The organism is Rhodococcus sp. 05-2255-1e (assembly GCF_002259025.1).
Taxonomy (GTDB): domain Bacteria; phylum Actinomycetota; class Actinomycetes; order Mycobacteriales; family Mycobacteriaceae; genus Rhodococcoides; species Rhodococcoides fascians.
Genome location: NZ_NOZE01000023.1, coordinates 403,701 through 519,043, shown reverse-complemented (window position 1 = coordinate 519,043; position 115,343 = coordinate 403,701). Strand labels below are relative to the sequence as shown.

The 115,343-nt window shown below is 63.8% G+C and carries 92 protein-coding genes, 6 tRNA genes and 1 riboswitch (2 of these 99 cut by a window edge); of the genes, 49 read left to right on the top strand and 49 right to left on the bottom strand.

The features are described 5' to 3' along the window. The 3 genes from CH262_RS17030 to CH262_RS17020 form a co-directional block, all read right to left on the bottom strand. Positions 1-240: the 5' portion of a glucitol operon activator gene (locus CH262_RS17030; RefSeq protein WP_048318727.1), read on the bottom strand. 162 nt of this gene lie to the left of the window's left edge; only the first 240 of its 402 coding nucleotides appear in the window; it begins with the start codon at positions 238-240; its stop codon lies beyond the left edge, outside the window. A gap of 89 nt (positions 241-329) precedes the next feature. Continuing rightward, the gene (locus tag CH262_RS17025; RefSeq protein ID WP_094718028.1) at positions 330-989 is read right to left on the bottom strand and encodes a maleylpyruvate isomerase family mycothiol-dependent enzyme; all 660 of its coding nucleotides are present in this window, start codon (positions 987-989) and stop codon (positions 330-332) included. Positions 990-1,060: 71 nt separating this feature from the next. Continuing rightward, positions 1,061-1,142: transfer RNA gene (locus tag CH262_RS17020), tRNA-Leu, on the bottom strand. Between the two features lie 83 nt (positions 1,143-1,225). Here CH262_RS17020 and CH262_RS17015 point away from each other — a divergent pair. After that, positions 1,226-1,984, top strand: coding sequence for a TetR/AcrR family transcriptional regulator (locus CH262_RS17015; RefSeq protein WP_094717997.1), 759 nt, complete (start codon positions 1,226-1,228; stop codon positions 1,982-1,984). Positions 1,985-1,997: 13 nt separating this feature from the next. On the opposite strand, the gene CH262_RS17010 is transcribed toward CH262_RS17015, so the two are convergent. After that, positions 1,998-2,486 carry a hypothetical protein gene (locus CH262_RS17010; RefSeq protein WP_143547122.1) on the bottom strand — a complete coding sequence of 163 codons (489 nt, stop codon included), beginning with the start codon at positions 2,484-2,486 and terminating at the stop codon, positions 1,998-2,000. 676 nt (positions 2,487-3,162) lie between these two features. On the opposite strand from CH262_RS17010, the gene CH262_RS17005 reads away from it, so the two are divergent. Together CH262_RS17005 and acpS are read left to right on the top strand one after the other, a co-directional pair. Beyond that, complete coding sequence (locus CH262_RS17005) at positions 3,163-12,462, top strand: type I polyketide synthase (RefSeq protein WP_094717995.1); 9,300 nt, start codon at positions 3,163-3,165, stop codon at positions 12,460-12,462. Then, positions 12,462-12,854: a holo-ACP synthase AcpS gene (gene acpS, locus CH262_RS17000; RefSeq protein ID WP_008715184.1), complete on the top strand. Its 393-nt coding sequence runs from the start codon at positions 12,462-12,464 to the stop codon at positions 12,852-12,854. Before CH262_RS17005 ends, acpS begins: the two co-directional genes overlap by 1 nt. Before the next feature lie 76 nt (positions 12,855-12,930). Here the strand turns inward: acpS and CH262_RS16995 are convergent, their stop codons facing one another. Continuing rightward, positions 12,931-13,569 carry a TetR/AcrR family transcriptional regulator gene (locus CH262_RS16995; RefSeq protein ID WP_080729227.1) on the bottom strand — a complete coding sequence of 213 codons (639 nt, stop codon included), beginning with the start codon at positions 13,567-13,569 and terminating at the stop codon, positions 12,931-12,933. A gap of 358 nt (positions 13,570-13,927) precedes the next feature. Here CH262_RS16995 and CH262_RS16990 point away from each other — a divergent pair, with 358 nt between their 5' ends. Together CH262_RS16990 and CH262_RS16985 are read left to right on the top strand one after the other, a co-directional pair. Continuing rightward, a complete protein-coding gene (locus CH262_RS16990; protein WP_094717994.1) occupies positions 13,928-15,208 on the top strand; it encodes a hypothetical protein in 1,281 nt (426 codons plus the stop codon). Between the two features lie 74 nt (positions 15,209-15,282). Continuing rightward, positions 15,283-16,647, top strand: a complete 1,365-nt coding sequence (locus CH262_RS16985) for a dipeptidase (RefSeq protein ID WP_094717993.1) — start codon at positions 15,283-15,285, stop codon at positions 16,645-16,647. Here CH262_RS16985 and bcp read toward each other — a convergent pair. Beyond that, entirely contained in the window at positions 16,636-17,109 is a 474-nt protein-coding gene (gene bcp, locus CH262_RS16980; protein ID WP_094717992.1) for a thioredoxin-dependent thiol peroxidase, read from the bottom strand. The genes CH262_RS16985 and bcp overlap by 12 nt on opposite strands. 78 nt (positions 17,110-17,187) lie before the next feature. On the opposite strand from bcp, the gene CH262_RS16975 reads away from it, so the two are divergent. Next, positions 17,188-17,409, top strand: coding sequence for a DUF3618 domain-containing protein (locus tag CH262_RS16975; protein WP_027497653.1), 222 nt, complete (start codon positions 17,188-17,190; stop codon positions 17,407-17,409). Positions 17,410-17,501: 92 nt separating this feature from the next. Further along, positions 17,502-17,575: transfer RNA gene (locus CH262_RS16970), tRNA-Lys, on the top strand. A 549-nt stretch (positions 17,576-18,124) separates the two neighbouring features. Here CH262_RS16970 and CH262_RS16965 read toward each other — a convergent pair. Further along, positions 18,125-19,087, bottom strand: coding sequence for a hypothetical protein (locus CH262_RS16965; RefSeq protein WP_032384492.1), 963 nt, complete (start codon positions 19,085-19,087; stop codon positions 18,125-18,127). A 457-nt stretch (positions 19,088-19,544) separates the two neighbouring features. Here CH262_RS16965 and CH262_RS28445 point away from each other — a divergent pair, with 457 nt between their 5' ends. Together CH262_RS28445 and CH262_RS16955 are read left to right on the top strand one after the other, a co-directional pair. Beyond that, positions 19,545-21,059, top strand: a complete 1,515-nt coding sequence (locus CH262_RS28445) for a zinc-ribbon domain-containing protein (protein WP_080731716.1) — start codon at positions 19,545-19,547, stop codon at positions 21,057-21,059. Between the two features lie 252 nt (positions 21,060-21,311). Continuing rightward, positions 21,312-23,810, top strand: a complete 2,499-nt coding sequence (locus CH262_RS16955; RefSeq protein WP_143547121.1) for a CHAT domain-containing protein — start codon at positions 21,312-21,314, stop codon at positions 23,808-23,810. A 452-nt stretch (positions 23,811-24,262) separates the two neighbouring features. Here CH262_RS16955 and CH262_RS16950 read toward each other — a convergent pair whose 3' ends face one another. Together CH262_RS16950 and CH262_RS16945 are read right to left on the bottom strand one after the other, a co-directional pair. Beyond that, positions 24,263-24,622, bottom strand: coding sequence for a hypothetical protein (locus CH262_RS16950; RefSeq protein WP_143547120.1), 360 nt, complete (start codon positions 24,620-24,622; stop codon positions 24,263-24,265). 408 nt (positions 24,623-25,030) lie between these two features. Beyond that, on the bottom strand, positions 25,031-27,826 hold the full coding sequence (locus CH262_RS16945; protein WP_094717989.1) for a DUF4365 domain-containing protein: 2,796 nt from the start codon (positions 27,824-27,826) through the stop codon (positions 25,031-25,033). 1,017 nt (positions 27,827-28,843) lie between these two features. On the opposite strand from CH262_RS16945, the gene CH262_RS16940 reads away from it, so the two are divergent. Beyond that, on the top strand, positions 28,844-29,767 hold the full coding sequence (locus CH262_RS16940; protein WP_094717988.1) for a hypothetical protein: 924 nt from the start codon (positions 28,844-28,846) through the stop codon (positions 29,765-29,767). Positions 29,768-30,852: 1,085 nt separating this feature from the next. On the opposite strand, the gene CH262_RS16930 is transcribed toward CH262_RS16940, so the two are convergent. Beyond that, entirely contained in the window at positions 30,853-31,194 is a 342-nt protein-coding gene (locus CH262_RS16930) for a DUF6461 domain-containing protein (RefSeq protein ID WP_143547119.1), read from the bottom strand. Between the two features lie 215 nt (positions 31,195-31,409). Here CH262_RS16930 and CH262_RS27340 point away from each other — a divergent pair, with 215 nt between their 5' ends. Next, positions 31,410-31,697 carry a hypothetical protein gene (locus tag CH262_RS27340; RefSeq protein ID WP_143547118.1) on the top strand — a complete coding sequence of 96 codons (288 nt, stop codon included), beginning with the start codon at positions 31,410-31,412 and terminating at the stop codon, positions 31,695-31,697. A gap of 273 nt (positions 31,698-31,970) precedes the next feature. Then, the gene (locus tag CH262_RS16920; protein WP_306436784.1) at positions 31,971-32,312 is read left to right on the top strand and encodes a hypothetical protein; all 342 of its coding nucleotides are present in this window, start codon (positions 31,971-31,973) and stop codon (positions 32,310-32,312) included. Positions 32,313-32,382: 70 nt separating this feature from the next. Here CH262_RS16920 and CH262_RS16915 read toward each other — a convergent pair whose 3' ends face one another. The 3 genes from CH262_RS16915 to CH262_RS16905 are packed head-to-tail and all read right to left on the bottom strand — an operon-like array spanning position 32,383 to position 35,209. After that, positions 32,383-33,402, bottom strand: a complete 1,020-nt coding sequence (locus CH262_RS16915) for an ABC transporter substrate-binding protein (RefSeq protein WP_094717984.1) — start codon at positions 33,400-33,402, stop codon at positions 32,383-32,385. Beyond that, positions 33,399-34,172: an ABC transporter ATP-binding protein gene (locus CH262_RS16910; protein ID WP_032368248.1), complete on the bottom strand. Its 774-nt coding sequence runs from the start codon at positions 34,170-34,172 to the stop codon at positions 33,399-33,401. The genes CH262_RS16915 and CH262_RS16910 overlap by 4 nt, the downstream gene beginning before the upstream one ends. Further along, the gene (locus CH262_RS16905; protein WP_045841377.1) at positions 34,172-35,209 is read right to left on the bottom strand and encodes a FecCD family ABC transporter permease; all 1,038 of its coding nucleotides are present in this window, start codon (positions 35,207-35,209) and stop codon (positions 34,172-34,174) included. The genes CH262_RS16910 and CH262_RS16905 overlap by 1 nt, the downstream gene beginning before the upstream one ends. Before the next feature lie 126 nt (positions 35,210-35,335). Continuing rightward, positions 35,336-35,559, bottom strand: a riboswitch (cobalamin riboswitch). A 176-nt stretch (positions 35,560-35,735) separates the two neighbouring features. On the opposite strand from CH262_RS16905, the gene CH262_RS16900 reads away from it, so the two are divergent. Further along, positions 35,736-36,764, top strand: a complete 1,029-nt coding sequence (locus CH262_RS16900) for an LLM class flavin-dependent oxidoreductase (RefSeq protein ID WP_094717983.1) — start codon at positions 35,736-35,738, stop codon at positions 36,762-36,764. A gap of 17 nt (positions 36,765-36,781) precedes the next feature. Here CH262_RS16900 and CH262_RS16895 read toward each other — a convergent pair whose 3' ends face one another. Beyond that, positions 36,782-37,489 (bottom strand): enoyl-CoA hydratase-related protein, encoded by a 708-nt coding sequence (locus tag CH262_RS16895; RefSeq protein ID WP_094717982.1) that lies wholly within the window; start codon positions 37,487-37,489, stop codon positions 36,782-36,784. 116 nt (positions 37,490-37,605) lie between these two features. On the opposite strand from CH262_RS16895, the gene CH262_RS16890 reads away from it, so the two are divergent. Continuing rightward, positions 37,606-37,875, top strand: coding sequence for a DUF7218 family protein (locus CH262_RS16890; protein WP_027497643.1), 270 nt, complete (start codon positions 37,606-37,608; stop codon positions 37,873-37,875). Positions 37,876-37,877: 2 nt separating this feature from the next. Here the strand turns inward: CH262_RS16890 and CH262_RS16885 are convergent, their stop codons facing one another. Beyond that, positions 37,878-38,366, bottom strand: coding sequence for an SRPBCC family protein (locus CH262_RS16885; protein ID WP_094717981.1), 489 nt, complete (start codon positions 38,364-38,366; stop codon positions 37,878-37,880). Between the two features lie 50 nt (positions 38,367-38,416). Then, a complete protein-coding gene (locus CH262_RS16880; protein WP_094717980.1) occupies positions 38,417-40,105 on the bottom strand; it encodes a nitroreductase family deazaflavin-dependent oxidoreductase in 1,689 nt (562 codons plus the stop codon). A gap of 113 nt (positions 40,106-40,218) precedes the next feature. Here CH262_RS16880 and CH262_RS16875 point away from each other — a divergent pair, with 113 nt between their 5' ends. Together CH262_RS16875 and CH262_RS16870 are read left to right on the top strand one after the other, a co-directional pair. After that, positions 40,219-40,815, top strand: coding sequence for a TetR/AcrR family transcriptional regulator (locus CH262_RS16875; RefSeq protein WP_256988838.1), 597 nt, complete (start codon positions 40,219-40,221; stop codon positions 40,813-40,815). A 78-nt stretch (positions 40,816-40,893) separates the two neighbouring features. After that, positions 40,894-42,516 (top strand): MFS transporter, encoded by a 1,623-nt coding sequence (locus CH262_RS16870; RefSeq protein WP_094717978.1) that lies wholly within the window; start codon positions 40,894-40,896, stop codon positions 42,514-42,516. On the opposite strand, the gene CH262_RS16865 is transcribed toward CH262_RS16870, so the two are convergent. The 3 genes from CH262_RS16865 to CH262_RS16855 form a co-directional block, all read right to left on the bottom strand. Continuing rightward, positions 42,509-43,405, bottom strand: coding sequence for an SDR family oxidoreductase (locus CH262_RS16865; protein ID WP_032368240.1), 897 nt, complete (start codon positions 43,403-43,405; stop codon positions 42,509-42,511). The two genes, CH262_RS16870 and CH262_RS16865, sit on opposite strands and share 8 nt — an antisense overlap. 144 nt (positions 43,406-43,549) lie before the next feature. After that, the gene (locus CH262_RS16860; protein WP_027497637.1) at positions 43,550-43,903 is read right to left on the bottom strand and encodes an STAS domain-containing protein; all 354 of its coding nucleotides are present in this window, start codon (positions 43,901-43,903) and stop codon (positions 43,550-43,552) included. A gap of 185 nt (positions 43,904-44,088) precedes the next feature. Then, on the bottom strand, positions 44,089-45,018 hold the full coding sequence (locus CH262_RS16855; protein ID WP_094717977.1) for an aldo/keto reductase: 930 nt from the start codon (positions 45,016-45,018) through the stop codon (positions 44,089-44,091). A gap of 153 nt (positions 45,019-45,171) precedes the next feature. Here CH262_RS16855 and CH262_RS16850 point away from each other — a divergent pair, with 153 nt between their 5' ends. Genes CH262_RS16850 through CH262_RS16825 form a run of 6 tightly spaced genes read left to right on the top strand, consistent with a single transcriptional unit; the run spans position 45,172 to position 52,429 of the window. Then, a complete protein-coding gene (locus CH262_RS16850) occupies positions 45,172-46,188 on the top strand; it encodes a LacI family DNA-binding transcriptional regulator (RefSeq protein ID WP_094717976.1) in 1,017 nt (338 codons plus the stop codon). After that, entirely contained in the window at positions 46,185-47,192 is a 1,008-nt protein-coding gene (locus CH262_RS16845) for a 2-hydroxyacid dehydrogenase (RefSeq protein ID WP_094717975.1), read from the top strand. The genes CH262_RS16850 and CH262_RS16845 overlap by 4 nt, the downstream gene beginning before the upstream one ends. Then, a complete protein-coding gene (manD, locus tag CH262_RS16840) occupies positions 47,189-48,406 on the top strand; it encodes a D-mannonate dehydratase ManD (protein WP_094717974.1) in 1,218 nt (405 codons plus the stop codon). Before CH262_RS16845 ends, manD begins: the two co-directional genes overlap by 4 nt. A gap of 4 nt (positions 48,407-48,410) precedes the next feature. After that, on the top strand, positions 48,411-49,928 hold the full coding sequence (locus CH262_RS16835; protein ID WP_094717973.1) for a mannitol dehydrogenase family protein: 1,518 nt from the start codon (positions 48,411-48,413) through the stop codon (positions 49,926-49,928). A gap of 52 nt (positions 49,929-49,980) precedes the next feature. Further along, complete coding sequence (locus CH262_RS16830) at positions 49,981-51,345, top strand: MFS transporter (RefSeq protein ID WP_094717972.1); 1,365 nt, start codon at positions 49,981-49,983, stop codon at positions 51,343-51,345. Between the two features lie 31 nt (positions 51,346-51,376). After that, entirely contained in the window at positions 51,377-52,429 is a 1,053-nt protein-coding gene (locus CH262_RS16825; RefSeq protein ID WP_094717971.1) for a zinc-binding dehydrogenase, read from the top strand. A 7-nt stretch (positions 52,430-52,436) separates the two neighbouring features. On the opposite strand, the gene CH262_RS16820 is transcribed toward CH262_RS16825, so the two are convergent. The 10 genes from CH262_RS16820 to CH262_RS16775 all read right to left on the bottom strand — a co-directional run bounded on the left by CH262_RS16820 (position 52,437) and on the right by CH262_RS16775 (position 64,343). Then, entirely contained in the window at positions 52,437-53,021 is a 585-nt protein-coding gene (locus tag CH262_RS16820; protein ID WP_027497630.1) for a hypothetical protein, read from the bottom strand. Positions 53,022-53,115: 94 nt separating this feature from the next. Further along, positions 53,116-54,201 (bottom strand): glycosyltransferase family 4 protein, encoded by a 1,086-nt coding sequence (locus CH262_RS16815; protein ID WP_032370190.1) that lies wholly within the window; start codon positions 54,199-54,201, stop codon positions 53,116-53,118. A gap of 39 nt (positions 54,202-54,240) precedes the next feature. Then, entirely contained in the window at positions 54,241-55,506 is a 1,266-nt protein-coding gene (locus CH262_RS16810) for a hypothetical protein (RefSeq protein ID WP_256988836.1), read from the bottom strand. Next, entirely contained in the window at positions 55,493-56,602 is a 1,110-nt protein-coding gene (locus tag CH262_RS16805; protein WP_032370191.1) for a glycosyltransferase, read from the bottom strand. The genes CH262_RS16810 and CH262_RS16805 overlap by 14 nt, the downstream gene beginning before the upstream one ends. Further along, a complete protein-coding gene (locus CH262_RS16800) occupies positions 56,592-57,824 on the bottom strand; it encodes a hypothetical protein (RefSeq protein WP_094718026.1) in 1,233 nt (410 codons plus the stop codon). Before CH262_RS16800 ends, CH262_RS16805 begins: the two co-directional genes overlap by 11 nt. A 276-nt stretch (positions 57,825-58,100) precedes the next feature. Beyond that, positions 58,101-59,627: a flippase gene (locus tag CH262_RS16795; protein ID WP_094717970.1), complete on the bottom strand. Its 1,527-nt coding sequence runs from the start codon at positions 59,625-59,627 to the stop codon at positions 58,101-58,103. Next, the gene (locus CH262_RS16790) at positions 59,627-60,679 is read right to left on the bottom strand and encodes a glycosyltransferase family 4 protein (RefSeq protein WP_032384508.1); all 1,053 of its coding nucleotides are present in this window, start codon (positions 60,677-60,679) and stop codon (positions 59,627-59,629) included. The genes CH262_RS16795 and CH262_RS16790 overlap by 1 nt, the downstream gene beginning before the upstream one ends. Then, on the bottom strand, positions 60,589-61,962 hold the full coding sequence (locus CH262_RS16785) for an O-antigen ligase family protein (protein ID WP_094717969.1): 1,374 nt from the start codon (positions 61,960-61,962) through the stop codon (positions 60,589-60,591). The genes CH262_RS16790 and CH262_RS16785 overlap by 91 nt, the downstream gene beginning before the upstream one ends. Positions 61,963-62,002: 40 nt before the next feature. Beyond that, positions 62,003-63,481, bottom strand: a complete 1,479-nt coding sequence (locus CH262_RS16780; protein ID WP_236254153.1) for a sugar transferase — start codon at positions 63,479-63,481, stop codon at positions 62,003-62,005. 154 nt (positions 63,482-63,635) lie between these two features. Continuing rightward, positions 63,636-64,343 (bottom strand): GAF domain-containing protein, encoded by a 708-nt coding sequence (locus tag CH262_RS16775; RefSeq protein ID WP_048318572.1) that lies wholly within the window; start codon positions 64,341-64,343, stop codon positions 63,636-63,638. A 149-nt stretch (positions 64,344-64,492) separates the two neighbouring features. On the opposite strand from CH262_RS16775, the gene CH262_RS16770 reads away from it, so the two are divergent. Then, entirely contained in the window at positions 64,493-65,602 is a 1,110-nt protein-coding gene (locus CH262_RS16770) for an endo-1,4-beta-xylanase (protein WP_094717968.1), read from the top strand. A gap of 44 nt (positions 65,603-65,646) precedes the next feature. Continuing rightward, positions 65,647-66,579, top strand: a complete 933-nt coding sequence (locus tag CH262_RS16765) for an alpha/beta hydrolase (RefSeq protein WP_032389275.1) — start codon at positions 65,647-65,649, stop codon at positions 66,577-66,579. Here CH262_RS16765 and CH262_RS16760 read toward each other — a convergent pair. After that, complete coding sequence (locus CH262_RS16760) at positions 66,573-70,763, bottom strand: bifunctional nitrate reductase/sulfite reductase flavoprotein subunit alpha (RefSeq protein ID WP_094717967.1); 4,191 nt, start codon at positions 70,761-70,763, stop codon at positions 66,573-66,575. The genes CH262_RS16765 and CH262_RS16760 overlap by 7 nt on opposite strands. A 223-nt stretch (positions 70,764-70,986) precedes the next feature. Between CH262_RS16760 and CH262_RS16755 the strand changes: the two genes are divergently transcribed. After that, the gene (locus CH262_RS16755) at positions 70,987-72,180 is read left to right on the top strand and encodes a L,D-transpeptidase (RefSeq protein WP_032370364.1); all 1,194 of its coding nucleotides are present in this window, start codon (positions 70,987-70,989) and stop codon (positions 72,178-72,180) included. Between the two features lie 19 nt (positions 72,181-72,199). Here the strand turns inward: CH262_RS16755 and CH262_RS16750 are convergent, their stop codons facing one another. The 3 genes from CH262_RS16750 to orn form a co-directional block, all read right to left on the bottom strand. Next, on the bottom strand, positions 72,200-72,952 hold the full coding sequence (locus tag CH262_RS16750) for a M23 family metallopeptidase (protein ID WP_027497617.1): 753 nt from the start codon (positions 72,950-72,952) through the stop codon (positions 72,200-72,202). Between the two features lie 318 nt (positions 72,953-73,270). Then, a tRNA-His gene (locus tag CH262_RS16745) sits at positions 73,271-73,346 on the bottom strand. Positions 73,347-73,424: 78 nt separating this feature from the next. Continuing rightward, a complete protein-coding gene (gene orn / locus CH262_RS16740; RefSeq protein ID WP_027497616.1) occupies positions 73,425-74,036 on the bottom strand; it encodes an oligoribonuclease in 612 nt (203 codons plus the stop codon). Between the two features lie 94 nt (positions 74,037-74,130). On the opposite strand from orn, the gene CH262_RS16735 reads away from it, so the two are divergent. Next, positions 74,131-75,858, top strand: coding sequence for a helicase HerA-like domain-containing protein (locus CH262_RS16735; protein ID WP_094717966.1), 1,728 nt, complete (start codon positions 74,131-74,133; stop codon positions 75,856-75,858). 48 nt (positions 75,859-75,906) lie between these two features. On the opposite strand, the gene cmrA is transcribed toward CH262_RS16735, so the two are convergent. Genes cmrA through CH262_RS16720 form a run of 3 tightly spaced genes read right to left on the bottom strand, consistent with a single transcriptional unit; the run spans position 75,907 to position 79,303 of the window. Further along, the gene (cmrA, locus tag CH262_RS16730) at positions 75,907-76,710 is read right to left on the bottom strand and encodes a mycolate reductase (protein ID WP_032382720.1); all 804 of its coding nucleotides are present in this window, start codon (positions 76,708-76,710) and stop codon (positions 75,907-75,909) included. A 23-nt stretch (positions 76,711-76,733) separates the two neighbouring features. Then, positions 76,734-78,806 (bottom strand): NADPH-dependent 2,4-dienoyl-CoA reductase, encoded by a 2,073-nt coding sequence (locus tag CH262_RS16725; RefSeq protein WP_094717965.1) that lies wholly within the window; start codon positions 78,804-78,806, stop codon positions 76,734-76,736. Beyond that, a complete protein-coding gene (locus CH262_RS16720) occupies positions 78,776-79,303 on the bottom strand; it encodes a PadR family transcriptional regulator (RefSeq protein WP_094717964.1) in 528 nt (175 codons plus the stop codon). The genes CH262_RS16725 and CH262_RS16720 overlap by 31 nt, the downstream gene beginning before the upstream one ends. An 83-nt stretch (positions 79,304-79,386) precedes the next feature. Here CH262_RS16720 and CH262_RS16715 point away from each other — a divergent pair, with 83 nt between their 5' ends. Further along, entirely contained in the window at positions 79,387-80,709 is a 1,323-nt protein-coding gene (locus CH262_RS16715) for an MFS transporter (protein ID WP_094717963.1), read from the top strand. On the opposite strand, the gene CH262_RS16710 is transcribed toward CH262_RS16715, so the two are convergent. Together CH262_RS16710 and CH262_RS16705 are read right to left on the bottom strand one after the other, a co-directional pair. Next, entirely contained in the window at positions 80,706-81,527 is an 822-nt protein-coding gene (locus CH262_RS16710; protein WP_032368472.1) for an alpha/beta fold hydrolase, read from the bottom strand. The two genes, CH262_RS16715 and CH262_RS16710, sit on opposite strands and share 4 nt — an antisense overlap. 35 nt (positions 81,528-81,562) lie before the next feature. Next, positions 81,563-82,189, bottom strand: coding sequence for a TetR family transcriptional regulator (locus tag CH262_RS16705; RefSeq protein ID WP_027497609.1), 627 nt, complete (start codon positions 82,187-82,189; stop codon positions 81,563-81,565). Between the two features lie 195 nt (positions 82,190-82,384). On the opposite strand from CH262_RS16705, the gene CH262_RS16700 reads away from it, so the two are divergent. From CH262_RS16700 to CH262_RS16690, 3 genes are read left to right on the top strand one after another with little or no spacing between them, the layout of a single operon-like run. Next, positions 82,385-83,497, top strand: a complete 1,113-nt coding sequence (locus CH262_RS16700) for a ferredoxin reductase (protein WP_032368224.1) — start codon at positions 82,385-82,387, stop codon at positions 83,495-83,497. A 45-nt stretch (positions 83,498-83,542) separates the two neighbouring features. Continuing rightward, complete coding sequence (locus CH262_RS16695; RefSeq protein WP_032368223.1) at positions 83,543-84,727, top strand: fatty acid desaturase family protein; 1,185 nt, start codon at positions 83,543-83,545, stop codon at positions 84,725-84,727. A gap of 23 nt (positions 84,728-84,750) precedes the next feature. Continuing rightward, complete coding sequence (locus tag CH262_RS16690) at positions 84,751-84,987, top strand: hypothetical protein (protein ID WP_027497606.1); 237 nt, start codon at positions 84,751-84,753, stop codon at positions 84,985-84,987. A 70-nt stretch (positions 84,988-85,057) separates the two neighbouring features. Here CH262_RS16690 and CH262_RS16685 read toward each other — a convergent pair whose 3' ends face one another. From CH262_RS16685 to CH262_RS16675, 3 genes are all read right to left on the bottom strand, one after another. Next, positions 85,058-86,167, bottom strand: a complete 1,110-nt coding sequence (locus CH262_RS16685) for a methyltransferase (RefSeq protein ID WP_094717962.1) — start codon at positions 86,165-86,167, stop codon at positions 85,058-85,060. Continuing rightward, complete coding sequence (locus CH262_RS16680) at positions 86,164-87,306, bottom strand: N(5)-(carboxyethyl)ornithine synthase (protein ID WP_032368221.1); 1,143 nt, start codon at positions 87,304-87,306, stop codon at positions 86,164-86,166. The genes CH262_RS16685 and CH262_RS16680 overlap by 4 nt, the downstream gene beginning before the upstream one ends. Positions 87,307-87,376: 70 nt before the next feature. Continuing rightward, positions 87,377-87,449, bottom strand: a tRNA-Arg gene (locus CH262_RS16675). Positions 87,450-87,595: 146 nt separating this feature from the next. Here CH262_RS16675 and CH262_RS16670 point away from each other — a divergent pair. Next, positions 87,596-88,753, top strand: a complete 1,158-nt coding sequence (locus CH262_RS16670; RefSeq protein ID WP_094717961.1) for an XdhC family protein — start codon at positions 87,596-87,598, stop codon at positions 88,751-88,753. Positions 88,754-88,962: 209 nt separating this feature from the next. Next, complete coding sequence (locus tag CH262_RS16665) at positions 88,963-90,876, top strand: cytochrome c oxidase assembly protein (protein ID WP_371827926.1); 1,914 nt, start codon at positions 88,963-88,965, stop codon at positions 90,874-90,876. Positions 90,877-90,883: 7 nt separating this feature from the next. Here CH262_RS16665 and CH262_RS16660 read toward each other — a convergent pair whose 3' ends face one another. Further along, positions 90,884-91,309 carry a MarR family winged helix-turn-helix transcriptional regulator gene (locus CH262_RS16660; protein ID WP_027497601.1) on the bottom strand — a complete coding sequence of 142 codons (426 nt, stop codon included), beginning with the start codon at positions 91,307-91,309 and terminating at the stop codon, positions 90,884-90,886. 82 nt (positions 91,310-91,391) lie between these two features. On the opposite strand from CH262_RS16660, the gene CH262_RS16655 reads away from it, so the two are divergent. From CH262_RS16655 to CH262_RS16620, 8 genes are all read left to right on the top strand, one after another. After that, the gene (locus CH262_RS16655) at positions 91,392-93,188 is read left to right on the top strand and encodes an ABC transporter ATP-binding protein (RefSeq protein WP_094717960.1); all 1,797 of its coding nucleotides are present in this window, start codon (positions 91,392-91,394) and stop codon (positions 93,186-93,188) included. A gap of 30 nt (positions 93,189-93,218) precedes the next feature. Beyond that, complete coding sequence (locus CH262_RS16650) at positions 93,219-93,878, top strand: IMPACT family protein (RefSeq protein ID WP_094717959.1); 660 nt, start codon at positions 93,219-93,221, stop codon at positions 93,876-93,878. Positions 93,879-94,043: 165 nt separating this feature from the next. After that, the gene (locus CH262_RS16645; RefSeq protein ID WP_094717958.1) at positions 94,044-94,532 is read left to right on the top strand and encodes a single-stranded DNA-binding protein; all 489 of its coding nucleotides are present in this window, start codon (positions 94,044-94,046) and stop codon (positions 94,530-94,532) included. Positions 94,533-94,657: 125 nt separating this feature from the next. Further along, entirely contained in the window at positions 94,658-96,337 is a 1,680-nt protein-coding gene (gene ettA, locus CH262_RS16640) for an energy-dependent translational throttle protein EttA (protein WP_094718024.1), read from the top strand. Between the two features lies 1 nt (position 96,338). Beyond that, a complete protein-coding gene (locus CH262_RS16635) occupies positions 96,339-96,755 on the top strand; it encodes an acyl-CoA thioesterase (protein WP_027497596.1) in 417 nt (138 codons plus the stop codon). A 135-nt stretch (positions 96,756-96,890) separates the two neighbouring features. Then, positions 96,891-101,723: an NAD-glutamate dehydrogenase gene (locus CH262_RS16630; RefSeq protein WP_094717957.1), complete on the top strand. Its 4,833-nt coding sequence runs from the start codon at positions 96,891-96,893 to the stop codon at positions 101,721-101,723. Positions 101,724-101,765: 42 nt separating this feature from the next. Further along, positions 101,766-102,230, top strand: coding sequence for an acyl-CoA thioesterase (locus CH262_RS16625; RefSeq protein WP_045841282.1), 465 nt, complete (start codon positions 101,766-101,768; stop codon positions 102,228-102,230). Next, the gene (locus CH262_RS16620; RefSeq protein WP_027497593.1) at positions 102,223-102,912 is read left to right on the top strand and encodes a hypothetical protein; all 690 of its coding nucleotides are present in this window, start codon (positions 102,223-102,225) and stop codon (positions 102,910-102,912) included. The genes CH262_RS16625 and CH262_RS16620 overlap by 8 nt, the downstream gene beginning before the upstream one ends. Before the next feature lie 41 nt (positions 102,913-102,953). Here the strand turns inward: CH262_RS16620 and CH262_RS16615 are convergent, their stop codons facing one another. After that, a complete protein-coding gene (locus tag CH262_RS16615) occupies positions 102,954-104,648 on the bottom strand; it encodes a glycoside hydrolase family 13 protein (RefSeq protein WP_094717956.1) in 1,695 nt (564 codons plus the stop codon). 102 nt (positions 104,649-104,750) lie between these two features. Here CH262_RS16615 and CH262_RS16610 point away from each other — a divergent pair, with 102 nt between their 5' ends. Further along, a complete protein-coding gene (locus CH262_RS16610) occupies positions 104,751-105,212 on the top strand; it encodes a cupin domain-containing protein (protein ID WP_027497591.1) in 462 nt (153 codons plus the stop codon). Positions 105,213-105,275: 63 nt separating this feature from the next. Here CH262_RS16610 and CH262_RS16605 read toward each other — a convergent pair whose 3' ends face one another. Both CH262_RS16605 and CH262_RS16600 read right to left on the bottom strand, forming a co-directional pair. Beyond that, entirely contained in the window at positions 105,276-105,671 is a 396-nt protein-coding gene (locus CH262_RS16605) for a globin (protein WP_027497590.1), read from the bottom strand. Positions 105,672-105,721: 50 nt separating this feature from the next. Further along, positions 105,722-106,681, bottom strand: a complete 960-nt coding sequence (locus CH262_RS16600) for a mechanosensitive ion channel family protein (RefSeq protein ID WP_045841372.1) — start codon at positions 106,679-106,681, stop codon at positions 105,722-105,724. 231 nt (positions 106,682-106,912) lie between these two features. Between CH262_RS16600 and CH262_RS16595 the strand changes: the two genes are divergently transcribed. The 3 genes from CH262_RS16595 (at position 106,913) to CH262_RS16585 (ending at position 108,374) form a co-directional block, all read left to right on the top strand. Then, positions 106,913-107,575 (top strand): HNH endonuclease, encoded by a 663-nt coding sequence (locus CH262_RS16595; RefSeq protein WP_179275021.1) that lies wholly within the window; start codon positions 106,913-106,915, stop codon positions 107,573-107,575. Between the two features lie 81 nt (positions 107,576-107,656). Continuing rightward, entirely contained in the window at positions 107,657-107,908 is a 252-nt protein-coding gene (gene ctaJ / locus CH262_RS16590; RefSeq protein WP_027497587.1) for an aa3-type cytochrome oxidase subunit CtaJ, read from the top strand. After that, on the top strand, positions 107,895-108,374 hold the full coding sequence (locus tag CH262_RS16585) for a DUF5130 family protein (protein ID WP_094717955.1): 480 nt from the start codon (positions 107,895-107,897) through the stop codon (positions 108,372-108,374). The genes ctaJ and CH262_RS16585 overlap by 14 nt, the downstream gene beginning before the upstream one ends. 117 nt (positions 108,375-108,491) lie before the next feature. Here CH262_RS16585 and pepN read toward each other — a convergent pair whose 3' ends face one another. Beyond that, positions 108,492-111,065 (bottom strand): aminopeptidase N, encoded by a 2,574-nt coding sequence (gene pepN / locus CH262_RS16580; RefSeq protein WP_094717954.1) that lies wholly within the window; start codon positions 111,063-111,065, stop codon positions 108,492-108,494. Between the two features lie 157 nt (positions 111,066-111,222). Here pepN and CH262_RS16575 point away from each other — a divergent pair, with 157 nt between their 5' ends. Beyond that, positions 111,223-111,840, top strand: coding sequence for a mycothiol-dependent nitroreductase Rv2466c family protein (locus CH262_RS16575; protein WP_032368211.1), 618 nt, complete (start codon positions 111,223-111,225; stop codon positions 111,838-111,840). Positions 111,841-111,918: 78 nt separating this feature from the next. Here the strand turns inward: CH262_RS16575 and CH262_RS16570 are convergent, their stop codons facing one another. After that, positions 111,919-112,578, bottom strand: a complete 660-nt coding sequence (locus CH262_RS16570) for a DUF429 domain-containing protein (protein WP_094718023.1) — start codon at positions 112,576-112,578, stop codon at positions 111,919-111,921. Positions 112,579-112,597: 19 nt separating this feature from the next. On the opposite strand from CH262_RS16570, the gene CH262_RS16565 reads away from it, so the two are divergent. Beyond that, a complete protein-coding gene (locus CH262_RS16565) occupies positions 112,598-113,077 on the top strand; it encodes a ribose-5-phosphate isomerase (protein WP_032374451.1) in 480 nt (159 codons plus the stop codon). Further along, entirely contained in the window at positions 113,078-113,872 is a 795-nt protein-coding gene (locus CH262_RS16560; protein WP_032368209.1) for an Fpg/Nei family DNA glycosylase, read from the top strand. An 11-nt stretch (positions 113,873-113,883) separates the two neighbouring features. Here the strand turns inward: CH262_RS16560 and CH262_RS16555 are convergent, their stop codons facing one another. Then, entirely contained in the window at positions 113,884-114,678 is a 795-nt protein-coding gene (locus CH262_RS16555; protein WP_032368466.1) for a hypothetical protein, read from the bottom strand. A 112-nt stretch (positions 114,679-114,790) separates the two neighbouring features. Next, positions 114,791-114,864, bottom strand: a tRNA-Gly gene (locus CH262_RS16550). Positions 114,865-115,034: 170 nt separating this feature from the next. On the opposite strand from CH262_RS16550, the gene CH262_RS16545 reads away from it, so the two are divergent. Then, a tRNA-Pro gene (locus CH262_RS16545) sits at positions 115,035-115,108 on the top strand. 101 nt (positions 115,109-115,209) lie between these two features. Then, positions 115,210-115,343 carry the 5' portion of a trigger factor gene (tig, locus tag CH262_RS16540; protein ID WP_032368208.1) on the top strand. The gene runs 1,246 nt beyond the window's last position, so the window shows 134 of its 1,380 coding nt (coding positions 1-134); it begins with the start codon at positions 115,210-115,212; its stop codon lies off the right edge, out of view.

The window sequence follows — 115,343 nt, the reverse complement described above, 5'->3', positions numbered from 1 at the left end:
GGGCTGCCCGGAGTCGGGCTCGTCCTGGTCCTCGTCTTCGAGGCGGACGAACTTGCGGTAGGCGTAGACGACGAACGCCGCGAACAAGGGCCACTGGAACGCGTAGCCGAGGTTCTGCCCGTTACCGCCGACCGCCTCGAAGCGTTCCCACTGCCACCAGCCGAGACCGAGACACACCGCCGCGGACACGATCACCAGCGCAATGAGCGCGGGTCGACGCTTCGGGCGGGATGAGGTCACCACTCGACGGTACCGGAGCGACTACTACCGAAGGTAGTCACATCGGGTGGTCGGCCGGTGATTCTCACCATGGACGAGCCAGGTCCGACTCACGACCGACGACGGTTCGCCCGTGCTTCGGCAAGTTGCGCGGCACCCGGGCCGGTGATGTCGGCGAGAGCGCTGCTGCGCCCCGTCAGCACCAATGCCAGGGTGCCCGCCGATCCCTCGACGACGGGCCCCTCGCCGCGACTCCAGTCCAGATCGGTTGCGCGCCACTGCAGTCGAAGATCGGGGCCTTTGAACGGTGCTGCACCGCTTTCCGGCACCAGGAAGTCGAGCATCGTAACCATGCGATGCTCGGGAACGTGGTGCTCGATTCCCAGCGGCCTGCACACATCGAGCCCGTGCACGATGACGTCGGACAAAGGGGCCAGCGGACCGTGGCCCGGCGGGGTGAACTTCTTGTCTGCGTGAGCTGTCAGGAGCGCGGGCAATTCGTCGCCGTGCTTGCGCTTGATTCGCTGGGTCATCATCTGATTGGCCCGGTCGAAGTTCCCTCGAGTGCGCACCATGGCGAGTCCGAACTGCCAGAGCGGGACGATCAAGGGCACCACGAGATGGGCGGCGACGTCGCGGACCGTCCAGGCGTCGCACAGCGATGGGGTGTCCCACTGTTCGGGTGTCAGGGTGTCGAAAGTGCGTGCGAGGGAGCGTCGTTCGTCGGAAGTTTCGGCGAAGATCGCGTCGTCATCGAGATCGCTGGACATGCGAGCCACCTTCACACGTTGGAACCTGTAGACCTTGGAGTCTCGAGAAAAGCCGGGTCGAACGACCGTTGTGCGCGAGGGGGGACTTGAACCCCCACGTCCTGAGACACTGGAACCTAAATCCAGCGCGTCTGCCAATTCCGCCACTCGCGCGTGCCGGTGAAGTCTACAACCGATGCTGCTGTGCGTGCGACGCGGTTCTTCGAGCCACGTCGACGTCCGATTAGGCTCGCCGGGTGGTGAAGAAGGAGAACTCGTTCGATCCGGCGCGCATCCTCGAACTGCTGTGGCGGGTCGACGCGAAACCGAGCCGAACCGGCCTGAGCGTCGACGCGATCGTCGACGCGGCCATCGAGATGGCCGATGCGAACGGGTTGGAGTACGTGTCGATGCGTAATGTGGCCGAGCATCTCGGGGTCGGTGCGATGTCGCTGTACACCCACGTTCCGGGGCGTCAAGAGCTGACGGATCTGATGATCGATCGGTCCCTGGCAGATCTGTATGCACACGTCGACGAGCCGGCATCGGTTCCCGGAGGGTGGCGGCCCGCGTTGCGATTCGTTGCCGAGCGCAATTGGGAGCTCTATCAACGACATTCGTGGCTGCTCGACGCCGTCGGTGCGCGTCCGGTGCTCGGTCCGCACACCAACGACAAGTACGAGGCAGAGCTGCGCGCCCTCGTCGGTACCGGGCTCGGTGACGTCGAGATCGATTCGGTGTTGACACTGGTTCTCACTCACGTCTCGGGGACCGCGAGGGCCTCGGCCGCGGTCGATCGGGTGAAGAAGCAGTCGGGAATGTCCGACGCTCAGTGGTGGGCGGCTACTGCACCCGTCATCGAGCGGGTGATGACGCGCGAGCGTTTTCCGGTGTCGTCCCGCATCGGGACGGCCGCGGCGACGTCGTACGACGCCGCCAGCGACCCCGTGCATGCCTACCGTTTCGGTGTGGAGTGCATCCTCGATGGCGTCGAGGTGATGATCTCGCAGAGGTGATAATTCTGCAGAGTCAGCTCGCCGATCGGAGCGCAGCCTCGGAGTGACGCTGCGGCGGTCTGCGCAGCTTGTGCTGGTAGCGCCAGAGCGCGTGCTCGAGCGAGGCAAGATCGACGTGAAGTGCGTCCGCTACGGCGTCGAGAATCACGGGGGAGCGTTCCTCGGCGATGTCGGCGGCCAGGTCTCGATGGAGTGGTTCGAGAGCGTCGGCAACGAACGCGGTCAGATGTGCGGTCGCCTTGTCGGTGCGCACGCCCAGATGCATGAGCATGCACTCCCAGGTGGTCTCGCCGAGGCCAGGGATCGCGCGGAACGCATCGAAATGTTCCTTCGTGTGCTGCTCGAAATCGGCCGAACAGCTCAACCCCGACGCGATCAGCGTCTGCGCTGCCACAGCGGCTGCCGCCGCCTTGGTTCGGCTGTTTCCTGGAACGAGCTGACGGTTGGACAGGATCTGCACGAGCTGATCCGGATCCGAAGTCAGTTCTGCAAGGGTTGTCAAGTCGTCCAGTCGGTTATCGCCGCGGTGTGACCGCCACCGTCCGATGACCGCTCGCACCCCACTGGTCGGTCCTCCGTAAGGAGCGCGCGCGGAGAAGATCGCGTCGAGTAGCGCCGCCTCGGATTCGCCGCACCACCCCGGTGTCCAGTGCGGCGAATTCGATTGCGAGGCAATTAATTCGATGTGCGACAGCATTGCTTCGAGCTCGCCCGTCGTGCAAGTGTCCGTAACCGATGAATACATGAATTCCCCCCGGAGTTCGTCGACCGCCCTGTCGGATGCGGTTCGTAGGAGAAAGCTAGACGACCCCACCGACAGGTCACCGGACGCTGACGGAGTGCTCGAGATCACATCACAAAAAGATAACGAAAAATGCGAGGGTTTCCTCATGTTTCGCCGTCGCCGCCGAGTCTCCCGCCAGGGTCGATACGGGTTACTCGCGAGTTGGGTAAACAAAAAGTAAAGGCGCTTGCGCGGATGTACTCGCTGGTAGCACTCGGACGTCCGAGCAAACCTGAGGATTTCCTCATGATTTTGTGTCAACCTGGAGCAGCGCGAAGGAGACCTGTCGACGAAGACAGGCTCACGCTTTGCCCTGTTGCCCACGACGCACCACGGCAGTCATCACAGCGAACGCCTCGACCCCCCGAGACGTCCACGAGAGGAATCTTCAGCCTTGACGATCAACGAGAGCACACCATCACACGGACGCGGCTCGCGAAGCACAGGCAACGCAGGCAAAGCCCCTAGAAGCAGTGGCGGCTCTCGGACTCTGGCAGATCGATTCGCCGCGGGCGAGCCGTACGCTCTGGCGTTCGGTGGTCAGGGTGCGCCCTGGCTGAGTTCGCTCGAAGAGCTCGCGCGCGATTCCGCACTCGAGCCCGAACTGACCGATCTCGTCAACGAGGCCGCAGCAGTACTCGCGCCCGTGTCCGACGAGCTGCTGGTCGTCCGCTCGGTCGGCTTCGACCCGATCGGTTGGATGCTCGAGCAGGACCTCGCCGACGACGACACCGCCGGCTCCTACGGGCCCTCCGAAGCGGCACTGACCTCGGCTGCGGTGTCTCTGCCGGGCGTCTTCCTCACTCAGGTCGCCGCGTTGCGCGCGCTGAAGCTGCAGGGCCTCGACCCCGCCCAGACCCCGCCGGTCAAGGTGGTCGGACACTCGCAGGGCCTCATCGCCGCCGAGTCCGTCGCCGCGGACGGCGCACAGGACGCCAACTTCCTGGCCATCGCGCAGTTGGTCGGTGCTGCTGCCGGACTCGTCGGACGTCGCCGCGGCATCATCGGTGCCGGTGACCGTGCGCCGATGGTCTCGGTCGGCAACGTCGAGCCCGAACGTCTGCAGGCGATCGTCGACGAGCTCGAGATACCGGGAGCACCCGAACGCTCCGCTGCTCTGGCCATCCGCAACGGTCGTCGCCGCGTCGTGCTGTCCGGCCCGCCGGCTCAGTTGGCTCGCGTGCAGGAGAAGTGCGAGCAGATCGTGGCTCGGGAAGAACGTGAGCGCGATGCCAAGAAGCGCGGCGGCGCGGTGTTCGCACCCGTCTTCGAGCAGCTCCCGGTCGAGATCGGCTTCCATCACCCCGCATTGAACGACGCCGTGGAGCTCGTCGACGCCTGGGCGCAGCGTTGCGGTCTCGACGCCGCCCTGGCCCGCGAACTGGCGCAGAAGATCCTCGTCGATTCCGTGGACTGGGTCGACGCCATCGACGGTGTCGTCGAGGCCGGCGCGGACTGGATCCTCGACCTCGGACCCGGTGACCTCCTCACCCGCATGACCACCCCGGCGCTGCGTGGACAGGGCGTCGGCATCATCGCGGCATCCTCACGCGGCGGCCACCGCAATCTGCTCACTCCAGGAGCCGCACCCGAGGTGCAGCCGGCATGGTCGGCATTCGCACCCAAGCCCGTGACGCTGCCCGACGGCCGTGTCGTCGTCGAGACGTCCTTCACCAAGATGACCGGACGTTCGCCGATCCTGCTCGCCGGCATGACGCCGACGACGGTCGACGCGAAGATCGTCGCGGCCGCAGCCAACGCAGGCCACTGGGCCGAGCTCGCCGGTGGCGGACAGGTCACCGAGGACATCTTCACCGACCGCGTCGCCGAGCTCTCCACGTTGCTCGAGCCCGGCCGAGCCATCCAGTTCAACTCGCTCTTCCTCGACCCGTACCTGTGGAAGCTGCAGCTCGGCGGTCGCCGCATCGTGCAGCGTGCCCGTGCAGCGGGCGCGGCCATCGACGGCGTCGTCGTCACAGCAGGCATCCCCGAACTGGACGAGGCAGTGGCTCTCATCGAAGAGCTCTCCGAGGCCGGCATCAGCTACGTCTCGTTCAAGCCGGGAACCGTCGCGCAGATTCGCGCGGTGATCCGCATCGCCAACGAGGTTCCGTCCTACCAGGTCAACGTCCATATCGAGGGTGGCCGCGCAGGCGGACACCACTCGTGGGAAGACCTCGACGACCTGCTGCTGACCACCTATGCCGAGCTCCGCTCGCGCCCCAACCTGGTGATCTGCGTCGGCGGCGGTATCGGAACACCCGAGCGGGCCGCGGACTACCTCACCGGAACCTGGTCTGCCGTGCACGGATACCCGAAGATGCCTCTCGACGGCATCCTCGTCGGTACCGCTGCGATGGCCACTCTGGAAGCCACGACGGCTCCCGAGGTCAAGCAGCTTCTCGTCGACACGCCGGGAACTCCCGACTGGGTCGGTGCCGGAACCGCCAACGGCGGAATGGCTTCGGGCCGCAGCCAGCTCGGTGCCGACATTCACGAGATCGACAATGCGGCATCACGTTGCGGTCGGCTGCTCGACGAGGTCGCCGGTAACGCCGACGCCGTGGCCGAGCGCCGCGACGAGATCATCGCCGCCCTCGACGGCACCGCCAAGCCGTTCTTCGGCGACGTCGCCGAGATGACCTACCAGCAGTGGCTGAGCCGCTACCTGGATCTGGCCATCGGAACGGACTCACGCAGCGAATTCGACTGTGGCGGCGAGTTCACCGATGCGGTGACCGAGGCCCGTGAATCGGTGTGGCTCGACGTCACCTGGCGCACTCGTTTCCTCGAAATGCTGCAGCGCGCCGAGGCACGTCTGCACCCGGTCGATCGTGGCCCCATCCCCACCCTGTTCGCCGACGCCGAGGTACTCGAACGTCCCCGCGCAGCACTGAAGTCGCTGCTCGCTCAGTTCCCCGACGCCGGTGACGTGATTCTGCACCCGGCCGACATCACCTTCTTCACCTCGCTGTGCCGCATGCCCGGCAAGCCGGTCAACTTCGTTCCCGTCGTCGACGGTGACGTACGCCGTTGGTGGCGCAGTGACTCGCTGTGGCAGGCACACGACGCTCGCTACTCCGCCGATCAGGTCTGCATCATCCCCGGAACCGTTGCCGTCGCAGGTATCACTCGCGTCGACGAGCCGGTGGGCGAACTGCTGAACCGCTTCGAGAAGGCCACCGCGGACCAGCTTCTCGCCGAGGGTGTCGAGCCGGCGGCCATCGCCAGCCGACGCCACGCCGAGATCGCACCGGGACTGCTGGGCATCGTGCTGGCAGCTCCCGACGTCACGTGGGCCTCGCGCATGACGCAGAACCCCGTTGCACGCCTGGGAGATCCGGCCGACTGGACCGTCGACTCCGATACGGTCGCCTCGCACCCACAGACCGGCTCCTCCTTGACCGTGCTCGACTCCGAGCACGTCGAACTGCTGGTCCCGCTCGCCCCGGGCAAGGAAGTACGCATCCGTCTGACGGTGCCCGCCTCCACCATCGACGGCGGCGCTCCCGTCGTCACCGCACAGGATGCTCAGCAGGCCATGTCGGCGCTGCTCGGAGTTGCTGCCGGACAGGAGCTTCCGACGGTCAAGAACGGTGTCGCGCGGCTGAACATCGCGTGGATCCCCGATCTGATCGCCGACCACGCCGGCGTCACCGGATCCGGACTGCCCGACACACTGACCGTCAGCGGCAAGGCCGTTCCCGACGTTCTCGTCGGTGCCTGCTGGCCCGCCGTCTTCGCCGTCCTCGGTGCGACCAGAAACGCCGAGGGCATCGACGTCATCGAGGGCATGCTCGACCTGGTGCACCTCGATCACAGCGTCAACCTCGTCGGTGAATTGCCCACCGACACGTCGATTCTCGTGGTCAAGGCCGCTGCAGGAGAGGTGCTCGACACCGATCTCGGTCGCGTCGTCGAGGTCACCGTCGAAATCGGTGCCATGCTCGGTGAGGGGCTCGACGCCCCGGCCGTCGCAACTCTGGTGGAGCGCTTCGCCATTCGTGGACGCACCGGCAAGGGCGAGTTGGTGGATCCGGCTCGCGCCGGCGGTTCGCTGAGCGCCGATGCCAAGGACACCCCGCGCCGTCGCCGTCGCCAGGCCACCATCGTGGCCCCGCGCAACATGGCCGCATTCGCACAGGTCTCGGGCGATCACAACCCGATTCACACCTCGGATGCCGCGGCGTTGCTCGCCGGCCTCGGTAGCCCGATCGTGCACGGCATGTGGCTTTCGGCTGCGGCGCAGCAAACCGTCACTGCAGTCGACCACGAGGACACCAAGACTCCTCCGCGTCGTCTGACTGCCTGGACTGCTCGTTTCCTCGGGATGGTCCGTCCCGGAGCGGAGATCGACGTTCGCGTCGACCGCACCGGATTCGACCAGGGTGCCGAACTGGTCGAGGTGTCCTGCCGAGTCGGCGGCGAACTGGTCATGGTCGCCACCGCACGCACCGCCGCGCCGAAGACCGTCTACGCGTTCCCCGGCCAGGGCATCCAGCGCCCGGGTATGGGACTGGACGCACGCGCTCGCTCGAAGGCCGCGCGTGAGATCTGGGAGCGTGCCGACAAGCACACGCGCAGCGCTCTCGGCTTCTCGATTCTCGCTGTCGTGCGCGACAATCCGACGTCACTCAAGGCCCGCGGGGTCACGCACAAGCATCCCGACGGTGTGCTGCACCTGACGCAGTTCACCCAGGTTGCGATGGCCGTTCTCGGTGTCGCACAGGTTGCCGAACTGCGCGAATCCGGAGCGTTCGTGGAGAATTCGATTCTCGCAGGCCACTCGGTGGGTGAGTACAACGCTCTGGCCGCTGTTGCCGGTGTGCTCCCGCTCGAGGCTGTTCTCGAGGTCGTCTTCCAGCGTGGCTCGGCCATGCACGCACTCGTTCCCCGTGACGAGAACGGCCGCAGTGACTACCGCATGGCTGCCATCCGCCCGTCCCAGATCGGCCTGGCCGACGAGGACGTGCAGGGCTTCGTCGCCGGTGTCGCAGAAGAGTCCGGTGAGTTCCTCGAGATCGTCAACCTCAACTTGCGTGGCTCGCAGTACGCCATTGCAGGCACCGTTGCCGGCCTCGGTGAACTCGAGAAGAAGATCGCCATCCGCCGGGCAGAGTTCGGCGGCAAGGCCGCCTACATCATGGTTCCGGGCATCGACGTGCCGTTCCACTCGACCGTGCTGCGCGGGGGAGTCGACGACTTCCGCAACCGCCTGCAGACCCTGCTGCCCGAGCAGCTGGATCCGGCGATCCTGGTGGGGCGGTACATCCCGAACCTGGTGCCCAAGCCGTTCTCGCTCGACCGGGCCTTCGTTCAGGAAATCGCCGATCTCGTACCGTCCGAGCCGCTGAACACCGTTCTCGCGGAGTTCGATTCGTGGGCCGCACGGCCGAGCGATCTGTGCCGCGTGATCCTGACCGAGCTGCTGGCATGGCAGTTCGCCAGCCCGGTCCGGTGGATCGAAACTCAGGACTTGTTGTTCGCAGACGAGTCCGACGGCGGCATGGGCGTCGAGCGTTTCGTCGAGATCGGGCTCGGTGCAACGCCGACCGTGGCCAACCTCGCGTCGCAGACACTCAAGCTGCCGGGCCGCTTCGGCCACCCGGTCGAGGTACTGAACCTCGAGCGCGAAGCCGCGATCGTCTACGGCACCGATACCGACCCGGCTCCGGCCGACGAGGACGAGGCAACACCCGCTCCCGAAACCGCTGCTCCTGCAGCAGCGGCCGCTCCGACTGCAGCACCCGCTCCGGCCGCTGCACCGTCGGGTGGACCTCGTCCCGACGACATCGCGTTCGTCGCCGCCGATGCGACCAAGATCCTCATCGGACTGTGGACCAAACTGCAGCTCGATCAGATCGGCCCCGCCGACACCATCGAGGCCCTGTGCGACGGCGTCTCCTCGCGTCGTAACCAGCTGCTCGTCGACCTCGGCTCCGAGCTCTCGCTCGGTGCCATCGACGGCGCAGCCGACGCCGACATGGGTGCGCTCTCGGGCACGGTGAACAAGCTGGCTCGTACGTACAAGCCCTTCGGTCCGGTGCTCAGCGACTCCATCAACGATCACCTCCGCAAGGTCTTCGGCCCCTCGGGACGACGCCCGGCCTCGATCGCCGACCGCGTCAAGAAGACCTGGGAACTGGGCGACGGCTGGGCGCACCACGTCACCGCCGAGGTCGCTCTCGGTACCCGTGACGGTGCCTCGGTCCGCGGCGGTGCACTCGGTGGCCTGGCCGACGGCGCTCTCGCCGACGGCACTGCCGTCGACAACGTCATCGACGCCGCGGTTGCTTCGGTTGCCGCTCGACGCGGAATCGCAGTGTCCATGCCGCAGGCAGGCGGTGGAGCCGGCGGAACCGTCGATGCCGCTGCGCTCGGTGAGTTCACCGAGCACATCACCGGCCGCGACGGCGTTCTCGCCTCTGCAGCCCGGTTGGTGCTCGAACAGCTCGGCCTGGCGGACGCACCCAACGCGCTGCTGGCCGAGAACCCCGATGCTGCTCTGGTGGAGCTGGTTTCGGCCGAGCTCGGCTCCGACTGGCCTCGCCTCGTCGCTCCCGCGTTCGACGCCAAGCGCGCCGTGCTGATCGACGACCGGTGGGCAACTGCCCGTGAGGATCTGGCTCGGTTGTGGCTCGGTACCGCAGGTGATGTCGCTGTCGAGTCCTTCGCCGGTGCAGGCAATGCCGTTGCAGCACAGGCGCAGTGGTGGAAGGCCAAGGCCGACTACGAGAACAGGACCGTGCTGGCCGAGACCTTCGGACGCATCGCGGACATCGCGGTCGCATCCGAGAACAAGGGGCAGTGGGCCGACGACGTCGCAGTCGTCACCGGCGGCAGCAAGGGATCCATCGCCGCGGCAGTGACCGCTCAGTTGTTGGCCGGGGGAGCGACGGTCTTCGTCACCACCTCGCGGCTCGATGACGAGCGCCTGGGCTTCTACCGCTCGCTCTACCGCGACAATGCTCGCAACGGAGCGTCGCTGTGGGTGGTTCCGGCCAACATCGCGTCGTACACCGACGTCGACGCCCTCATCGAGTGGATCGGCAGCGACTACATCGACACTGCCGGTGGCGCAAAGACATTGGTCAAGGCAGCCGCCACTCCGACGATGCTGTTCCCGTTCGCCGCACCTCGGGTCATGGGCGAGATGTCCGACGCCGGAGCTCGCGCCGAGATGGAAATGCGCGTGCTGCTCTGGTCGGTCGAGCGTCTGATCACCGGACTGTCGAAGGTCGGCTACGACAACGACATCGACACTCATCTGCACGTGGTGCTACCCGGATCGCCGAACCGCGGAATGTTCGGTGGCGACGGTGCCTACGGTGAGTCGAAGGCCGCACTCGATGCAGTCGTCGCGAAGTGGGGCTCGGAGAAGAACTGGGCCGAGCGGGTGTCCATCGCACACGCTCACATCGGGTGGGTTCGCGGAACCGGCCTGATGGGCGGCAACGATCCCATCGTCGAGGCCGTCGAAGCAGAAGGTGTCCGTACCTGGTCGACCGAGGAGATGGCGACCGAGCTGCTGCGGCTGTGCACCTTCGACGCACGTCGTCAGGCTGCTCAGGAGCCCATCGTCGCCGATCTGACGGGTGGCTTGGCCAACACCAAGCTCAACCTCGTCGAGCTTGCTCGCGCCGCGGCCGCTGCTGCGGCCGAGAAAACCGAAGAGGCCGTGGACAGTTCGGTCATCGCCGCGCTGCCCGCACCTCCGCGGCTCGCTCCTACGACCGCTCCGGCGTGGCCGACCCTCGACGTCGACCCGAAGGACCTGATCGTCATCGTCGGTGCAGGTGAGCTCGGACCCTACGGTTCGGCGCGTACTCGCTTCGAGATGGAGGTCGACGAGCAGCTCTCTGCCGCAGGCGTTCTCGAACTCGCGTGGAACACCGGCCTGATTGCCTGGGAGAACGATCCCAAGCCGGGTTGGTACGACATCGAGTCCGGTGACCTCGTTCCCGAGGAGGACATCGCCGACAAGTACCACGACATCGTGGTCGAGAAGTGCGGTATCCGCACGTACGGCGACGACGGCGCGATGGTCGCTAACACCGCTCCGCTGATGACCTCGATCTTCCTCGACAACGACCTCACGTTCGTCGTCGGAACCGAGATCGACGCACGGTCGTTCGCGGCTGCCGATCCCGAGCACACGCTGATCACACCGGTTCCCGACTCGAGCGACTGGCAGGTCACTCGCAAGGCGGGCACCGAGATTCGCGTTCCGCGCAAGATGAAGCTCACCCGTACCGTGGGTGGTCAGATTCCGACCGGATTCGATCCCACCAAGTGGGGCATCTCGCCCGACATGGCGAGTTCGGTGGATCGTGTTGCCCTGTGGAACATCGTCACCACGGTCGACGCCTTCATCTCCTCGGGCTTCAACCCGTCGGAACTGATGCGCTGGGTGCACCCGACGCTCGTCGCCAACACTCAGGGCACCGGCATGGGCGGCATGGAGTCCATGCGCTCGCTGTACATCGACACCCTGCTCGGCGATGCTCGTGCGAACGACATCCTGCAGGAGGCTCTGCCGAACGTCGTTGCTGCACACGTGGTTCAGTCGTACATCGGTAGCTACGGCGCGATGGTTCACCCCGTCGCCGCCTGCGCAACCGCGGCCGTCTCGGTCGAGGAGGGCGTCGACAAGATCAAGCTGGGCAAGGCGCAGCTCGTGGTCGCCGGCGGATTCGACGACCTGAGCACCGAAGGGATCATCGGCTTCGGCGACATGTCGGCCACCGCGGACTCGGCAGCAATGTCCGCCAAGGGAATCAGCGATCGACGCTTCTCCCGGGCAAACGACCGCAGGCGCGGAGGATTCGTCGAATCGCACGGCGGCGGAACGATTCTGCTCGCTCGCGGCGATCTGGCACTCGAGATGGGCCTGCCCGTCCTCGGAGTGGTGGCCTACGCACAGTCGTACGGCGACGGAGTGCACACGTCGATCCCGGCTCCGGGACTCGGCGCACTCAGCGCCGGTCGCGGCGGCAGGGATTCGGCACTTGCGCTCTCGCTCAACGCACTCGGCGTCAGCGCAGACGACGTGGCCGTGATCTCCAAGCACGACACCTCGACTGCAGCCAACGACCCCAACGAGGCCGAGCTGCACACCCGCCTGGCCAAGGCCATCGGTCGTTCGGACGGCGCTCCGCTGTTCGTTGTCTCGCAGAAGTCCCTCACCGGACACTCGAAGGGCGGAGCGGCTGCCTGGCAGCTCATCGGCCTGTGTCAGGTGCTGGCCAACGGCGTCATCCCGCCGAACCGCAGCCTCGACTGCGTCGACGACAAGATGACCGGTTTCGAGCACTTGGTGTGGGCTCGTGAGCCGCTGCGCTTCGGTGACTCGGTTCCGCTGAAGGCGGGTCTGCTCACCTCGCTCGGCTTCGGGCACGTGTCCGGACTCATCGCGCTGGTGCACCCTCAGGCATTCCTCGAGGCCGTTCCGGCCGAGCGGCGTGCGGAGTACATCGCGAAGGCGAACGAACGTCGTATCGCCGGTCAGCGCAGGCTGATCTCCGCGATGGTGGGTGGCGACTCCCTCTACGAACGGCCCGACGATCGACGACTGGGACATGACGGGACGCCGGCCAAGGCGTCACGCGAACTGGAGGCCAACGTGTTGCTCAACGAGTCCGCTCGCCTCGGCGAGGACGACGTCTACTCCTCCGGTCTGCCGGGTGCCATCTGATGGCAATCCTGGGAGTGGGTTTCGACCTGGTGACGGTGTCCGACTTCGCCGAGCAGATGGAGAAGGTCGGCACGACGATGATCCGCGACAGCTTCACCGCGGGTGAACGTCGGCACGCGGCGACCAAGAGCTCCGACCCGACGCGGCACTACGCAGCACGGTGGGCAGCCAAGGAAGCAGTTCTGAAAGCTTGGGCGACATCACGTTTCGCGCGGCCGCCGCAGATCGGCGACAATCCGTACCCGTTGATCGAGGTCGTCAACGATGCGTGGGGTCGACCGTCCATCAAGCTGCACGGCATGGCACAGGAGTTTCTGCCGACGGTCAAGATTCACCTGTCGCTGACGCACGACGGCGATATCGCCGCCGCGGTGGCGATCCTGGAGGAGTGACTCCGCGCTGAACGACGACAAGGCCCGTCCGATCCACGAGATCGGGCGGGCCTTTCGTGTGGCTGAAGCGAGCGGGTCAGGCGTCGTCGGTGTTGACCGACCCACCGGAGCGCCTGCTCTCCTTCTCCGCGACGAGCAGATACGCCATCATGATTCGCTTGAGTTCGGCCACGGCATCTTCGTGGCTCTGGCCGTCCTGCACCGAGAAGTTCAGCATCGAGTAGACGATGTGTACCAACACCTGGGCCATCAGATTGCGACGATGCCGCGGTGTGCGCGGCGTCAACGGTCCGAGCATGCGTGAGACCTGATCGGCGAACTCGCGCTCGTGAATGACCCCGGTGGCGCGGGTGGACGGTGTCGACTGCATCGCGAGCCATACCTCGCGGCGCGACGGGTCCGTCATCCACATGCCGGCCATGTGGTCGACGAAATTGTTCAGGAACCGCACCCAGTCCAGGGACGGGACCTCGCCGTCGAACTCTGCCAATTCCTGTTGGACTCCCACGAGGTCCTGACGATTGAGTTCGCAGACGATGACGTACTTGTTGGCGAAGAACTGGTACAGCGTGCCGATCGGTAGCTCCGCCCGCGACGCGACTTCTTCACATGTGAACGACTCGAAGCCCACGTCGCTGAGCAGTTCACGCGACGCCTGAAGCAACGCGTCGAATTTGCGTTGGCTGCGTTCCTGCGTGGGACGGCGCCTCGGCATCAGCTCCTGAGTCTGCGCCGTCGACTCGAGCGCGGCGTCGAGACGGCGCGAGGACTGGGCACGAGCAGAGGATTCCACCCGGTCAGGCTATCCGTCGCGGGTGCACGGTATCCACTTCTGTCGTGCGGGTCGCATCGCCCACTCCGGATTCGGTCGTTCTTGTGGGGGACCGCTGTGTGTGTCGACAGCTGTCGGGCCGTCTCGCTGTGACAATCCCCAAGTTCAATATCAGCCAGCCAAACGGGCAACCGGTATGGTTATAGGCATTGAATCAATTTCCGTGCAGGGTGGCCGTCGTTCGTGTCCGTGGGACGACGTTCATGGTCGGGAGCCTCACCCCGAGCACAGGGAGACTGCAGTGGCAACAATCGGTACAGCGATCGAATCCGGCTCGATGCAGACGGTCCTGCTCGAGCCGACCTCGGGGGAGGTGCTCGCGCACTCCACCACCTCGCTCGACCCCGACGTGACCGCCGTTCTACCGCGCGCGATCTCGGATATGCGTGCCGAGGCAGCAACGCTGAACGTGTCGGTCGACGCCGTCGCCGTCGTGCATCGGTCCGAGTCCGAGCGCGCCGAACTCGCCACGGCAGTGACCGACGAGTCGACGGTGTTCGTCTCGGCATCCCAGTCGTTCCTGTCCTGGTTGGCCCGTACGAAGGACCTCGCCGACGCGAGCACGGTGCTGCTCTATTACATGGGCGAACGCGGCGTATCCATCTCTCTCGCCGACGCAGCCGATGCCACACTCACGCCCGCCAAGAATGCTGCCCTGGACTCGATGTCCCCCGAACGAATCGGCAGCACGATTCCCCTGGCATGGGAAGTGGTCGACGAATCCGGCAAGAAACCGCAGGCCGTGGCGCTGTTCGGAGACAGATCGAGCAACCGGGACTTGATCGACATTCTCTCCCTCGGTCTCGGTGTGCCCGTCGTGCGAGTGGGTGCCGCAGATCGAGTCGCCGCCTGCGGAGCGGCCTGGCTCGCATCGGTTTCGGTCGAGGATCAGGCCCTCGTGGTTACGGAGGCAGTCGACGAGTCCGAAGAGGCCGCAGGGCCGGAGACGATCCCTTCGGTGATGCTCACGGCTCCGGTGACAGCAACGGGCAGGTCGAGTTCAGTGACCGGCGGCCGCAAACTGATCTTCGCTGCGGTGCTGCTCGCCGGGGTGGCCTCGGCAGGTGTCGCCGTTGCGGCCACGCTGCCGAGTGACGGGGATGGCACCGCCGAACAGAGCGCCGACCGACGCGACGGCGGAACCGATTTGGCCGGCGCAACGCGATACGTCGATCCGACGACTATTGCGCCTGCACTGCCGGTCGACGCCCTGCCCAAGACGCTCCCGCCCACGGCGGATTCGGCCGTCGAGCCGACGACTACGCCGACTGGGACGACGCAGCAGTGGACTCCACAGCAAGAGACTCCTCAGCAGTGGACTTCGCCGTCCTGGGTACCGCCGGGCGCTGCGCCTGCAGGTACCCCGAAGCCCGCTGCGGCGACTGTGGATCCGCCGCAATTGACTGTGCCCACCGTCGTTCCCGAGCCGGGCAAATCCCAGGAGCAACTCGAGCAGGAAGCCTGGGATCGGCACTGGCAGCACACAGGTGAGTGGATCGCGCAGGAATTGGCTGGAGGCTGACGTGTCGCTTCGGTAGGTGCGAGCAAATGACAGACTGGCGAGAGCCCGTCTGTCATTTCTCGTTTGGAGGAACCATGCCGACCGATGTACGCCCCGCCGACATTCGATCCGCGATCGCGAAGTCGATGTCTCGCGCGAAATCGGAGCTGGCAGAACTGGTCCGGTTCCGATCTGTGCACGATCCTCGGCAGTTCCCGGTGGAGGAATGCGTCGGTGCAGCGCAGTGGGTGCAGCGGGCGTTCGTCGACGCCGGAATTCCCGACGTGCAGTTGATCGAGACCAGCGACGGCTCACTGGCTGTCGTCGGTTCGCGGCCGGCACCGGCGGGAGCACCGACCGTTCTGTTGTATTCGCACTACGACGTCCAGCCTCCCGGCGACAGAAGCTATTGGGACAGTGAGCCTTTCGAGCTGACCGAGCGTGACGGTCGGTGGTACGGCCGAGGCGCGGCCGACTGCAAGGGCAACGTCTTGATGCATCTGCTGGCGCTGCGCGCGGTGGGGGAGTCGCTCGACGTCGGCGTGCGCATCGTCTGCGAGGGTTCTGAAGAGATGGGCACGGGCGGGCTCGAAGCACTCGTCGACGAGCGGCCCGAGTTGTTCGCTGCCGATGTCGTGGTGATCGGGGACACCGGCAACACTGCAGTGGGTCTGCCGACGGTCACCACCACCCTGCGTGGGATAGCCAACGTCGTCGTACACGTGGAAACGCTTGCCGGAGAGGTGCATTCCGGAATGTACGGGGGACCGGCACCCGATGCGCTCGGCGCGCTGATCCAGGTGCTGGCCACACTGCGTAACGAGCACGGTGACACCACGGTCGACGGTCTCGATGGCGCGCAGACCTGGGATGGGGTGCCGTACGACGCCGAGCAGTTCAGATCCGACGCCGGGGTGCTCGACGGAGTCGCACTGGCGGGTTCGGGCACCGTGGCCGACGCGGTATGGGCGCGCCCGGCTCTGACCGTTCTCGGAATCGACTGCCCACCCGTCGTGGGCTCGGCCGCTGCCATCTCCCCTCGAGCCTCGGCACGGCTGAATTTGCGAGTTCCGCCAGGGATGGATCCGCAGCAGGCGCAGGACGCGTTGGTGGCGCATCTGGAGGCACGTACGCCGTGGAATGCGCGTGTCACCGTCGAGCGTGAGGCGATCGGTTCGCCGTTCCTGGCCAGAACAGACGGCCCGGGGTACGCGGCGTTGTCAGGTGCCTTGGAAGAGGCATTCGGACGTCCCATGGGGACGGCGGGGCAGGGCGGGTCCATTCCGTTGTGCAACGCGTTGGCGGAGGCGTTGCCGGACGCCGAGATCATGCTGATGGGCGTCGAAGAGCCCCGATGCCGGATCCACGCCCCGAACGAGAGCGTGGACCCGACGGAAATCGAGAAGATGGCCGTCGCCGAAGCATTGTTCCTGCAGCGGCTGGCCGGTTCAGACAGATAGGTCGCGGCGCAGTTTGGCGACGTGGCCGGTGGCGCGCACGTTGTACTGCGCCACCTCGATCTTGCCGGCCTCGTCTACGAGGAACGTGGAGCGGATGACGCCCTCGTAGACCTTGCCGTAGTTCTTCTTCTCCCCGAACGCACCCCAGGCCTGCAACGTCGTCTTCTCCTCGTCGGAGAGCAGGGGGAATGTCAGCTCCTCCTTGTCGCGGAACTTGGCGAGCTTGGCCGGCTTGTCGGGGGAGATGCCGATGACCTCGAGGCCTTCGCCGTTGAGCTCGGCGAGGCTGTCGCGGAAGTCGCAGGCCTGCTTGGTGCAGCCAGGGGTGCTCGCGGCGGGGTAGAAGTACACGATCACCTTCTTGCCGGCGTAATCGGCGAGGGAGACGTCGTTGCCGTCGGCATCGGGCAGGGTGAACGCCGGAGCGGTGTCGCCCGGCTCGAGCTTGCTGTATTCGGTCACCGCACGAGAGTATCGAAATACCGCCGTGCTCTAGGCTCGAGTACGACCAAGACTATTTGCAGACAAGTTGGAGGACACGTGGCCAAGGACACCGACCGAATCGAGCGCGAGATCGAGGCCGCTCGCAATCAGCTGGCCAGCACGCTGGACGAGCTGAGCGTCCGTGCCAGCCCCAAGAACATCGTCGCCAACACCAAGCAGACGGTGGTGGCCAAGCTCAACGAGCCGGCCGTGAAGTTCACTCTGCTCGGAGTCGGCGCAGTGGTAGCAGTTCTCGTGGTTCGCAGGATCTTCAACTGACGCAACAGGTGCCTTGACCAGCCGATTTCACATCTGGCCGCATCTGCTGTTAATGTTTCTCCCGCACCGCAGAGAACACGCGGTGCGGATCGGCGCCATTAGCTCAGTTGGTTAGAGCAGCTGACTCTTAATCAGCGGGTCCGGGGTTCGAATCCCTGATGGCGCACAACGAGTGCCCCTGAACAGCGTAATCGCTGGTCAGGGGCACTTTTTGTTGTCCGGGTACGTGTAGGCGACCGCAAGCTTGGCAAGAATGGACAACTCTGTGACCTGCGGGTTCGCAAGCGCCGGAGGGCGTTTCGGAGACTTGACTCTTAATCGCAAATACCGGGAGTCAGGTTCCGGCTGCTATGCCGCTGACCTGCGAGTTGTGTGCCGGATTCGCACCGCCGGGTAGCTGATGGACGTCTGTGGATGCTCCAGTCATCACTTACTCATCTTTTTGAGCCCCCACAATCGCGTGCGGCCAGTGTCCGTGGGCATTCTGCGGCAGTCGATCGAGCCGGTTCAGATCGAGTCCCCCGCTGCAGGTTCCTCAGGTGGCAGGTCTCCTACCGGGGACCTGCCAGCCTCTGCGACGTGGGATGGGCGGAGGTTGACCCGTGCGGCTGTCTTTCGTCCGACGGCCTGACCAAGGCCATTCAGCCGCGGTAGCCCGGTTAAGCTTCTGTTCCCGCACCTGCTGGTGCGGGGACTTTTGCGTGTCTGACCACAGTCAGGTCGCTGCAAGCGCGTCCATCTCGTCGGCTATTTTTGCCAACGCCTCATCTTCGAGGTCTGGAAAGTCTCCGCCGCGCGGTCTTCGGCCGAAGTGCCGTCTCGCTCGCTCGTAAATCACGTCAAGCTCGGCAGTCTTAGATGGGTCGTCTGCAATCGCCTTCGCAATCGCGCGGCGCACCTGCCTCAGCCAGATCACCGACATGACACCGAACTTGGCTTGCCGGTAGAGGATTTGAGCATTCTTCTCCGGAATTACAGCGAAGCGCATCCAACGGTGCTTCCATTTCAGACGCCGAATCTCCCGTGACATGCTCCGCAGTTTGACTTCAGCCTGTAGACGCCCGATATTGGCGGCTTCGACGGTCGTCAGGAAGGTCTCGTCGCCGCTCTCATCTGCTATGCGGTCCCGAGCAAACTGCGCAAAGTCCATAACGTCTCCGACGCCCGGAACGAGCTGCCGTCGGAAGAACTTGGTCGGCGGATAGTCGAGTCCGGTTGGACCGTTCAACACTATGAACAGCCTGTTTATCAGCAAGTCGGCCTTTGCGGTGTTTCTCATTGAGAAGTTGGCTACGTAGGCCGCTCCGAGTTCGCCAGCAATCAGCAGCCAAACAACAGTCCTACTCACGTCGTGGGCGAGCAGCGTCTGAGCAACAATGCCACACATGATCGCTACGGCGAGAGCGATCATGGGAGCCCGTCTGCGGAGTGTCCGCGGATATTCGATCAAGAACGCCAGACGCCGCACGGCCACCTGAGCGCTGCGCCGAAGTTGCTCCTCGCCTACCATGCCGGGCTCGAGTTTGTCCAGGAGTTCGAGAGTGGTCTTTGCTCGGGATTCGAGCCGAGACCGCTCAGAGTAGACCTTGACCGCCGTAGGGATCCCGACAACGGCGGCAGCAGCGACGATAACGAGCTGAACGACTTGGACCAGCGGCAGGTCAGACAGGATTGGCACTCAAACAGACTAAGTGTTTTGTCCGACACCGTGGCTTAGGGTGTCGCACCCGTGGGTCGAGTGGACACAACAAGCGGTGCCCTGGACCGACTTTCCCCGACGCAGTTCGATGTTGCCGTCAGAGTTGAGTAGAACTGGTCGCGCGTCAACTGGCGCTCATGATCGTGGTCGCTGTCACGAATGGCCCTGTTGCGCTGCCTGTTCTACCACCAGCGCGCCGGGGCACCGCATCAGCAGGGTCCGGGTCGAGATCTCCGTCAAGGACGTCGACTTTGAGACGGGCGAACTCGTGCTGCCGATTTCTCTGCAGGCTATTCTTGTTCGTGCAGCCTTTACATCTACGGAATCACCAAACGAGGATGCCGCTGAGCAGTCGAGCCATGCGAGCGACACGCAGTCGTCCAGGGGCCTTTAGATCGCGAAGTGGCTAGGTCCGCATCTGGACACCGTCATAATTATGCATCCCCGGCGATGCGACCAGTCTCATCAACCAATCTTGGTACCTACGAAACGGGGTTTTTCATTGCCTGCTAGCCGGCAATCTCTTGTGTCTGAACGCCCGGATCTTGCGTCACAGTGGCACCCAACGAAGAACGGTGCACTTGGTTCGGGCGACGTCAGTATTGGTTCATCGCGCAAAGTGTGGTGGCTTGGTAGCTGTGAACATGAGTGGGCGGCGACAGTAAGCAACCGCGTGGGTAAAGGTTCGGGGTGTCCTTACTGCTCGCGCAAGGCGGTTCTTTCGGGCTTCAATGACCTTGCGTCCCGCCACCCAGACCTCGCCGAACAGTGGCATCCGAACAAGAATGGTGACCTCAAGCCGGAGGCAGTGGTTGACGGGACGCCTCGTAGGGTGTGGTGGTTAGGTTCTTGCGGACACGAGTGGTATGCGGCGGTCCGAGAGCGGGTCAGAGGTACCGGCTGTCCATACTGTGTCGGAAACAGGACACTTAGTGGTTTTAATGACTTGGTGTCGCAGCGCCCCGACCTCTCCGCTCAATGGCATCCGATGAAGAATGGAGCTCTCAGGCCCGCGGATGTGACCGTCGGAACAAATAAACGGGTGTGGTGGCTGGGATTGTGCGGCCACGAGTGGCGCTCGTCGATCGCGGCTCGAAGCGGCCGTATTACGGCCAAGATTCTGAATAATGCAGTCGCCCCGTCGCGAGGCTCGGGTTGCCCCTTTTGTTCCGGCAGGCGGCCGGTGGCTGGAGTGAACGACCTCGCAACGACGCACGCGGGCTTAGCGGCCGACTGGCATACGAGCATGAACGGCGAACTTGCTGCAAGGGATGTCTCGGCTGGATCCAAGCGGAGGGTCTGGTGGCGGGACGAGCTAGGGCACGAGTGGGTCTCGACTGTGAAAGATCGTGTTCAGGGTCACGGCTGCCCGTTTTGTTCAGGTCGGAGGGTGATCGTCGGAACAACCGACCTCGCCACTCGGTGCCCTGCGATTGCTGAGCAATGGCACCCTGAGCGCAACGGCGATCTGACTGCATCGGATGTGACATTCGGATCGGCGAGGCAGGTGTGGTGGCTTGGTCCGTGCGGTCACGAGTGGCGAACACGCGTCACTTACCGCACTGTGTCCGGCGGTACTGGGTGCCCGCTTTGCTTTCCTCATTGGTCGCGAGCCGAGAAGGAGGTTGTCGCCTACTTTCGTACTGCACATCCCGATTTGGCAGTTGTCGAGAATGGACGAGACCAGTTGGGAGGACGGTTGGAGTTGGATATCTATCTCCCGGAACTTCGAGTCGGGATAGAGTTTAACGGTCTTTACTGGCACGACGAAGCCGAGCCAGCAGTGAAGAGAAGACACGAAGCGAAAGCTAGTCGGGCTGCTGATGCCGGAATTGCCTTGGTGATTGTTTGGGAGGACGATTGGAAAGATCGACGTGAGGACGTGGAGTATGCACTGACGGCAATCGTTTTAGGTGAACCTATACCTCTCTGGATGGGGTACGCAAGGTAGTGCGGAAGCACCAGAGCTCCCCAGGTTTGTAGTTCTCACAGCACTCGGGGGTTTCGAATCCCATCGTCTGATGCGAGGGTTAGAATTGTAGCCAGCTAATTAACGATGTAGTGGTGCGCGGCCAGACTGCCCGGGGGTGCGCCCGTACGAAAATCGGAGTATCATTTCCGACTCAGAATATTAGTAGATAAGCTACATGCCGTCCGATTTCCTCAGTTTTGCTGGAAGTCTGATTTATCGAGAAGGGGGAAATTGAGCGCAACGGAAGAACTCCTCGAAGGTATCGAATCTGAATTCAATGCTAGCAGCGAATTGAAAGACAGTTCGAACCTTGCTGGAAGCGATTTACTGCAGGCAGCAAAACGCAAAACGGAACATGCTCGTTCGCTTATCGAGGGGTCAGTCTCGGTGGGAACCGCGTTCCAAGTAGCCAGGTTGTTGGGTGAATGCTATGGCGTTGCCATGCAGTATGGAAATAAACGTAACGAATTAGAAGTTCGCAGTGTACTCGCTCATGCTATTGCTCGCATGCTGGCCCCAAGTCGAGACGAATGTCGACGTGACGCCAGCCGTCGGTTTTTCGAAATCGCTGAGGAGAGTAGCAGAATTCGGGACCGCACAGCCGCCGCAATTGATCTGACCAATGGAGCGCTATGTCTTATTGAGCTGCACAATCCCACGGCCGACGAAGTGGCGGAGTCTGTTAAGGCATGTCAAAAATCACTTGGAATGAGGGAAAGAAACAGCGTCGACTTCGCCTATGCCCAATTGAATGTCGCTTTAGTCAAACGCAAAGCTCTGCCATATACAAATGAGCCTGATTGGCCAGGAGCATACAAGCAAATTTTGAAGGACTTGGACCGGGCTTACAGAGTGTTCAAGAAGTTCCCGTTTGAATCTGCTGAATACAAGTCAAAATATTTCCACAATGTACTTGAGACGCTTGAATATTGGTTTCGTTATGAATTAGCGGTGTCACGCAACGCGCTCGATGCGGCTGCAAGCAGTGCGGTAGAATATAGAGCATCCCAGGCGGGACTCAAACCTATAGATTACATTGTCGCATTGAGGGCAAATCCAGCTGTACTTGGTTTTCCGGTAACGCCAGATTGGGTTCCGACTAATCTGGCGATTACCTTAAAAGCTCTGCCGCGCATTGGGCAAATTCGCGAAAGAATCGCAAAAGCGGAAAAATATACCGAAGATAGCTCAAGGCGTAATACATCGCTCATGCTCAAGCTGTTTCGCCTCAAGTCCATGTTATCCGAAGTGGACGGCCGCCCGGTATTCCCTTGGTCTGCAATGGACCGCCTCTGGGAAAAGCTGGACTGGGAACACTATTTTATTTATGCATCAGATATTCTCCAGTGGGACTTAGCTGACGACCCCAGTGCTTCTTTCGAATACCCTCAAATGCTGACGAGGATTTCACAATGTGTTGTTAAGTTCAGGAAGGAATGGAGCCAGGCGGATGTGGCGGGTTTTCTATCAAGGAATCCCATTACCTTCAGGTTTGCTGCGTGCGAACTTGCGCGACTCCGGCATTGGGAAGCTGCGTTTGGGCTACTCGAGTATTCGCGGGGCATTAATTCATCGCGTTCTTGGAATGAAGATCCAAGTCTGTATGAAAAAATCGAGGACTCAATTTCGTGGGTGCATGTGACTCACAGCCCGCATGCTTCCTACGTGATCGTGAGAACGGAGGGTTCCTACAAGGGGGCTGAATTTAAAGAACTTTCAGGCACTAAGCTGGTTCCGAACTTCACAAACTTCATGAGTGGTGGAATGCTCCGGGCTGGAGATATCGGTAGAGCTAGGTCTGCCGTCATTGCAGAATCGATTGAGAAGCTGTGCACTCCGCTCGCGGATTGGATCGCCGAAGAGACCGGTGGCTCGTTGGTATTGATGTCGGGCGGTTACTATCAGGGATTCCCTTTATGGGCCTGTGGCGGTCTTGGCAAAAAGCTAATTTCCGGAGAAAAGCAGGTGACTCTCGCACCTTCACGCACTGTTGCAATGCGAAATAGCCTTTCAGGTGTACCGCCGGGAGTAGAACCTGGCATGTTCCTGGCTGAGGCGAGTGCTGTCCCGGGGTGTGCTGAATTGAACTGGTCTAGATACGAAAAGGGTGTGGTCGAGAAGAGTATAGGCGCTAAAATACCCACCATTGCGGAGGATGCTACGATCGGAAATGTTCTTGAAGGTATTGGAAAATATCGGCTTTTTCACTTTACCGGGCACTCAATCGCACGGGAAGATCCGCTTGATTCCGCACTGATAACTTACTCGGGCGAAGTCAAGGTTCGATCGATTTTAGATATTCAATGTTCTGCGGACCTTGCTTTTTTTGGGTCTTGTGAATCTGGTCTGGCAATGAACTTCTCGATGCAGGATGAGATGCTCAGTATTCAGACGGCATCTTATTATTCCGGGGCGCGCATGGCGCTTGGCTCTGTCTGGCCGATTGCGGACTTGTCTGGATTCGTTTTCTCCAAATTGTTCTATGAGAATTTGGGAACAGTAGTTAATCGCAACGATGGCGTAATTTCAGATTTTGACATTGTGTCATCATATTCACAGAGCATCGCCTGGATGAGCAGGGCAACCGTATCCGATGTCATAGCACTTACTGATGGACTTGGGTCGCACACTGCGGTAGTAGACCCTTCAGTCAGAGCGTTTAGGTTTTACGACTGGGCAGCGTTTGGGCTTGTTGGCTTCGATGGTGCTCACCTGAGGCTGGATCGGTGATTGCCGCTAGCCGCGATTGAATCTAACTTGTAGTTGTGGGTTGTTCGGCGATAGCGCCGACTGATCAGTTTCTTCTGTTGTCCGTGCGGCTGTCGCTACCCTTCTCGGTAGCGTACTTAGCTTGAATGCCGAAGGTGCTATCTGGCGACCGGTCGACTTACGTCGACGACCGTCGCACCTGTGGACCCGACTTGGCTCTGTATTGGGGCGGGCCCAGTTTTCCTCAACATAGGACAAACCTGGTCCATTCATGCACCGAGGAACGTCAGCGTCGGCCCGTATCTGCCATATTTTGTGCGCGAGGCAGAACCAATCAATACTTTTACTGCTTCTTTCACCGTTTGAACCGAGTCCACGAGGTGGAGGCATTCCAATGCCAGCCCATGTGAGAGTCGGATGCCAGCCACAGATCGGTGAAGCCTGAGGGCAGGTTAGGCGGCCTCGACGGGGGTTCATCGTGCTGGAACGAAGTAGTGCGCGGACTTGTCGCCGTCCTGGTCGATCCACAGGAACACATGACGTTCGGAGAACACGGTTGACGAGAGTTTGGCACGAATACCTCGTTGGTCGGGCTCGTCTGCGCTGAGCCAACGCTCGATCAGGGTGAGCGCCTCACTCGGGTCGGTGGGCGATATCGAGCCGACAACGAGACCGACCGACACGACGTGTGCTGCTCCCGGTGGGGTGAATGCCGACGAGACCTGCCTGACGCCGAGTGCACTCAGTCTGTGCGACAGGGCGATCGGGTCGTAACGGTCAGGCTGCCATCGAGTGACACGGTCGATCCCTTTCACTTGCATCTCGACAATCATCGGCTTCAGAATTCGCCATAATCGCTTCATGTGGGTAGGCGGCTCGTTGAGAGCGAACCACGAACTCGTCAGAGCTGCATCCTCAAACAATGTGAAAGCATGCTTTCTGAACGCGGCGCCGCCGGACCTCAGACCAGCCTCAGCGACACGACCGATTTCGAGGACACCGATCTGGACACCGGCCCTGTCGTGTAAAAGGTAGTCGACATCGATGGCTCGGTGCCATCGTCATATAGCGACAGCCGACGATCGGAATTTGCTTCGACTATCGAGCGCGCTGCACGTTCCTCCGGGCGCTCTGAAGCGCGCAAAATCATCGGGGTACCCGTAAAAGCTGGGCGATGTCGGTGACCGGGGCGATGCGGGTCGAACCGAGAACCAACCCACTCCTGCATATTGGCACGCGGTTTACGGTCGTGGCCGAAGTACAGCACGTACATCGGCTCGAACGGTTGCGGAAGGGCTCGATGCAAGCCTCTCTGCCAATCCGAGCGTCGCTTCGTTGACCGGCGTCTCGCGAAGAGCGACCGATACCATCCGCGCCACGAGTGTGCCTGCATCAGCGTCCAGGATGTCGGTCAGTAACGCATCCGCGGGCGCATCGTTCTGCCCTGACACCATCCAGCGAGCCAGGCTATTGGCGACTACTGCCCGCACCCATGGATCTGTGTCGTGAGCCATGACTGTGAGTGAATGTATTGCTGTGGCGGGGTTTCTTTGGGCGACGGCGAGCGCGGCCGAAGCACGTTTGTCCGGGTCACCTGCCAGCAGTGCCCATAATTCTTTGTCCGTCAATGAGTCTGGGGCCAGCGCTCCGAGCGCGGCGGCGGCGTCGCTGCGAATGTCCGTGCCGCCGAAGAATGAGTGCTCCGGCCGGGCTTCTGCCATGAGAGTTCGAAGGATCGGGATGAGGGTCTGTGCGGTCTCTTGGGGGATGTTGGCTGCGTGCCGGCGGAGAGCCTGTAGGGGGTCCTTGAGGTGCTGCGTGAATACCGTGAAGTGTTGTAGTAACTCAATTACTCGGGCCCATCGTGCGTGGTCGGGGTGCCATGCATTGAGCAGGATCAGTGTGGCTGCGGTGCTGGTGGTGGCTATCGTGCTGTGGCCCTTCGTGAGGTCTTCGATCTGTTGTGCGATTTGTGTTTCGAGGGCAGCGGTTAGGCATTCGACTGTGGGGGAGGGGAGGTCCCGAACATCGCCGTATGCGTGGAGCGCACTGAGATCACCGGCGGCGATCTTGGCGATCAGTTCGGTGCGTGTGCCGGTATCGTGCGCCGCCAATATTTCTGTTGCCGCTTCGGTGAACTCGAAGTTGTCAGTTGTACTGGCTGCGCGGCTTGCAAGGGCGTCGAGCTGTTGGGTCGTCCAGGCGTCTTCTGGTATGGATCGCAAGATTTTGGCAAACTCGTGTGCCATTGCTTGATCGTCCATTTCGGGTGCAGCGGTGACCTTTGATATGACGTCGTCGATCGCGCGGGGCGAGGCGGCAGGCGCGACGGCGGCGATCAGATTGTGTATACGAAGTATGGAGTGGAAGCTGTTGATGATTGATCCGGTCTTGGAGCCTGGATCGGGGAGCGTGTCGAGTGCCCAGTCGATGCAGCGGTCTGCGGTGTTTTCGCTGAGTACATCGGCGGAATGGATCATCAATTCGAGATTGGCGTCGAGGGTGGTGCGGGTCGAGCGGGCAAGGTCAATGGATTCGGCGGTGTCCTTGACCGCTGAGGTTGGTCCGACGTCGAGCAGGTGGGGGACGGCCTGCTTAATTGCATCGACATCGCCAGACGTCCGTAGTGCGGACAGTGCGGCGCCTGCGTCACCAGGGTCAGAACTGACCGTGGCTGTGCGCTTGGCAAGTTGTGCGTACGAGTACCGCCAGGTGTTGTGGTCGGCCGAGAAGCCTGCGATCAGGGATGCGGCACGGAGATGGTTCCACGCGCCATCGCTGGCTTGTCGGGATTTTCCTCGTCGAGATGCCCACCGCGCGAACGATTCGTCGGCGGTGTGTTGCAGGCCGGATGCGACTTCCTGTGTGCGCCACCATGAGGCATGTGTATCTCGGCTCGTGATCGTTTCGGCCAGGTCCTGGCTGTTCCAATCGCTCACATCGAAGATGAGGTTTGTAGCGGCGCTGGCTATCGCCAGGGCGGTTGGGTCGTGTGGGTGCGTCTGGCGGAGTGCCTGAACTTCGGTCGCCTCGGCTCGCGCGTCGTCGAGCCGACCGGTTTCCGCAAGGATTCGTGCGCGGTGCACGGTCAGCCAGGCGTGGTCTACCGGCGTGGCCTCGTCACGTGATATATCGGCTTCGAGCACCTTGAGCGCCTCTACGGCTTGGTCTTGCTCGACCAGCAGAGCTGCCGTGGCCGCGGTCGCGGCGGCTCGATCAGCGGGGTTGGGGGCAGTGGCGATCAAGTTTTCGAGGTCGTCGATGCTGTCAGTCGCGCCGGACACGAGAATGTCATGTAGTGCTGCGTAGAACCGCCATTGCCAGTCAGGAGAGTCCTTGCATTCGTCTAGGATTGGCGCTGCGGTCTTGCGACGTCGGTCAGGTTCGAGATCCTCGCGGCGCATCTTCACGAGCAGTGCTATGGCTTCTACTGCGTTCATTGCTGTGATGTGGAGGTTCGGATGGGGCGCAACAAGCCGCGGCGTCAGCAGTGCGTAACGCAAGCGCTCGTGCTTGAGGATGTGCTCAGCTCCGGTCCACGCACTGCCATCCCATCGCGGCAGAGACCGCCCAGCGGACACTATCTCCACTAGCGCCTCTGCATGGGCCGGCGCGACACTGGCGGTAGCCGGCACCAAGATCTTGTAGCCCTTACCCGTCGACACGATCCTGTCGGGTGTGACGTGCACCCAGTTCGATTGTCCGGTATCGAGATGGTGAAGAACGATGATGTGCGGAACCTGGTGATTGAGCCAATAGTCGATGTGATCGCCGTCGGACTCGCGGTACCACCAGCCCTCAACTTGACCAGCTGAATCGCGCACGGCCGAATCGAACTGAGAATCTCCACTTTTGACCTGAACTCCGAGCAACGATCCCAAATCGAACCGGCGAGCATCGCGGGCGGCGACCCACAGATCAGTCCCAAGGTCGTGTTCAGTTGGATTGGGTGCAACGCCCCACCCCAGCTCGACGAACTGCTTCGCCACTTCCAGCTCGCCGGCAGATCCAACCAAACCTGTCTCGCTAGCCCGCATCGCTCACCCTTGTTCACTGGTCACGTACAGGTCGGTCCTGTCGCGGCACAGCCTGCCAGAGCCATCCGACAGTAAATCTAACGAGCACCCTCGGTGTCCGCCCGGGGTCGGCAAGACGCACCTGTCAGTTGGATTGGCGCGAGACGCCGCTCGTGTCCCGAGACCACACGTCATCGGGAAGAGCTTCGATGCGTGCTTGCTTTTGGTCGTTGACTGCCTTGTTCATCTCGTAGCTCAGCTCAGCTCGTCGAAGAGCTGGTGCCTCAAGACGGCTCCGGTCGTGACGAAGGTGTGTATAGCTGGCGAGCCAGAGGAGTCGATCTACGCGGCAATGTTTCGGGCGGTACCGCTGTCGGTGTTTTCTTTAGCTGCGGTAGTTCGCTCTAGGTGGTAATCGATAGAATTGTCTTCGCTCCTTCAATCAGGTCGCTGTGGTCGCCGTTCCATTCATGAGGATTTCGTTTATCTTTGCGAAGACTTTTTACTTATGAGTGGAGGACTAGAGCAACTCTCGCCGTCGAAGGGCCGTGCACGCAAGACCGGCTACGCCCGAGATCTGTTCGGGTGGCTTGGTCCGATGACGTCTCCGTCGACGTTGGCGACAACGGATGCGACACGAGAAGCGACGCCATGCAGCGAGATCTGACCGACATCGTCGCCACGGACCGATCCAGTGGATGCGTCGTCTGCACGTGAGTGCTGGCCGACCCCTATGCCGGCATCTCCATCATTCTCACCCGCGGTGAGAGCACCTCGTCGGCCGTGCAGGTCGACACCGTAGTATCTGTCGCTTCGTAGATGGAGATTGGAAAAGAAGGTGCCAACGATATCGTCGGTTGCCGACGAGGGCGAGCGCGTCGAAGATGATTTGCGCGGCGAGTCTGGCATCCGCCTTGACGAGCATCGCCGTTGGCCTGTTGGATTGCCGAGCGAGGGGGACAGCCCGGGCGCAACGGCTGTATGACTGTGCTGGAACATCGGACCTATAAGTCGCAGAATCCGGGTGGGGGATCGCACATGGCTGAACTCACAGAACACGATGAGCGCTACATTCGCGATTACGTAAACAGCCAGTCCCCTGAGGGTGATCAAGCTGGTCTCGTCCAGAAGATTGGTTCGCGGCGGATGGTGGGCCGTATCCATGACCTCTACGACGTGCACTGCGAGTCGACCCGTTGGTGGGTGATTACGGAGCCAACGAACCTGTACCTGCAAACGGATTTTCCTGAAGTGGAACAGGCCTTGATCTTCCACCTCGGGTTGGGCGTATTCATGGCGGAGAGGAGCCGCGCCGACATCGACGAGGAAGAGCATGTCTCCGGTTCTTGGCGCCGATTCCGTCAAGCCCTGAACACGATGAATGAGGCGTCCGAGTCGGAAGATTTTCAATCCGTCGGTATCAAGTGCAGGGACGCACTCATCGCGCTTGCGAAAACGCACCTTGACGCACCCTGGGTCGGTGATGTGCACGAGCCTCCGAAAGCCGCCGACTTCAAAGGATGGGCCAACATTTTTGCGGAACGACTCGCAGAGGGTCGGCTGCGCAGCTACCTTAAGTCTCTCGTTGACAAGACCTGGGATCTGACTGTCTGGCTGCAGCACAATGGGAACGCGACACCGATTGACGCCGATCTCGTTTTGGATGCCACGTCGCATCTGATTGGCACTTTTAGCAGGCTCATTCGCAGGCTTGAGGTGGGCGATCCGCAGCGCTGCCCGAAGTGCGAGTCTTACCGACTCGACGAGGACATCCAGCATGACGAAATCAATGAAGGATTCTCAGAATCAACGATCTGCGCAGCCTGTGGCTGGCGATCCGAGCCCACATTCACCTCCTGGGCCGAACACTTTAAGGGCAAGGACGTAGCAGGTTACTTGGCGGGGTCTGGGCTTGGAGTATCGGACCGGCTGCACAAACCAATTCAAGGCTCAGGGAGCTGAGCCAGGCACCGGGCTGGCGCTAACGGGGTTCGCTTTCACTCCTCCGGGTGGTGCGCTGGGTCCGCGGGCGGCCCAGCGGGCTTTTCTCAGATCGGCATGTGTTCGGGTGGCGTGTGGAAACAGAAGCACTGCGGATCGCGTGTCGGTCCAGTGGTTGTCACGGTGGGCACGAGCGCCGAGCAGTGCGCGGTTGTACATGTTGCGTAGCCAACCTTGCGGTAAGCGAAGCCGTGGAGGAGTGCCGCGTTGACGCGGGTGTTCCATTCGTGCAGCGCGAGCGCCCGGATCCGGCTGCCGCCAACTAGTCCCAGATAAATACGGAACGTTCGGGACTCAGCCACTGCTCGACACAGGTGCAGAGTGCTTGTGTTGTCATGGTTGGAAGTCCTACAGATGGCTATCATCATGGTGCACAGATCGGTGCTATGTCGTTGGATGTGACCCAGTTCAAGAAGTTCGAAAAACTCGGTATTCAGCTCGAGCAGCTGACCCGGGTTCTTTGCTTTCGGCAGTATGCTGCATCGCGAATATGCAAAGCTTTGGTCCGCCCGGACCGGCGCGCAACTACCGGAGGCCGGTGTTTCAGAGCCGTTCGAACTCATCACTTTGAATCGTGGTGGAGTCGAATGTCCATGGCGGTCCGCTTGGTCGATGGGGGACCATACGGGACTCAGATGGACCGGGAGCAGGTCGCCAGTGGTCATCGTTTACTCATCACTTTGGGGCGAATACGGATGGATTCACGCGGACGCCAATGGTCACTCGATTCGCCGAACACCCAGCTCAATGGGCTGATGATGGACGCGAGTGTATCCACTTGAATTGTCATCTCTTGTACAGCGGGTCCGGAGTTCGAATCCCTGATGGCGCACAGCGAAATGCCCGTTCACCAAAAGTTGGTGAACGGGCATTTTTGTTCGGTAGCCCGCGTCGTCAACCCACTCGACCGTCTCCGCCGCTGAGTGCTCGGATCCAGTCGAGCGGCAGGGAGAAACCGTCAGCAACTCGGCCGGCCACCACACCCCTTCGAGCCGCTCTGCCCTCGGCATCTCGCAACAGCCGGCTGTACTCGGCTGAGCCTTCCGCTATTCCAGGGAGTCGCCGACCTGAAACTGTCCGCTGCGCAACAGCTCTTGCGTCAGATCGATTCCAGTGTGGTTGACGATCATTGCTATGTAGACCTCCAGCGTGTGAAACAGGCCGTCGGGCATCGGACCCTCGCCGTCGGGGTCACCGCCAGCTTCACGCATGCGATCTCGCCAAGGGCTGTCAGGTTCATCGAAACCCGGCCCGTCCTTCAGGAGCGCATCGAACATTGCTGTTCGAGCACCGTCGACCCACTGGGCGACATTGCTGTGGCCGACCTGAGTGGCGAACGTGAGGGCCTCGCCACCGATCGACAGCGGTGCCATCAGTTCATCGGCCAACCCTGCCACCGACCTGCAAAGCTGTGCTCATGGCGTTCACCATCAGGCTCACGACTTCGATCGCGGCGAACCCCGCTGACGTGTTCGATCTGGAGTCGGATGCAATCGTTCCTGCAGAGTCTCAGGGAGCGTACGGAGAGAGCGTGCGAGTCGATTCGAAGCGGAGTGCTCTTCGTTTGGGCGATGAAATCCATATTCGTTCCAGGCATCTCGGTGTGTGGTTCACCTTGAGCAGCCGCATCACCGAAGACGAGCCCGCAAGATATTTCGTGGACCAGCAGGTCACCGGACCCTTTGCCTCGATGCGCCACGAGCATTTCTTTCTCGCACGCCGGGGTCACACGCAGATGGTCGACATCATGTCGGTCGAATTCCGTGGCGGACGACTCGGCGCTGCGGTCCTGGATATTCCAGGCAAGCTGTATCTCCGGCGCGTCCTGTGCGTTCGGAATGCGTACATCAAGAAGCGTGCCGAAGCGGTGCGAGAAACTCGCGACCCATAGCGGTCTGCAATCCGACACCGACACAACGGTTCTCGACCCTGTTTCCGCCCCGTTCGGCTGCATTCGGTTCGAAAGATGCTGATCGGTATTTTTTGATGCAGACTGACAACCCGGACATAGTTCACGCGAACCAGGAGGATTGCCATGCGATCGACCAGTCGGATTCTGATCGGAGCGCTACTTTGTGCGCCAGCACTAGCGGCGTTTCCAGCGACGGCATCAGCGGCGCAATCGACAGACGTGACGTATGCGTTCGAGGTCGACGGATCGACGGTGACCAACACGATCACCAACAACTCCGGTAGCGACCTGGCCTGCGGCACATCGTTGGCTCCCGCACCGGGCGGAGTGCTGCCGCCGGTGTGGGAGGTCGTCGGCAACGGACAGTCGCTGTATTCGACCGACGACGGGGGCCAGATCGGAATCAGCACCCAACACGTCACCGATATACCGGCCGGCACCTATGTCGCGCTCGCATCGTGCGGTACCGAAGGCGTCGATCCGACAACAGCGTGGGTCTCCGACTATCCCGGGCTGTCCGACGTCCTCGCGACCCTGCCGTGGAACTCTTATACGGTGCAGCAGGCTTCTCCGATCGTGACGATCGAAGACTGAGCGCCTGCACTGGATTCGAGCCTCGGAAGCCGCAACCACCGAGGTGTCGCTGCCCCGTTCTTGTGGACGGTCAGCGGCCCTTGGATCGGAGGAAGTCCGCCACCGTGGTGACGGCGGCGGGGTTGCGTGGTCCTTCGACGAGCGCTGCGTAGGGGAGGGCAATGATGTTGTTCTCACGTACGGCGGTGGTGCCGGACATCAGTGGCTGTGCACGGAGTTGCGCGATCTTGGCGTCCACCGAATTCGACGGTCCGGCACCGTAATCGACGATGACGATGAACTCGGGGTTCCGTTGGGCTGCGGCTTCCCAGGACGCGGTGGTCCAGGAATCGTCGAGGTCGTCGAAGATGTTGCTGCCACCGGCTTCTCGGATGATCTGCGACGGAGCTGCGGTGCGGCCGGAGGTGAAGGGCTCGGGATCGGCGCTGTCGAACAGGAACACCCGCGCCGGGTCTCGGCCGTCCGGAGCCCCGGCGTTCGCGGCACCGATCTGGTTCTCGTAGTCGGTGACGAGTCGGTCGGCCCGGTCACGAACTCCGAAGAGGTCGCCGAGGTTTCGTAGGTCGGTGTAGAGCGCGTCGAGGGGTTCCATGACTCCGCGTGCAGTACTGCCGGGTTGCCGGCATGCTTCGGTGAGTTGGTAGGGAACTGCGCCTATGCTGCGGATCCAATCGGGAGTCACGCCGGTCGACTCCTTGTAGCCGTAATTCCAGCCGGCGAAGACGAAGTCCGGGTTCGCCGACTGAATCACCTCACGGGTGAAGGCGTCGGCCAGTTCCGGCGCCGTATCGAAGTTGCTCTTCCACGGCGAGGAGTCGATGTCTCGCTCCTTGCCCGGGTAGCTGGTGTATCCGACGAGGCGGTCGGCGAGGCCGAGGGCGAACATCATCTCGGTGATGCCGGTGTCGTTGGTCAGTACCCGCTGTGGGGTACCGGTCACGGTCAGCGGCTCGCCGCAGTTGGTGACCGTCACCTGATCGCCACCCTGCTCGGTGGCTGTGTCGACCTGGGCTCCGCACGAACTGACCAGTGCTGCAACGGCGGTCGCGGCAATGGCGATCGTGCGGGGCCGGCAAAAGAGGTGGGTCATCGAGTGTCCTTGTCGTCGAAGAGAACCTGGGGAACTCCCAGGCGTGGGTGGGTGACGATGTGTCCGCCGATCCCGAACCAGGTCGAGAGCACCTTCTCGGTCACGACTTCGTCGGGTGAACCCGCACAGACGATGCGGCCGGCGTGAAGTACGACCAAGCGGTCGCAGAATTGGGCGGCGATGTTCAGATCGTGAAGCGCGGCGATCACGGTGATCTGCAGGCTCGCAGCGGCGCTCAGCACTGCGTATTGGTGTCGTATATCGAGGTGATTGGTGGGTTCGTCGAGCACGAGCACGTTCGGTTGCTGGGCGAAAGCCCGTGCGATCAGAACACGTTGGCGTTCGCCTCCGGACAATGACAGGAACGATCGGTCCAACAGATGTTCCACGTCGGCGACGGTCGAGGCACGAGCGCACGCGTCGTCGTCGCGGGTGCGGTTGCGTCCGAACGTGGAGTTGTGTGGAAGACGTCCGGTGGCGACGACCTCGCGTGCGGTGAAGTCGAAGTGCATCGAGGAGTCCTGGGTGAGTGCTGCGACCTGACGTGCGTTCTCTCGCATGGTGATTGCGGTGATGTCGCGGCCACCTACCTCGATGCGTCCGGTCGAGGGCTCGGTCGCTCGATACAGACACCGCAGCAGTGTCGACTTGCCGCTCCCGTTCGCGCCGACGATGCCGACGATGCTGCCGGCGTCCAGGCTCATGGTGATGTCGTCGATGATGCGGGTGCCGCCGATATCGACTGCGACGTCGTCGTAGTCGACGCGCATCAACGGTCACCGATCATCGCGCCGCGGCGACGCATCAGCAGCACGAACGCCGGAACTCCGACTGCCGCGGTGATCGCCCCCAAAGGCAGCTCTTGCGGCGGTAGAACCGTTCGGGACACCAGATCTGCGGTGACGAGGAAAGCCGCACCCAGGACCGGGGTGATCACGACAAGCCTGCTGTGGTCGGCCCCGACCAGTAAGCGTGCCACGTGAGGGACGACCAGACCCACGAATCCCACGGCGCCACAGATCGACACGTAGCACCCCGTCATCGCCGCTGATGTCACGAAGAGAGACAACCGTAGACGTGCCGCGTTCAAGCCCAGTGCCGCGCTGACTTCGTCTCCCATCGACAGCGCGTTGAGTCTGCGGGCCGTCAGAGCGGTCGCGGCGACTCCGGCCACGGTGACTGCGGCGGCCAGCGGGACGCTGGCCCAGGTGGCACCGGCGAGGCTGCCGAGCAACCAGAACATCACACTCCGAGCGCCGTCGCCCTGAGGTGCCAGGAAGATCAGCACGGTGGTCATTGCAGAGAATCCGTAACCCAACGCGGTACCCGTCAGGACCAGGCGCAGTGGCACCAGCCCTACCGGGGAGCGTGCCATCAGATACACGAGGGCGGTAGCGGCGAGTGCGCCGAGGAACGCTGCACTCGAGAGCGCGTAGATGCCCAGGGCACCGAAGGTGCCGAACAGGACCACTGATGTTGCGCCTACCGATGCACCCGACGAGATTCCGAGTACGTAGGGATCTGCGAGTGCGTTGCGCACCATCGCCTGCACCACCAGTCCGACCACAGCCAGACCTGCTCCGATGACCGTCGCCAGCAACACCCGAGGCAGCCGAGAATCGATGACGATGCGGTAGTCCGGAACGTCACCGACGGCGATCGTGCCGCCGGACAGCTGGGCCCACAGATAGCCCATCGCGTCGGTTGCCGGGATGTGCGCGGCCCCGAACATCAGTGCCGAGAGTGCAGACACCGCCCAGATCGCGGCGGCGAGCACAGTGAGGGGCAGGACCGATCTGGACTGCATGCGCAACTTTCTCCGCTGATCCCTGACCTGGCGACCTGCGAAAAGCACGGCTTCCGAGGCGAATCCGCGCAGCGCGAACGACGACCTCGTCGACCGTGTCCCTCGGGATCGACAGGCGACCACGCCGGCGGCGCAGCCGCGGTGGCAGGTCTTCGGACTCGCGGACGCGCCGTCCGACCACGTGCTCGGACGATTCCTACTGGCGGTCGCTTCCCGGGACGAATCCCAGTGCTCGATGACCGCGGTCGTTTCCACTCACCGCTGCGGGGCAGTTCCGGATTTTCACCGGATTCCCTCTTACGATCCGATGACCAGCACGGCCATCGAAAACCAACGCCCACGCACGATAACAGCTCATGCGTGACGCGTTGCGTCGGTCGGCTTCGGTGCAAGTAATCGGATGTACTTCGCGGCGGATGAGGCGAAGCGTTGGGGAGAGTAGTAGTTTTCTGCCCACCGTCCACTGGAATAATTGAACCTTCATCGACGCTGATGGGTTCGTCCATCCCGAATCGAGAGGTACCCAATGCACCTGGGCGTAGACAGCTTCGTCTCTTCCGTGACCGATCCGACCGACGGCCGCGTCATCGCGCCGGAGGAGAGGATGGGGCACCTACTCGAGGAGATCGCCCTCGCGGATCAGGTCGGTCTTTATTCGTTCGGCATCGGTGAGCACCATCGCAGCGAGTACTACGATTCCGCTCCGTCGATCATTCTGGCCGCAGCAGCCGCGCGCACCGAGAACATCCGGCTCGGCAGCGCGGTCAAGGTACTCAGTGCCGACGATCCGGTGCGAGTGTTCCAGGAGTTCGCCACTCTCGACCTGATCTCGAAGGGCCGAATCGATTTGGTGGTCGGCCGAGGCTCGTTCACCGAGTCTTTCCCACTGTTCGGACTCGACTTGGCCGATTACGACTCCCTGTTCGCCGAGAAGTTGGATCTCCTGCTGCAGATTCGCGACAACGAGGAGATCACGTGGTCCGGCCGGCACCGGCCGGCGCTGAACCGTCAGGGGATCTATCCTCGTCCGCTGCAGGATCCGCTACCCATCTGGGTCGGTGTCGGCGGAACCCCCGAGTCGTTCGCTCGTGCAGGGCTTCTGGGCCTACCCCTGATGATCGCCATCATCGGTGGAGAACCGCGCCAGTTCGCGCCGCTCGTTGACCTGTATCGACGCGCGGGCGCGCAAGCGGGTCACCCGCCGGAGAAGCTGAAAGTCGGATTGCACGTGTTCGGATTCGTCGCCGACACCACCGAGGCGGCAGCCGACACCATCTACCCGGGCTGGAACGAGATGTTCACCAAGATCTCTCGCGAGCGCGGGTTCGCTCGTCCGAGCCGACAGCAGTTCGACGGCACGTCGGGACCCAACGGCGCGTTCTTCATGGGAGACCCGAAAACCGTCGCCGACAAGATCGTTCGAGTAAGCGAACAACTCGGCGGTGTGGATCGACTGTCGCTTCAGATGACCAATCCGCGTCTCGCCCACGGTGATCTGTTGCGCGGCATCGAGCTACTCGGTACCGAAGTCGCTCCGCTGGTAGCCGACGCGTAAGCGGCAGCGAGCGAGAATCAGGTCGCGGCCCATTCCATTTCGTCCACACCGGCGACCGGAGTGGACAGCGAACGTATCTCGCTCGCATACATCGTGCGCTTGATTTCGCCGAGCACAGGGCCGCGGGTTCCGATCAAATCCGTTGCCCGAGAGAGTGCGTCGTCACGCAGCCGATCCTCGGTGGACACTGCGTCCACCAAGCCGAGGGCGGCTGCGTCCACTCCGCCGTAGCGTCGGCCCGTGGTCAGTGCTTCGTGGAACGTGTGCGGGGCGAGCTTGGCTCGGACCATGTCGACTGTTCCCGGGCTGTAGGTGGCACCGATGTTGACGCCAGGAAAGCACAGGAAGCCGCGATCGGAGCGCATCACGCGGTAGTCGTGTGCCATGACGAAAAATGCGGCACCCCCGTAGGTGTGCCCCTGCATGGCCGCCACCGTCTGCATCGGGAGGGTCAAGAACCGCACCAGCAGTTCCTGCACCGTTCCGATGAACCGGTTGATCTGGTCCAGGTTCTCGGCACCCCAGGACAAGTCGACTCCGGTGGAGAAGTACTTGCCGGTGGCCGTCGTGACCAGTGCAGTCGGGCCACTGCTGGCTTCTACCTCGTCGAGCAGAGCGTTGACCTCGGCCACCCAATCCGGCCCCATCCGGTTCTCGGTGTCCTCCACGTCGCGAGTGCCGAGATTCAATACGAACACGTCCGCGACACGATCCAGGTATGGCATGTCCCGAAGGTACCCAGCTTTCGTTGTTCTATCCCACAGCGACAGAAGGCACGTGTGTTTGCCGGCAGGTACACCGGGTAGTTGTATCAGTACAAACGATCGAATGGAGGATCAGCATGCCCACCAACGATGACCAGCCCCAGCTCAAGGACCAGGATCTGTACGAGAAGCTCCGTGACGAAGGAAACTCGAAGGAGAAGTCGGCGCGCATCTCGAATGCCGCGGCCAACGAGGGCAGGAAGAACGTAGGCAAGAAGGGCGGCGAGTCCGGATCGTACGAGGACTGGACCGTCGACGAACTGACCGATCGAGCGAAGGAGATCGGCCTGGAGGGCTACTCCAAGCTGAACAAGAAAGAGCTGATCGAGGCGCTACGCAATCACTGACGTCATTCCGGCCGCAGAGACGAGTAGTACTCCTGCTGTGCGGGGTAGTAGTCGTCGAAGCTCGGCAGCGGTGCGGCGTCCCTGGATGCGATCAGCATGTCCAGGTAGTACTCCCAGCCCGGACCTATGTCGCCGATGCCGTCCGTGCTGTCGAGGCGGTGGGTCAACACGACGAGTGTGTCGCGGCCCTTCTCGGTGAGCCTGACCTCGAGCGGCCAGCCGCCCTCGTCCGACATACGGACGGCCAGTCGTTGGGGCGGCTCGCAGGCGTCGATCGCCATGTCGGCGACGGGTTCGCCGTCCTCGAAGATCATGGTGACGCGGATGCTGTCGTCCGTCACCCGTTCCCAGGGCCCGAACCACAACGCGGTCCGAGAGGATTCGGTGAGGCTGGCCCACACATCCTCTCGTGACGCGGCGACGGTTCTGCTCAGCTCGAGGGCGTAGCCGGTCTCGGTCTCGCGCAGAGTGCCCGTGGGTATCGGTGCCATCGGGTCATTATGCGTCGTACGACGATCCACCGTCGAGCACAATCGTCCTGTCAATCGGTGAAATCGATCCGCACAGATATCGGGTCGGTCTGGAGGGCGCGAAAACCTGCGCCGATGAGCCGCCCGAACAGTGGGTTCGCGGAAAAGGAACGCGCTCGCGCACTGACGTCGTCCTCGGGCACGAACGTAGCTGTGCCCGCTCGCCACCGATCGCCGACGCGAATCCTGATACGCGGCTCGTCGCCGATGTTGGCTCCCCAACCGGACCTGGTTCCGTGCTGGGAGATCACCCACGCTCCCGCCCGGTCGAACGAAGCAGAGACCGGTACCTGTCGGCGCAGACCGGATCGACGGCCCACTGTCTCGATATCGGTGACCAGCGATGTTCTGACTCCGACGGACGCCAGCCCGTTCACGAGCGGGTTGGCGACGTGCTTTCCGATCCACCGCTCCCGGCGGAACTTCGCAGCTGCGGCGGACGCCGTCGTGGTGCCCCCGGCGCGCCGACTGCGAAACGCGTCCCAGCCGTTGCGCTGCACCATTGCTATCGCCGTTCGCCAGGCGGGGCGTCCCGAATCGGGTTGCCCTCCATCGCCGATGAGCTGCAGTTGGTCGGTGTGCCACTGCAAGTCCAGAGCGCCGTTGATCTGTTTGAAAGCACCAGCTTTCGACGGAACTCGCAACGCGACGAGCGGAGTCTCGACCCGATCCAGTGAGCCATCGACCAGTGAACGGGCCACTGCCGGGGCGAGAGCAGTCGGGCGACCGAGACCGACGACGTCGCACTCTCCCGATCGTACGGCCGCACTCATCACCGAGCGGGTGCGGAAACCACCGGTCACTGCAAGTGGAACGCTCCCGGCTGCGTCGCGCACCGTGTGGGCGTATTCCAGGAAGTAGGCTTCGCGATCGCGAGTGCTGGAGGTGCCCATCATCGCGGGTGATTCGTAACTGCCGCCACTGATTTCGATCAGATCGATCGCTTCCTCGACGAGATGCTCGACGGTGATGCGAGATTCCTCTTCGCTGAATCCGCCGCGCTGGAAGTCTGCAGAGTTCAGTTTGATTCCCACTGCAAAGCCGGGGGACACGGCCGCTCTGATGGCGCGCACGACGTGAAGAACGAATCGCATCCTGCCGTCGAGGTCTCCGCCCCACGCGTCCTCGCGTCGGTTCGACAGGGGTGAGAGAAACTGAGACACCAGGTATCCGTGGGCACCGTGGAGTTGCACTCCATCGAAGCCGGCCGCCTCCGCTACCGACGCGGCCAGGGCGAACCTGTCGATGATGTCTCGAATCTCGTTCTCGCTCAACGCACGCGGTGTCGGTAGTCCGGGAACGCCGGACGCGATGGCAGACGGGGCGACGGGCGTAGCACGGGTGACGATCGGATTGGCCTGCCTGCCTGGGTGATTGAGTTGTACCCAGATGGGGACGCCACCGTCGGAGGTCGATTTCGCCCAGCGCGCCAGCGCATCGTGGTCGCGGTCGTCTTCGATGACGACGTTGCCGGGTTCGCCCAGGTGAGATCGGTCGACCATCACGTTGCCGGTCACCACCAGTCCGTAGCCACCCGCGCCCCAACGGCGGTACAGCGTTTCGAGCCGGGTATCGGGTGCGTGCTCGGCAGTCCCCAAGCCCTCACTCAAGGCCGCTTTCATCACGCGGTTCGGAAGGGTCTGCCCGCAGGGGAGTGGGAGCGGGGTGCTCAGTTCGACGACGTCGGTCTCGGTGGGCATGGCGTGACTCCGGTTCAGCGATAGCGTGACGGGATATGATTGCCGTCATAGTCACACGCGACTGTAGATGTAACTCGGTGTCACGTCAATGATCGTGTTCGGAAAGGTGATGGATGGCGAATCGAAGCAGTGCTCGTGAGGACATGCTGCGCAGTGCGGCGCAGTTGTTTCGGCAGCGCGGAGTCGAAGCGACTTCGTTGGCCGACGTCATCGAGCACGCAGGTGCGCCGAGGGGCTCGATCTATCACCACTTTCCACGGGGCAAGCCTCAACTGGTCGAGGAGGCCACGCGAACGGCCGGCGCGGTGATGGGGGCCATGATCTCCGAGGGGTTGGCCCAGGTCGGGCCGGCGGCGACGGTGCGCGCGATCATCGAGGGCTTTCGCAGTGAACTGTCGAGCACCGATTTCGTGTCCGGTTGCCCCATTGCTCCTGCCGCACTCGAGGGGGCGAATGCCCCCGGTGCCGTCACCGCGGCCGGGGAGTCGTTCTCGTCGTGGGAAGACACGATCGCCGCATCGCTCTGGCAGCACGGGTTGACGAGAGAGCGCGCCCAGGCGCTCGCGACGTTCTCCATATCGGCGATCGAGGGTGCGCTGATCGTGGCGAAAGCGCAGCGATCGACCACCGCGCTGGATCGGACCGAGGGGGAGTTGTTGGCTCTGCTCGACGCGGTCCTGGACGCAGCGGCTGGGCAGAGTTCCCGATAGCACCTATTGCTATAACGCAGAGTTACAGTTACTTTCCCTTCAGGAACTATGTCGACCGTCATAGCCGGAGGGGATCTCATGCCGTCACTCACCACTTCTCGACACCGCGTAGAGGGTACGAAGCTTCGCGGCCGATATCTGGCTCTACTCGTGATCTGCGCAGCGGAGCTGCTCGTCGTTCTGGACAACACCGTCGTCAACGTCGCCCTGCCGTCGATGGGGCTACAGCTACGCGCCGACATCAGCGGCTTGCAGTGGGTGGTCGACGCCTACACGCTGACGTTCGCGGGATTGCTGCTCGCTTTCGGCCACCTCGGAGACCGATACGGGCGCAAGAAGGTGATGATCATCGGCCTGGCGGGCATTGCGCTGATGTCGGTGGGCGGCGCGGTCGCCGCCGACCTCGGGCAGGTCGTTGCCGCCCGCGCCGCGATGGGAGTCTGTGCGGCGGCGGTCTTTCCGGCCACGTTGGCTCTCATCATCAATATCTTCACCGACGCCAGAGAGCGAGCGCTGGCCATCGCAGCGTGGACGGCGATGGCAGGTTTCGCCATCGCCATCGGTCCGACAGCGGGCGGCTTTCTGCTCGAGCACTTCTCGTGGCATTCGGTGTTCTGGATCAATGTTCCGGTTGCCCTGCTCGTTCTGGTGGCCGCACTGGCCTGCGTTCCGGAGTCGAGAGCCGAACATGTGGGCAAGTACGACCCTGTCGGAATCGTGCTGTCGTTGACGGGCATCACGGTCGTGGTGTGGGCGATCATCGAAGCGCCGCACAACGGTTGGTTGTCACCGGCGAGCATCGGAGGCTACATCGCCGGATGCGTCGCGCTTGCTGCGTTCGTGTGGTGGGAGTTGCGAACACCGTCTCCGGTACTGGACCTGAATCTGTTCCGAATCAGACGATTCTCGCTGCCCGCCTTGGCCATTGCTGTGGGGTACTTCAGTATGTTCGGCTTCCTGTTCATGATCACCCAGTATTTTCAGGGTGTCATGGAACTGACGCCGTTGCAGTTCGGCGTTCATTCACTGCCGTTCGCGGTATCCATCGCGGTCGGGGCACCACTGGCTACACTGATCGCGCAGCGAATAGGAACGACAGCCGTCATCGTCTTCGGACTCGTCGTGATGAGCATCGGCATGTTCATTGCGGGCCAGGTCGAGGTCGAAACGCCGTACTTGGGACCGGTCGTCGTCTCGATGATCTTGATGGGCCTCGGGTTGGCGATCGTGCAAGGCCCGGCCACCGAATCCATCATGTCGTCGGTGACGCTCGACGAAGCAGGTGCGGGCTCGGCGGTGAACGACACCACCCGTGAGGTGGGTGGAACACTCGGCGTCGCGGTGCTGGGCTCGATCGTCGCGTCGATCTACACCACGAAAGTGGGCCCCCGAATCGACGTTATTCCCGACGCAATCATGGAGCCCTACCAGAAGGCCTTTGCCCGTGAGACCGTCGTCAGCGTCATCGAAATCGTCAAAGCGCCGACCAACCCGATCTTCGCGACGCAGAAGGCGGAGCTCGTGTATGCGATGAAAGCCGCGTCTCTGGAGGGATTTCAGCTCGCGTCGTTCGTCACCGTCGGGGCCGCCATGGCATGCGCGATCGCTGTGGCGCTCTTCCTGCCATGGCGGCGACCCGAAGGAGACGGGGTGCTGTTGGCGTGGCGGGCACCGAAGTCCGAAGACTCCGAGATCAGTTGAACGGGGTGCCCCCGGTGACCGCAATGGTCTCGCCTGTGATGTAGCTGGACTCGTTCGAGGCCAGGAAAACGTAGGCCGGAGCCAATTCCGCGGGCTGGCCCGGGCGGCCCAACGGAACCGTCTCGCCGAACTCGCCGTACTTCTCGGCAGGCATGGTCGCAGGAATCAGGGGAGTCCAAATAGGTCCGGGCGCAACGGCATTGACTCGAATGCCCTGGCCGGCGAGGTCGCCGGCCAGGCCCTTGGTGAAAGCGACGATGCCTGCCTTGGTGGTGGCGTAGTCCATCAACTCCGGTGACGGATTCGATGCCTGAATCGAGGTGGTGTTGATGATGGTGGAGCCCGCACCCATGACGGCGGCGGCGTGCTTCGAAATCCAGAACAAGGCATACAAGTTGGTCTTGAGCACACGGTCGAACTGGTCGGTGGTGATATCGGCGATGCCGCCCATCTGGGCCATCTGGAACGCGGCGTTGTTGACGACGATGTCGAGGCCTCCGAGAACCTCCACGGCAGTGTCGACCAACTTGGTGCACTGCGTTTCGTCGGTGAGGTCGCAGGCGATCGCTCGGCCCGACCGTCCAGCGGCCTCGATCAGGTCGACGGTCGCTTGGGCATCGGGGCCCTCGGATTCGAGATGAGCAATGACGACATCGGCACCTTCTCGTGCGAATGCCAGCGCCACCGCTCGTCCGATCCCGGAATCACCACCGGTGATCAACGCTTTTCGGCCGTGCAACCGATCCGAACCCCGGTACGACTTCTCGCCGTGATCCGGTGCGGTGACCATGTCGCGAGTCAGTCCCGGATGCTCGAGCTCGGGCTGGTCGTCCCGATCGGGCATGGAGAAAGCAGTGGTGGGGTCGCTCTTGGTGAACTGGTCGGACATTGTCGATCCTTGCCTGGTGTGAAGAGGACCCATTGCGGCAAAACCAAAGCCGCCCCAGTTCTCGAGACGATTCACGGTCGTTACCGACTGGAGTCGCTGTCCACACGAGGTTTGCCGGTTGTACCGGCACGCAAACCTTGCGAATCAGCGAGCGGAGGGATCTTCCCCGATGAAGCTCGCACCCACCGCATCGAGCACCCGGCGCGCCGGCCGGGTAGGAGCGAAGACCTCGACGCGTCCGTCGGAACGTTCGACAGCATCGACGATCACGCTCGCGGCACCCGAGTACATGAAGTCCACCGCCGACAAGTCCAGCAGCACAACTGCATTGCCCCGTAGGGCACCGTCGAGGGCGTTCACCAAATCTGCTCGTGCACTCATGTCCAGCTCGCCGACGGCGCGAACAACGGTCAGATCGGGGGAGTAGGACTCGATACCGATCGAGTGGCGTCGAGCGGGGGCGGTGGAGCGAACATCGGTGAAATCGGAAACAGTCACGGTGCGAACCTCTCAGTTCGGGTGGCCTATCGAACCGGCGTGCTCGGTGTGGAACCCGAGGGCTGCAGGTTCCGGTGCACGCTGTCCCGTAATCCTGACAGCGCAACATCACCGAACCGAGCCTGCAACATCACGGATTCGTCGCTACTTGGTAACGGCAAGGTAACGCAGTTCGATGCCCGGCATCAGGGCAGTGTGTGACCCGCTGCGCGGAACAGGCCGTACCATTCCGCCCTGGTCAGGCGGATTTCCGACCCCGTAGCGGCCTCTACTATCCGATCCGGCGTGGTGGTCCCCAGGACCACCTGAATGTCGGCCGGGTGGCGTGTTATCCACGCGACCGCTATCGCAGCCGGTGTCGTGTCGTATCGGCCGGCAATGTCGTCGAGCGCATCGTTGAGGGCCGGGTAGTTCGCGCGATCTCCGACGAACACACCCGACGAGGTCCCGCTCTGGAGTGGCGACCACGCTTGCACGGTGATGCCCCGTGCCCTCGCGTAGTCGAGCAACCCGTTGTCACGATCCACCGACTGGTCCAGCGCGCCGATGTTGGCGGTCAGGCCCGCAGCGATCAGCGGTGAATGGACGACGCTCAACTGCACTTGGTCGAACAGAAGTGGTTGTGTGACTGCTGTTTCGAGCAATTCGATCTGACCGGGAGTGTGATTGGAGACGCCGAAACCGAGCACTTTGCCCGACGTGTGCAGTGTGTCGAATGCCGCCGCGACCTCGTCGGGCTCGACCAGGCTGTCCGGTCGATGCAGCAGCAGGGTGTCGAGATGATCGACGCCGAGAGCCGAGAGCGAACCCTCGACGGTCGACACGATGTGGTCTTCCGAGAAGTCGAAATAGCCGTCGCGAATGCCGACCTTGCTCTGAATGCTGACGCGCTCACGCTGCGACGGAGTGAGTGTCACCGCTTGTCCGAAGCGCTCCTCGCACCCGTGGGGTCTGCCGCCGTAGATGTCGGCGTGATCGAAGACGGTCACACCCACGTCCAGGGCGGTGTCGACCAACCTGCGAATCCTGTCGTCGTCCAGGTCGAGGATGCGCATGAACCCGAGGACGATGCTCGACACGGTTGTGCCGGTCTGGGGGTGCGTAAAGGTGCGCAAGGTGAGTCTCCCTCTGTGCGGACGTGGTCGCAGTCGAGTGTGTCAAACCGCGGACCCAGTACGCCCGGGCCTCTGTTGCGCAAGGCGTTGACAATATTGCGCAACTTCTGCCATCGTTGTGCTCGGCATCACAAAGAACCCAGGAGGTGAAGCGTGGCACCCACGCTCACGCAGGTCGCACAACGAGCAGGTGTGTCGCTGTCGACGGCATCGCGCGCCTTCAGCAACCCGGATCGAATCGGGGCGGACACGTTGGCTCGGATCATCGCCGTCGCCGACCAGATCGGCTACGTCGCGGCCTCGGGTCGGTCCTCCGACACCAGGGTCGCGGCAACGACGGTCGCAGTCGTGGTACCCGACATCGGCCACACTGTCTTCGCGAGCTTCGTCAAGTCTGCGCAAGCCCAGGGCTGGCATCGCAGGCAGACCATCGTCCTCACCGACACCGACGGAAGCGCCGACCGTGAGCGTGAAGTGATCGGTGACCTGCAGGGCCGAGTCGACGCTCTGATCGTCTGTGCTCCACGACTACCGGCCGAGGACATCGTGCAGCTGGCGGGCGACACACCGCTGGTGCTCGTCAACCGATCATCGAGCGAATGTGATTGTGTCGTGGCCGATTCCGAGGACGGTATCCGGCAGGCCGTCGATTACCTGGCAGCTCTCGGTCACACGCATCTCGCGTACGTCCAGGGATCACCGCAATCGTGGTCCAACGAGCGACGCGTCGACGCCGTCGAACAGTTCTGTGCGGCACGAGGAATCGTGCTCGATGTACTGGGGTGGCAGCAGGAAACCTTGGCCGGCGGCCATGCTGCGGCTGCCAGCGTCGTCGCCACGGGTGCGACCGCCGTCATGACCCACAACGACCCCATGGCCATCGGCGTCATGAACGGGGTCCGGTCGATGGGCCTGGCAGTACCGGAAGACCTCAGCGTCATCGGCATCGACGATTCGCCCCTGGCCGAACTCGCGCATCCCGCCCTGACGAGTATCAGCGTTCCGATGGGCCGTGCAGGTCTGGTGTCCTCCGATCTGGTGTTCCAGCGGGCAGCCGAACCGGAGTCATCGCCCAGAACCATCCACCTCCCTACCCAACTCGTGGTCCGCGGCTCATCGGGGCCCGCTCGGATTCGCACTCTCGCACCAGGAAAGGACGACTCGAAATGAAGGTCGTCATCGCAGATTCCAACCTCCTACCGCATCGTGGCCGCTTCGAGAGCCGAGTCGCCTCCGATATCGAGCTGTCGTGGCACGAGAAGTTCGACGTCGATGCACTCGTCGCGGACATCGCCGATGCGACCGTGTATGTCGGCGGAAAGTTCCCGGCCGTTCTGGCGGAGGCGGCACCCGATCTGCAGCTGGTGCACGTTGCGGGGGCAGGCACGGACGGCGTTTCCTTCGACGACCTGAGCGCTCGGACATTGGTGGCCAACACTTTTCACCACGAACGCTCGATCGCCGAATACGTCGTAGCCACCGCCGTCGTGCTCCGGCGCGGGTTTCTCGGCCAGGACCGCCTCATGCGGGAGGATCGGTGGGCGTCACCGGTGTACGACCGCACGCTTCGGCAGTCGACTTCGCTGGGTTCGGCAACGGTGGGATTCGTGGGCTTCGGTCATATCGGTGCGCAGTCGTGGCAGTTGCTGCGGGCCTTCGGTTGCCGGGGCATCGCGGTCACAGGAAGCGGATCGGTGAACGCTGCCGAGAACGGATTGGCCTGGGCCGCATCGACCGATCGTCTGTCCGACCTGATGACCGAAGCAGATGTCGTCGTGGTGTCCGCACCACTGAACGAGCGCACCACCGGCATGATCGGCGATACCGAACTCGCAGCTCTCGGACCGGACGGCGTGCTGATCAACGTCGGGCGCGGCCCCCTCGTGCAGCAGGATGCACTGTTCGACGCGCTGTCCGCCGGATCGCTCGGCAGCGCCGCCATCGACGTCTGGTACGACTACCCGTCGGCCGACGGCATCGGTGCTCCCTCGCGGCATCCGTTCCACACGCTGCACAACGTCTTGATGACACCTCATTCCTCCGGCATCACACGCGAAACCTTCGAGGGTCGGGTCGACGACATCACCGCCAACATCGGTCGACTCGCCGCGCGTGAACCGCTGACCGATGTCGTTGCCGGAGAGAACTTCACGGAGAAGGCAGAGCACTCGTGACCGACAAGATCGTTGCTGCCGACGTCATCGTCTGCAGCCCTAATCGTAATTACGTCACGCTGAAAGTGACCACCGCAGACGGCGTCGTCGGCTACGGCGACGCGACCTTGAACGGCAGAGAACTCGCGGTGGCGTCGTACCTGCGAGATCATGTCGCGCCGCTTCTCATCGGCCGGGATCCCGCACGCATCGAGGACACCTGGCAGTACCTCTACCGTGGTGTCTACTGGCGCCGTGGGCCGGTGACGATGGCCGCGATCGGTGCCGTCGACCTCGCCTTGTGGGACATCAAGGGCAAATCCCTCGGGCAACCCGTCTACCAGCTGCTCGGTGGAGCCGTCCGCGACCGCATTCTCTCGTACACCCACGCCACCGGCTGGGACACGTCGGAATTGATCGATTCCGTCGATCGACGTCGAGCACAGGGTTTTCGCGCCGTGCGGGCCCAATCGGGTGTTCCCGGCCTGGAGTCCGTGTACGGAGTGCACCGAGGCGCGCAGGGATACGAACCCGCAGGGCGTGGTGCCGTTCCCGTCGAGGAGGTCTGGGATACCGATGCCTATCTCAATCACGTTCCCGGGGTGCTCGCAGAGGTGCGCGAACACGTGGGATCCGAGCTCAAGTTGCTGCACGACGCGCACCACCGACTGACACCGCAACAGGCTGCGCGACTGGGCAAGTCGCTCGAGGACGTCGATCTGTACTGGCTCGAGGACGTCACCACCGCCGAGGATCAGAGCGCCCTGCGGCTGGTGCGTCACCACACCACGACCCCGCTCGCGATCGGTGAAGTGTTCAACACCATCTGGGACTGCCAGCAATTGATCTCCGAGAAGCTGATCGATTTCATTCGGGTGGCCATCGCGCATGCCGGCGGTATCAGTCATGTCCGAAAGATCTTCTCGCTGGCCGAGGTACACCAGGTTCGCTGCGGACCGCACGGGCCCTCGGACGTCTCGCCGATCACCCTCGCGGCGAGCGTGCACCTCGGAATGGCCACCCCGAATTTCGGCATTCAGGAGTTCATGGGCTACGACCCACTGGTCGACGAGGTGTTCCCACACGCATGGTCGTTCGCCGACGGCTACCTGACCCCCGGTGACGCCCCCGGCCTGGGCGTCGACATGGACGAGTCGTTGGCGGCGCGGTACCCGTACGAGCCCGCGTATCTCCCCGTCGCTCGCCGCCTCGACGGCTCGATGACGGACTGGTGACGAGATGAGCGAATCCAGACTGTCTCGTTCGGCACTCGCTCGCTCGGGGGCCGTCCCAGCACGACCGGACGGCACCGGAATCGTCCATCTGGGGCTGGGCAACTTCCATCGCGCGCATCAGGCCGTGTACACCGCTGCGGCACTGGCACAGGACGGCGGCTCGTGGGGAATTCTGGGTGTAGCGAACAGATCTCGCACGATTGTCGATGCCATGCTCGCTCAGGAACTGCTCTACGGCGTCGTCGAGATCTCGCCGTCGGGTTCGAGGGTGAGCGTGCCCGGAGCGCACACGGGAGCCATGGTCGCCGCCGACGACCCCGCCGCCGTCGTACGGGCCATTGCGGACGAGGACGTCCGAATCGTGACGATCACCGTCACCGAGTTGGGCTACACGCTGTCGTCCCGGACGGGCTCCCTCGACCTCGAATCGACTGCAGTGCAACAGGACCTGCAGCGGCCGGAAACGCCGACGACCACGGTGGGGCAGCTCGCGAGGGCTCTGGCGATGCGGGCACGAACGCACGGGGCTCCCATCACCGTGGCCAGCTGTGACAACCTGCTGGGGAACGGTGATCGCACCGCTGCACTCGTGCGTCGGTTCTTGGACCGTTGCGGTGCGGACGACGTGCTCGAGTGGCTGGCGGCGGCGGTGACGTTCCCCAACTCCATGGTCGATCGCATCGTTCCGTCCAGCAGTGCGTTGTACGACGCCGAGTCCACCGCCGAGCTGGGCGCTGTGGACACCATTGCGGTGCCGGCGGAGCCGTTCACGATGTGGGTGATGGAGGACGAGTTCGCCGCAGGACGTCCCCGCTGGGAAGCCGGTGGTGCCGTGTTCACCGAGGACGTCGAACCGTACGAACTGATGAAGGTTCGACTGCTCAACGGAACCCACTCTCTCATTGCCTATCTCGGCGCACTCGACGGTCGCGCGACAATTCCGGACTCGATCGGTCGCCCGTTCGTGGAGGCCGCAGCTCGAGCGGTGTTGGTCGACGAATACCTCCCGACCGTGCCCGTTCCGGACGGGGTGGATATCGACGACTACATCGCCCAGCTGTTCGTGCGGTGGTCCAACTCCGCTCTGGGGCACAAGACCGCGCAGGTCGGTTCGGACGGCTCGGCGAAGCTCGCGCAGAGGATCCCGGACCCAGCGCTCCACCACCTACGAAACGGTGTTGTACCGCAACACCTTTCCTTGACCATCGCCGCCTATCTCTGCTGCGTGTGCCCGCCCGACGGTTTCGACCCGGGCCCGCATGCGCATGCGATGGCCGACCCTGCACGTGCGCGTCTGGCAGGACTTGCCGCTTCGGCAGCGTCCAGTGAGGATTTCGTCCGCTCGGTTCTCGAACGCGGCGACATACTCCCCATCGAGTTGGCGCAGTTTCCCGAATTCATCACACGCACAGCGGAATTGATGGATACTGTTGTTCGTCACGGTCCGATGGCCGCAGCCGTCGAAGCGGCGAGTTCTTCGCTCCGCCCCGTCGTCACGGCATCCCGGACCACACTCGACTGACCCATTCTCCTTCCTTCGTTCGGCCGAGGCCGAAACTCACCCGAGGACAACCATGGACACGACCACAGAACCGTCAGATTCTCCCAGAATCGCTCCGGCCCAACATGATCCTTCCGCCGTACGACGCGCAGCGTGGGCCGGCCTCATCGGAACCACACTCGAACAGTACGACTTCGTCATCTACGGCACGGCGTCCGCGCTGATCTTCAACAAGTTGTTCTTTCCCAACATCTCTCCGGCGGCCGGCATCATCGCCAGCTTCAGCGCGTACGCCGTCGGATTCCTCGCCCGGCCACTGGGTGGACTGTTCTTCTCACGCTACGGTGACCGGCTCGGTCGCAAGTGGGTTCTGGTCGCCACGCTGATGCTGATGGGCGGCGCGACCATGGCCATCGGTCTGCTGCCGACGTTCGAGCAGGTGGGACTACTGGCCCCGGTGTTGCTGGTCCTGTGCCGGTTCTTCCAGGGCTTCGGCGCTGGTGCCGAACAATCAGGTGGCGCAACGCTTCTGACGGAAACGGCCGCGATCGGAAAGCGTGGCAGATTGGCCGCTCTTGTCATGACCGGCGCGGCGCTCGGCACCGCTCTCGGAGCCATCGCCTGGATCCTCGCCCAGTTGCTTCCCGACGACCAGCTCATGTCCTGGGGCTGGCGGATGGTGTTTCTGAGCAGCATCCTGGTCACAGTGGCCGCGTTCATCATCAGGCGCAAGCTCAACGAGTCACCGGTGTTCCAGGAACTGAAGGCGGCACAGGAGCGACCCAAGGCGCCGGTGAAAGAGGTGTTCACCAACGGCAAGCGACCGCTGTTCATCGTCATGTTCATGACCGTCGGCATCAGCGCTCAGTCCTACACGTACCAGGTGTTCATGGCCTCCTACATGAAGAACGACATCGGCGTCGATCCCACGTTCATACCCAAGGTTCTGCTCATCGGCGCAATCTGCGGCGGCATCGCGGCCTGGGGCTTCGGATGGCTATCGGACAAGGTGGGTCGTAAGTCCGTGTACATCGGTATCGTCAGCCTGCTCGTCGTTCTTCCGGTTCCCACGTTCATGGCTCTCAGCACCGGTTCGCACGTACTGATCACCCTGGTGATGATCATCGGATTCATCCTGGCGTGCCAGGGGGCCGTCGGTGTCACGATGAGCTACTTCCCCGAGATCTTCGGGGCTCGATACCGGTACGCCGGAGTCACCCTCGGCCGCGAGTTCGCGTCCGTCTTCGGCGGCGGAATCGCTCCTCTGCTGTGCGCCGCACTGATCACCGCGTTCTCCGGATCCTGGGTCCCGGTCGCGGTCTACATGATGATCATGGCCGTCTCGGTGCTCGTCGCCGCAACCTTCGCACCGGAAACTCGGGATCGCGATCTGACCGATCCGGCCAACGCAACCGATCCGGTGCTCGACCGGGTCTGACCTGCCCACCTCGAACGGAACGGACGACACGATGACCACCGAACCGAATCCGGTGCCCGACAGAACGATTGCCTTGATCGCTTACGGCACCGATGACATCCGCGTCGAAACAGTGGCGGTGGCCGACCCCTCGCCGGACGAGGCGATCGTCGCAATTGCCTACGGCGGAATCTGCGGATCCGATCTGCACTACTGGAAGCACGGGGCGGCAGGACAATCGGTACTGAAAGCGCCGATGCGATTGGGACACGAGGCGTCGGGCACCGTGGTTCGGCGCGCAGGAGACGGCAGTGGCCCCGGTGAAGGCACCCCGGTCACCGTCCATCCGGCGACTCCCGCCGCCACCGGAGCGAAGTATCCGGTCGATCGTCCGAACCTGTCTCCCGGATGCCGCTACATGGGAAGCGCCGCGCAGGTACCGCACGACGACGGACTGTTCATCGGTCATGTTGCCGTCCCGACCCGAATGCTCAGAGTGTTGCCCGACGGTCTGGATCTGAGAATTGCTGCGTTGGCCGAGCCGGCGAGCGTCGCGTGGCATGCCGTCGAGCGCGCCGGGACGGTGTCCGGCAAGACGGTTCTCGTCGTCGGCACAGGTCCGATCGGTGCCCTCATCGTGGCGGTCGCTCGCCGAGCCGGAGCAGCTCGGATCGTCGCGGTCGACCTCGAGGACTACGCCCTGGAAGTGACGCGTCGACTCGGAGCGCATCGAACAGTCGACGCCCGAGACGGGACGGCAGTCGCGGCGGTCGAGGCCGATGTGACGTTCGAGTGCTCGGGGAACCACCATGGTCTGGCGTCGGCAATTAACGGCACGGCTCGCGGCGGTCGTGTGGTCATGGTCGGGCTACCTGCGGCGGGGCCTCAGCCGGTGCCGCTGTCATTGGCCATCACCCGGGAGATCGACCTGATCGGCTCGTTCCGGTTCAACACCGAGATGGACGACGTGATCCAAGCTCTGGCCGACGGTTCACTCGATGTGGCACCCGTCATCACCGCGGAGTATCCGGTGGCAGACGCCCTCGACGCGTTCGCGCTCGCCGCCGATGCATCCCGATCGAGCAAAGTCCTGTTGACGTTCTGACGGGCTACTACTCGAATTCGGTTCGTATCGACTGTGTCGTGAGCTGCAGCATCAGCACGAAGCCGGTCAGCGTCACCACGATCGGGGCCCACAGCACCACCGCCACGAAGGTGTCCACATCCCGTTCCAGCACTATGTACACCGCGACGATCGACGTTCCCAACAGGCACAGGGCGATGTGAGCAGCGAGTCGCCATTTGTCGAAGAAGAACCCGGCCAACATTCCCATCGGGATGAGGAAGGTGCATTTGCCGAGGGTGACTTCCGGCGCGAAATTCGCGGTGATGGTGGCTCCGAAGATCGACAGATCGGCGATGACGACGAAGGCGAAGGCTTGCCCGAGCGTCGGCCACGGTCCGAACCACCAGAACGCGCCCATGACGTACGCGGCGATCATGCACGTCCATTGCACGATCGCGGGGATGGGGGTGGTCGCGCCGTACCCGAACGCCAGCTCGAGGGTGACCACGACGGCCATGGCCAGGGCGGCGGCGGACACGATCCGCTTGACGAGCGTCGTGACAGCGAGCGACGTCATCACGCCCATGCCCCATTGGTAATGCTCGTTGGACCTCGTCAGTGCGCGAGTCACAGTGCCCCCTCGTTCCAATCGGGAGTCGATTGAAACACAGTCGCACCGCTCGACGTTCGGCTTTCACCGTGTTCTGGCCGACGGTGCGGCACGATCAGCTGGTCAATTGGTGTAACAGCTCCGGCAGTGTCTCGCTGATGTCGTGCCGGCTGGCCACCCGATAGCGGGCGGCCTCACCGAGCAGCCGCCGTCGATCGGCGTCGTCGACCACCGCCGAGACGGCGGCAGCGAGAGCATCGGAGTTGCCGGGCTCGACCAGAATTCCAGCACCGTCGGCGAGGAATTCGTGCGTGCCACCGTGGTCGGTTCCGATCACCGGCAATCCGTGCGACATCGCTTCCAAGACCGACAACGGACCTGCCTCGGGAGAAGTACTGGCCGACACGACGACATCCCACCTGCGAAGAGCGGACTCGGCATCGGTGTGTCCGAGGAACTCGACACGTCCGGCAAGATCCGGTTCCGCGGCGCGCGCGCGGAGTTCGTCGACGTATTCGCGATCACCGGGGAAGCTTCCCCCGGCCAATTCGACTCGGACGTCAGGGAGCATGGCGACGGCGTCGAGCAGCACGCGGTGCCCCTTCCACGGCGTCAACAACGCCAGCATCCCGACGACCGGCGGAGAGTGCAGCGCACCGCCGAACCGCGGAACCGGCCACGGCACGCCGTTGTGTGACACCACCACGGGGAGGCCGGCCTTTCGGAGCGGTTCTGCGGTGGCCTCGGACACCGATACCGCAACGCGAACGGCCGGCCGGGCGAACCGGACCACCACACGCTGCTTGAGAGAGGTCATCGTGTCGTGGACGAGCCACGACGCCCCGCGAGCGGGCCGCGCAAACCGCGCCACCGGAAGCGCGAACAGCGAGTTGACGACCGTGGCGGTGCCCGGTGCGCGGGCGATCGTGCGCACGGCGCGCGCCGCCCCGACCCATCGTGCGACCATCTTGATCGCCGCGATACCGCGCGCGGCACCACGTTGCCCACCCAGTCCGAGCTCGTCGATGCGGACGTGCCGCGTCGTGTCGGGTAGACGGTCTGCCAATGGGCCTGCGGGGCAGGCGATCACGGTGGCATGGCCGCGGCGCGTGGCCTCGTCGATCAAATCCAGCAGCACCTTCTCGGCACCGGACACCTGGCCGGTGTGCGCGAGGAAGAGAACTGTCGATTCGTCGGTCATGTATCGGCCCGTCTGTGCGGCGAAGGTGGTTCTGGCGGATCAGTACGCATCGCGGAGCAGTGCCACTGGGTCTTCACACATTCTGCGTAGCGCTGCATCCATGACGGCCACATCGACCATCTTGCTGCAGAACGAGGCCGTATAGGTTCGGCCACCGGCGATTTCGGCGATGAGCATCGTGCAGCCGTCCGGACCGTCCGGTTCGAGCGACGCGGCCATCTGCGGGGGCCTGCCGTCGTCGGCCCAGTCGAGGTGGTCGAACACCCGCACTTTCCCGAGGTCGCTCACGGCCAGCCGCAAGGTCGCGGGTACCTCGACGACCGAATTCTTTTCCTGCGACGGTGCAGACGGCCGAATGCGTGACGCCACATCGCGAAGATGTGACATGCCCAGTACCGCGATGGGCCAGCCGGATTCGATCACCTCACGCATCGATGCGGTGATTCGGACGGGTGTCGTGTCGGCAGGAAGATGCAGTGGGATGCCGACGGCAAAGTTCCCGTGCGCGCCCTGCTGGGCCGGATCGAGATAGCGGCGGCTGTTGAACAACACCATGATGTGCTCGTCGATGTCGACGAATTCCGCTCGTAGCGCCGCGCTCCACAGGGCAATCGAGATCGACGCAGCGGTCGCTCCGGGCAGGTTCTCCGCAGTCCAGTTCTTCAGCTCGTCCACGTCGGCTTTGCTCATGTACCCGGCCCGGCTGACCTTTCCGGCTTCCCAGTTCTCGATCCGACGACGGGGACCGGACCCGCCGTCCGATGCGCGCCGGTGTCGAGCACGCAGGGACCAGAAGTCCGCCAGCGTCTTCGGATGTCGAGAGTAGTGCCGCCACAAAGCTTTCCAGGTCGTACTCGGTGGCAAGCCTGCGGCGAGGCCGGGAACCAGTGATCCGTCGGCATCGTCGCAGAATGCCGCCAACATCAGGACGCCGATCTGGCCGTCCCCGATTCCGTGCGAATAGTCGATGGCGAGGTGATCGTCGAACACGACCACCTCGAGTGGACCGCGAGCACCTTGTCGCGACCGAATGTCGGTGAGCATCTGCCCCAGGTCTTCGGTGCCGCCACTGCTCGTGGTGACATTGTCGCCGGCGATGTTGCTGCGGTAGCGCCACCGTCGAGCATCGGAGCGTGGTTCCAGCGCGATGTGCGGCTCCGCGTCGACGTGTTCGGCGGCGGTGAGCGTTCGACGCGTCCGCTCGATGTCGAGACCGCGGACGGGCCCGACCGCGGTGACTATCCGGGTGTCAGCGAAGACGCGATCCAGTGCAGTCGAGCGATAACTACGCTCAGCGGACGGCATCGACGACCTCCTGCATTCGACTGCGGAAGTTGGCCCGTGAGAAGCCTTCCGCCCATCTACGAATGGCGGCGCGATCGTAGTCGGCTGGGTCGAACGAGCGCATGGCCTCGGCGAACCCGGCGATGACGGCCTCGTCGGAGCCCGGCTGTACGTGCAAGCCGGTCTCACCGGGAATCACCGAGTCCATTGCACCGCCGTCTCCCAGTGCGATGACCGGTGTTCCGGTGGCCATGGACTCGACCGGGACTATGCCGAAATCCTCCACTCCGGGCATGAGCAGGGCGCGCGTCGTGCGGTGCAGTTCGAGAAGCTTCTCGTGCGAAACCCGCCCCAGGAAGGTCGTTTTGGGTCCGGCCAGTTCCCGGCAGGCGTTCATCGCACGGCCGTCTCCCGCCACCACGAGGGGAACGTCGGCCTCGGCGGCGGCGCGCACCGCGATGTCAGGACGCTTGTAGGGGACCAGGCGGCCGGCAAGCAGGAAGAAGTCCTCACGCTCGATCGACGGATCCGGCGTGAAACCCTCGGTGTCGACCGGAGGGTGGACCACCACGGCGTCGTCTCGGCCCCACCAGTCATCGATGCGGCGAGCGACCGCCGTCGAATTGGCCACCACGGTCGTCAGTTTCGGTGCGGCGGCGATCTCGCATCGACGGGCAACGGCCGACAGCGCCGTCAGTATCGCAGCTCCGGCTCTGCCGCCGCCTTCACCTGCGCGAAGTTCGGGGTCCCAGGCCCACCGTGCGGGACTGTGCACGTAGGCGATCACCGGGGAGTCGGTGGCGAACACGGCCTGAGTCGCAAAGGCATGATGGCTCACCACGACGGCGTCGAAACCGCGCAGCGGCATCCGACGAAAGGCCAACGGCATCATCGGAAGAACGGGTGCGTACGACCGTTGGCCCAATGCGTTGTACACCCGATTGAGGGCGGACGTATGCGGCGCGCGGCTGATTCCGGACGGAACCCCGGACGGGCGGGAGATCGGTGCGAACACTTCGGCAGCGGGCCAGTGCAAGGCCAGCTGTTCGATGACGTGCTCGGATCCTGCGATCTCCGTGAATCTTTCGTGTACGACGGCAATTCTGTCAGCTGGCATGGCGTTGGCCTTCCGGCGCGATCGTCTGCGCGGTCTGTTCTGCTCGTCGGGTCGAGTTCTTGTTCTGCAATACCAGGTGTACGGGAATGTCGAAGTCGTCGAGCCGTCGCAGCGCCGCAGTTGCTGCCTTCTTGTCCCGTCCACGCTTCGACACCAGCACGACGACGGTCTCGACGTCACCGACGTCGGTGTACTGCCACCACTGCTCCGACAGGCCGAATTCGGCGGTGGCTCGATGGTGGCCGGTGGTCGGTCCGTCGCCGTGCGTCGACTCGAAGACTGCACCTTCGCCGACCAAGACGAGAATCACGCTGTCGCCCTTCGGGGCTGCGTGTCGCGCACTTCTCGATGCCGGTCGGTCGCCACGCTCGAGGGCAGCGATCCGGGAAGCCACGACGGGCGGTACCGTGTCGCCGGTTGCCGGGTCGAAGTGTGCACCGTATTTCCGGGACACCCGACGAGCCCAGGAGCGAGAGGGCTTGCGGCCGAGCCTTCCTCGAAGCATCACGATCAGTTCGGCCGCGACGATGAGTGCAGCCAGAGCTGCGACGAGTGCCTCCGAGACCGGTTTCGGTGAGACCGGAGTTGTGCTCTGCTCTGGTTTCGACAACACGACCAGTCGATCTCCGCTGGCAGCTGCTTCGAGTTCGCTCTGCTGGGTGCGTAGTTGGGCCAGTTCGGACAGTGCCGCAGGCCGACTCGGATCGTCGGCAGGCAGGGCGTCCACCCGAGCCTGTTGCGCGTCGACGGTGGACTGTCCCTCGGCCGTTCGTTCCTGCGAGTCGCGGATCGCGTTGGCGGAGGACGTACTTGCCATCGTCGACACCATCGCCTCGGCCAGTTCCGCGGCGAGTTCGGGAGATCGGGTCGTCACGGTCACTGTCAGCAGCGCGGGTGAGGTGCCAGGAGACAGTTCGACGCTCGAGGCCAGTTGCGACGCGTCCATATCGGCGTCGACCTGTTCCAGGACCTGATCGAGAACGCCGCGATCGGTGGCCAATTCGATGAACGGTGCGCGCATCTGCTCGATGAACGCGTCACCGGGAACGAGCGTTTGGGCAGGTTCGATCTCCGCGACGATCGACGCGGCGTACTGCTTGTCGGTGAGTTCGCTCCTGAGGTAGAACATGCCTGCACCGACCAACACGGCAATGATCACGGCGGGCAGCAATGCCCGGCCGAGTTCACGCATGTGTCCTGCGAGGTCGATCGGTGTGGGCACGTCGCCCCGGTGTACGGCATCGTGGACGGACATCAACCGCGTACCCTTCCGTCGTCGATGCGAGCGGATGGACCGCTTCGGTGGTTCGTGGAGCCGACAGGCTCGATGATAGCTGGGTGTAGATACAGTCCGCGTAGCCGTGCCGACTGCGAATGAAACTGCATCTCAACGACATTGGAATAGCAGGGGCGGTGGTCGGAAAAGATCGTGAAACCGAACTTCGGCTCCGAAGGCTGCCGCCGGAATCGGGCGATTCGTCTGTTGTGTGTCCGCTTCTCACTGCACGTGCGCACGGTGTCGTCCTTTCTCGGCTGATCCCGGCATCGGTGACTCGACGACTCCGATGGCAACGAACGCGGCGAGCGAGGTCGCGACCAGTAATGCCGCCCCGACGGATACGAGCAGCCACAGGCCGGGGTAGTGCTGTACCAGGAGCCAGCCGCCGACGGTGGCGGCCGCGGTGATCACGACGACGACCGAAAGGGACTGCACCGGAAGTAGTCCGGGGATGGGCATGCTTCGCGCTATCACGATCCACAGCAGGACGAGGGTGGTTCCGATCGTCGCGACCGTGGAGATGGCAGCTCCGTCGTACGACATCCGTGGGATCAGCACGAGGTTCAACCCGATGTTCAGGGCCAGGCCGACCAACGCAACCACGGGGTAGTGACGCTGCATCCCGGCCGAGGCCAGCAGAAAGATGCCCAGCATCACCAACGACATCAGTGCCGCGCCGATGACGAGCAGCCGGGCCGCGTGCGCTCCGTCCACGAATCTGTCGCCGTACAGGAGGCCGATCAACGGCTCGGCCGACGGTACGAATGCCGCCACGGCCATTGCACCGAAGACTGCGAACAGCAGTGCGGCTGAACGTGTGCGCGCTCGAAATGCAGTGGTGTCGTGAGGCCACGACGCCACGAGCAGGGTGCTGATCGGTGCCACTGCCGCCAATACGAAGGTGTCGATCATGTCGGAGAATTTGTAGCCGATCGAGTACAGACCGACGGCCTCGAACGTGTCGAGGAGGCTGAGCATCAGCATGTCGATCTTGAGCATGGCAATGGTGAGGGCGAAGCCGATGGCGAGGGGCACGGCCTCCCTCAGATACGGACCCCAGCGGCGCACCTCGATGTGCCTCGACGGTCGCAACCCCATGGAACGGTTGCCTATGCCGAAACCCTTGGTGATCAGTTTGAACACCTCGTTGACCACAGCCGGCAGTACGAAGATCAGCAGAGTGGGAGCGAGCACGGCCGCCAACACGGTCAAGGCCAACTGGATTGCCTGACCGGCACTTTCGGCCACCGCCACCAGAATCAGCCGGTGACGACTCTGGAAGAGGACGCTCAAGGCGTGGCCCGGTGTGGCGAACACGACCACCAGTCCACCCAGCACCGTCGCGAGGACCACCTCGCTCGGATACTGCAGCAGGAGAACGTATGCCACGGCCAGTACGTAACCCACCAGTCCGAGGGCAGTACGCAGGGCCAGAAACGACGACGCGGTTCGACCGATTTCCTCGGGATCGTCGTCCATCAACTTCGCCAGCACGACGCGTCCGACTCCCAAGTCGGTGACGACGGACATCAGGCCCAGCAGTGCGAAGACGAAACTGAACTGACCCCAGTCGTCCGCACCGAGGGACCTCGCGATGACGACACTGCCGACCCAGCCAAGCGCAGCGATGATCACTCTGCTGATCAGAACGGCAATCGTCGCCTTGGCTGCGGCCTTCGGATCCGCTGCGATCGAGCGGTAGTCCGGGGGCTGCTCGGTGCCGTCGAGCGCGAGCTCGTCCGACATCAGACCACGCCCGCGGCTCGATACGCGTCGGCAGTGAGCTCAGCCGTTCGACGCCAACTGATCTCGCGAGAGGCGTCGGCTGCCGCGCCGACGAGGGCTGCGCGTGCATCCGCGTCGAAAGCGATGGGTTTCATCGCGTGCACCCAGTCGTCCACGTTCTCCGATGCGACGAGCACGGCACCGTCGCCGACGACGTCGGGGAGGGCACCGACTGCACTGGCGACGACCGCGCCACCCGAGGCCATGGCCTCGACGGGTGGGAGCCCGTAGCCCTCGTAGCGAGAGGCGTACGCGGTGACGGTCGCAGCTGCATAGAGGGCAGGCAGGTCCTCGACATCGACGTACCCGAGCCCGCGGGAATTGCGAGGAGCGTGGGGACCGGTCGAGCCGGCTCCGGCCAGCAGGCACGGGATACCCAGACTCTCCGCTGCGTCGGCCACCAGCTGAACGTTCTTGCGAGGCTCCACCGTTCCGACCTGCATGACGAAACGGTCCGGTAGGTCGTACTTGGACCGAACAGCGTCCACTCGGCTGTCGGTGGGGACTTCTGCCCACGCTGCGGGTGCCAGGCCGACGACGGTGGCGTCGCGGCCGCTGACGGCCTTGATCCGGTCGGCGGTGAACTGCGAGACAGCGATGAGCAGATCGGCACGGCGCAGAGCTCGCCGCACCAGTCGCTGTTCACCGAGCGCGCGAAATCTACTGGAGGCCGACGGCATGTCGATGACCGAAAGATCGTGCACCGTGGCGACTGTGAAGGCCTTCGTGAGAAACGGAAGGTCGACGTCCAGGCCGTGTACGACATCGCACCGGCCGACGGGGAGTGCGCCGAGCACCGCCCGAGCCGCGCCGCTGGTGACAGGCCGTTCCATCGCCCGAACCGAGGGTGGCAGCTCGCCGACGGCGTCGCGCTGCACGACCGCGGTGAGATCGGCGTCGGGCAGACGATCCGGTAGCTCGTTCAGGAGCTCGCGAATGTAGGTCTGTACTCCACTTCCGCCCGGCCTGAGGGCGAGCGCCCCGAAGACGATTCGTGTTGCGCTGCTGCGCATCCCACCACTCCTAACAAGAGCCAGAAATAGACATCGATCGGAAAGATCTCGAAATACGTGGAGACCAGACTGGCGAACATGGCGGCGACGATCGAAGCGCCGACGCCGAGAGCGAGCGCCCCGTCGTCGCCCCGTAGTGCCCGGGACAGGCGTGTGCACCACAGCAACGACGTCACCAACAGCGCCACCACCGCCCAGAGGCCGATCGGCCCCAGTTCGAGCAGGGCCTTCACGTAGTAGTTGTCGGGTTGGTAATTGGTCGAGAGTCCTGATTGCGTGAACGCTCGGCCCTCGGCGGTGGAAATGCGGTCTGCCGCAGATCCACTCGATCCCAGACCCGTGCCGAACGGATGAATCAGGATGCTGGCGATGATGTTGGCCCAACCGTCACCGCGTTGACCCAGACTGCTGGACGAGAAGAAGACCGACGTGATCTTGGGTACGAAGGGGACCGTGACGGCGACGGCCAGAGCCGCCAGAGCAAACGGCGCGGCGAGGTATCGAAAACGCACGGCGATCAAGTAGATGACCCCGACCGCGAGCCCGAGAATCGCTCCACGCACGATCGAACTGGACATCGCGACCACCATCATCGGAGACGCGCAGAGAAACAACAAGTTTCGACGACGGCGCGGATCGGCCAGTGCGACCGCACCGCCGACGAGCAACGCCAACATCACGTACAGCCCGAACGGGAACGGCAGGTTGAACGTGCTGAACGTGCGCAGCAGCCCGCCCGATGTTCGGACCTGCGTGCCGTATTCGTAACCCAGCGACACCAGTGCGGCGGGCCCGGCCACCAGTTGAGCGATGCCGACGGCAGACGTGAACACACCCATGCCCATCAGAACCGAGACGAGGTGGTCACGGTCCCTGGCGTCGAACGGCGCGAGCCACATGACGACCACCAGCAGAACGTAGAAGAAGGTGACCTTGATGCCGAACAGACCGACTATTCCGAACGTGGCGAATGCAGACACGCTGCCGAACACGACGAAGACCGCGGCCGCCGGCCACCACGGCACGAACACCCGCGCAGGCGAGCCGGGGACATGTCGTGGTCGGCGTAACCACGCACACAGAACCGTGAAGACGACAAGGCCTTCCTTCCAGCCCGACACAATCCCGGGAAGGGGAACGAGAACCAGAAGTCCGTGCAGTGGAACCAATCCCGCCAACAGCAACACTCCACGTTGCGGGCGGCGGTAGATGGCCGATGCCACCGCGCAGCCGAGCACGAGGACCACCGCTGCGCCGAAAGCAAGCGCAACGTACGTGATCACGGGGTGACCCGAACGTGGCGGTGTTCGGCGTAGACCACGATCAGTCCTCGGCGCGTTTCAGAACGGCCAGCACGGTGAGGAACAGGATCTTGACATCGAGCCAGATGGACCAGTTCTCGATGTAGTAGTTGTCCCACTCCGCGCGGTCGGCAATGGAGGTCTGGCCGCGAAGACCGTGCACCTGCGCCCATCCCGTCACGCCGGCCTTGACCCGGTGCCGTTCGCCGTACCGACGGATCTGCATCTCGAACAGGTCCACGTATTCGGGCCGCTCCGGCCTGGGGCCGACCAAGCTCATGTCGCCACGAAGGACGTTGAGCAGCTGGGGCAGCTCGTCCAACGAGGTCTGTCGCATGATCTTTCCGATACGGGTTCTCCGGTCGACACCCTCGACGCCGCCGGGCGCGTCCCCGGCCTTCCGCTCGAACGCCGCGTCGGATGCCCGCGGGGGCCGCATGGACCGAAACTTCAGGCAGTCGAACGGCAACCCATCCCGGCCGATTCGCTCCTGCGCGAAGAAGATCGGGCCGGGGGAGCTCAGGCGCACGAGCAGCATCAGCGTCAGGAAGACGGGGGAGAGCAGCAGGAGTCCGAATGCCGTCAGGACTCGATCCAGTACACCCTTCAGGGCGAACTGCCACCCCTTGGGATTGACGTGCGGCAGCACCATCAGCGGCAAGCCGCCGATGTGTTCGACACGAGTGTTGACGCCGACGGCGTCGTACAGCCTGGGCACCACCCACACCCGCATTCCGAGTCGGTGCGCAGTCCTGATCGCGCCGACCAATACTCGGTCTTCTGTCGGAGCGAACGCAACTATCAGCTCTTCCGCACCGGTCCTGCGCGCAATTGCCTCGAAATCACTCGGGAGCCCGAGGTGCGGCAGATCGGGGAGCTCGCCCCCCGGCGAGACGTCGGCGATCGGGGCTTCGCCGACGTAGCCCACCGGAGCGAGACCGTACTCGGGGAATTGTCTTGTGCGAGAGACGAGTTGGTGCGCAATCGGATCGTTGCCGAGCACGATGGTGGGGGCAGCGGAGCCGAACTTGGTGCGCAGCATGCGCTGGACGACGATGCGAATGAGACGGGCGATCGCGATCGTGAATGCGCTGAGTAGCCACAGTCGCAACACGACCGCGCTGGGCCGGTAGTCGGTGTCGGACAGGAACATCACCACCGTCAACGCGAGCACAGCGAACGCAACAGCCGTTTCGGCCGGACCGATCTCGTCGAGGAAGTTACGACGAAGGCTGCGCCTGTACATCGACTTGCCGGCCATGATTCCGATGAGCAGCGGCAGGAAGAGCCATGGCAGCCAGCCGGTCTCGACGAGACTGCCCGAGTACCACAGCAGCGCTCCGGCCACCGCGACCGCGGCACCGAGCACGTCGACCGCGACGTTGATCGCGGTGTTCAACGGATCGGCCCGTAGTCGGTCCGCGAGTGCGCGACGGGCTACGACGACGTCGGGCTCGGCAGCCCGCGGGCGAGTGTGCGGTGATTCCAGTGTTTCGGGCACGGCTTCTTCCGGTGGTTAGTTTCGAATGAGGTCGGTCCTGAATATCCCAATTAATGTATACCGCCAGGAAAGAGGACACCCGGTCGACTTCATGAAAAAAACTCGAAGTCGGTTGTAGGTCGAAAATGCTAATGCCCGTCGGGGAAATCGACCTTTATTCGAAAACTCGCTCGCGAATAATCCAGGCCAAATCCTGAAGAATCTGGATGTGACCGGTCGTCCACTGCCGCGGCTGTCGATCCCACACACAGAGGGTGCCCACGGAATGGCCGTCGTCGTCGACGAGCGGAACTCCGAGATAGGACACGAGCAGATTGCCCTGGACCGACGGATGGTCCTTGAGGACGTCGTTGAGCCGCGCATCCTCCACCACCAGTGGTTGGCCGAGGTCGATCGCGTAGCGGCAGATGGACCCGTCGAGAGGAACCTCTTGCGCGCCACCGAGTTCCGACGGAAGTCCGAGTGCACTCTTGAAGTACTGACGTCGGTCGTCGAGCAGAGAGAATGCGGCCGACGGGGCGCTCAAGGCATCGGCGACCATCGCGACGATCCGGTCGTAGCCGGCGTCGGAACCGGTGTCCATCAAACCCGTTCGAGCCACTGCGGCCAGCCTGTCGGGGTCGTCGATCGGGGTACCGAACGCCCGGGTCACCTCGGCGGGGCCGACGCCCTTCTCCGCGCCGGCCTGTAGAGCCCGGAGCAAAGCACCGACCTCGGAATCCTGATCGTCGGACAGTTCACGAACGAGTCGATCGACCACGGCCCGCCGAATGAATTCTTCGGTCCCGAGGCCGGATTTCTCCGCCTGCCGGGCGAGTAACTCGTTGAGACGCTCGTCGAAACCGGGAAATCCTGTTGTCATTGGGCATATGGTAGTACAGGCAATGTCGTCCTACCGATGACTGCGGGGTCGAATTCTGCGTCAATCCGAATCGTTGCCATAATTGCCACAAAGCGTATGACAATCCGTTTCGGCGAAGATCGCCTACCGGTGTTGCTATCATCCCGCAGATGAAAGCAAATGCTCCTCTGCGGGTGATGGCCGTTCTTGCGGCTCTGGTGTTGCCGTTCGCTGCCACGCCGGCAGTGGGTGCAGCTCCCGTCGTGCGGGCTCAGGCCGGTCCGGTGAACTGTGGCGGACAGTCCGACGCCATCCGGATCGGAGTCTCGCCGGGCGCGTCGATAGGTAGCCTCTCCCCGGCAGATCTGGATCGCGAACTGACGCTTGCCAAAGCCGCAGGAGCCTTCGCGGTTCGTCTCGATATCGATTGGTCCGCAATCGAATCGACACGGGGCGCTTTCGATTGGAGCCGAACGGACCGAGTGATCGATGCCGTCGTGGCCCACGGGATGTGCCCGCACGGCATCATCGCCTACACCCCCAGATGGGCGCGAGTAGCTGCCGCGGTCAACGATTCTCACTCCCGTCCTGCAAACCCGTCCACTTACGCGGCTTTCGCCAAGACGGTGGTTCAGCGGTACCAGAACCGCATCAAGATCTGGGAAGTATGGAACGAGCCGAACATCGTGACGTTCTTCAAGCCTGTTCCCGACGTCACGGCGTACTCGGCGCTGCTTCGAGCGGCCTACACGGCGATCAAACAGGTACAGCCCGGTTCGACCGTGCTCGTCGGGGGGATGGCACCGTCCGAGGACACCAACGGCAACATCGCGGGTACGTCGTTCCTGTCGAAGATGTACGCGCAAGGATCCAACAAGTACTTCGACGCCTTCAACGTGCATCCCTACACGTGGCCGTTCCTACCCAACGACCCCAGCACAGCGTCATGGAACACCGCCATGAAGATGTGGTCGATGCGAGACACCATGGTTGCCGGCGGTGACAGTGGCAAACAGATCTGGATCACCGAATTCGGCGCACCGACCGGGACCAACCCCAACAGCGTCAGCGAGCAGGTGCAATCGGACAGCATCGGGATCGTCCTCGACGCCGTCCTCGGCAACGATTGGCTCGGACCGGCTTACGTCTACAGTCTCCGAGACGCCGGGTCCGACACCGCCGACACCGAACAGAACTTCGGCTTGGTTCGCAGAGACTGGACCCCCAAGATCGCCTACGGTCGCGTCGATGCCTACGCCGCGGAGCATTCGGTACCGTAGATCCAACGATTCCGCTGCCGGTGTTCGTGGGCTATGGTTCGCCCATGAATTCGCAGCCGGGGGGCGCGGTCCCTGATCGTAAGGACATCACGTTCGACTCGAACGGCGTCGACTGTGCGGCGTGGCTGTACCTGCCCGACAGCACCGAGCCGGCCCCGGTGATCGTCATGGCGCACGGTCTCGGCGGAACCCGGGGAATGCGACTCGACGCCTACGCAGAACGATTTCGCGCCGAGGGCTACGCGTGCCTGGTGTTCGACTATCGGTACTTCGGAGACAGTGGCGGGCGACCGCGACAATTGCTCGATATCGAGTCCCAGTTGCAGGACTGGGCGGCAGCGATCGCGTGCGCCCGGGGTCGGCAGGACGTGGACGGTTCGCGAATCGTGTTGTGGGGCTCGTCGTTCGGCGGTGGCCACGTCATCGTCGCGGCAGCACGGGATCAGCGTGTCGCCGCGGTGGTCGCGCAGTGTCCGTTCACCGACGGCATCGCCTCCGGGCTCGCTTCGAACACATGGACCTCGGTCAAACTGTCCGTGCGGGCCGTGCGCGATCTGCTGGGATCGGTGATCGGGCGGCCGCCGGTGATGGTGGCGACCGCCGGACGACCGGGGACTACCGCATTGATGACGTCACCCGACAGTTACGACGGGTACCTCGCGCTCGCTCCGGACTCCGACGAGTCGTTCCACAATCGGGTTGCCGCCCGCTTCGCGCTGCAGATCGTGCGCCATCGGCCCGGACGTCGAGCGAAGGACGTCCGCTGCCCGATACTCTTCGTCGTCTGCAACACGGATTCTGTGGCACCGGCGAAGGCCACCCTGCGATACGCCCGGACAGCCCCGCTCGGCGAGATCGAAACCTACGACGCAGGCCATTTCGACATCTATCTCGGTGCTGACTTCGAGCAGGTGGTCGCAGACCAAATCGCCTTCCTCCTGCGCACTGTCCCGCCGCTGGTGGCTGCGGATCAGTAGACGTCGCGCACGTACCGCTTCTCCGCAGCGAGAGCCTTGACGTACGCCTCGGCGCTGCTCGGGGCCAGCTTCCCGTGCTGTGCGACCACGCCTTTCAGGGCCGCATCCACGTCTTTGGCCATTCTCGACGCGTCGCCACAGACATAGAAGTGGGCACCTCGGTGAATCCAGTTCCACAGCTCGCTGCCGTGTTCGCGCATGCGATCCTGCACGTAGACCTTGTCCTTCTGATCCCGGGAAAAGGCGACGTCGAGACGGTCGAGCGACCCGTCGCTCAGCATCGCGGTGAGTTCGTCGCGGTAGTAGAAGTCGGTGTCCGCGTGTTGTTCGCCGAAGAAGAGCCAGTTCGGGCCGGTGTGCCCGAGCGCGCGCCGCTCGTGCAGGAACGCCCGGAACGGTGCAATGCCGGTGCCGGGACCGACCATGATCATCGGCGTGGCGGGATCCTCGGGCGGTTTGAAATGGGTCGATTTCTGTACGAATATCCCGATGTCATGGTTGGCGGCATGGTCGGCCAGATACGTCGAGCACACCCCGCGTCGAGCGACACCGTGCACGTTGTATCGCACAGCCGAGACGGTCACCTGCACCTCCTCGGGATTCTCTTTCGGGCTCGACGAGATGGAATACAGACGCGGCTGCAACGGCTTGAGAACGCCGAGCCAATCGTCCACCGACGCGCGAACCGGATGTGCGGCAAGTACATCGATCGATTGCCGTCCCCACATCCAGTCGGCGAGCGTGTGTCTGTTGTCCGGATGCAACATGGCCTCGAGGTCGTCGTCCGCGGTACGCCGGTGCACGAACTTCAACAGATCCGGTGTGGCACGGGCGATCTCGAGGTGCCGACCCAACGCCGTACGGAGCGGCATTTCACCGTGCTCGGCCAGGTCGACGACGGCGTCACCGTCGAGTCCGGTGGCACCGAGCCACTCCTGCACGTACTGGTCGCTGTTGCGCGGCCAGACCCCAAGTGCGTCACCCACCTCGTATTCGAGGGTGCCCGCAGGAAGGTGGAACCCGAGTTGACGGACGTCTTTGAGCGATCCGCGTGCGGTGAGCACTCGATTCCGAACGAGGGTGGTCACCAAGGGCGACTTCTTGCTGTACCGCGGTCCTACGTCAGCGGCCGCAGGCCGACATGCGGGTGCCCCAGGCTCGGCCGGCGCGGTGGCGGGATCGGACGTTGGCGAGTCACCTGCCAGCAGCGCGCTCACCGAGTCGAGCCACTCGGCGGCCTCGTTCTCGTAGTCGGGCTCGAGGTCGACCCTGCCGAGTAGTCGCCGCGCGCCGAGTTGCTCGAGGCGTTCGTCGATCTTGCGGCCGTGCCCGCAGAAGTCTGCGTAGCTCGAGTCGCCGAACGCCAGCACGGCGTAACGGATTCCGTCCAGTGCGGGTACCGAATCGGTTGTCAGGCTCTCCCAGAAGGTTGCGCCGTTGTCGGGTGCTTCGCCGTCCCCGGTGGTACTGCTGACGATCAACACGTCGGCCTCGGCCGGTAGTCGGTCTGCGGTGAACGAGTCCATGGAGTGTTCGGTGACGGCAGACCCAGCAGCTCGCAGATGAGAAACACTGGACTGGGCGAACTCCTCGGCAGTTCCCGTCTGCGAGGCCCACAGCAGGAGCAGTGGTCTGCCCGCTGCCGACGAGGTGTCCCCGGCGGTTGCTTCGGTGCCCGGCGAGGGAGTGCGCGAGAACAGGCCTGCGAGAACACCGTCGAGCCACGCGTGCGTCTCGGGAGTCAGCGGGGTCTTTTCGGGCAGCGTGGGGGTTCCCGGCGCAGAACGGGCGGCGTCGGTCCGAAGTCCCTCCAGCAGGCCTGCCATGTAACTTTGTTCGATGACGGTGAACGGTTCTGCGGGTCGGCTCGGGCGGCCGACCAACACGGCGAGAGCGTCGACCGGATCGTGTACGACCTCGGACGTGTTGGGCGAATCCGATTGAGCAGCAGATACTTTCGTCAGCGACACCGCGCAGGCCTTGAACTCGGGTTGCTGCGAGTAGGGATCGACGGCGTCGTTGGTCACCGCGTTGATCGCCAGGGATTCACCGAACTCGTCGCTCCAGTGGAACGGTGCGAAGCAGCCGCCGGGTAAGACTCGATCGGTGACCACGGCGGGCAGTACCGCACGGCCTCGACGCGACGACAGTTCGACGGTATCGCCGTCGGACAGATCGAGCCGGCCGGCATCGGTCGGGTGTATTTCCACGAACGGGCCGGGGTTCAGTTTGTTCAGCTTCGCGACTTTGCCGGTCTTGGTCATGGTGTGCCACTGATGGGGGAGTCGCCCCGTGTTGAGCAGGAACGGATAGTCGTCGTCCGGCATTTCGGCCGGTGCCATGGCGGGTCGGGCGAGAAACTGCGCTCGACCGCTCGCGGTGGGGAACGACAGGGCAGGAATCGAGCCGTCCTCCGACACCCGCAGGGTTTGGCTCACTCCGTCGTTGAGGTACCGGATGGGGTGTCTGGTGGTAGTCGACTCGGGCGGGCACGGCCACTGAATCGAACCCTCGCGGAGCCCGTCGTAGGTGACGCCGCGAATGTCGTAACCGGTGGCGGGGTTCGAGAACTGCTTGATCTCCTCGAAGATCTCTTCGGCACTGGAGTACGTGAACGACTTGGAATAGCCGAGAGCGCAGGCCATGTCGGCGATGATCTTCCAGTCGGGGAGTGCTCCGCCGGGTGCATCGACAGCCGGCTGGAACAGCGTGAGGTTCCGCTCGGAGTTGACCATGACACCATGGGCCTCGGTCCACAGCGCAGCGGGCAGCATCACATCGGCGTATCGGTTGGTCTCGGTGTCGGCGAAGGCGTCTTGGGTGATCACCAGTTCGGCACGTTCGAGACCGTCGATCACGGTTGTTCGATTGGCCACGGACGCAACAGGATTGGTGCAGATGATCCAGCAAGCTTTGATGTCGCCCGCAGCCAACTTCGAGAACATCTCGATGGTTCCACCACCGACGTCGGTGCGCAGTGTTCCGGGCGGGATTTTCCAGGCCTGCTCGACGAACGCGCGGTCGGTGTCGTTGGTGACCGCCCGTTGGCCCGGCAGTCCGGGACCCATGTATCCCATTTCCCGGCCACCCATCGCGTTCGGCTGACCGGTCAACGAGAAGGGGCCGCTTCCGGTCCGGCAGATAGCACCCGTTGCCAGGTGGAGATTGCACAGTGCGTTGGTGTTCCAGGTGCCGTGGGTGGACTGATTGAGTCCCATCGTCCAACAGCTCATCCAGTTCTCGGCAGTCCCGATCATCTCCGCTGCTGCACGCAGATCTTCCTCGGCGAGACCGGTTGCAGCGCAGACCTTCTCGGGGGTGTAGTCGCGAAGAAACTCCGGCATCGCGTCCCAGCCGTCGGTGAACTGGGCGATGAAGTCAGGGTCTGTGTTTCCGCTGTCGACGATCAGAGCCAGCAGGCCGTTGAGCAGCGCCAGATCGGATCCCGGTTCGAGCATGAGGTGCAGGTGCGCCTTGTCGGCGGTGGCGGTGCGCCGCGGATCGACCACGATCAGTTTCGCACCGGCCTTGACCCGGTCCATCATTCGCAGAAACAGGATGGGGTGGCAGTCGGCCATGTTGGAGCCGATGACGAGGAACACGTCGGCGTTGTCGAAGTCTTCGTACGACCCCGGCGGACCGTCGGCTCCGAGTGACTGCTTGTAGCCGGTCCCCGCGCTGGCCATGCACAATCGTGAGTTGGATTCGATCTGATTGGTACCGATGAACCCTTTGGCCAGTTTGTTCGACAGGTACTGAGCCTCGATCGACATCTGCCCCGATACGTACAGCGCAACGGAATCGGGTCCGTGTTCGTCGAGGATCGTGCGGAGCCTGCGGGCAGTATAGGTGATGGCCACCGAGGTGTCCGTACTCTCCGGCCGGTCACCGCGCCGGTGGCGAATTCGAGCCTTGTCGAGGCGGCCCGGCGCGGCAAGCATGTCTGCGGTGGTGCTTCCCTTGGTGCACAGTCGGCCGAAGTTCGCCGGGTGGGTCTTGTCGCCGACCGACTTGGTGACCGTGGGCCCGATCGGCAGCGTCGACTGGGAGCTCGACTGGGACTTCGCCGCCGACGGCCCACCGACCTCGAGCACCATGCCGCATCCCACGCCGCAGTATGCGCAGAGTGTCTTCACCGTGGTGACCATGGCTTCCACAGTGCCCGGTGCAGTGTGCACGGCCATTACACATCGGTTAGCCGGATATGACGTTGTCCTCACCGGGCGTCGAACGAGGCGGTGATGTGCGTTCGCGGCACCGCCCTGTGTGGCAGGGAGGTAACACCAACTTTCTGCAGTGCGATTGGTACTCGAACGTTATTCGTCGAACGGGCTGTCGAGTGGAATGTGTGGATTCTGCGCTGGCAGAATCGTCCGGGTCGGGCTCGAAGTGGGAAGTGGTGTGTTCATGAGGGTGTCTCGAGGATTCGTTCTCGCCGCGGTGGGAGTTGTCGCTTCGGTGGCAGTGCTGTCCGGGTGCAGCTCGCAGACGGACATCTCCGAACCCTCCGTTCCGATCGATTCCAACCCGATGACCGAACTGATGAAACCGAAGCTGACCGCGAGCGTGCTCGACGGAGCAGTCGGATTCTCACCGGCGGACCCGGTGACCGTCTCGGTTGCGGACGGCAAGTTGTCCTCGGTCACCATGCTCAACCCCGACGGCGAGCCGGTATCGGGAGCCATTGCTCCGGACGGGCTGTCGTGGACCAACACCGAACCCCTCGGCTACAACCGCGAGTATCGAGTGCAGGCCGATGCGTACGGACTCGGAGGATCGTCGAGCACGGTGTCGAGCTTCACCACCAGCCAGCCGGGCAATTTCACCAAGCCCTACGTTCTGCCGAACCCGGGCGACGTGGTGGGTATCGGGCAGCCTGTCGCGGTCCAGTTCGACGAGGCGATCACCGACAAGCTTGCTGCCCAGAATGCGATCACGGTCACCACGACGCCGGCCGTGGAAGGTGCGTTCTACTGGGTGAACAACAAAGAGGTTCGCTGGCGACCGCAGAACTACTGGGCACCGGGCACCAAGGTCGACGTGGCCGTCAACGTGTACGGGCGTGATCTCGGTGACGACATCTACGGCCAGGAGAATGCGACGACGTCGTTCACGATCGGCGACGCGGTCATTGCCACTGCGGACGACAACACCAAGCAGGTGACGTTCAACGTCAACGGCCAGGACGTCATCACGATGCCGACGTCGATGGGCAAGGACTCCACCCCGACGGACAACGGCGTCTACATCATCGGTGATCGATTCGAGCATCTCGTCATGGATTCGTCGACCTACGGTGTGCCGGTCAACTCGTCCACCGGGTACCGCACTCCGGTCGACTGGGCGACGCGTATGTCGTACAGCGGCATCTTCTTCCATTCCGCACCGTGGTCGGTGGGGCAGCAGGGCTACTCCAACGCCTCGCACGGGTGTCTGAACCTCAGTCCGACCAACGCCAAGTGGGTCTACGACAACACCAAGCGCGGTGACATCGTCGTGGTCAAGAACACCGTCGGTGGAACGTTGTCGGGCACCGATGGTCTAGGCGACTGGAACATTCCCTGGGACGAGTGGAAAGCGGGCAACGCCACCACGGTCTGATCGGTATCGATCGGGTCGATTAGCTTCGATCGCGGGTTTGGTAGAGCGAAGGATCTATCCCGAGTGTCTTCAGGTACGCGACCGGTTCGATGCTCGAGCCGTTGTTGCGGACCTCGAAGTGCAGATGCGGTCCCGTCGAATTGCCGGTGCTGCCGACCGCCCCGAGGACATCTCCCGGTGCCACCTCGTCACCGACGGACACAGCGAGGCTGGACTGATGGCCGTAGTAGGTCTCGGTGTTTCCGCTCTTGACCCGAACGAGCTTGCCGTAGCCGTCGCCCGCGTCTCCGGCCTGAACGACGGTTCCGCCGGTCACCGCATGGATCGGGGTTCCGCTGTCGGCAGCCAGGTCCACACCCTGGTGGTACTGCGCGCCGTTGCCGGTCGGGTTGTTGCGTCCGCCGTAACCCGAAGTGATGCGATATTTGCCTGCGTCGATCGGGAGCACGGCACCGCCGAGCCCCACCGTGGGCGGCGCACTCGGAAGTTCGATCTCGGGTACATCCGCGGGAGTTGCGGTATCCGGCACCGACAGCACGTCGCCGTCGAGAACGATCGCCGCGACCTGGTTGATGAGCACACCGGTGGCGTCGAGCACCGCGGCGAGTATTGCGGCCCGCTGCTGCGCATCGGGCTGGGGGATCGGGATCTGAGGTAGTTCGATCGTGGGTTGAGCGGTGGCCACCGCTGGGCTGAGCAAGCCGGTTGTGCCGATGCACAGTGCTGCCGACAAGATCGAACCCGCTATGACTCTGTGCATTCTGCGACCCACGAAAAGCCTCCTCGTCTGCGTCCACCGGGCACCCGTCGGATGGGCGCCCACAGGACGTAAGAACATGTTCGGTGACGCTTCGGGGCGCGCTGAACTCACGTAGCAGAAAACACATGAATCACATTGGTACTTTTCTTCCCCAAAAGTGCCATTGGTAACCGTACGTCACAGAAACCCCATAAGAAACTCGAAAAGTGAATTACAACAACGTAATTCGAGGTCAGGGTGGGTACGCACCGTCCGCTCGAACACCCTGGCGAAGGGTGGAGTGAATACACGAAAAAGGCCGGTCTCGCGAGGAGACCGGCCTTATTCGTGTGGGGTGAGCGACGGGACTCGAACCCGCGACATCCAGGATCACAACCTGGTGCTCTACCAGCTGAACTACGCCCACCATTGCACGCGTCCGCAGAACCTTTTCGGGCTCTGCATCAGCAGCGTCGACAATACTAGCGGGTTGAATCCGAGGTTGCTAATCCGCCCCCGATTGCGTGTCGAGTTCGGCAACAACTGCTGCGATGTCGCTGGTAGAGGGCCCCGGCGGAGCCACGAAGGCCGTCCGGCGGTAGTACTGCAACTCTTTGATCGACTCCTTGATGTCCGCGAGGGCGCGGTGCGCAAGGCCCTTGGCCGGCTGCCCGTAGTAGATCCGTGGGTACCACCGTCGAGAAAGTTCCTTGATCGAGCTGACGTCGATCATTCGGTAGTGGAGGTAGGTGTCGAGCGCGGTCATGTCGCGAGAGATGAATCCACGATCGGTCCCGATCGAGTTTCCCGCGAGTGGAACCGTTCCGGCCACCGGGACGTGCTCCTTGATGTACGCCAGCACGCGCTGCTCGGCTTCCTCCAGGCTCACCGTCGACGCGCGCACCTCGTCGGTCAAGCCCGACTTGGCATGCATGTCGGTGACGACGGCCGGCATGTTCGCCAACGCATCGTCGTCGGCGTGGATGACGATGTCGACACCCTCCCCGAGGATGTTGAGCTCACTGTCGGTCACCAACGCCGCGATTTCGATCAGCTTGTCCTTGCTCAGGTCCAAGCCGGTCATTTCACAGTCGATCCACACGAGTTTGTCCTGCACTCGCTCCACAGTAGTGCGCGCACCACAGCCACTAGGGTTTGCGGTGGCGATCGACCCCGTTCACTTCAGCGCACGTTCACGAAAGGATGCGGACATGACAGGCGACCCGACGCAGCCGGCACCCACGCTCAGCCCTGCCGAGAAGGCGAAGGCGGCCAAAGCGGCGGCCGTGGAAGCCGCACGGGTGGCTGCCGAAGCTCTGGCTGCGGCCGACGCCGCCGAGGCCGAGGCGCGTGCCGCAGAGCAAGGGTCGGCAACGGCGGTGCACGGTAAAGCAAGCGAGATCGCCGCCGGATACACATCGGCAGGTGCGGCATTGGAACTGGGAACCGTCGTTCTGGACGGTGTCACCGACCCCGCTGCCCGCATTCGTATTCCGTTGGCGACGTTGAACAGGCACGGTCTCGTAGCCGGGGCCACCGGAACCGGCAAGACCAAGACGCTTCAGGGGATAGCCGAACAGCTTTCTGCCGCAGGGGTTCCCGTCGTCATGGCCGACGTCAAAGGAGATCTCTCGGGCTTGTCCGCGCCGGGCGAAGACAACGACAAGATCCGCAGTCGCGCTGCGGACACCGGCCTGACGGACTGGGCTCCAGCCGGACACCCGGTGGAATTTCTCTCGCTCGGCACCGAGGGAATCGGGGTGCCGGTGCGGGCCTCGATCACCGCGTTCGGACCGATTTTGCTCAGCAAAGTGTTGGGGCTGAACAACACTCAAGAGTCGACCCTGGGGCTGATCTTCCACTGGGCCGATTCCCAGGGACTTGCCTTGCTCGATCTCAAGGACCTGCGGTCGGTGATAATGCATCTGACGAGTGACGAAGGCAAAGCCGACCTGAAAGGCATCGGCGGTGTGTCGTCGGCGACCGCCGGAGTCATCCTGCGCGCCTTGGCCAATCTCGAGGCCGACGGCGGCGACACCTTCTTCGGCGAACCGGAACTCGAGACCGAGGACCTGCTCCGCGTCGGACCCGACGGACGAGGCGTCATCACCCTGTTCGAGCTCGGCGCTCAGGCGTCACGTCCGGTGATGTTCTCCACCTTCCTGATGTGGGTACTGGCCGATTTGTTCCAGACGTTGCCCGAGGTCGGTGACGTCGACAAGCCCAAGCTCGTGTTCATCTTCGACGAGGCGCATCTGCTCTTCGCCGACGCGTCGAAAGCCTTTCTGCAGCAGGTGGAACAGACCGTCAAGCTCATTCGCTCGAAGGGCGTCGGCGTCTTCTTCTGCACACAGCTGCCCACCGACGTCCCCAACGACGTTCTCTCCCAACTGGGTGCGCGAATCCAGCATGCCTTGCGCGCCTTCACTCCCGATGACCAGAAAGCACTGAACAAGACGGTGCGCACCTACCCCAAGACCGACGCGTACGACCTCGAGAAGGCACTGACGTCGTTGGGGACCGGCGAGGCGATCGTGACGGTGCTCTCGGAGAAAGGCGCGCCGACACCGGTGGCGTGGACGAAGATTCGCCCGCCCCGCTCCCTGATGGACACCATTGGCAATGACGCCATCGCGGCCGCCGCGTCGTCGAGCACCCTGTCCGCCAAGTACCGCGAGACGATCGATCGCGAGTCCGCCTACGAGCGGATGAACGCACGGGTGGCGGATGCGCCCGCTCCGGTCGAGAAGTTCGACATTCCGCCTCTGCCCGCCGATCTTCCGGATCTGCCGCCGAGCGAGCCGGACGGGCCGTCGGCCGCGGAGCGCATCATGGGCAACCCAGCGGTCAAGAGCTTCCTTCGATCGGCTGCCTCGGCCGCCGGGCGGGAAATCTCGCGCAGCATCTTCGGAACCGGACGACGGCGTCGGCGGCGCTGAGCTTGCTCAGTCGGGAGTGGAGCCCGCGGAACGACCAGGATTCGGGTACTAGTTGCCCAGCTTTTTGTAGAAGCTGCCGATGATCGGTGCCGAAATGCTGCGCGGGCTGTACTGCCCGGCGACCGACATGCCCTTGCTCAGCAGGCCGGGAACGACGCGCATCTTGTTCTTCGCCAGGCCGTCCAGTGACAGCTTCGCGGTGTAGGCGCTGTCGATCCACAGGAAGTCGGGAACCATCTTGTCGACGATCGACGCATCGGCCGGGTCGGGTGTCTCGGTGCGGACCGGGCCTGGAGCGAGCAGGGTGACGTTGACGCCGGTGCCCGCGAGCTCACCGCGCAGTGACTCCGAGAACGTGTTGACGAAGGCCTTCGTCGCGGCGTAGGTCGCGTTGTTGGGGATGGCCATGTTGCCCGCCGCAGAACCGGTGATGAGGATGCCGCCTGCTCCGCGACCGATCATGCCGGGCATGACCGCCAACGTGAGGTCGTGTACGGCAACGGCATTGAGCTCCACCTGATCACGCTCGTACGCGGGATCGAGCCCGGCCACCGGTCCGAACGTCGCGATGCCTGCGTTGTTGCACAGGATCGAGATCTCACGCTCGGAGAGCTCGGTGACCAGCTCCTGGCGCTGCTCGCGGTTGGACAGATCCGACGCCCGCACCTCGACGGTGACGCCGTGCTCGGCGGTGAGCTTCGCGGCCAGCGCCTCGAGCAGTTCACCACGTCGGGCCACGACGATCAACGAGTGACCACGGGTGGCGAGTTCGGTGGCCAGGGCTTCACCGATACCGGAGGAGGCTCCGGTGACGACGGCGCGGGCATCGGGGCTGGGCTTGGGCAGGCTCACGGTGAGACAGGCTAGCGGACAGATCAGATCGTGGCCGCGAGCCGGGTGCCCTGCTCTATCGCCCGTTTGGCGTCCAACTCTGCCGCCACGTCCGCACCGCCGATGATGTGTGTGGTGGTGCCCGCGGCCTTCAGCTCGTCGACCAGATCGCGGACCGACTCCTGGCCCGCGCAGATCACGATGGTGTCGACCTCGAGCAAGCGTGGGCGTTCGTGCTTCTCGCCGAACGAGATGTGCAGGCCCGCATCGTCGATCTTCTCGTAGTTCACCCCCGAAAGCTGATGCACGCCTTTGGCTTTCAACGCTGCGCGGTGAACCCACCCGGTGGTCTTCGCGAGACCGGCCCCGATACGTCCCGGCTTGCGTTGCAGGAGGTAGACCTCCCGAGGAGATGCGGCAGGCACCGGGGTGGTCAACGCGCCCGGCGCGGCCTCGGGCTCCGTGACTCCCCACTCCTGCTTCCATTCCTTCAGGTCCAGCGTGGGGGAGGCGTCGGTGGTGAGGAACTCGGAGATGTCGATGCCGATGCCGCCGGCACCGATGACCGCGACCCGGTCGCCGACGGCCCTACCGTCGCGCACCAGTTCCGCGTACGAGAGCACGGACGGGTGATCGATACCTGGGATCTGCGGCATTCGAGGAGTGACACCGGTGGCCAGGACCACCTCGTCGAATTCGGCCGCGGCGAGTTCTGCGGCGGTAACCCGAGTATCGAGGTGTACCGCAACATCCGCGTCGCGCAGAGCGGTGGAGAAGTAGCGAATGGTCTCGGCGAACTCTTCCTTGCCGGGAATCAGACGGGCGATACCGAATTGGCCGCCGATCTCGCTCCTGGCCTCGAACAGGCTGACGGCGTGTCCGCGTTGCGCAAGGGTGAGCGCCGCAGACAGTCCGGCGGGCCCGGCCCCGACGACTGCCACCTTCTTGGTCTTCTTCGTCGGCAACAACTGCAGGTCGATCTCGCGACCGGCGCGAGGGTTGACCAGGCACGAGACCTTCTTGTGTACGAAGGCGTGGTCGAGGCAGGCCTGATTGCAGGCGATGCAGGTGTTGATTCGATCCGCGGAATCGGAAGCAGCCTTCTCGACCCAGAACGGATCGGCGAGCATCGGCCTGGCCATGGCGATCAGCTGCGCGTCGCCGCGGGCGAGGATGTTCTCGGCGATCTCGGGCATGTTGATGCGGTTGGACGCGGCGACGGGGATGCTCACGTATTTTTCGAGCTTGCCGGTGATGTCGGCGAACGCCGCCCTGGGGACGGAGGTGACGATGGTCGGCACCCGCGATTCGTGCCAGCCGATGTCGGTGTTGATGATGTTCGCGCCTGCGGCCTCGACGTCCTCGGCGAGGGCAACGATGTCGTTCCAGCTCTGGCCCTCCTCGACGAGGTCGGCCATCGACAGCCGGAACACGATGAGGAAGTCCGGGCCAACCGCAGCCCGCGTCTGTCTCACGATCTCGACTGCCATTCGGCGACGGTTCTCCGCGGAACCGCCCCATTCGTCGCGTCGCTTGTTGGTGCGCTCGGAGAGGAACTGGTTGATGAAGTAGCCTTCGCCGCCCATGATTTCGACGCCGTCGTAGCCGGCGCTCTGTGCGAGTCGGGCGCACCGCACGAAGTTTCTGATCTGCCAGCGAACGCCCCTCGAGGTCAATCGCCTGGGCCGAAAAGGATTGATGGGAGCTTTGATCGACGATGCCGACACACTCAGCGGCTGGTAGGAATAGCGTCCGGCATGGAGGATCTGGAGCGCGATCTTGCCGCCTTCGCGGTGCACGGCAGCGGTGATCCTGCGGTGCCGACGGGCCTCGATGCGGTTGGTCAGCTTGGCCCCGAACGGCAACAGCCACCCGGTGCGATTGGGGGCGTAACCCCCGGTGATGATGAGTGCGACTCCGCCGCGGGCCCGCTCGGCGAAGTAGGCCGCGAGGCGTCCGGTGTCGCGGGCGCGATCTTCGAGGCCGGTGTGAATCGATCCCATGATCACGCGGTTCTTCAGCGTGGTTGCGCCGACGTCCAACGGCGACAACAGAATCGGGTACGGACCAGTGGTCTGCTCGGTCTTCACAGTTTCTCCAATACCTCGGTGCACCATTCGGTGAATCCTTCTTCGACACGAATCCCGCCGCGGAGCACCAGGTATTGATGCAGCGCGGTACCGGTCAGGGCAGCGGGGGCCGGAAAGTCCTGCTTCTCGATCAGTCGATACACGTCGAGACGGGTGGCATGTACGTCGCGGTGGCGGGCGACTTCGACTTTCAACGCTTCGATGTCACCGTTGGCGGCACCGCGAATCTTCACTGCGAGTTCCTCGCGAAGCTGCGAGGGATCGGTCGGCGCAGCAATCCACCGATCGAGCTCGGCGCGGCCCGCAGCGCTGACCGAATAGACCTTCTTGTCGGGTCGGCCGTCCTGCGCGACTGCCTCACCGGTGATCCAGCCCGCTCCATCCATCCGCGTCAGAGTGCGGTAGATCTGCTGATGAGTTGCACTCCAGAAGAAGCCGATGGACTTGTCGAACCGTCGGGCGAGCTCGTACCCCGAGCCGCTCAGCTCGGCGAGGGAGACCAGAATCGCGTGTTCCAAAGCCACACCCGAGAGTATGTATGCAACGTGGTGACTATGCAACTAGGTGCACCCAAACGTGGGCCCGTCGCGGGCTAGTGTTGGCAACCATGGGAACCCAGCCGGAGGCCGCTGTCGTCGGAGTCGCCACAACGCGTAAGCAGGTCACCGCCTGGGGGTTCTGGGACTGGGGATCGGCCGCGTTCAATGCCGTCATTCTCACGTTCGTGTTCTCGGTGTATCTCACCGATGCCGTAGGTGACGACCTACCCGGATCCATCTCGGCGACCACGTGGTTCAGCTGGTCGATCGCCGCGTCCAGCGTCGTCATCGCACTGCTCGCGCCGGTGTGCGGGCAGTACTTCGACGCCCGCGGCAAGAGAAAATGGCTGCTGGGGCTATTGACCGCGTTGACGGTCGTGGCCATGGCCGGCTTGTTCTTCGTACAGGACGACTACCACTATCTGTGGCTCGGGCTGCTGCTGCTCGGTCTCGGATCCATCATGTTCGAGCTGGCCAGTATTCCGTACAACTCGATGCTGCGGCAGGTCTCCACCCCGGCCAATATCGGACGCGTGTCCGGATACGGTTGGGCGATGGGCTATTTCGGTGGAATCGTCCTACTGCTTCTGTGCTACCTCGGTTTCATCGTCGGGGACGGCGACACTCGGGGCCTGCTGGGGCTGAGCACCGACGGAGGGCTCAACATCAGGCTCGTCGCCGTGCTGGCGGCCGTCTGGTTCGCGGTCTCGGCCATCCCGGTGATGTTCGCAGTTCCCGAAGTACCCAGGGCCATCGCCGATCCCGAGGCGGCACAGGCCGGCTTCGCGGAGTCCTATCGCGTTCTCTTTCGTGATGTGCGCGAGTTGTGGAGCGCAGACCGGCGTGCCGTCTACTACCTGATCGCCAGCGCACTGTTCCGAGACGGACTGGCGGGCGTGTTCACTTTCGGAGCCGTTCTCGCCGTCAGCGTCTACGGCATCGGCGCGGCGGACGTACTGCTGTTCGGCGTCGCCGCCAATGTCATCGCAGGCCTCGGTGCCATCGTCGCCGGGCGGTTCGACGACAGAATCGGACCCAAGAAGGTCATCGTCTTCTCGCTCACGTCGATGATCGCGGCCGGAACCATTCTGCTGTTCGTGTCGGGCCCGACGATGTTCTGGATCTTCGGGCTGATCCTGTGCCTGTTCGTGGGGCCCGCGCAATCGTCTGCGCGCACCTTCCTGGCCCGACTGGCACCGCCCGGGCGCGAGGGGCAGTTCTTCGGACTGTTCGCGACGACGGGTCGGGCCGCGTCGTTTCTCGCGCCCTCGCTGTTCGGGCTGTTCGTGTGGATGTTCGACGCCGACCGCGCAGGTATCGCCGGGCTGATCATCGTCCTCGCCGCCGGGCTGCTGGCACTGCTCAAAGTTCGCGCCCCGGAACAGGTTTAGACCGACCCGATGCGATCCAAGATCTCGGCTGCGAGTCTGTCGGGGGCTTCCTCGGGGATCCAATGGGAGATGCCGTCGAGTTCGACGAATCGGTACGGCGCATCGACGAACTCGCCACAGCGCTCCGCGCCGGCTCGACCGATGGCGGTATCGCCGTTGCTCCACACGTAGGTGGTCGGCACCGTCACTGCGGGTAGGTTCGCGAACTCCCGCGTCATCGCGGCATACCAACTCGACGCAGCCGTCAGTGCTCCCGGCACCGTCAGATGCCGAACGTATTCGTCGTCCAGGCTCTCGGCCCCGAACATCGCGCGGAGCCGTTGCGCGTTGTTCTCGGTCAGTACTCGCTCGGCCTTCTCGGGTTCGCGAAGCAAACCGAAGTACTGCGACCGCTGTTGCTGGTCCGGGTCCTCGCGAATGGCCCAGTTGAACGCCGCGGAATGCGGAACGGATGCGGCAGTGAGGCTTCGGACGCGGTCGGGATGTTCGGCAGCGACATGCCAGGCGACCACAGCACCCCAGTCGTGGCCCACGAGGTGCGCCGAGTTCAGGTCGAAGGCGTCGAGCAGACCGAGGACGTCCTCGGTGAGACGCTCGATGCGGTAGTGCTCGACGCCGATCGGGCGGGCACCGGGGGAGTAGCCCCGCTGGTTGGGGGCCAGGACGCGGCAGCCCGCGGCCGTCAATTCGGGGGTCACCCGCGACCACGACGCGTTGGTCTGTGGAAAGCCGTGCAGCGCAACGACGGGTACGCCGTCGACGGGACCTGCCTGCGCCAGCTCGAACGTGTACTCGCCGATGTGTACCTCGGTGGTCATGATGCTCCTTCGCGGCTCGCGCTCGTGCCCGACGGTCAAGCCCGTCGCGGTTCCCATTTGCTCATCCCCAGCATGATCATCCGGATCTGCTTCTCGGTGCGTTCGATGAGGTCTTTCTCGTTCTGACTACCCGGTCGGTCGATTTCCAACAGACCGACCACTGCCGTCAGCATCGTCGAGACCAGGAGGTCGGCCGTCATCTCGAGATCGGAGACGTCCCATCGTTCGAGACCGGGCATGCGAGAGAGGTCGATGGTCAGCTCGCTGACGAACAGCCGGAGCTCGGTGGCGAACGCGCGACGTACCTCGGTGACTCCGCCGTAGCGCTCGCGACTGAGGAAGCGGAACTGATCCTCGTGGCTGCGGACCTGACGAACCAGGATGCCGAAGGATTCGGTGGCCGTCTTGGTACTCGGGTTGCGTCTGGCGTCGCGCAGCATCTGGCGCAGCATGCGCATGCTGTCCTCGACCAACGCGACCCCGAGGTCTTCCATGGACGCGAAGTGTCGATAGAACGCGGTGGGGACGATGCCGGCGGACCGCGCGACCTCACGCAGGCTCACGCTCGCGAACGACCGTTCGCGAAGCAGATCGAGTGTGCCGTCGATCAAGGCCTGCCGCGTGCGCTCCTTGCGCTCCGCGCGGGTACCCGGTTCTGTCACGGCGTCCAGTTTATGGGCGGGCACTCTGTGATCTCCCCTCCGGTTGCTTCCGCGGTCCCCGTGAACTTCACATGAGGTCTGTAATGGCGGTCACATAAACGTTGACAGGTACCGGTGTCGCTCTGTCACACTCATGTTAGTGCACAATCGTTCACTGAATGGGTCGTAGGGTTCGATCCGGTTAGGGAGGATGGAATGACGCTTCAAGAACGTCCGACGCGACCCACGGGTTCGCGCAAGTTCTCGCTTCTTTCCCTGTTCGAGGCCATGGCCACGCCCCACGCGCTCGATCGGTACCTGGAGCTGGTCGACCCCATGACGACCGTTCGTGATCTGCGCGGCGAAGTGACCGAGATACACCGGTCCACCGAAGATTCGCTGACGCTCACCATCCGCCCCACACGACAGTGGAAGGGCTTTCAGGCCGGCCAGTTCGTTCAGGTCGGGGTGGTCATCGACGGCGTACGTCAGACTCGCTGCTACTCGCCGGCCTGTTCGCAGTACCGCAAGGACGGCCGAATCGAGCTGACGATCAAGGCGCACCCCGAGGGGCTGGTCTCGCAGTATCTGCACAAGAACGCGCACGTCGGCCTCGTCGTCAGCCTGTCGCAGGCGGACGGCACGTTCAAGCTTCCCCAGCCACGCCCGGCGCGCACGCTGCTGATCAGCGGCGGCAGCGGCATCACGCCCGTGCTGTCCATGCTCAGGTCGCTGCTGGACGAGGGGTACAGCAGCGACCTGACGTTCCTGCACTACGCGTACACCGAGAACGACGTCGCGTACAAGCAGGAGCTCGAGAAGATCGCCGCCGAGCACGACAACGTGAACCTCGTCTTCGCGTACACCGAGCAGACGACCGGCGGGGACCTGCACGGGTTCTTCGGCAAAGAGCATCTCGACGCCGTGGCACCGTGGTTCGCAGACGCGGACACCTTCCTGTGCGGTCCGCCCGGGCTGATGAAGGGCGTGACGTCGTTCTTCGACGACGCAGGGCTCGGCGACCGACTGCACCTCGAGGAATTCACACCGTCCTTCGCCACCGTGAGCGACGACGTCACCGGAACCACCACGTTCTCCGGAAGTGACGTCGCCGCCGAGAACGACGGTGCAACGTTGCTCGAACAAGCCGAGGGAGCCGGTCTGTCGCCGGCCAACGGGTGCCGAATGGGCATCTGCTTCACCTGCACCTCGGTGAAGAAGTCCGGCTGCACCAAGAACATCAAGACCGGTGAGACCGACACCGAATCCGACAAGAAGATCCAGCTCTGTGTGTCCGTTGCCGTCGGCGACGTCGACATCGACATCTAGTCCCGGAGCTCCCGCCCACCACCCGATCGAATTGGAGATCAGCAGATGCTCGGAACGATTCTCTCGATCCTGCCCACCGCCGTCATTCCCTTCCGACGCAACGAAACGCTGCCCGACGAGCCGACCGTACTGACGTACGAACAGGTCGAAGAGCTCGGCCGCGAACTCGACGACCTGCGGGCCCGCACCGTCGCCAAACTGGGCGACGAGGACCGCGAATACATCTACAAGATCATCAAGGCGCAGCGCGGGCTCGAGATCACCGGACGCGCACTGATGTACCTGCCTTTCGTCCCGCCGGCATGGCTCGCCGGTGTCGGCGCACTCGGCGTCGCGAAGATCCTCGACAACATGGAGATCGGCCACAACGTCATGCACGGCCAGTACGACTGGATGCGTGAGCCGGGTCTGAACTCCGAGGTGTTCGAGTGGGACACCGTCTGCCCGGCAGACCAGTGGAAGCACTCGCACAACTACATGCACCACACATTCACCAACATCGTCGGCATGGACCGCGACATCGGGTACGGAATCCTGCGCATGGATCAGGACCAAAAGTGGAACCCGTACTACCTGGGCAACCCCGTCTACGCATTCCTGCTCATGACGTTCTTCGAATGGGGCGTCATGCTGCACGACCTCGAGACCGAGAACATCGTCGCCGGCAAGAGGAAGTGGCACGACGTCAAGCCGTTGCTGCAGGGAATGTGGCGCAAGGCGGGCAAGCAGGCTCTCAAGGATTACGTCATCTTCCCAGCTCTGACCGGGCCGTTCTTCGCCTCGACCGTGGTCGGCAACGTTGCTGCGAACCTGATCCGCAACGTGTGGACGTACTCGATCATCTTCTGCGGCCACTTCCCGACGGGGGTGCAGACCTTCAGTCAGGAGGAGACCGCCGACGAGAGCCGGGGCGAATGGTACGTCCGTCAGATGCTCGGATCGGCCAACATCGAGGGTTCGCCGCTGTTCCACATCATGTCCGGCAACCTCTCGCACCAGATCGAGCACCACCTCTTCCCGGATCTGCCCGCGCACCGCTACCCGCAGATCGCACCCGAGGTCAAGGCTCTGTGCCAGAAGTACGACCTGCCGTACAACACCGGCGGCTTCTTCCACCAGATCGGTACCGTGTGGGGCAAGATCTTCAAGCTCGCTCTGCCCAACTCGCTCACCGGATCGGCGGCTCCGGCCAGTGTTATCGTCGAGCGTAAGAAGACCGACGCAGCGTGACGACTTCGAAGGGGGCGGTCCTGGTGGTGGGAAGGTTCGAGCGCAACAAGGACACCGTGCAGGATTTCACCGAGTCTGCGGCAACACACGTCGGCAGAATCGTGGTGATCATCGCCGGAGCGGTCCGTGACGTCACTCGCGAGATCGGCGATCTGATCACCGATGGAATCGAAATGCGCGAGGCCGCGAAGAAGGCCGAGCGGGACGCGCCGCTGGGCACGGTGATCAACGGGGAGTTCGAGACCCGCGACCGGCACTGACTCACCGCACGATCGACGAAGCCGCCCGAGCATTGCTCGGGCGGCTTTCTCGTGTCTCGGGCGCGGATGGCTAGCGGCGGCGCAGTCTCCACAGCGACGTGGTCTCGCGCGACCGGGCTTCGTGCAGAACATCGGAGGCGTCGGTCGCTCGAGAATGCGATGGCGCGGTGTCCATCCGGTCGACGACGGTCAGGCCGGCCTTGTCGATCGACGCGAGAAGGTCTGTGCGCGTAACCAATCCGAGCAACTCGGCGAGGTCGGACAACACCAACCAGGCCTCGCCGTCGGGCGTCAGATGCCCGCCGAGGCGGCTGAGGAACGATTTGAGCATGCGAGAACCGGGATCGTAGACGGCATGCTCGATCCCCGACGTCGGCTTGGTGGGTATCCACGGCGGGTTGCAGACGATCAATCCCGCGCGGCCGCTCGGGAAGATGTCGGTCTGCACCACCTCGACCCGATCGCTGTACCCGAGTGCGTCGAGATTGGCGCGGGCGCACGCGACCGATCGGGGGTCCTTGTCGGTCGCCACCACCGCAGGTACGCCCCGGCGCGCGAGTACCGCAGCCAGCACACCCGAGCCCGTCCCGATGTCGAAAGCCCGGTCCGTGGCAGGTAGCGGTGCGTCGGCGACGAGCTGAATGTACTCACCGCGGACAGGCGAGAACACTCCGTAGTGGGGATGAACGGACGCGTCCAGCGCCGGCACGAACACTCCCTTGCGGCGCCACTCGTGTGCGCCGATGATCCCGAGGAGTTCACGGAGTGACAGCACGCAGGCCGAGGCATCGGGACCCAGTGCTTCCGCTACGGCCGATCGCACCTCCGGCGCTCGGCCGAGATCGAGCCGTAGATCCGAATCGAGTTGCACCAGAAGCATTCCCAATACCCGTGCGCGCCGCGCCTGATACTGACGATGCAGGTGGAACCGCTCGGCGGGCGACGCGTTCTCGGGCTGTGTGGCCGGTGGTACCCGCCGCGTCATGGCCGACAGGAGCTGGCGAGCGTTGTTGTAATCGCTACGCCACAGCAGGGACTCGCCGATCGTCGCCAGCTTGTAGGCCACGTCCGCCGTCGTCGCGTCGTCGACGATCCGTATCACCCGCGGTGGCGGCGCACCGTTCTCCGACTGCCAACGCGCGGATCGTTCGATGCCGTCCTCGACCCACGTGACGCTCATGCTGCAGTGTGCGGGTACTCCGCACTGCGATGTTGGAAGGCAAGGATATTGGGGTTCACGATGACGCCCTCCCTGATTTCGATGGAACGCTCGATGGTGGCGTCCTCACTCCACGCCGCGGGCCCGTCGAGAACCACGCGAAGGTAGGGCAGCAACGATTCGCTGATCTCCCACGTCGCCGAATTCCACAGATAGGACGGGCTGTGGTCGACGGCGTAGTAGTGCACGTTGTCACCGACGGTGAACATCGGGTCGGCGAACGACGTGGGCCGAGCCCATTCGAATCCCATTCCCTCGTCACACGAGACGTCCACGACCAGCGTGCCCGGCGTCAATGTGGGCAGGTCCTCGTTCGTCAGGAACGTCAGCGGTGAGTTCGTATCCTGTAGTACGCAATTGACGATCACGTCGTGGTCGGACAGGAACTGCGAGAGTGGGATTCGACCGTCGGGAGTCAGAGCTCGGCTCTGGCGGGGATCGGCGTCGTCGAGATCGAAGTTGACGATGTTGGCCGAGTGGATCGGCGAACCCACCGCCGTGACCCCACGCTGAGTGAGGACATCGACGTCGTGAATCCCGTGTGCACTGAGCGCGGTGACCGCGCCGCGAGCCGTGGCCCCGAAACCGATGACAGCGGCCCGCAACCTGCGGCCGTAGTCCCCGGTGGAACCGATCAGCTGCAATGCGTGCAGCACCGAGCAGTACCCGGCCAATTCGTTGTTCTTGTGGAACACATGAAGATTGAACCAGCCGTCCTGCGTCCAGTGGTTCATGGCCTCGAAGGCGATCAGCGTGAGTTTGCGATCGACAGCGATCTGGGTGAGCCTTTCGTCCTGCACACAGTGCGGCCAACCCCAGAGCGTCTGGCCGGGTCGAAGAGACTCGAGATCTTCGGCCTGAGGCTTCGGCAGCAGAATCACGTCGCATCGAGCAATGAGTTCGGCGCGGGTGCCGATGCCCGCGACCTGCGTGGCCAGGTGCTCGTCGGAGATTCCGAACGGTTCGCCGTAGCCGGATTCGAGGAACATTCGGCTTCGAATGTCGGCGTCGATGCGATCGAAATGAAGAGGATGAATCGGTAGTCGACGCTCATCGGGCTTGCGCGAACGTGAGAGGACTCCGAGAGTGAGCTGATGCACGTGTAACCCTTCGTTACGCGAAGTCAACCACAGTAACGCGAGTCGTCCAGCGTCAGCGCTGGTCAGAGGGTGCCCCCGGCAGGATTCGAACCTGCGACCAAGGGATTAGAAGGCCCTTGCTCTATCCCCTGAGCTACGGAGGCTGGCACGTGCGGACAGGCCCGCTCGAGCACGGTTGACGAGTGTACCTTTCCGCCTACGGCGACGACACCGGCATGGGTTGAGGGAGCAGTGCAGGGGGAAGCCTGTGATGTCGTAGACGTTCCGGCCGGCACCCGAAGGAGGTTCGATGCACGACATTCTGGACGAGCTGCTGCACGCCTGGCAGACCGGCGACGCGGCCGCGATGGCAACGGTCGTGCAGACATTCGACTCCGCGCCGCGTCCTGTGGGTGCGTCGATGATGGTCGGCCAGGACGGTGCGGTCGCCGGTTCGGTGTCCGGCGGCTGCGTCGAGGGTGCCGTGTACGAGTCGGCGCAGGACGTGATGCAGTCCGGTACGCCGATACTCACTCGATACGGGGTGTCGGACGACGACGCATTCGCAGTCGGGCTCACGTGTGGGGGAACGCTGGATGTGTTCGTGCAGGCGGTGTCGAAGCACACCTTTCCCGAGTTCGGTGACGTCGTGGCGAACGTGCGCCGCAACGTCCCGGTTGCAGTGGCCACCGTGATCGCTCATGCCGACGCAACACGGGTCGGTCGGAGAGCAGTTCTGACGGAGTCGGGTATTCGCGGTTCCCTCGGCAGCTCGCGGGCCGACGCCGCCATTGCCGACGACGCGAAAGGGCTACTCGCAGCGGGACGTTCGGCTGTTCTGACGTACGGAACCGACGGCCAGCGCCGCGGTCAGGGAATGCAGGTGTTCGTGTCCAGTCATGCGCCGTCGCCCAGAATGCTCGTGTTCGGTGCCATCGACTTCGCTGCGGCGGTTGCGCAGCAGGGTGCCTTTCTGGGCTACCGCGTCACCGTCTGCGACGCCCGATCCGTGTTTGCGACCCCGCAGCGCTTTCCCGCTGCCGAGCAGGTGGTGGTCGCGTGGCCGCACGACTACCTGAACCAACAGTGGGCGGCGGGGGAGTTGGACGAACGGACCGTGGTCTGTGTGTTGACTCACGACCCGAAGTTCGATGTGCCACTGCTCGAAGTGGCGTTGCGGATTCCGGCCCTGGCGTTCGTCGGAGCGATGGGCTCGCGGCGAACCCATGACGATCGCATCGCCCGGTTACGGGCGGCAGGAGTGACCGAGACCGAACTCGCACGATTGTCGAGCCCGATCGGACTCGACCTGGGTGCACGCACGCCGCAGGAGACCGCGGTGTCCATTGCGGCGGAGATCATCGCCCAGAGATGGGGCGGGAGCGGCACGCCTCTCCGGCAGCAGCACGGACGCATCCACCACGACTCGCTGGACGCCGAGGACGGGGCAAAGTACGACGCTGTGTAGGACTCGCGTTTCGAGTACTGCCGAACACCTCTTACTCTGGTGGTATGGCCACACCGGATCTCGACAAGACCGACCCGTCGCACGCCGGGGACTCCACCGGCGATGTGCGGTCGGACGAGGGTACGGGCAGTGCAGATCCCCGCTCGACAACCACGTCGGTGTTCGTCACTGCCGGCGTCATCGCCGGTGTCGTCGCTGCCCTGATCGTCATGCTGTCCGCGTCGGACGCGTTGGTCCTGCTCGGTATCCCTGATCCCGGCCCGGCCACCACCTACGGACTACCCGCCCTGCGTGCGATCGGTGAGATCGCAGCGGTCATCGCGGTCGGCTCGTTCCTGCTGGCGGCGTTCCTGGTTCCGCCGCAGAAGAACGGCGTGCTCGACGTGGACGGTTACCGGGCGGTTCGCACCGGCTCGGTCGCATCCATCGTCTGGGCCGTATGTGCGCTTCTCCTCGTGCCGTTGACGCTGTCCGACACCTCCGGCCAGCCGTTCGCCGAGGCCGTGAAGCCGGCGAATCTGTGGATCGCGCTGGATCAGGTGGAGATCGCCAGTGCATGGCGGTGGACGGCCATCATGGCCGTCGTGGTCGCCATTGCGTCGCGGACGGTACTGCGGTGGTCCTGGACGCCTGCGCTGCTCGGATTCTCGCTGGCCACCCTGCTGCCCATTGCGCTCAGTGGTCATTCCTCGGCGGGCGGATCGCATGACATCGCGACCAACTCGCTGATCCTGCACCTCGGTGCCGCGTCGTTGTGGGCGGGCGGGCTGTTCGCACTGCTTGCACATGTCCGCAGACGCGGCGCGCACACCGACGTCGCTGCTCGGCGGTTCTCCACGATCGCCGGTGTCTGCTTCGTCGTCATGGGCATCAGCGGAGTCATCAACGCCCTGGTTCGGGTGTCCCTCGCCGACCTGTTCACCACGACGTACGGCCTGCTGATCGTGGGCAAGATTCTCGCGTTGATCGTGCTCGGCGGATTCGGCTGGATGCAGCGGCGCCGCGCTCTGCCCGCACTGATCGCCGATCCCACCGCCCGTGGACCGCTGCTCCGGTTCGCCGGGGCCGAGGTGCTCGTTCTCGCCGCGACCGTCGGTCTGGCCGTCGGCCTCGGGCGAACACCACCGCCCGCCGAGATCGACCCGAACCTGACGCCGACCGAGGCCGCGCTCGGATACGACCTCAGCGGACCGCCGACGTTCGCTCGTATGGCTTTCGACTGGCGCTTCGACCTGATCTTCGGCACCGCCGCGATCGTGATGGCCGTGGTGTATCTGATCGGGGTCCGTCGGCTGCGACTGCGCGGCGACGCGTGGCCCGTCGGTCGCACCGTCGCCTGGGTCCTGGGCTGCCTCACACTGCTGATCAGTACGTCTTCGGGTATCGGACGGTATTCCACGGCAGTGTTCAGCGTGCACATGACCGGACACATGATGCTGTCGATGCTCGCGCCGGTTCTTCTCGCGCTCGGTGGTGCACTGACGTTGGCGTTGCGTGTCCTGCCCGCGGCAGGCAAGGACGGCGTCCCGGGGATGCGCGAGTGGTTGCTGATGGGCCTGCACAGTCGACTGTCGCAGTTCGTCACCCACCCGCTCGTCGCGGCGCTGATCTTCGTGGGCGGCTTCTACGTGCTCTACCTCGGCGGAATCTTCGGGGCCGTACTGGACAGTCACGGAGCTCATCTGTTGATGAACCTGCACTTCGTGCTCAGCGGATACCTGTTCTACTGGACGGTCATCGGCGTCGATCCGTCTCCGCGCAAGATTGCTCCGGTCACCAAACTCGCCGTGGTGTTCGGCTCACTGCCGTTCCATGCGTTCTTCGGTGTGGCGCTGATGAGCATGAACACCGTCATGGGTGCCTGGTTCTACCGCACGCTCGGCCTCGACTGGAACTCCGACCTACTGGGGGACCAGAAGCTCGGTGGCGGCATCGCGTGGGCGACCGGCGAGGTGCCTCTCGTGCTGGTCATGCTCGCACTGCTGATTCAGTGGTCCCGCAGCGACGATCGCGACGCCAGGCGCGGTGACAGAGCCGCCGAGCGTGACCACGACGCCGACCTGGCCGCGCACAACGCGATGTTCGCCGAGCTGGCCCGTCGTGATCGGGACGGCAGGCAGTAGCTTCTCGTCAGTCGCTGTCGGCGATCTTGTGCAGAAGACGGTCGAGTTCGGTGCGTTCGGCCGGCTCGAGGCCGTCGAACATGTCCGCGGACACCTGACGTCGTGCCTCGTCGACGCGGTCGAGCAGGGCGCGGCCGGCGTCGGTCAGCTCGACCAGGACAGCGCGGCGATCACTCGGGTCCGGCGCTCGCGTCACCAGTTCTGCCGCTTCGAGCGAGTCGACGATGTCGGTGGCCGATCGCGCGACGATGCGGAGGTGCTCGGCCAGATCACGCAATCGGACCGATTCTCGTTCGCGCGCCAAGACGTGCATGGCCCTGCTCTGCGACGGGTTGAGTCCGAACGGTTCCAGCGCAGTCATGTGGCTTCGCCGAATTCTTCGGGCAACGGCCATGAACGAATCGCTCAGGTTGGGCGAGTGTCCGGTGTCCATACGACGGATCATAGCGAGGCTTGCTCACAACCTCATAGTGAGGTAACCTCTGCATATTACTTCAGCTACCACGGAGGTCTACTTGGAAAGCCGTCCCGAACGCGTACCACTCGCTTCCGATCCAGCGCCCGTCCGACGAGTCCTGGCTCTGTTCACGCCCTACCGGCGCAAGATCGCTGTCGTCAGCGCGATCATCGTGGCCAGCGCCATCATTGCGCTCGCCTCTCCTCTACTTCTTCGCGAACTCCTCGATCATGCAATTCCCGACCGCGACGTCACGCTCGTCAGCCTCATCGCGGTCGGCATGATCGCTGTTGCAGTCGCCACCAACACTCTCGGCGTGGTGCAGACCTGGATGTCCAACGGCGTCGGTCAGCAACTCATGCACGATCTGCGCGTGCAGGTCTATTCGCACCTGCAGAGACAGTCCCTCGGATTCTTCGCGCGAACGCGCACCGGTGAGGTGCAATCGCGTATCGCGAACGACATCGGCGGCATGCAATCCGTCGTCACCAACACCGCGACGTCCATCGCGCAGAACGCCACGACGGTCGCTGCGACCGTGGTCGCGCTCTTCCTGCTCGATTGGAAGCTCGCCACGTTCTCGCTGATCATCCTGCCGATCTTCGTGCGAGTCGCTCGACGTATCGGCGACGAGCGTCGCAAGATCTCGACCAAGCGGCAGAAATTGCTCAGCGATCTGTCCGTCCAGATCGAGGAATCACTGTCCGTCAGTGGAATTCTTCTGGGCAAGACCACCGGTTCCGCCCAGGCGTTGACCGACAAATTCGCCGACCGATCGCACGAGGTGGCCGGTGTCGAACTGGCCGCGATGATGGCGGGCAAGTGGCGGATGGCGAGTATTCAGATCAGCTTCGCCGTGATGCCCGCTCTGGTGTACTGGTTCGCCGGCATCACCATCGGTCAGGGGAGTGCGTTGACGATCGGCACCCTGGTCGCGTTCACCGCATTGCAGACCCAATTGTTCCGGCCCACCATGCAATTGCTCAACACCGGCGTCGAAGTACAGGCATCCTTGGCGTTGTTCGGCAGAGTCTTCGAGTATCTCGACCTGCCCATCGATGTCGCCGAACCCGAGCACCCGGTCACACTCACGCGAGAGAGCGTGCGCGGCGATGTCGCTTTCCGCGGCGTCGACTTCACCTATGCCGCCGCGACTGTCCCGACGTTGTGCAACATCGATCTCGACGTACCGGCCGGGAGCACGCTCGCGCTCGTCGGCGCAACCGGATCGGGCAAGACCACGCTGGGATACCTCGTTGCCCGCCTGCATGATCCGACAGCCGGATCGGTGACCATCGACGGTGTCGACTTGCGGCACCTGGCGTCGGAGAACATTGCCGACCTGGTGGGCGTCGTCTCTCAGGAGACCTACCTGTTCCACGCCACCATCAGGGAGAACCTGCGGTTCGCCAAACCCGACGCCACCGACGACGAGATCGTGGCTGCCGCTCGGACGGCCCAGATCCACGACTTCATCGACGGTCTCGACGACGGTTACGACACGATGGTCGGTGAGCGCGGCTACCGATTCTCCGGCGGTGAGAAGCAGCGCATCGCAATCGCCCGAACTGTCCTGCGCAACCCGCCGATTCTGGTGCTCGACGAGGCGACGAGCGCCCTGGACAATCGCACCGAACGCGCAGTGCAGACAGCGCTCGACGGTTTGATGCACGGGCGTACCACCATTCTGATCGCCCATCGCCTGTCCACTGTGCGTGCAGCAGACGCCATCGCGGTACTCGATCACGGCATCGTGCGCGAGGTCGGGAGCCACGAGGCTCTGCTCGCCGAAGACGGTATGTACGCCCAATTGGTCCGTGCCGCAGACGATGTCGTGGACAGCGTTGCTGCATGAGCAGGGCTGTTCAATGAGTTGGGCTGCCGCGTGAGCGAGCTTCGAACGATCGCCGGCCGGGTTGTGTGCGAGACCGAGGTCAAGAGATCGCGGTTCGTCACCGTGGTGGACAGGGCGAGCACCGAGGCCGACGCTCGCGCGGTCATCGCAGCGGCGCGGAAAGCGGATCCGACTGCCGGACATCACTGTTCGGCATTCATCGTCGAATCCTCGGCTGCAGGCATCGTTGTCGTCCACGAAGACTTGACCCACCGCATCGAGCGATCCAACGACGACGGCGAACCCAGCGGCACGGCAGGAACGCCCATGCTCGAGGTGTTGCGCGGTCATCGGCTGACCAACGTGGTCGCGGTGGTCGGCAGATATTTCGGCGGCACCAAGCTCGGTACCGGCGGATTGGCCCGCGCGTACGGCGGTGCGGTCACCGAGGCACTTGCCCAGGCTCGGTTTCTCACCCGAGAGCGACGCGACGTGCTGACCCTCGAACTCGACCACGCCGAGGTGGGACGCGTCGAATCGGAGTTACGCGGACACGGGGCCTTGGTGCTCGATACCGCCTACGACACTCGAGCCGTGCTCACCGTCGCCGTCGCAGACGCCGATTCGACTGCAGCGCTGGTGGCGTCGCTCACCGCCGGACGGGTGGTGCCGGCTCTCGGTGGGCACGTTTACGTAGAAACAACCGAGTAGCACACCGGTCCGACACGAGTGGCGTCATGACCAGCCGATCCTGGACGTTCATCCACAGGCTCAGCGGTTGTCCACATTTCGCGAACACGTCCGTCACGGGCGGCTCCGGCGTAGCAGTGTCGATCTCGATCGCAATCACGCGACATTCATCGAGAGGAAGACACCATGTACGAAGCTCAGTGCGCTGTTGTGGGCACCGTCATCACCAATCCCGTCAAGCGCTCCACGCCCACCGGCGACGAGGTCCTCAGCTTCCGGATGGCGAGCAATGCCCGACGGCAGGACCGCAACACCGGTGAATGGACCGACGGCGGCACCCTCTATCTCACGGTCACGTGCTGGCGTCGACTCGTGCGCGGCGTCGGCGCATCGTTGATGAAGGGCGATCCGATCATCGCCTACGGACAGCTGCGCACCAACGAATACACCAATCGCGACGACGTCGAACGATCCGACCTCGAGATGCGGGCCAGCGCCGTCGGGCCGGACCTTGCGCGCTGCAACGTGGCAATCCAGCGGACCAGGACGGTCGCGCCCGAAGTACCTGCAGACGAGGCACTCACCGACGACGATCGGGGTGCCGCCGAACCACCGGAGGACGAGCCGGATCGCGATCGAATCGGTGACGACATCCGCGAGGCGGTACCCGCCTGACGGCCCGCCGACATCCGTCGTCCCCGGTGGATGCAACCCGCGCACGACCGCGGACGACGGATGTGGGCTCGGCGCGGACTCGGTCGATGGTGTTCCGACGCGGCCGCACCGATAAGCTGGGCGGCATGGCTGAATTCATTTACACCATGAAGAAGGTGCGCAAGGCGCACGGCGACAAAGTCATCCTCGACGACGTGACGATGAGCTTCTACCCGGGAGCGAAGATCGGCGTCGTCGGCCCGAACGGCGCCGGTAAGTCGAGCATCCTCAAGATCATGGCGGGAATCGATCAGCCCGGAAACGGTGAGGCGTTCCTCGATCCCGGTGCCTCGGTCGGCATCCTCATGCAGGAGCCGATTCTCGACGACACCAAGACCGTTCGCGAGAACGTCGAGGATGGTCTCGGCGAGACGATGGTCCAGCTCAAGCGCTACAACGAGATCGCCGAGCTGATGGCAACCGACTACTCCGACGAGCTCATGGAAGAGATGGGCGAGCTGCAGGAAAAGCTCGACCACGCCGACGCCTGGGAGATCGACTCCCAGCTCGAGCAGGCGATGGACGCGCTGCGCTGCCCGCCGCCCGAGTCCCCGGTCACCAACCTCTCCGGTGGTGAGAAGCGTCGCGTGGCCCTGTGCAAGCTGCTGCTCAGCAAGCCCGACCTGCTGCTGCTCGACGAGCCGACCAACCACCTCGACGCCGAGAGTGTGCTGTGGCTCGAGCAGCACTTGGCCGCCTACGCCGGTGCCATTCTCGCCGTGACTCACGATCGATACTTCCTCGATCACGTCGCGCAGTGGATTTGCGAGGTCGACCGCGGTCGACTGCACGCGTACGAGGGCAACTACTCGACGTACCTGGAGCAGAAGGCAGCGCGCCTCGAGGTCTCGGGCAAGAAGGACCAGAAGCTGCAGAAGAGGCTCAAGGACGAACTCGCCTGGGTTCGCTCCGGTGCCAAGGCTCGTCAAGCCAAGAGCAAGTCTCGTCTCGCGCGCTACGACGAGATGGTGGCCGAGGCCGAGAAGACCAGGAAGCTCGACTTCGACGAGATCCAGATTCCCAACCCGCCGCGCCTCGGCGACGTCGTGGTCGAGGTCAAGAGCCTGGACAAGGGCTTCGACGGCCGCGTGCTGATCAAGGATCTGTCGTTCACGTTGCCGCGCAACGGAATCGTCGGCGTCATCGGACCCAACGGTGTCGGCAAGACGACGCTGTTCAAGACCATTGTCGGGCTCGAGGAGCCGGACGGCGGCGAGGTCAAGATCGGTCAGACCGTCAAGCTCAGCTACGTCGACCAGAACCGTTCGGGCATCGACTCGAAGAAGACGGTCTGGGAAACGGTGTCCGAGGGGCTGGACTTCATCACCGTGGGGAGCTCGGAATTCCCGTCGCGCGCGTACATCAGCTCGTTCGGATTCAAGGGCCACGATCAGCAGAAGCCCGCCGGAGTTCTCTCCGGTGGTGAGCGCAACCGTCTGAACCTGGCAATGACGCTCAAGCAGGGCGGAAACCTGATCCTGCTCGACGAGCCGACCAACGACCTCGACGTCGAGACACTCGGATCGCTCGAGAACGCGCTCGAGGAATTCCCCGGTTGCGCCGTGGTCATCTCGCACGACCGGTGGTTCCTGGACCGCACCTGCACCCACATCCTGGCGTGGGAAGGCGGCTTCGGAGACAACGAGGCTGCCTGGTACTGGTACGAGGGCAACTTCGAGGGCTACGAGGCCAACAAGGTCGAGCGGCTCGGCCCCGACGCGGCGCGTCCCCACCGCGTCACGCACCGGAAGCTGACCCGAGACTGACATGTCGGCACAGACCTTCACCTGCACACTTCAGGTGCGGTGGGGTGATTCCGACCGCCTCGGGCACGTCAACAACACCCGGTTCGTCGAGTACCTCCAGGAAGGCCGCGTTCAGTTTCTGAACGCGGTCCTGGGGGGCTCGAAAGGTCGCGGCGCGGTGGTGGTTCGTACGTTGACCACCAACTTCCTGCACCCGATCCTGGACGACTCCGGCCCGCTGGTGATCGAGCTGTGGATCACTCGTATCGGAACCACCTCGTACGGCGTTCGGCACGTCGTCACCGATCGAAACGGAACGGTGTGTGCAGACGCGGAGGCACTGATGGTGGCCTTCGATCTCGACACCTCCTCGTCCAGGCCGCTGCGCGAACACGAACGAACTGCACTGAGCGAGTATCTCCACAGCGATTCGTCGTGACTGCCGGATCGGCCTGACGCGCTGGTTCCCGAGATCTCTGCGGTTGTGGGGGCACCCGCACTAGGGTCGAGGGGTCATCGACGACCGGCGATCGGCGGGCGTCGGGAAATCCTCACGAGGGAGTACTCGAAAACAATGTCACGCTCGCTTGACCTGACCGACGACGACTGGGCCGACGGGCTCGACGACAGGCTTGTGGCCGAGTTGGCGACATTGCGTACGGAGTATTTCGAGCACACCGACGCCACTGCGGTCGCAGTGTCCGCGCATACCCCCGACATCGCCTCTTTTCGGCGGCACGTTCGGCTCGCCGCACAGCGGTTGCCGGGGATGGCAAACGTGGCGGTCCATCGACCGAACGAGTCTGCAGCACAGCAGGGTGCGGGAAGCTACCTACAAATCGTCACCGACGACATGCCGTTGCTGGTCGAATCGATCATGTCGCTGCTCTCGCGTCTCGGCATCGAATACACCGACGTCGTCCATCCCATTCTCTCCGTCGATCGGAACGCAGAGGGAGTGCTCGTCGGGCCGAGCTCGGCCGGCATCGCGGAATCCTGGATACACGTGCAGCTGCACCCGTCCACCTCCGACGATGCCGTCGCGCAGCTGGAAGAGGAGACGAGTCGAGTACTTGCCGATGTCCGCCAGGTCGTCGGCGACACCGACGAGATGCGTCGCGTGCAGGCTGCCGTGGCCGATCGGTTGGACGGTGTCGCCGCAGCGTCCGGCGACCTCGACTCCGAACCAGCCGTCGCACACCGGGATGCGGCTGCCTTGCTGCGTTGGCTGGGTGACGGCCATTACACCTTGCTGGGTTACCGCAGATACACGATCGACGGTAGCGACGGTGACCGAACTGCAACCGGTGTGGAATCGAGCAGCCTGGGTGTGCTGCGCGATGCCGGTCAACATGGAGACGGACCCGAACCGGTCGGTGAGCGCGATCTGGTTGCTCTGACGCAGGGTCCGAACCCCGCCACGGTTCATCGTGCTGTCTACCCCTATTTCGTCAGTGTGATCGACGCCGACGACTCCGCCGAGCATCGATTCGTCGGCGTCTTCACCGTCACCGCGCTGCACGAGAACGTCCTCGACATTCCGGTGATCGAGCGTCGAGTGCGGTCGGTGATCGCCAAGGCCGGCCATGATCTCGGGTCCTTCTCCGGCCAGGCCATGCTCGAGGTGCTGCAGTCGATGCCGCGGTCGGAACTGTTCGCGACCTCTGCCTCGTGGCTGTTCGAAACGGCGAGTGCTGTTCTGGCGCTGGGTCGTCGGCGCAAGGTCAAGCTGTTCGTGCGACCCGATGCGAGTGGGTCCTTCGTCAGTGCTCTGGTGTACCTGCCGCGAGATCGCTACACCACTCGCGTCCGACTCGCGATCCAGGACCGACTGCTCCGAGAGCTCGGTGGTACCTCGCTCGACTACACCGCACGCGTCACCGAATCGGATCTCGCGCTGCTGCACGTGACGGTGCGCCGCGCACCGGGCACCGTCTCTCCCCACCTGTCCGCCGACGACATCACCCGGATCGAAGCGGCGCTGACCGAGACCACCCGAACGTGGGAGGACTCGTTGGGTGACGCCGTGTCCCTCGACCGAGCCGTCGACCCGGCGCGCATTCAGCGCTACACCGAGGCTTTTCCCGAGGCGTACAAGCAGGACTTCAGTCCGGCCAGGGCCGTCACGGACATTGCCCGCCTCGAAGCACTCGGCGACGAAGCGATCGACATGCAGCTCTACCGAAACGAGCGCTCGGCCGTGGGGAGCTGGCGCTTCTCGCTGTACATCGGCGGTGCGGGCGTATCACTGTCCCAGGTGTTGCCCATTCTGCAGAGTCTCGGTGTGGAGGTCGACGACGAGCGGCCGTACCCGGTGGTGCGTCCGGACGGAATGTCTTGCTGGATATACGATTTCGGTCTCTCTGCCTCGCGTGAGATGTTGCGCTCGGCCATCGACGGGGACCTCGACGCCGAGCTGTCCGAGGCAGGCACGGCCGATCGCGAGAGCCGGGTCCAGCATCGATTCACCGACGCATTCGCGGCCGTGTGGAGCGGCGCGGCAGAAGCGGATCGTTTCAACGAACTGGTGATGCGCGCAGGTCTGCACTGGCGGCAGGCAGTGGTGTTGCGTGCCTACGCCAAGTACCTGCGGCAGGCGGGTTTTCCCTACAGTCAGTTCAACATCGAGGGCGTCCTCCTGGCGCATCCGCGTACCGCGCGGCTGCTCGTCGGACTGTTCGAGGCGCAGTTCGACCCCGAGACCAGTGCCGAGGCGGACGCGCAGGCCATCGGAACCCAGCTCGGCGAGCTGATCGACGAGGTCGTCAGTCTCGATGCCGACCGCATTCTGCGCAGCATGTTCGAGCTCATTCGAGCGACGTTGCGCACCAACCACTTCGTGGTGGGATCCGACGGTGCACATCGCCCGTACCTCTCGCTCAAGTTCGACCCGCAGTCCATCGCAGAGCTGCCCAAACCGAAGCCCACGTTCGAGATCTTCGTGTACTCCCCGCGCGTCGAGGGGGTGCATCTGAGGTTCGGTGCGGTGGCCCGAGGTGGGTTGCGCTGGTCCGATCGACGGGAGGACTTCCGGACGGAAATTCTCGGTCTGGCAAAAGCTCAGATGGTCAAGAACGCAGTCATCGTGCCCGTCGGGGCCAAGGGCGGATTCGTCGTCAAGCGTCCTCCGGTCACGACAGGTGAAGCCGACCGAGATCGACAGGCGTACGCCGAGGAAGGCAAAGCCTGCTACCGGCTGTTCATCGCCGGGTTGCTCGACATCACCGACAATCTCGACCGCGCCACCGGATCGGTATCGGTACCTACCGGGGTGGTGCGCCGCGACGGAGACGACACCTACCTCGTCGTCGCGGCGGACAAGGGCACCGCGACCTTCTCCGACATGGCCAACGGCATCGCCGCCGAGTACGGATTCTGGCTCGGTGACGCCTTCGCATCCGGTGGATCTGCCGGATACGACCACAAAGCCATGGGAATCACCGCGAAGGGTGCATGGGAGAGCGTCAAGCGGCACTTCCGTGAGCTCGGAATCGACACGCAGAGTCAGGATTTCACGGTCGTCGGCGTCGGCGACATGAGCGGAGACGTATTCGGTAACGGCATGCTGCTGAGCCGACACATTCGTTTGCTCGCGGCGTTCGACCACCGGCACATCTTTCTCGATCCCGACCCCGATCGGGAGTCGTCGTTCGCCGAGCGGGAGCGCTTGTTCGCCCTGCCGCGGTCGTCGTGGGCGGACTACGACACCTCGCTCATCAGTACCGGCGGAGGGGTGTGGGAGCGGACCCGCAAATCCGTACCCATCAGCGCCGCAGCACGTTCGGCCCTCGGGTTGGACGAATCGGTTGCTGCACTGTCACCACCCGAGTTGGTGAACGCGATTCTGAAGGCCCCCGCCGATCTGTTGTGGAACGGCGGAATCGGCACCTACATCAAGGCATCCAGTGAGAGCAACGCCGAAGTCGGCGACAAGGCCAACGACGCAGTGCGGGTCGACGGCGTGGATGTGCGGGCGGCCGTGGTGGGGGAGGGCGGAAACCTCGGTGCCACCGCACTGGGCAGGATCGAGTACGCCGCAGCCGGCGGCAAGATCAACACCGACGCCGTCGACAACTCGGCGGGCGTCGACTGTTCCGATCACGAAGTCAACATCAAGATCCTGCTCGAGACTGCCATCACCAACGGAAACCTGGCGCGCGAAGACCGCGATGAGCTGCTTGCGTCCATGACCGACGAGGTCGGGCGATTGGTGTTGTGGGACAACATCATGCAGAACGAGTTGCTCGGTACGTCCAGATTCGACGCACCACATCTGGTGACGGTGCACAGCCGGGTGATCGAGGATCTGGAGACGCGTCGAGGGCTCGACCGGGAGCTCGAGGCTCTGCCCACCGAGGCCGATCTCCGTCGTCGCAAGCAAGACGGGCGTGGACTGACGTCGCCGGAACTCGCGACGTTGATGGCGCACGTGAAATTGGCACTGGAAGCTGAACTGCTCGACAGCGAGCTTCCCGACAGCGACGTCTTCGCCCCCCGGCTACCCAAGTATTTCCCCGAGCCACTGCGGGGTCCGTACGCAGATGCCATCAAGGCGCATCCGCTACGGCGTCAACTGGTGGCGACGACGCTCGCCAACGAGGCCATCGACTGTGGCGGAATCACCTACCCGTATCGGTTGACCGAGGACTCCGGTGCTGCAGGCACCGACGCCATCCGGGCATTCGCCGCGGCCACCGAAATCTTCGGCCTAGACGAGGTGTGGGATTCGATTCGCGCGGCCGACGTACCCACCGCAGTGTCCGCCGAGCTGCTGCTCGAATCGCGTCGCATGCTCGATCGAGTATCCCGGTGGCTGTTGGCCAATCGGCCGCAGCCGTTGGCGGTCGGGGCCGAGATCAGTCGCTATGCCGGGCAGGTTCGCGCTCTGCAGCCGCGGGTCGCGTCGTGGATCTCCGGTCACCAGGCGGTCGATTTGGACCGGCGTTCGGGGGCCGCGATGGAACGAGGTGCTCCGGCCGAGCTGGCACGTCGGATCTACGGCTTGCTCGACGTGTACTGCTTGCTCGACATCATCGATATCGCCGACATCGTCGACCGGGACGGGGCGGAGGTGGCCGAGCTCTACTTCGCGCTCGACGCGCACATCGGCATCGACTGGTTGCTCACCGCGGTCTCGAAGCTTGCCCGCGGTGATCGATGGCATTCGTTGGCGCGCTTGGCTCTTCGTGACGATCTGTACGCCTCCCTTCGCGGAATCACCAAGGCCGTGTTGGCCGCAGGCGAACCGGACGAGTCGGTCACGGAGAAGATCGCCGAATGGGAATCGACCAATTCGTCGCGGTTGGCCCGCTCGCGTGCAGCGCTCACCGAGATCGCCGAGACGGGGACGCTGGACCTGGCCACACTCTCGGTTGCCGCCCGACAGGTGAGAAACATGGTTCCCTGACACCATGGAACTTCCGTTCGATCGAGAAGAGGTAGTGACCGCGTGAGTGTGCCCGACGACCATCTGTCCGACAAGCGACCCGCCACCGAGCGGGTGGGCTTTCACGCCGCTGTGGATGTGCGGTGGTCGGATATGGATGTGTATCAACACATCAACCACGCGCGAATGGTGACGTTGCTCGAAGAGGCGCGGATCCCGTGGCTGCTGGTGGACGGCAGGCCGACTGCGAATCTGCGTCACGGTGCCGTCATTGCCGATCTGCACGTGAAGTATCGCGGGCAGCTGCGACACGAGGACGGACCCCTCGACGTCTTCATGTGGATCGATGCGGTCCGCGCGGTGGACTTCGTCGTGGGGTACGAGGTGCGGGCACGCGGGGCGTCGCTGGATACGCCGGCAGCGGTGGTGGCGTCGACGCAGATCGCGGCGTTCGACATCGATGCGCAGCGACTGCGCCGGCTCACTCCCGCCGAGCGCGAGTTCCTGGTGAGTTGGCAGCGTGTATGAGCGCGTTCTGACCGTTCCCGATGCGGTCGAGCGGGAGAACCTCCAGACGTTCTGCAGCAGGGCATTGCGCTTGGACGAGGCTGCTGTCGTTCGGTTGCGCACTCGGGCCGGCGGGGGCGTGTCGTGTTGGGCGGCAACCGGTTTCGATGCGCTCGCCGCGCGGGTGATTGCGGGAACCATCGTGCCCGACGACACCAGTGCGGGTGCCGATGTGTTGGTGTCCGCTCTGCAGAACGCGGACGACGGCGTGATCGACCCGGGTTTCTCGATGGACTCCGCCTGGCGTGGCACCCTTCCTCCCGACAGCGGATTCGAGCATCTCGACGACGTCCCCGCGCGGGTGCTCATCGGACTCGCACAGCGCGGTGCCGCACTGGCGAAGGAACACGGCAGCAGTCACGGGCCGCCGAGCTCGTTGCTCGAACAGCAGGTGTTGCACGTGACCGGTGACGGCGACGACGTCTCGGTCACCATGCGCACCGTATTCGCTTTGACCGCAATGGGTTTCGTGCCGCACGACGGTAACGATCCGTTGACGATCGACGTCGACCCGGAGAGGATCGCCGCCGCAGAGGTGGTACGAGTACGCGCCACCAAGGTGTGGTTGCGCCTCGATGCCAGGTTCGGGTCGGTGTTCGTTCGCCGCCCGGGCCAACAGTTGTCGCTCACCGTCGAACGCTGAGCGTGGCCGGTCGGCCGGTTCGGACGAGCCGGCCGACCGGTTCAGACGAGCCAGGCGGCCGCGTTCGCGGGAAGCATCCCGTCGACCAGCGGAGTGCTGGCCAGCAACACTTCGCCGGGTGGGAGTGGGATCGACTCGTCGGAGGCGTTGAGGGCGCAGATCAAGCCCCCGCGGCGCCGGAAGGCCAGGCACCCGGGAGGGGCACCGTACCAATCGATTCCGCCGCCGGTGAACTCCGGCCGCAGGGTGCGCAATTCGAACGCCGTGCGGTACAGGCTGAGCATCGAATCGACCTCTTCGAGCTGCGCCTCGGCGGTCAGCCCCTTCCACTCCGGCGGCATCGGCAACCAGGTGCGATCGGTGGTGGAGAACCCGAACGGAGGGGCATCACCCTCCCACGGCATGGGGACTCGGCAGCCGTCGCGTCCGCGCTCGGTGTGCCCGGACCGCTCCCACACCGGGTCCTGCAGGGCGCTGTCGGGCAGCTGCACGTTCGGTAGCCCGAGCTCGGCACCGTTGTAGACGAAAATTGTTCCAGGAAGGGCCAATTCGACGAGAATCATGGCCCGGGCCCGGTGATAGCCCAGGTCTCCGTCGCCGTATCTGGTGACCTCGCGTTCGACGTCGTGGTTCGACAGTGTCCACGTCGGGGTGCCCCCGACCAGTTCGACGGCCGCGAGCGAGTTGGAGATCGCATCGCGGATGGTCTCGGCGTCGAAATCGACACTGGCCAAGCGGAAGTTGAAGCCCAGGTGCAGCTCGTCGGGCCGGATGTATTCGGAGAACCGAACGTTGTCCTGGACCCAGATCTCGCCGACCGTCACCGCGTGGGGGTACTCGTTCATGACGGCTCTGATGCGGCGGTGCAGTTCGTGGACTCGGGGGTTGTTGAACCGGGGATCGTCGTCGTCGTTCTTCATCAGTGCGTTGAACTCGAGGCTCATGTCGGCCAGCTCGGCAGGTTTTGCCATGCCGTGGGCGACGTCGAGTCGAAATCCGTCGACGCCTCGGTCCAGCCAGAACCGAAGTGTGCGCGCGAAGTCGTCGAAAACCTCGGGGTTGTCCCAGTTCAGATCCGGTTGTTCGGGCGCGAAGATGTGCAGGTACCACTGACCGGGGGAGCCGTCCTTCTCGTCGACTCGCGTCCAGGCGGGACCCCCGAAGATGCTCGGCCAGTTGTTCGGCGGCTGCGAACCGTCGTCGCCGAGCCCGTCTCGAAAGATGTAGCGCGCTCGCTCGGCGCTGCCACGAGGGGCGTTCAGAGCCGCCTGGAACCACCGGTGTTCGTCACTGGTGTGATTGGGCACCAGATCCATCGTGACCTTGATGTCGCGGGCGTGAGCCTCGTCGAGCAACGCGTCGAAGATCTCGAGACTGCCGAACATGGGGTCGATGTCTCGGGGGTCGGAAACGTCGTAGCCGTGATCGGCCATGGGCGACCGCGTGATCGGTCCGATCCAGATGGCGTCGATACCGAGCAATTCGAGGTAGCCGAGCTTGTCTCTGATGCCGTCGAGATCACCGATTCCGTCACCGTTCGCATCTGCGAACGACCGGGGATAGATCTGGTAGAAGACGGCGTCCTGCCACCACGACAACTCGGTGCTTTCGATCGGATCGGTCACAACTGGCAATAGTGCCAAACGAATGGGCTGCGAACGATTCGAGGGCGCTGGGGTGCACCCGGCACCCTGCACTGGCGGTCGATCGGAAGGTAAAGGATTGTGCTCATTCATATGACCGACACGTATCCCCACGTTTGGAAAGTGTTGTATGTTCTGCAACGTAAAACGTGCAGCGGCCGGCGCCGCGCCCGACGGTGAGGACGCGACGACACCATGAGAACCTCGACCATAGAAGCCGTGCGGCTGGAAGATGTTTCGCTCTCCGACAGTCCCATCGAACCCACGTGGATCCTCGAAGGAAACCCGCGGGCTCGCGTCGCGGAGTGGTCCAGGAGTACCGACGGCACCACGACCACCAATGTGTGGGATTGCACGGCCGGACGCTTTCGGTGGTACTTCGCGGTCGACGAGATCGTCCACATCATGGACGGGTCGGTCGTGGTGTCCAGCGAAGATCACGCGCCCCGGACTCTGGTCCCCGGCGACGCGGCGTTGTTCCGCGCCGGCACCTGGTCGGAATGGCGCGTCGACAACTACGTGCGTAAGCACGCCATCTTGCGGCAGCACCTGCCCGCGCCGCTGAGCTTCGTGCTCGGGGTAGCCGGCTCGCTCCGCCGCAGGCTCGGCCGCCTCAGAGGTGGCGCAGCGGGCCCGCGGCGAGGCGCATCGCTGTAGTTCGTGACGCTGTAGTTCGTGACGCTGTAGTTGGTAACGCTGTAGAACGTGACGCCGTAGCTCTCAGATTGCCGAGTTCATCATCGAATTGGCGGCCATCTCCATGTAGTCGACGAGTTGCGTTCGGTGCGCAGAATCCAGGACGGCCGGGTCGATCGAGGCGATCGCGATGTGCATGCATCGAAGCCAGGCGTCACGTTCGAGCGGCCCGATCCGAAACGGGTTGTGCCGCATCCGCAGTCGTGGATGACCACGTTCGTCGGAGTACGTACGAGGCCCGCCCCAGTACTGCTCGAGGAACATTCGCATCCGCCGTTCGGCCGGTGCCAGGTCCTCCTCGGGATACAGGGGCCGCACGATCTCGTCCTTGGCCACTTCCTCGTAGAACTTCGCCGTGAGCAACCGGAACGTCTCCGCACCGCCGACCGCGTCGTAGAACGTCTGTTGCGGTTCGGTCATCACACTCTCTCTGTTCGTTCCTCGTCGGCGTCGGTCACGCTCATTGTCCCTCAGCTGCTGCTCTCGACTGCAACCCCACCCGGACGGCCCAGCGCATACGGGGCTTTGATACCGGCATCGTCGAACGACTGCAGGATGTCGCGGTGGAGGCGACGCTGCACTGCCCATTGGCGGCCGGGTCGGGTCTTGATCGTGATTCGGATGGTCACGGTATCGGCGCTGACGGCATTGACGCCGAGCATCTCCGGGGGTTCGAGGATGTCACTGTCGAAGTCGCCGGAGTCCACGACCTCGTTGGTGGTTCTCTCGGCCACCGCGCAGGCCTCGTCGATGTTGGCCGTGTGGGAGACGGGGAGGTCGAGGACAGCTACCGCGAACCCTTGGCTCATGTTGCCCACCCGCAGAACTTCACCGTTTCGGCAGTACCACACGGTGCCGTTGACATCTCTGATCGTGGTGACGCGCAATCCCACGCTTTCGACCGTGCCGATCGCCTCACCGAGATCGACGACGTCGCCGACCCCGTACTGATCCTCGAGAAGCATGAAGATTCCGGACAGGAAGTCGCGGACCAGGTTCTGCGCACCGAAACCGAGGGCGACACCGACGATCCCCGCCGACGCGATGAACGGGGCGACGTTCACACCCACGACGTCGAGCACCGACAGCACGAACCAGGTCAGGATCATGACCGACACCGCAGATCGGAGTACCGAACCGATCGTGTTGGCCCGCTGTCTACGCCGTTCGTTGAGTATCTCGCCCTTCACCGTTCCCGAGGACCGGTCGCGTAACGGCCGGAGAAGTGCAGGTGATCGGCCGGCGTCGTGTCGAGTGAAGCGGTCGATCATTCGGTGCAACACGAGCCTGAGCACGATCGCCAGAACCAGATAGCCGAGGATCTGCAACGGACGGTCGACCAGCCAGTCGCGTCCGGTGTCGGTCAGTTCGAATGCTCGGGTGTCGAGCTCTCGCAGCAGCGAAGGTTCGGGTAACGGCGATACGGACAGAAGGGTTGATACAGCCACCCGAAAAGTCTACGGAGACACAGAAATCTTGCCAGTCGCGCAGCGCATAGCGGTATCGATCCTCGAACTCGCCGATCGGAAACCGGAATGTTCACCGATCGGCAACAGAAAATGCGCAGAAAAAGGCTGTGCGCGGGCGGTGTATTCGTGTTCCACTGTGAACCGTGTTCCACGCAAGCCATGCGCGGGCGCCGACACTCCCTGGAGTAATGCATGAAGAACTCTCAACACCGCCACCGACAACTCCCGCCCACTGAGGGCCGCACCGCGCACGACCAGCGTGAGACGGCCTCGGGGGCTTCTCCGCTGCGCGTGGTGCCGACGGCCCACAACGCCACGGGCGACGACGCCGTGCCGGCGTGGGTCAAGCGCCGTGTGCTGCTCCTCAACGCAACTTTCGAACCACTGACCGCGCTTCCGATGCGCCGGGCGGTGGTTCTTCTCGTTTGCGGCAAGGCCGACGTGATCCACGACGATCCGGAGGGGCCGTTCATCCGGTCGGCCGATTACTCCGTCCAGGTGCCGTCGGTGATTCGATTGCGGACGTTCGTCCGAGTTCCCTATCGAGCGCGGGTGCCGATGACGCGCGCGGCACTGATGCATCGCGACAGATTCCGCTGCGCCTATTGCGGCAGCAAGGCCGAGACCGTCGATCACGTCGTGCCTCGCAGCCGCGGCGGCGGCCACTCGTGGGAGAACTGCGTGGCGTGCTGCGCCTCCTGCAATCACCGCAAGGCGGACAAGCTGCTCAGTGAGATCGGGTGGACGTTGCGAGCCCAGCTCGTGCCACCGAAGGGCCCGCATTGGCGTCTGCTGGCGACCACCAAGGAGTTGGACCCGAGCTGGTTGGCGTACCTCGGCGAAGGTGCTGCCTGACTGTCGGCCGTCGGCTCTTTTCGGTCACAACACCGGCCCCGACGTGGTCCGACGGGCAATTGTCGACTAACGTCACACCCCGTGAGCATTTTGGAGACCACGCTGATATTCGGGGTGATTCCGGTTGCGGTGATCGGAATCGTCGGCGCGCTGTCCTACTTGACCGACAAGCAGCCGGGGATGGACGTCGCTCCGTACCGGCTGACGGACGAGTGGACGCGCGAGCCATTGCTGTGGAGCGCTACGGACGAGGTGACTCCGTTCGGAGGCCACGGATCGCACGACGCGGACACAGCCGATTCGATCGGAGGTGCTGCAAGTGGCAAGTGGTGAACTGGTACGTGGCGGTGACATCCGAGAAGAGGACCTGCCGTTCGGGGCTGCGCTGACGGCGAGTGGTCGCGTATCGGTGGCACACGAGTTCGGCACGCCGAGCCCGGAGCACCTGCCTTTCGCGACGCAGGATCTGGTCGCGCTCGACGACGCACTGAGCGAGGCGACCCGGAAGACGAAGATTCGGTTCAACATCTACATCGGTGACCTGGGAGTCGATCCGGCTGTGGGAGCGGATTCGGTCTTCCCCGGCACCCCCGATGCGATTCGTTCGGTTCTGATCGCTGTCGACCCCAACCGGCACGCGCTCGAGATCCGGACCGGTAAGCGGGTCTCGAACCGCGCTACCGATCGGGTTGCTCAGCTCGGCGTCACCGCCGCGCTCGGCCCGTTCCGCGACGGCAACCTCATCGACGGTCTCGTGACCTCGGTCCGCGTGATGGCAGCATCCATCCTCGCGCCGTAGCTCGTCGCGCTCCATCCCCGTAGTTCTCGGCCGGCGGTCCCGGCGACGACGAGGGCCGGTTGCATCTCACCTTCGCGGGTGAGACGCAACCGGCCCTCGTCGTCTGTGTACCTGCGATCAGCCGGCGTCGTATGCCCGGGCCGCGAGTGCCCGAACGACTCCGGCGCGGCCTTCGATCACCAGTCGGCGCAGAGCGGGTGGAAGATCGCCATCGAGGAACCTGTCGGCTGCGGCCAACGACTGCTCGCTGATCGACCACGATGGGTAGAGGCCCACCACGACGGTCTGTGCGACTTCACTCGATCGACGAGCCCACACGCCGTCGATCGCCTCGAAGTAGCGGTCGACGTACGGCTCGAGCAGTTCGCCCTGGCCGGGGCCCGCGAAACCACCGATGATCGACCGCGCCGTGATGTTCGGAACCGCGTCGTCGTCGACGACGGTCGTCCATGCCCGCTCCTTCACCTCGGCACTGGGACGCGCAGCTCGTGCAGCGGCAGCCGACCGCGCTCCGGCGGCGGTGTTGTCCTTCTCGGCTTCGGCGTCGATGACCGGCGAATCGAGCCCGTCGGCATCGATGGCTCCGGCCGCCGCAAGGGCGGTGACGATGCGCCACCGCAGATCCGTATCGATGTCGAGTCCGGCCAAGGACTGCCCCTGGGCGTCACCGTCCAGGAGGGCGCGCAATACCTCGACATGGCGCTCGCTGAGTTCGGTACCGGTGAGGGCGTTGACGAACGCCAACTGGTGATCCGAGCCCGACTCGGCACCGCGGGCCAGCTCGAGCACTGCGTCGGCGAACTCCGGGACTCCGTGTTCTGCCGCCCACGCCGGATCGGCGTAGCTGGTGACAGCCGTCTGCGCCTGGAGCAGAAGACGTTGCACCACACCCACTTCGGTCTCGCTACCGATTCCGCGCTGGACCAGAGCCACGAAGTCGCGTGCCTTCATCTCGGCGGACCGAGTCATTTCCCATGCGGCCGACCAGGCGAGAGTGCGGGGGAGCGACTCGGCGATGTCGCCGATCCGATCGACGAGAACACCGAGCGAATCCGGATCGAGCCGCACTGCGCAATACGTCAGGTCGTCGTCGTTGACCAGCACGAGCTTGCCGCGCGATACACCTACGAGCGCTTCGACATTCGTCGATTCGGCAGCATCGAGGTCCAGCTCGACGCGGTCGGTACGCACCAACTTGCCGTCGACGTCGTCGTAGATGCCGACCGCGATGCGGTGTACGCGATGCTCGCCCGCGCCCGGTGCTGCGCCGGTCTGCGACACTGCGAACCGGGTGAACTTACCCTCCGAGTCGACGTCGAAATCGGGGCTCAGAGTATTCAGGCCGGTGGTCCGCAGCCACTGCGCACCCCAATCGGAGAGATCGCGACCCGATGACTTCTCCAGTGCCGCAAGCAGATCCGAGAACGTTGCGTTGGCGAAGGCGTGATCGACGAAGTAGGCCCGCAACCCGGCCAGGAAGTCTTCCTTACCGACGTACGCAACCAGCTGCTTGAGCACGCTGGCACCCTTGGCGTACGTGATGCCGTCGAAGTTGACCTCCACGGCGGCCAGATCGGGGATGTCCGCGGCGATGGGGTGCGTCGAGGGCAGCTGGTCCTGTCGGTATGCCCAGGCCTTCTCGACGTTGGCGAACGTTGTCCACGCGTTGGTGTACTCGGTCGCCTCGGACTGGCACAACACGGAGGCGAACGTCGCGAACGACTCGTTGAGCCACAGGTCGTCCCACCATGTCATCGTCACCAGATCGCCGAACCACATGTGCGCCATCTCGTGCAGCACCGTCTCGGCGCGTCGCTCGTAGGAGTACCGCGTCACCTTGGACCGGAAGACGTAATCCTCGAGGAACGTGACGGCCCCGGCGTTCTCCATGGCACCGGCGTTGAATTCGGGCACGAACAGCTGGTCGTACTTGCCGAACGCATACGGGGTGCCGAAGTTCTCGTGGTAGAAACCGAAACCCTGCTTCGTCTCGGTGAACAGTCGCTCGGCATCCATGTGTTCGGCAAGCGATGCGCGGCAGTAGATTCCGAGAGGGATGGTGCCGTGATCGTCGGTGTACGAATCGGTCCACTCGGCGTAGGGACCGGCGATCAGTGCAACCAGGTATGTGCTCATCAGCGGCGTCGTATCGAACACGTGCTCACCTGCGGCCGGCTCGGCACCGTGCGCTGCGTTGGAGATGATGGTCCAGCTCTCGGGAGCGGTGACCTTCAGGTCGAACGTGGCCTTGAGATCGGGTTGATCGAAGCACGCGAACATGCGCTTGGCGTCCGCAGTCTCGAACTGCGAGTACAGGTACACCGAACCGTCCGACGGATCGACGAAACGGTGCAGGCCTTCGCCGGTGTGCGAGTAGACGCAGTCGGCATCGACCACGAGCTCGTTGTGCTCGGCGAGATCGACCAGAGCCAGCCCTGTCGACTCGTCGTAGTTCGTCGTGTCGAGCGCTGTGCCGTTGAGCGTCGCCGACCGGATGGTGCCTGCGACGATGTCCACGAAAGTCGACGCTCCGGCGGTCGCGGCGAACGTGATGGTGGTGAGCGAGCGGAACGTCTTCTCGCCGGGATTGCCCTCGCCGTCGGTGAGATCGAGAACGATCGCGTACTTCGTTTCCCCGATGATCGCCGAGCGCTCGGAGGCTTGGTCACGCGTCAGGTTGGGAGCAACCACTTCAGTCGACACCTCTTCGTGTAGTTATGGGTAGTGCCGTCCATCCCATCACGTCCGCCGTGTCGCGCGCTGGCTGACGGGTCGCGTGGAATGTCCGCGCGGTGGCCGGGTGTTACGACATGAAGAGACAGCGACATCGACTTTCGAGGAGCAGACAGTGGCCGGTTCAGGACAGAAAGACACCGCTGATTTTTGGTTCGACCCGCTGTGCCCATGGTGCTGGATCACCTCACGTTGGATTCTCGAGGTCCAGCAGGTGCGCGACATCGACGTCAATTTCCACGTCATGAGCTTGGCCGTCCTCAACGAGGGCCGCGACCTGCCCGAGGAGTACGCCGCGATGATGAAGAAGGCGTGGGGTCCGGTGCGGGTGGCGATCGCCGCGGCGAAGAGCAACGGCGACGAGATCCTCGCGCCGCTGTACGCGGCCATGGGCACGCGAATTCACAACGAGGGCAACAAGGATTTCGACGTGGTCATCCGGGAGTCCTTGGCCGAACTCGACTTGCCCGCCGATCTCGCCTCGGCAGCCGAGAGCACCGATTACGACGAGGACCTGCGCACCAGCCACCACGCAGGAATGGACAAGGTCGGCCCCGATGTGGGCACTCCCACCATTCACGTCAACGGCGTGGCGTTCTTCGGCCCTGTGCTCTCGCGGATTCCACGCGGTGAAGAGGCAGGCAAGTTGTGGGACGCCTCGGTGATCTTCGCGGCGTACCCGCACTTCTACGAGCTCAAGCGCACCCGCAACGAGGACCCGCAGTTCGACTGATCGCGAGACCCTCGTGCGTGGAAACTCGTAGCAGGATCCGAACTTTCACGCACGAGGGGCCAGTTCGCGCACGGGGGATTAGGCGACGATTCGATCCGAGCCGCTGTCGGTGCCGAACGTCAGATGCTCGCCCAGATGGAAGCGCCTGGCCGACCACGCCGCTGCGGCCGCATCGAGGACGTCGTCGACGAGCGGCCCGTTCGGCAGGTCGTCCAGATCGAGATCCCCGGTCCATCGGGTCAGTGCGGCCAACCGTTGCCCGACGCCGCGGCCGGTCTTCTTCGATGCGTAGACCGTGGTCGGTGACATCGCCCTGAACGAGCATTCGGGATGCACTTCGACGTACCGTTCCGGATCGAAGTCCGAATCTCGCCACGCCCGGACCGCGGGCAAGATGTGCCACGTTTGTTTACTGATCGCCTTGCCGGTCCTCGACCGCGAGATCGAGCACGCCTGTTCGTACGACACCGCGCCCAGAACATCCGCGACCGGGGTGTGAAAGATCGAACTGCGCGCCGTCCCCAGGAACTTCTTCGCCTCCAGTTCGCTGACGCGATAACCGTCCACGGGTAGCGACAGCGGCATGTCGACGCCCACTCGCGCGCAGTCTCGGGTGTGCTCCAACACGTCGGAGACGGAGGAGCAGGCCGTCCACGTCACTCTCGTGCCGTCGACCACTGCGACCACCCACGCACCCTTCGCGCCGTCGACACCGGCGAATTTCTCGGCTCGTGACATCACCTGTCAGACTCTAGGCATGCGCGTATACCTGGGTGCCGACCACGCCGGCCTCGAGTTCAAGAATCAGATCATCGAACACCTGACGGCAACCGGGCACGAGCCCGTCGACTGCGGTGCTTTCGACTACGACCCCGTCGACGACTACCCGGCCTTCTGCATCGACGCGGCACGTCGCGTCGTCGCCGATCCGGGCAGCCGCGGCCTCGTGCTCGGCGGATCCGGAAACGGCGAGCAGATCGCCGCCAACAAGGTGCCGGGCGCACGCTGTGCCCTCGCGTGGAGCGTCGAGACGGCGAAGTTGGCTCGCGAACACAACGATGCGCAGCTCATCGGCATCGGCGGCCGCATGCACACGTTGCCCGAAGCACTGGCCATCGTCGACGCGTTCCTCGGTACCCCGTTCTCGGGCGAGGAGCGCCACCAGCGTCGCATCGACATCCTGTCCGAGTACGAGCGCAGCGGCGAAGCACCCGAGGTTCCGGGAAAGCCCGAGTAAGTGCCCGAAGGGCATACCCTGCACCGACTCGCTCGGTTGCATCAACGTCGGTTCGGCGGGGCACCGGTGGAGGCGAGCAGTCCCCAGGGACGGTTCGTTTCCGGTGCCGCGCTGATCGACGGCCTCGTCCTCGAGAAGGCCGAGGCGTGGGGCAAGCATCTGCTACACCGCTACGAATCCGACCTGATCGTGCACATTCACCTCGGCCTGTACGGAAAGTTCACCGAACACGCTGTGCCACTGGATGATCCGGTGGGTGCGGTGCGTCTGCGCATCGTGGGGGAGAAGTACGGTGCCGACCTCCGCGGCCCCACGGCCTGCGAGATCTACACCGAGCAACAGGTCGACGCCCTCCTGGCGCGTCTGGGGCCGGACCCGCTCCGCAAGGACGCCGACCCGGATGCGGCCTGGGCACGAATATCCAAGTCACGCACGGCCATCGGCACGTTGCTGATGGATCAGAAGGTGCTCGCCGGCGTCGGCAACGTCTACCGCGCCGAGATCCTCTTCCGGCACGAGATCAACCCGATGCGGCCCGGAAAGGACCTCGACCGAGCCGAGTGGGACGCCATCTGGCTCGACCTCGTGGACCTCATGGCCATCGGTGTCCGGCGCGGGCGCATCATCACCATCAGGCCCGAAGACGATCACGGCGACACCTACGGTGCCCGCCGACCGCGTTCGTACGTCTACCGCAGGGAAGGCCTCCCGTGCCGCGTGTGCGGAGCCGAGATCCTGCACTCGACGATGCAGGCGCGAAACCTGTTCTGGTGCCCCGTCTGTCAGGCGACGTAAGGGCGGGCGAGCTAGAACCCGCCGAAATCCCCTCCGCCTCCGCCGCCGTCGAAGAAGCCACCGCCGTCTCCGCTGTCGAAGAAGCCGCCACCGTCACCGCCGTCGTTACCTGCTCCGGCGTCGCCACCGTCGTAATTGTCACCAGCACCCCCGTCGGAACCGTCCGCACCCAGGTCGCCACCCGCTGCGGTCTCGTCCGGAACTCCGGCCATGCCGGAGAACATCGCCGAGAACAGGAACATCGAGCCCATTCCCCAAGCGCCGGCGACCAAGGCCGGACGCCACCACGGTTCGGAGTACCAGCCTGCGGGGACGGGTCGGCCCGCCACTCGTCCGCCGGGGTAGTAGTTCGGGGTCCGGTCCGACGGGTCCGGTGAGGCCGCGATCTCTCGTCCCTCGAAGTCGACCTTGCGTTCCTCGGTGACACGGCCTGCCTGCTGTTGGCCGTCGATGCCCTGTACCTCGGGGCCCGGGTCCATGCCCATCGCCAGGCGCGCGGCGCGAATGTAATAGAGCCCCTCGAGCGCGGTCTGCTTGGCCAGCCTCGCCTGTTCGACGGTTGTCGCCTGGTCGATCTGCGAGCCTGCTGCGATATTGCGCTCGGATGCGTCGGCGAGGGCCTGCTTGGATGCGGTGTCGGAGCCGACGAGGTTGTAGACCTGGCCGCCGAGCCGTTCGATCGACTGGCGGGCGTCGGCCTTCGCATCGGCCAGTGCGGTGGCCGCGGCTGCGGCGGAGTTCTTCTTGCTGCGAAGCACCAGCAGTGCCACTACGGCCACGACGATGACGATCAGGACGATTTCCACTTCTGAGCCTTCCATCGGCGATACATGTCCAGTTCGTCCGATTCACTCGAACACTGTCGACGATACGCGGACACGAAAAAGCCCCGCACTCGTGAAGTGCGGGGCTTTTTGATGGAGCCGATGACGAGAATCGAACTCGCGTAGCCTGTTTGGAAGACAGGGGCTCTACCATTGAGCTACATCGGCGTGCAAACAACAGTCGTGGGATCGCCAGTTCCGTCGCCTGCGTTTCAAGACTGTACCCAAAGCGGTTGCCGGATTCCAAACCGGCCCGTCGAGCCCGGTCTCGCGGAACGTCATGGGTGGGGCGCCCATGAGGGGCTACTATCGGTTGCTGTTCAATGGTGTCCGTACGACGGGGTGTGGCGCAGCTTGGTAGCGCATCCGCTTTGGGAGCGGAGGGTCGCAGGTTCAATTCCTGTCACCCCGACAAATGAGAGCCGCGGGCACGGCTCACCGTGCTCGTGGCGAGCGGAAGACAGCAAGCCAGAACTGCCAGCAAGCAAGAATCACCACAAAGGAGCATGTCCCGTGAAGAGCACCGTCGAGCAGCTGAGCCCGACGCGAGTCCGTATCAACGTTGAGGTGCCCTTCGAGGAGCTCAAGCCTGATTTCGACCGCGCGTACAAGGCTTTGGCTCAGCAGATCCGCCTCCCCGGATTCCG

Excerpts from the sequence above, each read along its gene's own strand:
- CH262_RS17025 (WP_094718028.1), bottom strand. The coding sequence starts at position 989 with ATGTCCAGCGATCTCGATGACGACGCGATCTTCGCCGAAACTTCCGAC.
- acpS (WP_008715184.1), top strand. The coding sequence starts at position 12,462 with ATGGCAATCCTGGGAGTGGGTTTCGACCTGGTGACGGTGTCCGACTTC.
- CH262_RS16995 (WP_080729227.1), bottom strand. The coding sequence starts at position 13,569 with ATGCCGAGGCGCCGTCCCACGCAGGAACGCAGCCAACGCAAATTCGAC.
- CH262_RS16985 (WP_094717993.1), top strand. The coding sequence starts at position 15,283 with ATGCCGACCGATGTACGCCCCGCCGACATTCGATCCGCGATCGCGAAG.
- CH262_RS28445 (WP_080731716.1), top strand. The coding sequence starts at position 19,545 with ATGCATCCCCGGCGATGCGACCAGTCTCATCAACCAATCTTGGTACCT.
- CH262_RS16950 (WP_143547120.1), bottom strand. The coding sequence starts at position 24,622 with ATGATTGTCGAGATGCAAGTGAAAGGGATCGACCGTGTCACTCGATGG.
- CH262_RS16945 (WP_094717989.1), bottom strand. The coding sequence starts at position 27,826 with ATGCGGGCTAGCGAGACAGGTTTGGTTGGATCTGCCGGCGAGCTGGAA.
- CH262_RS16940 (WP_094717988.1), top strand. The coding sequence starts at position 28,844 with ATGGCTGAACTCACAGAACACGATGAGCGCTACATTCGCGATTACGTA.
- CH262_RS16915 (WP_094717984.1), bottom strand. The coding sequence starts at position 33,402 with ATGACCCACCTCTTTTGCCGGCCCCGCACGATCGCCATTGCCGCGACC.
- CH262_RS16910 (WP_032368248.1), bottom strand. The coding sequence starts at position 34,172 with ATGCGCGTCGACTACGACGACGTCGCAGTCGATATCGGCGGCACCCGC.
- CH262_RS16905 (WP_045841377.1), bottom strand. The coding sequence starts at position 35,209 with ATGCAGTCCAGATCGGTCCTGCCCCTCACTGTGCTCGCCGCCGCGATC.
- CH262_RS16900 (WP_094717983.1), top strand. The coding sequence starts at position 35,736 with ATGCACCTGGGCGTAGACAGCTTCGTCTCTTCCGTGACCGATCCGACC.
- CH262_RS16895 (WP_094717982.1), bottom strand. The coding sequence starts at position 37,489 with ATGCCATACCTGGATCGTGTCGCGGACGTGTTCGTATTGAATCTCGGC.
- CH262_RS16890 (WP_027497643.1), top strand. The coding sequence starts at position 37,606 with ATGCCCACCAACGATGACCAGCCCCAGCTCAAGGACCAGGATCTGTAC.
- CH262_RS16885 (WP_094717981.1), bottom strand. The coding sequence starts at position 38,366 with ATGGCACCGATACCCACGGGCACTCTGCGCGAGACCGAGACCGGCTAC.
- CH262_RS16880 (WP_094717980.1), bottom strand. The coding sequence starts at position 40,105 with ATGCCCACCGAGACCGACGTCGTCGAACTGAGCACCCCGCTCCCACTC.
- CH262_RS16875 (WP_256988838.1), top strand. The coding sequence starts at position 40,219 with ATGGCGAATCGAAGCAGTGCTCGTGAGGACATGCTGCGCAGTGCGGCG.
- CH262_RS16870 (WP_094717978.1), top strand. The coding sequence starts at position 40,894 with ATGCCGTCACTCACCACTTCTCGACACCGCGTAGAGGGTACGAAGCTT.
- CH262_RS16865 (WP_032368240.1), bottom strand. The coding sequence starts at position 43,405 with ATGTCCGACCAGTTCACCAAGAGCGACCCCACCACTGCTTTCTCCATG.
- CH262_RS16845 (WP_094717975.1), top strand. The coding sequence starts at position 46,185 with ATGAAGGTCGTCATCGCAGATTCCAACCTCCTACCGCATCGTGGCCGC.
- CH262_RS16835 (WP_094717973.1), top strand. The coding sequence starts at position 48,411 with ATGAGCGAATCCAGACTGTCTCGTTCGGCACTCGCTCGCTCGGGGGCC.
- CH262_RS16830 (WP_094717972.1), top strand. The coding sequence starts at position 49,981 with ATGGACACGACCACAGAACCGTCAGATTCTCCCAGAATCGCTCCGGCC.
- CH262_RS16825 (WP_094717971.1), top strand. The coding sequence starts at position 51,377 with ATGACCACCGAACCGAATCCGGTGCCCGACAGAACGATTGCCTTGATC.
- CH262_RS16815 (WP_032370190.1), bottom strand. The coding sequence starts at position 54,201 with ATGACCGACGAATCGACAGTTCTCTTCCTCGCGCACACCGGCCAGGTG.
- CH262_RS16810 (WP_256988836.1), bottom strand. The coding sequence starts at position 55,506 with ATGCCGTCCGCTGAGCGTAGTTATCGCTCGACTGCACTGGATCGCGTC.
- CH262_RS16805 (WP_032370191.1), bottom strand. The coding sequence starts at position 56,602 with ATGCCAGCTGACAGAATTGCCGTCGTACACGAAAGATTCACGGAGATC.
- CH262_RS16795 (WP_094717970.1), bottom strand. The coding sequence starts at position 59,627 with ATGTCGGACGAGCTCGCGCTCGACGGCACCGAGCAGCCCCCGGACTAC.
- CH262_RS16790 (WP_032384508.1), bottom strand. The coding sequence starts at position 60,679 with ATGCGCAGCAGCGCAACACGAATCGTCTTCGGGGCGCTCGCCCTCAGG.
- CH262_RS16775 (WP_048318572.1), bottom strand. The coding sequence starts at position 64,343 with ATGACAACAGGATTTCCCGGTTTCGACGAGCGTCTCAACGAGTTACTC.
- CH262_RS16770 (WP_094717968.1), top strand. The coding sequence starts at position 64,493 with ATGAAAGCAAATGCTCCTCTGCGGGTGATGGCCGTTCTTGCGGCTCTG.
- CH262_RS16765 (WP_032389275.1), top strand. The coding sequence starts at position 65,647 with ATGAATTCGCAGCCGGGGGGCGCGGTCCCTGATCGTAAGGACATCACG.
- CH262_RS16760 (WP_094717967.1), bottom strand. The coding sequence starts at position 70,763 with ATGGCCGTGCACACTGCACCGGGCACTGTGGAAGCCATGGTCACCACG.
- CH262_RS16755 (WP_032370364.1), top strand. The coding sequence starts at position 70,987 with ATGAGGGTGTCTCGAGGATTCGTTCTCGCCGCGGTGGGAGTTGTCGCT.
- CH262_RS16735 (WP_094717966.1), top strand. The coding sequence starts at position 74,131 with ATGACAGGCGACCCGACGCAGCCGGCACCCACGCTCAGCCCTGCCGAG.
- CH262_RS16725 (WP_094717965.1), bottom strand. The coding sequence starts at position 78,806 with ATGGTGCACCGAGGTATTGGAGAAACTGTGAAGACCGAGCAGACCACT.
- CH262_RS16715 (WP_094717963.1), top strand. The coding sequence starts at position 79,387 with ATGGGAACCCAGCCGGAGGCCGCTGTCGTCGGAGTCGCCACAACGCGT.
- CH262_RS16710 (WP_032368472.1), bottom strand. The coding sequence starts at position 81,527 with ATGACCACCGAGGTACACATCGGCGAGTACACGTTCGAGCTGGCGCAG.
- CH262_RS16700 (WP_032368224.1), top strand. The coding sequence starts at position 82,385 with ATGACGCTTCAAGAACGTCCGACGCGACCCACGGGTTCGCGCAAGTTC.
- CH262_RS16695 (WP_032368223.1), top strand. The coding sequence starts at position 83,543 with ATGCTCGGAACGATTCTCTCGATCCTGCCCACCGCCGTCATTCCCTTC.
- CH262_RS16685 (WP_094717962.1), bottom strand. The coding sequence starts at position 86,167 with ATGAGCGTCACGTGGGTCGAGGACGGCATCGAACGATCCGCGCGTTGG.
- CH262_RS16670 (WP_094717961.1), top strand. The coding sequence starts at position 87,596 with ATGCACGACATTCTGGACGAGCTGCTGCACGCCTGGCAGACCGGCGAC.
- CH262_RS16665 (WP_371827926.1), top strand. The coding sequence starts at position 88,963 with ATGCTGTCCGCGTCGGACGCGTTGGTCCTGCTCGGTATCCCTGATCCC.
- CH262_RS16660 (WP_027497601.1), bottom strand. The coding sequence starts at position 91,309 with ATGGACACCGGACACTCGCCCAACCTGAGCGATTCGTTCATGGCCGTT.
- CH262_RS16645 (WP_094717958.1), top strand. The coding sequence starts at position 94,044 with ATGTACGAAGCTCAGTGCGCTGTTGTGGGCACCGTCATCACCAATCCC.
- ettA (WP_094718024.1), top strand. The coding sequence starts at position 94,658 with ATGGCTGAATTCATTTACACCATGAAGAAGGTGCGCAAGGCGCACGGC.
- CH262_RS16635 (WP_027497596.1), top strand. The coding sequence starts at position 96,339 with ATGTCGGCACAGACCTTCACCTGCACACTTCAGGTGCGGTGGGGTGAT.
- CH262_RS16630 (WP_094717957.1), top strand. The coding sequence starts at position 96,891 with ATGTCACGCTCGCTTGACCTGACCGACGACGACTGGGCCGACGGGCTC.
- CH262_RS16615 (WP_094717956.1), bottom strand. The coding sequence starts at position 104,648 with ATGAATGAGCACAATCCTTTACCTTCCGATCGACCGCCAGTGCAGGGT.
- CH262_RS16610 (WP_027497591.1), top strand. The coding sequence starts at position 104,751 with ATGAGAACCTCGACCATAGAAGCCGTGCGGCTGGAAGATGTTTCGCTC.
- CH262_RS16605 (WP_027497590.1), bottom strand. The coding sequence starts at position 105,671 with ATGACCGAACCGCAACAGACGTTCTACGACGCGGTCGGCGGTGCGGAG.
- CH262_RS16595 (WP_179275021.1), top strand. The coding sequence starts at position 106,913 with ATGAAGAACTCTCAACACCGCCACCGACAACTCCCGCCCACTGAGGGC.
- CH262_RS16570 (WP_094718023.1), bottom strand. The coding sequence starts at position 112,578 with ATGTCACGAGCCGAGAAATTCGCCGGTGTCGACGGCGCGAAGGGTGCG.
- CH262_RS16565 (WP_032374451.1), top strand. The coding sequence starts at position 112,598 with ATGCGCGTATACCTGGGTGCCGACCACGCCGGCCTCGAGTTCAAGAAT.